The sequence below is a fragment of the Thiococcus pfennigii genome, assembly GCF_016583835.1.
In the GTDB taxonomy this organism is placed as follows: Bacteria; Pseudomonadota; Gammaproteobacteria; order Chromatiales; family Chromatiaceae; genus Thiococcus; species Thiococcus pfennigii.
This window is the reverse complement of the sequence record NZ_NRRW01000008.1, coordinates 1-102,380: the sequence shown is the minus strand read 5'-3', so window position 1 is coordinate 102,380 and position 102,380 is coordinate 1. Positions and strand designations below refer to the sequence as shown.

At 68.3% G+C, this 102,380-nt stretch carries 96 protein-coding genes and 7 tRNA genes; 80 read left to right on the top strand and 23 right to left on the bottom strand.

Annotation, left to right across the window (positions count from 1 at the left end; genetic code table 11):
- The first annotated feature begins 708 nt into the window (after window positions 1-708).
- Window positions 709-2,082 (top strand): glycoside hydrolase 100 family protein, encoded by a 1,374-nt coding sequence (locus tag CKO41_RS04620; protein WP_338115539.1) that lies wholly within the window; start codon window positions 709-711, stop codon window positions 2,080-2,082.
- Between the two features lie 144 nt (window positions 2,083-2,226).
- On the opposite strand, the gene zwf is transcribed toward CKO41_RS04620, so the two are convergent.
- Window positions 2,227-3,786 carry a glucose-6-phosphate dehydrogenase gene (zwf, locus tag CKO41_RS04615; RefSeq protein WP_200381383.1) on the bottom strand — a complete coding sequence of 520 codons (1,560 nt, stop codon included), beginning with the start codon at window positions 3,784-3,786 and terminating at the stop codon, window positions 2,227-2,229.
- A 14-nt stretch (window positions 3,787-3,800) separates the two neighbouring features.
- Window positions 3,801-4,817 carry a phosphogluconate dehydrogenase (NAD(+)-dependent, decarboxylating) gene (gnd, locus tag CKO41_RS04610; RefSeq protein ID WP_200381382.1) on the bottom strand — a complete coding sequence of 339 codons (1,017 nt, stop codon included), beginning with the start codon at window positions 4,815-4,817 and terminating at the stop codon, window positions 3,801-3,803.
- A 605-nt stretch (window positions 4,818-5,422) separates the two neighbouring features.
- Between gnd and CKO41_RS04605 the strand changes: the two genes are divergently transcribed.
- From CKO41_RS04605 to CKO41_RS04575, 7 genes are all read left to right on the top strand, one after another.
- Window positions 5,423-5,755, top strand: coding sequence for a transposase (locus CKO41_RS04605; protein ID WP_242463955.1), 333 nt, complete (start codon window positions 5,423-5,425; stop codon window positions 5,753-5,755).
- A 172-nt stretch (window positions 5,756-5,927) separates the two neighbouring features.
- The gene (locus CKO41_RS04600) at window positions 5,928-6,311 is read left to right on the top strand and encodes a nucleotidyltransferase domain-containing protein (protein WP_200381381.1); all 384 of its coding nucleotides are present in this window, start codon (window positions 5,928-5,930) and stop codon (window positions 6,309-6,311) included.
- Window positions 6,312-6,324: 13 nt separating this feature from the next.
- A complete protein-coding gene (locus CKO41_RS04595; RefSeq protein WP_200381380.1) occupies window positions 6,325-6,690 on the top strand; it encodes a HEPN domain-containing protein in 366 nt (121 codons plus the stop codon).
- Between the two features lie 344 nt (window positions 6,691-7,034).
- Complete coding sequence (locus tag CKO41_RS04590) at window positions 7,035-7,334, top strand: hypothetical protein (protein WP_200381379.1); 300 nt, start codon at window positions 7,035-7,037, stop codon at window positions 7,332-7,334.
- Between the two features lie 336 nt (window positions 7,335-7,670).
- The gene (locus CKO41_RS04585; protein ID WP_015279852.1) at window positions 7,671-7,910 is read left to right on the top strand and encodes a type II toxin-antitoxin system Phd/YefM family antitoxin; all 240 of its coding nucleotides are present in this window, start codon (window positions 7,671-7,673) and stop codon (window positions 7,908-7,910) included.
- A 2-nt stretch (window positions 7,911-7,912) separates the two neighbouring features.
- Window positions 7,913-8,290, top strand: a complete 378-nt coding sequence (locus CKO41_RS04580) for a type II toxin-antitoxin system VapC family toxin (RefSeq protein WP_242463954.1) — start codon at window positions 7,913-7,915, stop codon at window positions 8,288-8,290.
- A 235-nt stretch (window positions 8,291-8,525) separates the two neighbouring features.
- The gene (locus CKO41_RS04575) at window positions 8,526-8,687 is read left to right on the top strand and encodes a DUF2064 domain-containing protein (protein ID WP_242463952.1); all 162 of its coding nucleotides are present in this window, start codon (window positions 8,526-8,528) and stop codon (window positions 8,685-8,687) included.
- A gap of 304 nt (window positions 8,688-8,991) precedes the next feature.
- Here the strand turns inward: CKO41_RS04575 and CKO41_RS04570 are convergent, their stop codons facing one another.
- Both CKO41_RS04570 and CKO41_RS04565 read right to left on the bottom strand, forming a co-directional pair.
- Entirely contained in the window at window positions 8,992-9,459 is a 468-nt protein-coding gene (locus tag CKO41_RS04570) for a PAS domain-containing protein (RefSeq protein ID WP_200249888.1), read from the bottom strand.
- A 16-nt stretch (window positions 9,460-9,475) separates the two neighbouring features.
- A complete protein-coding gene (locus CKO41_RS04565; RefSeq protein ID WP_207143727.1) occupies window positions 9,476-10,012 on the bottom strand; it encodes an SRPBCC family protein in 537 nt (178 codons plus the stop codon).
- A gap of 6 nt (window positions 10,013-10,018) precedes the next feature.
- Here CKO41_RS04565 and CKO41_RS18990 point away from each other — a divergent pair, with 6 nt between their 5' ends.
- The 8 genes from CKO41_RS18990 (at window position 10,019) to menH (ending at window position 16,960) form a co-directional block, all read left to right on the top strand.
- A complete protein-coding gene (locus CKO41_RS18990) occupies window positions 10,019-10,303 on the top strand; it encodes a DUF2064 domain-containing protein (protein WP_338115538.1) in 285 nt (94 codons plus the stop codon).
- A gap of 417 nt (window positions 10,304-10,720) precedes the next feature.
- Window positions 10,721-11,485, top strand: a complete 765-nt coding sequence (locus CKO41_RS04555; RefSeq protein ID WP_200381378.1) for a hypothetical protein — start codon at window positions 10,721-10,723, stop codon at window positions 11,483-11,485.
- A 513-nt stretch (window positions 11,486-11,998) separates the two neighbouring features.
- Complete coding sequence (locus CKO41_RS04550; RefSeq protein WP_200381377.1) at window positions 11,999-13,159, top strand: glutamate-cysteine ligase family protein; 1,161 nt, start codon at window positions 11,999-12,001, stop codon at window positions 13,157-13,159.
- Between the two features lie 94 nt (window positions 13,160-13,253).
- The gene (locus tag CKO41_RS04545; RefSeq protein ID WP_200381376.1) at window positions 13,254-14,021 is read left to right on the top strand and encodes an HAD family hydrolase; all 768 of its coding nucleotides are present in this window, start codon (window positions 13,254-13,256) and stop codon (window positions 14,019-14,021) included.
- Window positions 14,018-14,899, top strand: coding sequence for a pyridoxal 5'-phosphate synthase lyase subunit PdxS (gene pdxS / locus CKO41_RS04540; protein WP_200249896.1), 882 nt, complete (start codon window positions 14,018-14,020; stop codon window positions 14,897-14,899). The genes CKO41_RS04545 and pdxS overlap by 4 nt, the downstream gene beginning before the upstream one ends.
- Window positions 14,900-14,931: 32 nt before the next feature.
- The gene (gene pdxT / locus CKO41_RS04535; protein ID WP_200381375.1) at window positions 14,932-15,570 is read left to right on the top strand and encodes a pyridoxal 5'-phosphate synthase glutaminase subunit PdxT; all 639 of its coding nucleotides are present in this window, start codon (window positions 14,932-14,934) and stop codon (window positions 15,568-15,570) included.
- A gap of 74 nt (window positions 15,571-15,644) precedes the next feature.
- On the top strand, window positions 15,645-16,130 hold the full coding sequence (locus CKO41_RS04530) for a thermonuclease family protein (protein ID WP_200249898.1): 486 nt from the start codon (window positions 15,645-15,647) through the stop codon (window positions 16,128-16,130).
- An 8-nt stretch (window positions 16,131-16,138) separates the two neighbouring features.
- Window positions 16,139-16,960, top strand: a complete 822-nt coding sequence (gene menH, locus CKO41_RS04525) for a 2-succinyl-6-hydroxy-2,4-cyclohexadiene-1-carboxylate synthase (RefSeq protein WP_200381374.1) — start codon at window positions 16,139-16,141, stop codon at window positions 16,958-16,960.
- An 889-nt stretch (window positions 16,961-17,849) separates the two neighbouring features.
- On the opposite strand, the gene CKO41_RS04520 is transcribed toward menH, so the two are convergent.
- From CKO41_RS04520 to CKO41_RS04510, 3 genes are all read right to left on the bottom strand, one after another.
- Window positions 17,850-18,128 carry a type II toxin-antitoxin system RelB/DinJ family antitoxin gene (locus tag CKO41_RS04520; protein WP_200381373.1) on the bottom strand — a complete coding sequence of 93 codons (279 nt, stop codon included), beginning with the start codon at window positions 18,126-18,128 and terminating at the stop codon, window positions 17,850-17,852.
- Between the two features lie 424 nt (window positions 18,129-18,552).
- Window positions 18,553-20,085, bottom strand: a complete 1,533-nt coding sequence (locus tag CKO41_RS04515) for a GTPase family protein (RefSeq protein WP_338115536.1) — start codon at window positions 20,083-20,085, stop codon at window positions 18,553-18,555.
- Window positions 20,086-20,090: 5 nt separating this feature from the next.
- Window positions 20,091-21,335: a YcjF family protein gene (locus CKO41_RS04510; protein ID WP_200381371.1), complete on the bottom strand. Its 1,245-nt coding sequence runs from the start codon at window positions 21,333-21,335 to the stop codon at window positions 20,091-20,093.
- Between the two features lie 207 nt (window positions 21,336-21,542).
- On the opposite strand from CKO41_RS04510, the gene CKO41_RS04505 reads away from it, so the two are divergent.
- Complete coding sequence (locus tag CKO41_RS04505; RefSeq protein WP_200381370.1) at window positions 21,543-23,063, top strand: alpha/beta hydrolase; 1,521 nt, start codon at window positions 21,543-21,545, stop codon at window positions 23,061-23,063.
- 461 nt (window positions 23,064-23,524) lie between these two features.
- On the opposite strand, the gene CKO41_RS04500 is transcribed toward CKO41_RS04505, so the two are convergent.
- Genes CKO41_RS04500 through CKO41_RS04485 form a run of 4 tightly spaced genes read right to left on the bottom strand, consistent with a single transcriptional unit; the run spans window position 23,525 to window position 27,256 of the window.
- Window positions 23,525-24,919: an AMP-binding protein gene (locus CKO41_RS04500; RefSeq protein ID WP_200381369.1), complete on the bottom strand. Its 1,395-nt coding sequence runs from the start codon at window positions 24,917-24,919 to the stop codon at window positions 23,525-23,527.
- Window positions 24,916-26,217: a RuBisCO large subunit C-terminal-like domain-containing protein gene (locus tag CKO41_RS04495; protein ID WP_200381368.1), complete on the bottom strand. Its 1,302-nt coding sequence runs from the start codon at window positions 26,215-26,217 to the stop codon at window positions 24,916-24,918. The genes CKO41_RS04500 and CKO41_RS04495 overlap by 4 nt, the downstream gene beginning before the upstream one ends.
- A gap of 4 nt (window positions 26,218-26,221) precedes the next feature.
- Window positions 26,222-26,650 carry a secondary thiamine-phosphate synthase enzyme YjbQ gene (locus tag CKO41_RS04490; RefSeq protein WP_200249592.1) on the bottom strand — a complete coding sequence of 143 codons (429 nt, stop codon included), beginning with the start codon at window positions 26,648-26,650 and terminating at the stop codon, window positions 26,222-26,224.
- Between the two features lie 54 nt (window positions 26,651-26,704).
- On the bottom strand, window positions 26,705-27,256 hold the full coding sequence (locus CKO41_RS04485; RefSeq protein ID WP_242463949.1) for a hypothetical protein: 552 nt from the start codon (window positions 27,254-27,256) through the stop codon (window positions 26,705-26,707).
- Between the two features lie 319 nt (window positions 27,257-27,575).
- Between CKO41_RS04485 and idi the strand changes: the two genes are divergently transcribed.
- Both idi and CKO41_RS04475 read left to right on the top strand, forming a co-directional pair.
- Window positions 27,576-28,142 carry an isopentenyl-diphosphate Delta-isomerase gene (idi, locus tag CKO41_RS04480; RefSeq protein WP_200249591.1) on the top strand — a complete coding sequence of 189 codons (567 nt, stop codon included), beginning with the start codon at window positions 27,576-27,578 and terminating at the stop codon, window positions 28,140-28,142.
- Between the two features lie 57 nt (window positions 28,143-28,199).
- A tRNA-Lys gene (locus CKO41_RS04475) sits at window positions 28,200-28,275 on the top strand.
- A gap of 894 nt (window positions 28,276-29,169) precedes the next feature.
- Here the strand turns inward: CKO41_RS04475 and CKO41_RS04470 are convergent.
- From CKO41_RS04470 to CKO41_RS04440, 7 genes are all read right to left on the bottom strand, one after another.
- Window positions 29,170-29,244 (bottom strand) — tRNA-Val (locus CKO41_RS04470).
- 17 nt (window positions 29,245-29,261) lie between these two features.
- The gene (locus tag CKO41_RS04465) at window positions 29,262-30,215 is read right to left on the bottom strand and encodes an alpha/beta fold hydrolase (protein ID WP_200381367.1); all 954 of its coding nucleotides are present in this window, start codon (window positions 30,213-30,215) and stop codon (window positions 29,262-29,264) included.
- Window positions 30,205-31,656, bottom strand: coding sequence for a pyruvate kinase (gene pyk, locus CKO41_RS04460; protein ID WP_200381366.1), 1,452 nt, complete (start codon window positions 31,654-31,656; stop codon window positions 30,205-30,207). Before pyk ends, CKO41_RS04465 begins: the two co-directional genes overlap by 11 nt.
- 68 nt (window positions 31,657-31,724) lie before the next feature.
- Window positions 31,725-32,345, bottom strand: a complete 621-nt coding sequence (locus tag CKO41_RS04455) for a flavin reductase family protein (protein WP_200249520.1) — start codon at window positions 32,343-32,345, stop codon at window positions 31,725-31,727.
- A gap of 291 nt (window positions 32,346-32,636) precedes the next feature.
- Window positions 32,637-35,057 (bottom strand): endopeptidase La, encoded by a 2,421-nt coding sequence (lon, locus tag CKO41_RS04450; protein WP_200381365.1) that lies wholly within the window; start codon window positions 35,055-35,057, stop codon window positions 32,637-32,639.
- A gap of 76 nt (window positions 35,058-35,133) precedes the next feature.
- The gene (rsmA, locus tag CKO41_RS04445; RefSeq protein ID WP_200381364.1) at window positions 35,134-35,928 is read right to left on the bottom strand and encodes a 16S rRNA (adenine(1518)-N(6)/adenine(1519)-N(6))-dimethyltransferase RsmA; all 795 of its coding nucleotides are present in this window, start codon (window positions 35,926-35,928) and stop codon (window positions 35,134-35,136) included.
- Window positions 35,929-36,268: 340 nt separating this feature from the next.
- Window positions 36,269-37,216 (bottom strand): AEC family transporter, encoded by a 948-nt coding sequence (locus CKO41_RS04440; RefSeq protein ID WP_200381363.1) that lies wholly within the window; start codon window positions 37,214-37,216, stop codon window positions 36,269-36,271.
- Window positions 37,217-38,012: 796 nt separating this feature from the next.
- On the opposite strand from CKO41_RS04440, the gene CKO41_RS04435 reads away from it, so the two are divergent.
- Window positions 38,013-39,347 (top strand): OmpP1/FadL family transporter, encoded by a 1,335-nt coding sequence (locus CKO41_RS04435; RefSeq protein WP_200255279.1) that lies wholly within the window; start codon window positions 38,013-38,015, stop codon window positions 39,345-39,347.
- Between the two features lie 44 nt (window positions 39,348-39,391).
- Here the strand turns inward: CKO41_RS04435 and CKO41_RS04430 are convergent, their stop codons facing one another.
- On the bottom strand, window positions 39,392-40,729 hold the full coding sequence (locus tag CKO41_RS04430) for a UDP-glucose dehydrogenase family protein (protein WP_200255277.1): 1,338 nt from the start codon (window positions 40,727-40,729) through the stop codon (window positions 39,392-39,394).
- 534 nt (window positions 40,730-41,263) lie between these two features.
- Here CKO41_RS04430 and CKO41_RS04425 point away from each other — a divergent pair.
- The 46 genes from CKO41_RS04425 to CKO41_RS04200 all read left to right on the top strand — a co-directional run bounded on the left by CKO41_RS04425 (window position 41,264) and on the right by CKO41_RS04200 (window position 74,744).
- Window positions 41,264-41,348, top strand: a tRNA-Tyr gene (locus tag CKO41_RS04425).
- Between the two features lie 29 nt (window positions 41,349-41,377).
- Window positions 41,378-41,451, top strand: a tRNA-Gly gene (locus tag CKO41_RS04420).
- A 20-nt stretch (window positions 41,452-41,471) separates the two neighbouring features.
- Window positions 41,472-41,547: transfer RNA gene (locus CKO41_RS04415), tRNA-Thr, on the top strand.
- A gap of 60 nt (window positions 41,548-41,607) precedes the next feature.
- Complete coding sequence (gene tuf / locus CKO41_RS04410) at window positions 41,608-42,798, top strand: elongation factor Tu (protein WP_200255275.1); 1,191 nt, start codon at window positions 41,608-41,610, stop codon at window positions 42,796-42,798.
- 59 nt (window positions 42,799-42,857) lie between these two features.
- Window positions 42,858-42,933 (top strand) — tRNA-Trp (locus tag CKO41_RS04405).
- A gap of 37 nt (window positions 42,934-42,970) precedes the next feature.
- On the top strand, window positions 42,971-43,348 hold the full coding sequence (gene secE, locus CKO41_RS04400) for a preprotein translocase subunit SecE (protein ID WP_200253117.1): 378 nt from the start codon (window positions 42,971-42,973) through the stop codon (window positions 43,346-43,348).
- 1 nt (window position 43,349) lies between these two features.
- Window positions 43,350-43,883 carry a transcription termination/antitermination protein NusG gene (gene nusG / locus CKO41_RS04395; protein ID WP_200253119.1) on the top strand — a complete coding sequence of 178 codons (534 nt, stop codon included), beginning with the start codon at window positions 43,350-43,352 and terminating at the stop codon, window positions 43,881-43,883.
- A 222-nt stretch (window positions 43,884-44,105) separates the two neighbouring features.
- Window positions 44,106-44,540, top strand: a complete 435-nt coding sequence (rplK, locus tag CKO41_RS04390; RefSeq protein WP_200253120.1) for a 50S ribosomal protein L11 — start codon at window positions 44,106-44,108, stop codon at window positions 44,538-44,540.
- Window positions 44,540-45,235: a 50S ribosomal protein L1 gene (rplA, locus tag CKO41_RS04385; protein ID WP_200381362.1), complete on the top strand. Its 696-nt coding sequence runs from the start codon at window positions 44,540-44,542 to the stop codon at window positions 45,233-45,235. Before rplK ends, rplA begins: the two co-directional genes overlap by 1 nt.
- Before the next feature lie 408 nt (window positions 45,236-45,643).
- On the top strand, window positions 45,644-46,171 hold the full coding sequence (rplJ, locus tag CKO41_RS04380; protein ID WP_200253124.1) for a 50S ribosomal protein L10: 528 nt from the start codon (window positions 45,644-45,646) through the stop codon (window positions 46,169-46,171).
- A gap of 51 nt (window positions 46,172-46,222) precedes the next feature.
- Window positions 46,223-46,603 carry a 50S ribosomal protein L7/L12 gene (gene rplL, locus CKO41_RS04375; protein ID WP_200253126.1) on the top strand — a complete coding sequence of 127 codons (381 nt, stop codon included), beginning with the start codon at window positions 46,223-46,225 and terminating at the stop codon, window positions 46,601-46,603.
- A gap of 255 nt (window positions 46,604-46,858) precedes the next feature.
- Window positions 46,859-51,013: a DNA-directed RNA polymerase subunit beta gene (gene rpoB / locus CKO41_RS04370; protein ID WP_200253128.1), complete on the top strand. Its 4,155-nt coding sequence runs from the start codon at window positions 46,859-46,861 to the stop codon at window positions 51,011-51,013.
- Between the two features lie 46 nt (window positions 51,014-51,059).
- The gene (rpoC, locus tag CKO41_RS04365) at window positions 51,060-55,277 is read left to right on the top strand and encodes a DNA-directed RNA polymerase subunit beta' (RefSeq protein ID WP_200253130.1); all 4,218 of its coding nucleotides are present in this window, start codon (window positions 51,060-51,062) and stop codon (window positions 55,275-55,277) included.
- Between the two features lie 613 nt (window positions 55,278-55,890).
- The gene (gene rpsL / locus CKO41_RS04360) at window positions 55,891-56,265 is read left to right on the top strand and encodes a 30S ribosomal protein S12 (protein WP_200255281.1); all 375 of its coding nucleotides are present in this window, start codon (window positions 55,891-55,893) and stop codon (window positions 56,263-56,265) included.
- A 68-nt stretch (window positions 56,266-56,333) separates the two neighbouring features.
- Window positions 56,334-56,804, top strand: coding sequence for a 30S ribosomal protein S7 (gene rpsG, locus CKO41_RS04355; protein ID WP_200255283.1), 471 nt, complete (start codon window positions 56,334-56,336; stop codon window positions 56,802-56,804).
- A gap of 42 nt (window positions 56,805-56,846) precedes the next feature.
- Window positions 56,847-58,943, top strand: coding sequence for an elongation factor G (fusA, locus tag CKO41_RS04350; protein WP_200255285.1), 2,097 nt, complete (start codon window positions 56,847-56,849; stop codon window positions 58,941-58,943).
- Window positions 58,944-58,967: 24 nt separating this feature from the next.
- Window positions 58,968-60,158 carry an elongation factor Tu gene (gene tuf, locus CKO41_RS04345; protein WP_200255275.1) on the top strand — a complete coding sequence of 397 codons (1,191 nt, stop codon included), beginning with the start codon at window positions 58,968-58,970 and terminating at the stop codon, window positions 60,156-60,158.
- 5 nt (window positions 60,159-60,163) lie between these two features.
- Entirely contained in the window at window positions 60,164-60,475 is a 312-nt protein-coding gene (rpsJ, locus tag CKO41_RS04340) for a 30S ribosomal protein S10 (RefSeq protein ID WP_015281697.1), read from the top strand.
- An 11-nt stretch (window positions 60,476-60,486) separates the two neighbouring features.
- The gene (gene rplC, locus CKO41_RS04335; RefSeq protein ID WP_200249739.1) at window positions 60,487-61,137 is read left to right on the top strand and encodes a 50S ribosomal protein L3; all 651 of its coding nucleotides are present in this window, start codon (window positions 60,487-60,489) and stop codon (window positions 61,135-61,137) included.
- A gap of 2 nt (window positions 61,138-61,139) precedes the next feature.
- Window positions 61,140-61,754 (top strand): 50S ribosomal protein L4, encoded by a 615-nt coding sequence (gene rplD / locus CKO41_RS04330; RefSeq protein WP_200249740.1) that lies wholly within the window; start codon window positions 61,140-61,142, stop codon window positions 61,752-61,754.
- Window positions 61,751-62,047: a 50S ribosomal protein L23 gene (gene rplW, locus CKO41_RS04325; RefSeq protein ID WP_200249741.1), complete on the top strand. Its 297-nt coding sequence runs from the start codon at window positions 61,751-61,753 to the stop codon at window positions 62,045-62,047. The genes rplD and rplW overlap by 4 nt, the downstream gene beginning before the upstream one ends.
- A gap of 35 nt (window positions 62,048-62,082) precedes the next feature.
- Window positions 62,083-62,910, top strand: a complete 828-nt coding sequence (gene rplB / locus CKO41_RS04320; protein ID WP_200381361.1) for a 50S ribosomal protein L2 — start codon at window positions 62,083-62,085, stop codon at window positions 62,908-62,910.
- A gap of 23 nt (window positions 62,911-62,933) precedes the next feature.
- The gene (gene rpsS / locus CKO41_RS04315; RefSeq protein ID WP_200249743.1) at window positions 62,934-63,212 is read left to right on the top strand and encodes a 30S ribosomal protein S19; all 279 of its coding nucleotides are present in this window, start codon (window positions 62,934-62,936) and stop codon (window positions 63,210-63,212) included.
- A gap of 14 nt (window positions 63,213-63,226) precedes the next feature.
- On the top strand, window positions 63,227-63,559 hold the full coding sequence (gene rplV / locus CKO41_RS04310; protein WP_200249745.1) for a 50S ribosomal protein L22: 333 nt from the start codon (window positions 63,227-63,229) through the stop codon (window positions 63,557-63,559).
- Window positions 63,560-63,577: 18 nt separating this feature from the next.
- Window positions 63,578-64,255, top strand: a complete 678-nt coding sequence (gene rpsC, locus CKO41_RS04305; RefSeq protein ID WP_200249747.1) for a 30S ribosomal protein S3 — start codon at window positions 63,578-63,580, stop codon at window positions 64,253-64,255.
- A gap of 3 nt (window positions 64,256-64,258) precedes the next feature.
- The gene (rplP, locus tag CKO41_RS04300; protein WP_200249748.1) at window positions 64,259-64,672 is read left to right on the top strand and encodes a 50S ribosomal protein L16; all 414 of its coding nucleotides are present in this window, start codon (window positions 64,259-64,261) and stop codon (window positions 64,670-64,672) included.
- The gene (gene rpmC, locus CKO41_RS04295) at window positions 64,672-64,872 is read left to right on the top strand and encodes a 50S ribosomal protein L29 (RefSeq protein ID WP_200249749.1); all 201 of its coding nucleotides are present in this window, start codon (window positions 64,672-64,674) and stop codon (window positions 64,870-64,872) included. The genes rplP and rpmC overlap by 1 nt, the downstream gene beginning before the upstream one ends.
- Entirely contained in the window at window positions 64,869-65,129 is a 261-nt protein-coding gene (gene rpsQ, locus CKO41_RS04290) for a 30S ribosomal protein S17 (protein WP_200249750.1), read from the top strand. Before rpmC ends, rpsQ begins: the two co-directional genes overlap by 4 nt.
- A gap of 69 nt (window positions 65,130-65,198) precedes the next feature.
- Window positions 65,199-65,567, top strand: coding sequence for a 50S ribosomal protein L14 (rplN, locus tag CKO41_RS04285; RefSeq protein ID WP_200249751.1), 369 nt, complete (start codon window positions 65,199-65,201; stop codon window positions 65,565-65,567).
- A gap of 12 nt (window positions 65,568-65,579) precedes the next feature.
- Window positions 65,580-65,897, top strand: a complete 318-nt coding sequence (gene rplX, locus CKO41_RS04280) for a 50S ribosomal protein L24 (protein WP_200249752.1) — start codon at window positions 65,580-65,582, stop codon at window positions 65,895-65,897.
- Window positions 65,898-65,909: 12 nt separating this feature from the next.
- Window positions 65,910-66,449 (top strand): 50S ribosomal protein L5, encoded by a 540-nt coding sequence (gene rplE, locus CKO41_RS04275; protein WP_200249753.1) that lies wholly within the window; start codon window positions 65,910-65,912, stop codon window positions 66,447-66,449.
- A 9-nt stretch (window positions 66,450-66,458) separates the two neighbouring features.
- On the top strand, window positions 66,459-66,764 hold the full coding sequence (gene rpsN, locus CKO41_RS04270; RefSeq protein WP_200249755.1) for a 30S ribosomal protein S14: 306 nt from the start codon (window positions 66,459-66,461) through the stop codon (window positions 66,762-66,764).
- A gap of 152 nt (window positions 66,765-66,916) precedes the next feature.
- Window positions 66,917-67,312 carry a 30S ribosomal protein S8 gene (rpsH, locus tag CKO41_RS04265; RefSeq protein ID WP_200381384.1) on the top strand — a complete coding sequence of 132 codons (396 nt, stop codon included), beginning with the start codon at window positions 66,917-66,919 and terminating at the stop codon, window positions 67,310-67,312.
- A 14-nt stretch (window positions 67,313-67,326) separates the two neighbouring features.
- Window positions 67,327-67,863 carry a 50S ribosomal protein L6 gene (gene rplF / locus CKO41_RS04260; protein WP_200381360.1) on the top strand — a complete coding sequence of 179 codons (537 nt, stop codon included), beginning with the start codon at window positions 67,327-67,329 and terminating at the stop codon, window positions 67,861-67,863.
- A gap of 9 nt (window positions 67,864-67,872) precedes the next feature.
- Entirely contained in the window at window positions 67,873-68,229 is a 357-nt protein-coding gene (gene rplR, locus CKO41_RS04255; RefSeq protein WP_200249757.1) for a 50S ribosomal protein L18, read from the top strand.
- 10 nt (window positions 68,230-68,239) lie between these two features.
- Window positions 68,240-68,746, top strand: coding sequence for a 30S ribosomal protein S5 (gene rpsE / locus CKO41_RS04250; RefSeq protein WP_200249758.1), 507 nt, complete (start codon window positions 68,240-68,242; stop codon window positions 68,744-68,746).
- A 4-nt stretch (window positions 68,747-68,750) separates the two neighbouring features.
- Entirely contained in the window at window positions 68,751-68,942 is a 192-nt protein-coding gene (gene rpmD / locus CKO41_RS04245; RefSeq protein WP_200249759.1) for a 50S ribosomal protein L30, read from the top strand.
- A gap of 1 nt (window position 68,943) precedes the next feature.
- On the top strand, window positions 68,944-69,378 hold the full coding sequence (gene rplO / locus CKO41_RS04240; RefSeq protein ID WP_200249760.1) for a 50S ribosomal protein L15: 435 nt from the start codon (window positions 68,944-68,946) through the stop codon (window positions 69,376-69,378).
- Window positions 69,379-69,397: 19 nt separating this feature from the next.
- Window positions 69,398-70,750, top strand: coding sequence for a preprotein translocase subunit SecY (gene secY, locus CKO41_RS04235; protein ID WP_200249761.1), 1,353 nt, complete (start codon window positions 69,398-69,400; stop codon window positions 70,748-70,750).
- Between the two features lie 44 nt (window positions 70,751-70,794).
- On the top strand, window positions 70,795-70,908 hold the full coding sequence (gene rpmJ / locus CKO41_RS04230) for a 50S ribosomal protein L36 (RefSeq protein WP_200249762.1): 114 nt from the start codon (window positions 70,795-70,797) through the stop codon (window positions 70,906-70,908).
- 90 nt (window positions 70,909-70,998) lie between these two features.
- Window positions 70,999-71,355 carry a 30S ribosomal protein S13 gene (gene rpsM, locus CKO41_RS04225; protein ID WP_200249764.1) on the top strand — a complete coding sequence of 119 codons (357 nt, stop codon included), beginning with the start codon at window positions 70,999-71,001 and terminating at the stop codon, window positions 71,353-71,355.
- Window positions 71,356-71,390: 35 nt separating this feature from the next.
- Window positions 71,391-71,777, top strand: a complete 387-nt coding sequence (rpsK, locus tag CKO41_RS04220) for a 30S ribosomal protein S11 (protein WP_200249765.1) — start codon at window positions 71,391-71,393, stop codon at window positions 71,775-71,777.
- A gap of 21 nt (window positions 71,778-71,798) precedes the next feature.
- Window positions 71,799-72,419 carry a 30S ribosomal protein S4 gene (rpsD, locus tag CKO41_RS04215; RefSeq protein WP_200249766.1) on the top strand — a complete coding sequence of 207 codons (621 nt, stop codon included), beginning with the start codon at window positions 71,799-71,801 and terminating at the stop codon, window positions 72,417-72,419.
- Between the two features lie 21 nt (window positions 72,420-72,440).
- Complete coding sequence (locus CKO41_RS04210; protein ID WP_200249768.1) at window positions 72,441-73,454, top strand: DNA-directed RNA polymerase subunit alpha; 1,014 nt, start codon at window positions 72,441-72,443, stop codon at window positions 73,452-73,454.
- A gap of 21 nt (window positions 73,455-73,475) precedes the next feature.
- Complete coding sequence (gene rplQ, locus CKO41_RS04205) at window positions 73,476-73,865, top strand: 50S ribosomal protein L17 (protein ID WP_200249769.1); 390 nt, start codon at window positions 73,476-73,478, stop codon at window positions 73,863-73,865.
- A gap of 114 nt (window positions 73,866-73,979) precedes the next feature.
- On the top strand, window positions 73,980-74,744 hold the full coding sequence (locus CKO41_RS04200; protein ID WP_200249770.1) for an SAM hydrolase/SAM-dependent halogenase family protein: 765 nt from the start codon (window positions 73,980-73,982) through the stop codon (window positions 74,742-74,744).
- Window positions 74,745-75,200: 456 nt separating this feature from the next.
- Here the strand turns inward: CKO41_RS04200 and CKO41_RS04195 are convergent, their stop codons facing one another.
- Complete coding sequence (locus CKO41_RS04195) at window positions 75,201-76,193, bottom strand: acrylyl-CoA reductase family protein (RefSeq protein ID WP_200249771.1); 993 nt, start codon at window positions 76,191-76,193, stop codon at window positions 75,201-75,203.
- Window positions 76,194-76,224: 31 nt separating this feature from the next.
- Window positions 76,225-77,772, bottom strand: a complete 1,548-nt coding sequence (locus CKO41_RS04190) for a fumarate hydratase (protein ID WP_200381359.1) — start codon at window positions 77,770-77,772, stop codon at window positions 76,225-76,227.
- A gap of 145 nt (window positions 77,773-77,917) precedes the next feature.
- Here CKO41_RS04190 and CKO41_RS04185 point away from each other — a divergent pair.
- From CKO41_RS04185 to CKO41_RS04145, 9 genes are all read left to right on the top strand, one after another.
- Window positions 77,918-77,994 (top strand) — tRNA-Val (locus tag CKO41_RS04185).
- Between the two features lie 142 nt (window positions 77,995-78,136).
- Entirely contained in the window at window positions 78,137-80,056 is a 1,920-nt protein-coding gene (thrS, locus tag CKO41_RS04180; RefSeq protein ID WP_200249774.1) for a threonine--tRNA ligase, read from the top strand.
- Window positions 80,057-80,107: 51 nt separating this feature from the next.
- Window positions 80,108-80,653: a translation initiation factor IF-3 gene (gene infC, locus CKO41_RS04175; protein ID WP_476718487.1), complete on the top strand. Its 546-nt coding sequence runs from the start codon at window positions 80,108-80,110 to the stop codon at window positions 80,651-80,653.
- 45 nt (window positions 80,654-80,698) lie between these two features.
- Window positions 80,699-80,893, top strand: a complete 195-nt coding sequence (gene rpmI, locus CKO41_RS04170) for a 50S ribosomal protein L35 (RefSeq protein WP_200249775.1) — start codon at window positions 80,699-80,701, stop codon at window positions 80,891-80,893.
- Between the two features lie 31 nt (window positions 80,894-80,924).
- Window positions 80,925-81,287: a 50S ribosomal protein L20 gene (gene rplT / locus CKO41_RS04165; RefSeq protein WP_200249777.1), complete on the top strand. Its 363-nt coding sequence runs from the start codon at window positions 80,925-80,927 to the stop codon at window positions 81,285-81,287.
- Window positions 81,288-81,481: 194 nt separating this feature from the next.
- Complete coding sequence (gene pheS / locus CKO41_RS04160) at window positions 81,482-82,510, top strand: phenylalanine--tRNA ligase subunit alpha (protein ID WP_200249779.1); 1,029 nt, start codon at window positions 81,482-81,484, stop codon at window positions 82,508-82,510.
- A gap of 203 nt (window positions 82,511-82,713) precedes the next feature.
- Entirely contained in the window at window positions 82,714-85,092 is a 2,379-nt protein-coding gene (pheT, locus tag CKO41_RS04155) for a phenylalanine--tRNA ligase subunit beta (protein ID WP_200381358.1), read from the top strand.
- 3 nt (window positions 85,093-85,095) lie between these two features.
- Window positions 85,096-85,395: an integration host factor subunit alpha gene (gene ihfA, locus CKO41_RS04150; protein ID WP_015281660.1), complete on the top strand. Its 300-nt coding sequence runs from the start codon at window positions 85,096-85,098 to the stop codon at window positions 85,393-85,395.
- Window positions 85,376-85,750, top strand: coding sequence for a MerR family transcriptional regulator (locus CKO41_RS04145; protein ID WP_200249782.1), 375 nt, complete (start codon window positions 85,376-85,378; stop codon window positions 85,748-85,750). The genes ihfA and CKO41_RS04145 overlap by 20 nt, the downstream gene beginning before the upstream one ends.
- 1,260 nt (window positions 85,751-87,010) lie before the next feature.
- On the opposite strand, the gene CKO41_RS04140 is transcribed toward CKO41_RS04145, so the two are convergent.
- Window positions 87,011-88,831: an ABC transporter transmembrane domain-containing protein gene (locus tag CKO41_RS04140; RefSeq protein WP_200381357.1), complete on the bottom strand. Its 1,821-nt coding sequence runs from the start codon at window positions 88,829-88,831 to the stop codon at window positions 87,011-87,013.
- A 330-nt stretch (window positions 88,832-89,161) separates the two neighbouring features.
- Here CKO41_RS04140 and CKO41_RS04135 point away from each other — a divergent pair, with 330 nt between their 5' ends.
- From CKO41_RS04135 to CKO41_RS04115, 5 genes are all read left to right on the top strand, one after another.
- The gene (locus CKO41_RS04135; protein WP_420826459.1) at window positions 89,162-89,836 is read left to right on the top strand and encodes a YiaD family glycine zipper/OmpA-like lipoprotein; all 675 of its coding nucleotides are present in this window, start codon (window positions 89,162-89,164) and stop codon (window positions 89,834-89,836) included.
- Window positions 89,837-90,011: 175 nt separating this feature from the next.
- Window positions 90,012-91,130 carry a cobalamin B12-binding domain-containing protein gene (locus tag CKO41_RS04130; protein WP_200381356.1) on the top strand — a complete coding sequence of 373 codons (1,119 nt, stop codon included), beginning with the start codon at window positions 90,012-90,014 and terminating at the stop codon, window positions 91,128-91,130.
- Window positions 91,127-92,110 (top strand): GGDEF domain-containing protein, encoded by a 984-nt coding sequence (locus tag CKO41_RS04125; RefSeq protein ID WP_200249790.1) that lies wholly within the window; start codon window positions 91,127-91,129, stop codon window positions 92,108-92,110. The genes CKO41_RS04130 and CKO41_RS04125 overlap by 4 nt, the downstream gene beginning before the upstream one ends.
- A gap of 347 nt (window positions 92,111-92,457) precedes the next feature.
- On the top strand, window positions 92,458-95,400 hold the full coding sequence (locus CKO41_RS04120; protein WP_200381355.1) for a chemotaxis protein CheB: 2,943 nt from the start codon (window positions 92,458-92,460) through the stop codon (window positions 95,398-95,400).
- A complete protein-coding gene (locus CKO41_RS04115) occupies window positions 95,393-100,789 on the top strand; it encodes a PAS domain S-box protein (protein ID WP_200381354.1) in 5,397 nt (1,798 codons plus the stop codon). Before CKO41_RS04120 ends, CKO41_RS04115 begins: the two co-directional genes overlap by 8 nt.
- Before the next feature lie 881 nt (window positions 100,790-101,670).
- Here CKO41_RS04115 and nikR read toward each other — a convergent pair.
- Window positions 101,671-102,093, bottom strand: coding sequence for a nickel-responsive transcriptional regulator NikR (gene nikR, locus CKO41_RS04110; protein WP_200381353.1), 423 nt, complete (start codon window positions 102,091-102,093; stop codon window positions 101,671-101,673).
- Between the last annotated feature and the right edge of the window lie 287 nt (window positions 102,094-102,380).

The following is a 102,380-nucleotide window of genomic DNA, read 5'->3' as shown; positions in this document are numbered from 1 at the left end:
ACGCATAGTCACCTAGCGAACCGGTCAAGCCGAGCCCGCGTCGCAGCGTCTTGGGCTAATCTCAAGCATGGCGGGGCGCGGGTCGGACTTACGGTGACAGCTTAATAAATGCGCATAACTCTACTTTGTCTCAATGATATATTTCGTAAACTGTTACCGTAATTCAACGCTATGTCGAGCCTGTCAACCCGGCCTGTCGCCGCACTGGCGGGCTGTTCGAGGGTCGCAAAAATGGGGTCAAGTCTTGCAATCGGGCAATGCGTGATTGCAAGACTTGACCCCGTATTGACCCCGTATCCGCTGTGACCCCGTATCCGCTGCGTATCCGCTGTGACCCCGTATCCGCTGACCCCGTATCCGCTTTCATCACCGAGCGAGATCTATGCCGAGAACTCTTGCGCATTCGGGTGAGTGCGGGAATCGACCTTGCAGCCAACGCCGTAACGGCGCTGGAGCGGCACCGCCGGTGACGGAGATCGCCAAATCTGGCCAACCGCGTCGGTGCTCCCTGTGGTTGATGCGGACCGGTTTGGTTCTTGTGAACCACGCTGGAGACAGCCGATCTGGCGACGAGCCCGGTGCCCCTTCGTTACAATGAAACTCCCGCAGCACGTTCGCTCCCTCGCCATCTGGGAGAGGGCTGGGGTGAGGGAAGGATCAGGGACGAGGCAAGGTTTTATCATCTCCCGTGGCTCGCCTCGTCCCACGATCGTTAGGAGAGCCCCCTTGAAGACCACCGCACTGGATGATGCTTACCGGCTGCTCGATGCCTCATTGATGTTCTATCAGGGCCGCCCCGTGGGCACGGCTGCGGCCAACGACCCGAAGGGCCCGGCCGCGGAGAACTACCGCGAGTGCTTCATCCGTGATTTCGTTGTCTCGGGCTTGGTCTTTCTCGCCGACGGCAAGGTGGAGATCGTGCGCGATTTTCTGCTTGCGGCGCTCGAGGTCACCGAGCGCGAGCACGGCAACCCCGAACAGACCATTCATCCCTCCGTCATGCCGGCGAGCTTTCGCATCCGGCACGATGCCCTGGCTGAGCGGCTCGAGGGCGACTTTGGCGAGCGCGCCATCGGGCGCGTTGCGCCGGTGGATTCCGTCCTCTGGTGGACGCTCCTGTTGTGCGCGACCGTCCAGGCCTCCGGCGACCGCGCTCTCGCTGCGCGCGCGGACGTGCAGCGCAATCTCAAGCGTGTCCTCGCGCTGTGCGCCAATGACGCCTTCGAGGTCTATCCGACGCTGATGGTGCCGGATGGGGCATTCATGGTGGATCGGCGCATGGGTGTTTACGGCCATCCGTTGGAGATCCAGGCGCTGTTCTACGGGGCGCTACGCCGCGCCCTGCACTACGTGGAGAGGACCCCCGAGAATCGCCGACTGATCGCCCTCGGTGAGCAGCGGTTGGCGAATCTGCGTGACTACCTACGCCGCTTCTACTGGCTCGACCTGCAACGCCTGAGCGCGATCCACCGCTTTCCGACCGAGGAGTACGGCGGCACTGGGAGCAACCTGCTCAACATCCACCCGGAATCCATCCCCGAATGGGTTACCGAGTGGCTGCCAGAGGAGGCCGGCTACTTGGTCGGTAATCTGGGCCCCGGGCGAATGGATTTTCGCTTCTTCTCCCAGGGCAACCTGTTGGCCATCCTGTTCGGGTTGACGACTGTGCGGCAGGCTACCCGCATCATGTCCTTGATCGAGGCCCGCTGGGGTGATCTCGTCGGCGCCATGCCACTGAAGCTCTGCTTCCCTGCGCTCAGCGGCGAGGCGTGGCGGTTGCTCACCGGTAGCGACCCGAAGAATGCGCCCTGGTCTTACCACAATGGCGGTAACTGGCCGGTGCTGTTGTGGCCGCTGGTGGCTGCGGCGCTGAAGAGCGGCCGGCGCCCCTTGGCCGAGCGCGCCTTTGAGGTGGCCGCCGAGCGCCTGCCGCAAGACCGCTGGCCGGAATACTACGACGGCAAAGGCGGCCGCCTCATCGGCCGGCATGCCAACCTCTGTCAGACCTGGTCCGCCGCAGGCCTGATTCTGGCCCACAAGCTCCTTGAGGATCCATCGCTGCTGTCGCTGTTGCCGGAGTGACGGCCTGAGCTCTGCACCGGAGATCGCCGAGGAGATTGAGCCATTGGCCCGCCTCCTGGCCATTGCGCGCCCTGAGCGCCGTGTTGAAGCCGGCCGGCCCGAGCTGGCTGCGCCCCCGGCCCGGGCCGGCGAGCTGAGCGCGGTTCAGCCAGGCTCGGCCGCGATCCGCGCCTTGGGTACGGCGATACGCCGCCACATGCGTCCGTCGCGTTTGGTCAGGTCGCCGGCCGCGCACGGCCCCCAGGAACCGGCCGCGTAGTTCGGGAAGTCGCGCGGCGGTAGTGCCGCCCAGACATCGGTCACCGACTGCACGATCTCCCAGCCCTTCTCGACCGTGTCGGCGTGCTTGAACAGGGTTGCGTCGCCGTTCATGCAGTCGTAGATCAGCGTCTCGTAGCCGGTCGCCGGCCGGTTCCCGAAGTAGTCCTCGTAGCAGAAATCCATGTTGACGCTGCCGACCTGCATCGTCGGGCCCGGAATCTTGGCGCCGAAGCTCATCTGGATGCCCTCGTTGGGCTGGATCCGCAGCACAACCATGTCCGGCGCCAGCTCGTCGACGTCGGTGTGCTTGAACATGATCGTCGGGGCGCGCTTGAACTGGATGGCGACCTCGGTGTAGTGCGCGGCCAGCCGCTTGCCGGTGCGCAGGTAGAAAGGGACCCCGGCCCAGCGCCAGTTGTCCATCGTGAGCTTCAGGGCGGCATAGGTGTCGGTGAAGGATTTGGGATTCACGCCGGGCGAGGCGCGGTAGGCCGGCACCTTCTCGCCGTTTGGCATGGTGCCGGCATCGTACTGGCCGCGCACGGCGTGCGTCAGGACCTCCTCTGGGGTCAGCGGCTTGATCGCGTCGAGCACCTTGTTGATCTCGATGCGAACCGCCTCGGCCTGGAAGGAGCTCGGCGGCTCCATCGCCAGGAAGCCGAGCAGCACGAGGAGGTGGTTCGGGATCATGTCGCGCAGGGCCCCGGCCTCCTCGTAGTAGGCGCCGCGGTGCTCGACCCCGACCGACTCGGCGACGGTAATCTGGACGTGATCGATGTGGTTGCGGTTCCAGACCGGCTCGAAGAAGCTGTTGGCGAAGCGGAACACCATGATGTTCTGCACCGTCTCCTTGCCGAGGTAGTGGTCGATCCGGTAGATCTGGTCTTCGTCCATGTTGCGGTGCATGCTCGTGTTAAGCGCGATTGCCGATTCCAGGTCGCGGCCGAACGGTTTCTCGATGATGACTCGCCGCCAATCGTGCTCGCTCTGATGCAGCAGGCCGACATCGCCAAGTCGGTCCGTTACGGGCCCAAACAGACTGGGCGGCACGGCGAGGTAGAAGAGGTAGTTGCCGTTGGTGCCGCGCTCGGCGTCGATCTCGCTCAGGCGCTCGCAGAGTCGCTCGTAATCGGCCCCCTCAAGCATGTCGATCTGCATATAGTGGATGCGGCTGACCAGGCCCTCCCAGACGCGCCGGTCGAAGGCCGCCCCGAGGGAATCCTCGACCTGACCGGCGATACGCTCGCGAAAGGCCTGATCGTCGAGATCCAGGCGGTCGAGACCCAGCATGGCGAAGCCCTTGGGCAGGAGTCCGGCCGCGCTCAGGTGAAAGAGGGCCGGGATCAGCTTGCGCCGCGTCAGGTCACCGCCGGCGCCGAAGATGATCATGACGTTCGGCGGCGCCGGCGGCGCCTCGGTGAAGTTGGTTTGGATCAGCGACATCGGCGCGCCCCGTCCTAGTCTGCCGAGGGTTCTGCGTGACCGCCGAACTGCAGGCGCATCGCCGCGATCACCTGGTTCGCGAACCCGGCCTCGCCGCGCGAGGCGAAGCGCTCGAACAGGGCCGTCGTCAGCACCGGCAAGGGGGTGCCCGTCTCGATCGCCGCGATGCTGGTCCAACGCCCCTCCCCGGAGTCCGATACCCGCCCGCCGAAGCCGGCGAGCGAAGGGTCGTCGTGCAACGCATTGGCGGTCAGGTCCAGCAGCCAGGAGGCGATGACGCTGCCCCGGCGCCAGACCTCGGCGACAGCAGCGAGATCGAGGTCGTACTGATAGCTCCGGGGGTCGGCGAGCGGCGCCGTTTCGGCATCGACCTGGTTCTCCCGGCGGCCGACGCCAGCATTCTTGAGCAGGTTGAAGCCCTCGGCATAGGCCGCCATCAGGCCGTACTCGATCCCGTTGTGGACCATCTTGACGAAGTGCCCAGCACCGCTCGGCCCGCAGTAGAGGTAGCCGAGCTCTGCGCGGTCGTACTCGCCACTGCGACCGGCGGTTCGCGGAACATCGCCGGCTCCCGGTGCAAGCGCCGCGAAAATCGGATCGAGCAGAGCGACGGCCGCGGCATCGCCGCCGATCATCAGGCAGTAGCCGCGCTCTCGGCCCCAGACGCCACCGCTGGTACCACAGTCGAGGAAGCGGACCCCGCTCGCGGCGAGGCGCTCGGCATGGGCGATGTCATCCTTGTAGTGGGAGTTGCCACCGTCGATGACGATGTCTTCGGGCGCCAGATGGGGCAGGAGCTGGTGAAGCACCTTCCCGACCACGGCGGCTGGCACCATGATCCAGATCGCCCGCGGACGGTTGAGCCTGGCGCATAACTCGGGAAGGTTTGCGGCACCGACGGCGCCGGTTCGCGTTAGGGCGGTCACCGCGGCGGGATTGGTGTCATATACCACGCACTCGTGGCCAGCGACGATCAGCCGCTGGGCCATGTTTGCCCCCATGCGGCCGAGACCGATCATTCCAAGCTGCATGCCAAGACTCCTGTTGGGCCAGGGTGCATTCGGATCCGCAGCGCTTCGTAAGGCCGACAAGGCGGCACAGCGATCGCCTCGCTCCTAGGCTCCGCGCGGGACCGTCAAGGCCAGCGGATCGGTCAGAACCGTCGCCGCCTGCGAGAAGCTTACGCCATGTTTGAGAGATGGGCGCAAGGACGGGGTCACGCAAGGACGCAAAGGACGTGCAAAGGACGCAAAGGACGCAAAGGACGGGGTCACGCAAAGGACGGGGTCAAAGGACGGGGTCAAAGGACGGGGTCAGGTCTTGTAATCACGCATAGTCACCTAGCGAACCGGTCAAGCCGAGCCCGCGTCGCAGCGTCTTGGGCTAATCTCAAGCATGGCGGGGCGCGGGTCGGACTTACGGTGACAGCTTAATAAATGCGCATAACTCTACTTTTTCTCAATGATATATTTCGTAAACTGTTACCGTAATTCAACGCTATGTCGAGCCTGTCAACCCGGCCTGTCGCCGCACTGGCGGGCTGTTCGAGGGTCGCTTCCGCGCGGCGCTGATCGAGGCCGACATCTATCTCTTGGCCTGCCAGCGCTACGTTGAGTTGAACTCAGTGCAGGCGGCCATGGTCGAGGCGCCCGGTGATCTTCCCTGGTCCAGCTATCGGGCCAACGCCCTGGGTGCGCGCGACGCCGTGCTCACGCCGCATCCCTTGCACCGCGATCTGGGCGGTTCTGACGATGCGGGTCTGGCCGCCTATCGCCGGTCGTTCGCGGACGAACTCGCCGGCGAACTGCTCCAACGCCTGCGCGACGGCACCAATGGCGGTTGTGTCATCGGTCGCCCTACGTTGGAGCAACAGATTGCCGCCATGGTTGGCCGGCGCACTTGGAAAGGGTCCCCGGGACGGTCGGCCAAGGTGGCCGACGTCGGCACGCCATCGGAATTCGTTTCTTAGGAAATGTGGTCCGTCCCCAAGTACCTTAACCCTTTCGCGGGCCAAGGCCCGGCAAGCCCCGCCTGGTCTATGCCGCGGCCCGCTTCGTGTCCCAACGGGCGCTGGATGAGGCCGGGCTGCCGGTCGAGTTTGCGCCCTTACCGTTCACCCTGTACTGCGTGGAGAAGCCCCAATGAGCACACCGCACGCTACCGCGCGGCCCCCGCCGTTGCCGGCGGAGACCGAATTCGATGAGGCCGAGGTGCTGCGGCAGATGGTGGACATCATCGTACGCGAGGCCGACCCCGAGGCCATCGTCCTGTTTGGCTCGCGCGCCCGCGGCGATGCCCAGCCGGATTCGGATGTGGACCTGCTCATCATCGAGCACGCGCCCTTCGGCCCTGGCCGTAGCCGCATGAGGGAGGCGGCGCGGCTGTATCAGGCGCTCGGCGATATGCCGGTGTCCAAGGACCTGCTGCTGTACACCCGCGCCGAGGCCGAGCATTGGCGCGGGTCGTTGAACCACGTGGTTGCGCGGGCGCTACGCGAAGGACGGGTGCTGTATGGCACGGTCTGAGCACGCGGCTTCCATGCTGCGCCTGGCGCGGCGGGATCTCGCCGCGCTGGAGGCATTGGCTGGGATGGCGCAGATCGACGACATGATCTGCGGGTTTCATGCGCAACAAGCGGTTGAGAAGGCGCTAAAGGCCTGGCTGGCGATATTCGGTCACGAGTATCCGTTGACCCATGATCTGCCGCGGTTGTTCTCGCTGCTACGGCGCGCCGGGGCTGACGCTGAACAGTTCCAACCGTTGGCCCGTTTCACGCCCTATGCGGTCCAGGCCCGCTATGAGGAAGGCGACCCGGACGAGTCTCTCGACCGGCCGACGATCGGCGCCGAGGTCGCGGCCCTGTTGGATCACGTCGCTGCGGTGCTCGACGCGGCGGGGGATTGATGCGGTCATGACCCTGGACGAAGGGAAGAAGGGGCTCACAAAAGTCGGGTCCAAAAGGGGTCAAGTCTCGCATCGTTGCATTTCTTCCCTGCTGGGCAGGGAAAGAGATCGACGGTCCAGCAGTGTGATAGGGCGAGACCCGGCCTCTCAATCTTGGAGAACGGGATGCCTCGGCCGGTGCCCGCCTTGTCGGGCGAGGCGGAACTGCTACGATACGAAAGTGAACGCGCGCGGTGCTACGATGCGAGACCTGACACCTTGGCCGCCCCTCGGGCCGTTTGACCCCTCGGCCTTTCTGCCCTCTTCCCCCTCGTGACATCTGGATCGACCAAGGAGACAAAGACATGGCCTATACGGAAACCGAGCTAGCGCTCATCGTGACCACCCTTGATCGCCTGCGCACCCAGCGTCTGCCCCGAGCCCTGGACATCAAGAAGAAGGTTGACGCCGGAGGAACTCTGGACGAGTTCGATATCAACTTTCTGAAAGAGATCTTTGAGGATAGTAGCTTCAGGCGTGCCGCCGTCCATACGCATCCTGAGTTCCAGGAGATCGTCGCGCGTATAACCCACCTTTACCACGAAATCACCGAGAGGGCCCTGGCCAACGAACAAGCCAGAGCGGGGGGCGCAGACAACTCTTGAGGGGACCTTGAAAAATTGCCATCCGACAAAAACTGCGACAAAAACTGGGGTCAAGTCTTGCAATCGCGCATTGCGCGATTGCAAGACTTGACCCCGTACCCTGACCCCGTACCCGTGCGAGTCCGCTCGAGCGGGAACAGGGAAAAGGGGGCCGGGGTCAGTGCTCGCTTTGTCGCAGCGGGCGGGTGGTTGATGTCGGCCCTTGTCTGGCAGGGGAGAAATGCCAGGGTGCAAGACCTGGCCCGTTTCCAGCGTCGCCCGTATGATCCGAGCGGCCTTGCCTGAGTGTGTGGGGCGCTCTATAGTCGGATCAGGTCTGACCAGTCCGGAGCCACCATGTCCGCAATCCTGAATCTCACCGAGGCCAAGGCCAAGTTTTCCGAGGTCGTCGACCGTGTCAGCCAGGGCGAGGAGATCATCGTCACCCGCATGGGACATCCTGTCGCGCGCATCTCCCGTTACGAGCCGGCCACCTCGCGCCAAAGGTTGGGCCGCTTTCAAGGCCGAATCCGAGTCGCCGACGACTTCGATACCTGGCCAGAGGATATCGCCCGCGACCTTGGCGTGACCGACTGAGCATGCGCTATCTGGTCGATACGCACACGCTTCTGTGGGCGCTCGGCGACCCGGAGACCCTCTCTCCGCGGGCGCGAGACGCCATCGCCAGCCCCTCGAATCTGATCTTCGTCAGTAGCGCATCGCTTTGGGAATGCGCCATCAAGGCATCGATCGGCAAGCTCGACTTGCCCGAAGACTTCTTCGATTCCATTCCCGGGAGCGGCTACGAGCTGATGCCGATCCGCACTGCCCACCTCAACGTCTACCGGACCCTGCCGATGCAGCATCGCGACCCCTTCGATCGGATACTGGTCTCTCAGGCCAGGGCCGAGGCGCTGATCCTGATCACCCGGGACCCCGAGATCGCTCGCTACGATGTCGAGACCCTGACCTGCTGACGCGCCATGGTCCCGCTCGCCGACACCGCCAGCTCCTTCATCGGCATCGCCAAGGAGCAGAGCGGGGTCAGCCGGTCACGTGGCAGGGGAACTGGTCGCGTCTTGGCCCTCGGCGCGGTGCGAGCGGTGTTGAGCTTGTGGGAGCCCGGCTCGCCGATCTGCCGCGACCGGTCGGCAGCGCCGGTCGCCCGCAAAGGGGGCGGAACTCAGACTGATCGGTGCGGATTGTCCCGAGATGTCGTTTGACTACCTGGCCGAGGCCGAGCGACGCCTGCGGCGCCAAGACGCCGTCATCGGCCCAGCCCAGGATGGCGGCTACGTGTGGCTCGGCCTGCGGCGGTTCGCGCCCTCGCTGTTCGCGCAGATCCCCTGGGGGGCGACAGGGTCGCCGCGCTGACGATCGCGCGGCTCGACCGCCTCGGTTGGCGTTGGTCGGCGCTGCTGCCGCTGCGCGACATCGAACGGCCGGAGGATTTGGTGCAGATTCCGGAGACTCTGTAGGGGGATCGATCGATTGGCTGTCGCTCGCCAAGAAGGGCCTCGTGGAGCCTGTCCAGACCGATCGCCATCGATCGTCGAACGCCTGCCGAAGCCGCGGTTCGGTCTGGGCAAGCATCGCGCTCGACGAGTCGTCAGGTATGGCCTACTGCTCTCCGATCCCCACTGGGAGCCAACGTCCTCAGCGTCTCTCGGGGTTGTCGCTACTCATCCGAGACGTCCTCGCCGGCGGCCTTCAGCAGGGCGTTCAGCCGCTTGAGCTCCTCGCGGGCCCGCACCTTTTCGCTCACGTCGTACTGGACCCCGAGGAAGTAGATCAGACGTCCCTGCGGATCGAACAGCGGGCGGATCGTGAACTGGTTGTAGAACAGCGTGCCGTCCTTGCGGTAATTCCTCAGGGTGACGGTTACCGGTCGCTCCTCCCGCAAGGCTTCGCGGATGCGCTCGACCTCGGGTTGGTCATGATCCTCACCCTGGAGGAAGCGGCAATTGCGACCCAGGATCTCTTCGCGGTCGTAGCCGGTGATCAATTCGAAGGCTTCGTTTGCGTAGACGATCGGATTGTCGGGTTGATCCGGGTCCGATAGCGTGATGCCGTTGACGCAGGTGTCCAGGATCTGCGACAGGACGAAAGGGATCGTGCCGGCGTCTTTCTCGACAGTGAATTCCACGAGATTCTCCTGATGGCTAAACTTGGCCGCTCGATTGGCGGGCCATTTCTCGCTCGACGAGGGATTTGATGTTGCGGACCACCCGCTCCGCGCCGTCCTGGATCGCCACCCGTATCAACTTCTCGAACGGGCGCATGTAGAGCTCCAGTCGGCGCAACTCGAAGGCGAATGTCAGTCGCGTCTGCTTGCCGACGGGATCGACCTGGTAGTCGGTTCGAAACTGATCGGTACTCTCGGCGAAGCTGACCCGCCTCGGCGGTTCGAAGGCGGTGACGCTGAAGGTCGAGTTCGACTGGCGGCCCTGATCGATCCGCACTTGACGTGCCTTCGTGCCGATCCCCAGGGGGCCGGGCGTGAGCACCTCCAGCGCCTTGACCTCCGGGGACCACCGGGAATAGTTCCGTTCGAAATTCACTGCGATGAACTCGAAGACCTGCTCCGGTGGGGAAGCGATCAGCGTACTGGCGCGTGATTTGACCACAGTGGTTTCATCTCCCTTGCCCGACCGACACTGCCGTCCCTTATCTGGGCCGGAGGCCGGTTTTTCCACCATCGATCGGTGCGGACTGTCCCGAGATGTCGCTTGGCTACCTCGCCGAGGCCGGGCGACGCCTGCGGCACCAAGACGCGGTCATCGGGTCCGGCCGAGGATGGTGGCTATGTGTGGCTCGGGCTGCGGCGGTTCGCGCCCTCGCTGTTCGCGCAGATCCCCTGGAGGGCGACACGGTCGCCGCCCTGTCGATGGCGCGGCTCGATCGCCTCGGTTGGCGTTGGTCGCCGCTGGCGGACATCGGTTGGCCGGAGGATCTGGCGCAGATTCTGCGCCCGGCTATGGCAACGCTGACCGCTTGCAGTTCCAGGCAAGGGCGTCGATGGCGCTCGCCCTTTTCGCGTTTCGTGGGCGTCGCGTCCGTTGACGCCGGCGAGGGAGCGTGGCGAGGGAACGCCAAGACGCGCCCCCCGACCCCTCCCGCTGATCACGACCGAGATCATCCCGTCGGCCCTGTGCGAGACGCAGGTCGTCCTGTGCGGCAACCTCGCTGGCTGCAGGTCTGGTCTAGACTGTATCGTCGAGGACGCATCAGGAAGACTCAGGGCGCCCTCGCGCGAGCAGGAAGGATCCGGTCGTTTCGTCACGCGGCTGCTGAAAACGGAGCGACACGGAAGCCTCTCCTGCTCCTTGCGTCTTGGAAGGTGGCCCTCTCGGGTGCTTTCAAGATTCAGTGACCTTTCCACAAGCAGTGGCATGGAGGGAATAACGATGAAATACAAAGCTTTCTTGTCCGGTTCGGTGGTTGTGGTGGCGTTCGTTTCGGGTGCGGCGCTCGCCGATATCGTCAACGGTGTAGAAGGTGTAGAGGGTGCCGGCGTGATGGCGCCAGCGGTGTTTTCCGGCGAGGCCGTGCTGCCCCCGCCGGCCGGGGCGACGGTCATCGACTTCGATGACGTGTCCGCGCCTTGCCTCTTTAGCGAGACCACGGCGCTACGGGATGCTTACAGCGGGTTGGGCGTCGAGTTCGAAGGACCCGATTCGGATGATGGCGGCGCGATTATGGACGAGTGCGGCAATTTCGGGGTCACGGGTCAGAGTTCACCCAACTTTCTGGCCTTCAATACCTCGGCCGCCATGTCGGGTGGCGGGATTCCGCGCGGTCCGGAAACGCTCCGTTTCGATCCCGTAGTGAGCCTGGTCCAGGCCAATGTGGGCTCGCCAAACGTCGGCACGATCGTCGCCGAGGCATTCGACGGGGCTGGCGCATTGCTCGATTCTGAGACCCTGTCCGGGACGACTGATTTGCAGACGATCCTCTTGGAGGGAGCGGGCATCGCCAGCGTCGTCCTGACTTTCCAGGGGCAGACGCTCGTCGTCGATGATCTGGCCTTCCAGGCCTTGGATGTCTGCGACCTCGGCTTCCGCCAGTTCGTCGTTGGTTGCGTGCGTGGTAGCGTGGATTACTGCGACCTCGATGGTAGCGGGCGATTCGATTTTCGCGATGCCGTGACCTATCTGCGCCTCTGCCGCTGATCGCCCGAAACCTGGCGAAAAACCCTCAAGAACGACGGATCGCAAACTCTCCCTGCGGGGCATTCGTGTCCCGCAGGGCGCTTCGAATCTTCTGCGGACCCGGGGTAAGCGGGCGCGGGGCCAGTGCTCGGATTATTGCATTCCGCTGCCCACGACGGGCCATGTGGCAGGGGGCTCTGGTCGCGTCTTGACCCTCGGCGCGGTGCGAGCGGTGTCGAGCTTGTGGGAGCCGGCGCGCCGACCTGCCGCGACCGGTCGGTAGCACCACCCGTCGCTCACAGAGGGGGCGGGCGGTCAGGGCGTTGCTGACCCCCCCGGGACATTTGGGTAAGGCGGGTTCCTGGCGCCTGCCCGTTGGCGTCATTGCGATACGGCATCCGAGGGACACCACGGATGTTGTACGATTACGGCCTTGTCCTGAGGGCCGTCGCGGGAGGGTGACCGGCGCGGACCCCCTGTCGTCTGGCGATGCCCGCCGGGGTGCCCCGTCCCGACCGGCGCGAGGAGGTCCGCGTGACCAATTGCCGCGGTTGCGAGTCGGCCACCGTCGAGGTGGGGCTCGAGCTCGAATACCTGATCGTCGATCTGGACGGCCCGCAGCCGGGCCGGGTGCGCGATTTCACCAATCTGTCCTTCGATGCGATCGCCCCGTTGCTCGAGGACAAGCCCGGTCGGCTCGACCCGGACCTGGCCACCGGCGATCTCGGTATTCGCAGCGGCTACTGGTACCTGGAAGGCGACGAGCGCCAGCACGAGGACGGCCGCTTCCGCACCCTGATCGTCAAGGGTATCGAGATCCGTACCCCGCCGGCGGCGGGCGTCGGCGAGGCGGTCGACTGGGCGCTGGAGATCGAGCGCGAGCTGGCCGCGGTCCTGGCCCGGCATGGACTCGGCCTGGCCATCGTCGGCTTCAATCCGGTCCGCCCGGCCTACGACTTCGACCCGCCGCTCAACGCCTGGGAGCGCGAGGAGCGTCGGCGCGACCCCAGCTACGACGGCAGCGAGGTCTCGACGCTGAGCTACGGCCCCGACGTCAACCTCTCGTTCCCTGGGTGGGGCGCGGAGCGCAGCCTGGAGGCCGCGCGCAAGCTGAGCTGGTACAGCCCGTTCATCGTCCCCTTCAGCTTCAGCAGCCCCTTCCACGCCGGACGGCCTTGGCAGGGTTGGTCGAAGCGGACCTACGAGCGGTCGGCCGTGCGCCCGGCCGTGCGGTTGTATCTGGATTCGGCCAAGGCCCAAGACCTCGCCGCGCATTGCACGTTGGTCCAGGCCGCGAGGCGCCGGCGCGAGGTCGGGCGCATCGAATACAAGGCCTTCGATGCCTTACTGTCCGCGGCGCTGTTGCGGGCCTGTTGCCACCTGCTGGTCGGCATCTGCCTCGCCCCCGATCTGCCCGGGCGCGGCGAGGCGCCGGATCTGGAACGCTACCAGCGGGCCGCCCTGGCCGGCTTCGCCGACGAGGAGATCCGGGCCGGTGCTGGCGAGGTGCTGGCCAAGGCGAGGAAGGCCCTGTTCCGCATCGAGGACACCGAGGGTTGGGAGTCGCTGGCCCTCCTGGAGGAGATGGTCGCGGCGCGCCGTACCCCGGCCGAGGACCTGCTCGCGGCCCACCGCGAGAACGGCCTGATGTACAAGCCGGGCGGCCTTGCGGACACGCTGCCGGCCCTGGCCTGAGCGGCCACGACCACCAGGCCCTCGGCATGGTTGAAGGCCGAGGGTCGGCGCGGTAATCTGCACGGTTTTTAGTGCCTTGCCCCCTCTGCCCGCGATGCCGATTCTTGCGCTGGATTTCGACGGGGTCCTCTGCGATAGCGTCGAGGAGACCGGCACCGCGGGCTGGAAGGCCGGCGGCGCCATCTGGCGCGATATGGCCGCGGATCGCCCGCCGCCCGCGCTGCTCGATGGCTTCCGCCGCGCGCGTCCGGCCATCGAGACGGGCTATCAGGCGATCGTCTTGATGCGCCTGCTGCGCGACGGCGTGGCCCCGGATAGACTCCTGGCCGACTTCGACGCGCGCGAACCGGCGGTGGTGGCGCGGGCCGGGTGCGATGTCGCGGCGCTCAAGGCCCTGTTCTCGGCGACGCGCGATCGCTGGCTCGCCGCTGAGCCCGATGCCTGGGCGGCGCTGAGCCCCCTCTATCCGGGCGTCGCCGAGTGGCTGCGGACGCAGGCCGCGGATTCCGACTGCTACATCGTCACGACGAAGGAGCGGCGCTTCGTCGAGCGCTTATTGTCCGGTGCCGGCGTCGCGTTTCCCTCGCGGCGCATCTTCGGCCTCGATTACGGCCGGCCCAAGGAGGCGGTCCTCGCCGAGCTCCTGGAACGCCATCCGCGCGGAACGGTCTGTTTCGTCGAGGACCGACTCGCGACCCTGATACGGTGTCGCGCCCAACCGGGCCTGGAGCGGGTCGCGATGCGCTTGGCCGGCTGGGGCTACAATACGGTCGCCGAGCGCGGTGCCGCCGAGCACCTGTCGATTCCCGTCTGGGAGTTAACCGATTTATTTCGATCGTTTGATCAGGAGAGTCAACCTTGACCAGTGAGCGATACACCCTCAACGCCCAGCTCGCGCAGATGCTGAAGGGCGGCGTCATCATGGACGTCACCACGCCGGAGCAGGCGCGCATCGCCGAAGACGCCGGGGCGGTGGCGGTGATGGCGTTGGAGCGGGTGCCGGCCGACATCCGCCGCGAGGGCGGGGTGGCGCGCATGTCCGACCCGGCGATGATCAAGGAGATCAAGGCGGCGGTCTCGATCCCGGTCATGGCCAAGGCGCGCATCGGGCACTTCGTCGAGGCCCAGCTGTTGGAGGCGCTCGAGATCGACTACATCGACGAGAGCGAGGTCCTGACGCCGGCCGATGAGGAGTGCCACATCGACAAGACCCGCTTCTCGATCCCGTTCGTCTGCGGCGCGCGCAATCTCGGCGAGGCCTGCCGGCGGATCGCCGAGGGCGCGGCGATGATCCGCACCAAGGGCGAGGCGGGTACCGGCAACGTCGTCGAGGCGGTGCGCCACATGCGCACGATGAACCGCGAGATCCGCCAGGTCTGCAACATGCCGATCGAGGAGCTGACCGGCTTCTGCCGCGACAACGGCATCCCCTACGAGGTCGCGCTCGCCGTGCGCGAGGTCGGCCGGCTGCCGGTCGTCAACTTCGCCGCCGGTGGGCTGGCGACGCCGGCCGACGCGGCCATGATGATGCAGCTCGGCTGCGACGGGGTCTTCGTCGGCTCGGGCATCTTCAAGTCCGGCGATCCGGCGCGCCGCGCCCGGGCGATCGTGCAGGCGACGACCTACTACAACGAGCCGCAGAAGGTCCTCGAGGTCTCGATGAACCTCGGCGAGCCGATGGTTGGCATCGAGATCCCGACCATCCCCGAGGACGAGCGGCTGGCCCGGCGCGGCTGGTAGCCAGGGCCTACGAGCCGGCTCGGGGCCAGTCGATGGCGCGTATCGGAGTCCTCGCCCTGCAGGGCGGTGTCGTCGAGCACCTGGAGCACCTGCAACGGCTCGGCGTCGCCGCCGGGCCGGTCAAGAAGGCGGCCGATCTCGAGGGCCTTGCCGGCCTCATCATCCCGGGCGGCGAGAGCACCTGCCTGCGACGCCTGCTGCGCATCTACGAGCTCGACGAGGCGATCGTCGAACGCTTTCGCGCCGGGCTGAAGCTCTGGGGCACCTGCGCCGGGGCCATCCTGCTGGCCAAGCGCGTCGTCGACGGTGATCCGGGGCTCGCGCTGATCGACATCGAGGTCGCCCGCAACGCCTTCGGCAGCCAGCTCGCGAGCTTCAATACCGTCGCCGACGTCCCGGCGGTCGCGGCCGCGCCGATCCCGATGACCTTCATCCGCGCCCCCAAGATCAAGGCCCTGGGCCCCGGCGTGCGCTCGCTGCTGCGCCTCGACGACTATCACGCGGCGGCCGAGGACGACGCGGTCCTGGTCACCGTCTTCCACCCCGAGCTCACCCCCAGCCTCGCCTTCCACCGCTATTTCGCGGCCAAGTGCGGCCTCGCGACCGCCGAGGTCGACGAGGCCGCCTGGCGCCCCGCCGACTGGACCCGCCATGCGCCGCTGCCGCGCTAGCGGATCGGTAGCAAGACGCGCGACGTCCAGCTGGGATGCGGGTAACAACATTGGCAGGGCAGGAGGTCGGTCCGATGCGGCTTTGGCGACAAGCGCTTCTGGTGGTCGCCACTCTCTCCTTCGCGGCCAGCGCCGCGGCGCGCGAACTCGTCGGCCACGCGCACGTGCGCGACGACGGCTCGCTGCGGATCCGAGAGCGGGTCGTGCACCTCTACGGCCTCTACATCCCGGAGACCTCACGCCAGTGCCGCGAGTGGATCCGCCCGGTGCGCTGCGCCGAGCGCGCGGTGCTGGCGCTCGACTTCATCGTGCGCGGTTTCGTCCACTGTGCGCCCCAGTTCGAGCGGGCCGACGGCAGCCTGGAGGCGATCTGCCACGTCGATCGCACCAGCTTCGATCCGGGCACCGATCTGGGCGCCTATCTGATCGAGCAGGGCTGGGCGTTGGCGCGCCCCGAGGCGCCGTTCGAGTACCAGGCCCTCGAGCGCATCGCCCGGGCGCGCGGGCGCGGCGTCTGGGGCGAGCCAGTCGACGTGATCCGCGATCGGCGGCGCGACTGACGGTCCGCATGACGCGCGCGATCGAGGTCGGCGGCTACCGCTTCGGCTGCCGGTACCACGGCGATCCCGGGCGCCCCGCCATCCTCTTCCTCCACGGCTTCCTCGGCGCGAGCGACGAGTTCGACGCGCTCGCCGCCGGCCTCGCCGACGCCTTCTACTGCATCGGCGTCGACCTGCCCGGGCACGGGGCGACGCGCGTCGACGGCGGGCTGCGCCCCTATCGGATGGCGGACACGGCCCGGGCGCTGAGCGGCCTGCTCGCGGCGCTCGGCCGCGCCGAGGCGGCCCTCGTCGGCTATTCGATGGGTGGACGCCTGGCCCTCTATCTGGCCGTGCGCTTCCCCGCGCTGTTTCCGCGTGCGGTCCTGATCGCTGCCTCGCCCGGCCTCGCGACGTCGGCCGAGCGGGCGGCGCGCCGTGCCCAGGATCGGCGCCTCGCCGAGGTGCTGGAGCGCGACGGGCTCGATCCCTTCCTCGCGCGTTGGTACGACCAGCCGCTCTTCGCGACGCTCAAGGCCCATCCGACCTTCCCCCAGGTCCTCGCGCGCCGCCGCCGCAACGACCCCGCCGGCCTCGCCCGATCGCTGCGTCAGCTCGGCACTGGCTCCCAACCCTCGCTCTGGCCGCACTTGGCGAGGATCCAGGTGCCGCTTCTGCTGCTCGTCGGCGCCCAGGACGCCAAGTTCGTCGCGATCAACACCGAGATAGCCGCGCGCTGCCCGAGGGCGCGGCTCGTGACCATCCCCGGCTGCGGCCATGCGGTGCATCTCGAGGCCCCCGACCGGGTCGCGGCCGAGATCCGCCGCTTCTGCGGCGCCGGTACTGGTTAGGAGCGGTGCAGAAACAACCGATGCAAGCGCGGGGAATATAAGAAACTACGAAATACACGAAAGTCGCGAAAAGCAGTGGACGATTCCATGCTTACTCGCGGCCGACCGCGATGACGGGCAGCTCGTTCTTCGCTGGCGAGAGTTGGGCGAGCGGATATCGCGGTGCGGCCAGGATTACTCGAACAGCTCCGCGTGAGTGCCGGCGCGCACGAAGACGACGAGCCCGGACTTTGCGCTATACCCAACGAATGCAGGATTTCGGTTTTTAATCCCGGATGATCTGGAAGCCCGTAGGTCGGGTTAGCCCCCCGCGGGGGCGTAACCCGACGGCCGACACCGTGGCGCCCGCCGAGGCCCCTGTCGGGTTACGGTGCGCGCAATCCTTTGTTTTAACAGGATCGCCGTGCCAGCGCGCCTAACCCGACCTACGGGCCGTGCCGAGCTTCGCCGGGGCCGTAGGTCGGGTTAGTCCCCCGCGGGGGCGTAACCCGACGGCCGACACCGTGGCGCCCGCCGAGGCCCCTGTCGGGTTACGGCGCGCGCAATCCTTTGTTTTAAGAGGGCCGCCGTGCCAGCGCGCCTAACCCGACCTACGGGCTTTCAGGAAGGCCTTCGTGTAGTCGGCCGCTCGTGGCAGCCGCGCGCGCTTACTGGCCGCTGTTCTCTTCAACCTAAAAGCGGCAGTTGGACGGTGCCCGAGGTGCGCCGCGCGGGGTGTCCGGCAAGGCACAAGGAGGCGCAATAGCCAAGCTATTGCAACGACTTGTAACACCGCCGGGCGCCGCGCGCGACGTGCATCGGGCGCTGTAGCGGCCTTCACCGAGCGGGTGAGCAGGACTCACGTAAAGCATCGGCGCGGTTTCAACGACTTGAATCCATGGTGAAGCGGTCAACTGCCGTTTTTAGGTTCAAGGTGATCGAAGAGTTGCTCGGCGCTGGCGAAGCGTCCGCGGCGCGTGCCGGCGATCGCGTCGGCCTCGGACATAGCCGCACGGGTGGCCGCGTTGGGGACCTCCAGCGCAAACGGTAGGCGCTGCTCGGCCACGACGCGGGTCAGGAACACGCGCACGGCGTCGGACATCGACAGCCCCATCGCGGCCAGCGTCTCGGTCGCCTGGGCCTTGACCTCCTCGTCGACGCGCACGTGAATCATGGTGCTGGTTGCCATCAGGCAGGATCTCCAGTGATGAAGTGAAATACATTGTATCTCAGACTGCGTCATGGCCGATCCGTTGCGGGTCCTTGGTCCAGGCCGAGCGCGCATAAAACCTCAGCCGGAGACGGCCTTGGCGCGGTAGCCGTCATTTCAGGCGGCCTTGCGGCGCTTCTGGGCGAGGCGCAGGGTGGAGGGTTCCTGCTCGAAGAGGTCTCTGCGCAGGTGACGGATCGCACCGAGGCCATCTAGTGCAAGACTGTGGAATTCCCGAGACCGCGCGTCGCTGCCTGCAATCCCCGCGTGGCGCGTGGTAGGAGCCCGCTTGCGGGCGATCTTTGCAGGCGCGAGCGCGTCGTAGTCGCCCGCAAGCGGGCTCCTACGGCGCTCGTATCATAGGGCGACATGAAAGCGGCCTCGGTATTTCTGGAGCGAGGCACTAGGCGCGCGGCGCCTTGAGCCGCTGCGGCAGCGCCTTCAGGAGGCGGCCGGTGGCGATCAGCTGGCGGCGCAGGAGGTCCCAGTCCTCGGCGCGGCGGCGGGCCTCCAGGCAGCGCAGGAGGCGGGTGCGCAGCGCCGCCTCCTGCTGGTCGAGGAGCATGGCCCAGAGACCGTCGTCGACGTTGTAGACGCGCCCCTCGGCGAGGGCGACTGGGACGACCTGCGCGATGGGCACGGCGAGGTCGGCGGCGATCGCCGCGACCGCGGCGGCGATGTTGGTCGCCTTCGGGCCGCTCGGCTCGCGGAGGTCGTAGGGCGGCTGCCACTCGCGGGCCGGGCGCAGCAGGTCGACGTGGGTCGCGGCGACGAGGAGCGGCGGCGGGCGGTGTTCGGGGCGGGCGGCCTGGGCGGCGCGCAGGGCGTCGAGGCAGGCGCGCTCGACCTGTCGGTCGGGGCGGTGGGCCGGGCTCGCCCAGAGGATCAGGTCGGCGTCGGCGGCGGCCGCGCGGAGTCGCTCCTCGGTGAGCCAGGCGCTGTCGCAGCCCGGGGTGTCGATGACGAGGGCCTGGGTCAGGCCCTCGCGTTCGAGCCGGTAGGGGATTAGGCCGCGGGTCGTGTCGGCCAGGGTGTCGGCGGGCGTCACCAGCCGGCCGAACAGCGCGTTGATCAGGCTCGACTTGCCGGCGTTCGTGCGGCCGAGGACGAGGATGCGCAGCGGCTCCGCGTCGCCGGGCGCGCCCTGCGCGAGGTCGGCGCGCGAGCGTGGCGTCGGCGCGGCGGTCGGGTCGCCCTCGGCGAGCGGCAGCCGGCCGCTGTAGAGGTCGATCGCGTAGTAGCCGATCTTGCGCACGATGGCCCGCAGCAGCCAGCCGTGCAGTTCGGCCTGGGCGATCCCAGTGCCCTGATCGCGCAGGTTGCGCCAGGCCTCGCTGGCGAGCGCATCGAGGGGATTGATGACGGCGCGGCCCATCCGATAGACGAGGAAGGCCTGGTCGGCCGTGACCTTCCAGCGCTGTAGCCGCAGCAGGTCGCCGATGCGCAGGCGGTGGCTGAAGGGGATGTGTTCGGTGATGTCGCGACGCAGGTCGCGGCTCGCCCGCTCGAGGATGAGCAGGGTGTGCGGCACCGTCAGCTGGAAGAGCGGCTGATCCGCCTGGGGATGGTACCGGCGCGCGACCTGCTCCAGCGTCAGGCGGGCCAGTTCCATCAGCCGCGCGCTGTCGTCGAGGGGCCAGTCCGCGGGCTCGAGCTCGCTGGCCAGGGCCTCGACGTCGCGCCAGACGGCCTCGGCGCGCGGCGACCAGTCGGGGTTCGGCTCGGTCGCGGCCTCGGCCAGCAGCCGGCGCTCGCGTCGCTGGAGCAGGTATTGCAGCCCGTAGCCGGCGGCGGCGCTGGCGAGCAGCCCAGCGAGCCAGTAGAGGAGGGCGTCGCGTTCCCAGAGCCACAGGGTGCCGAGGGCGGCCAGCGCGAGCGGCGGCAGCGCGAGCAGGGTCAACGCGAGGAGGCGCAGCGGATCGATGCGGTTCAGCACGGACTTCACGGCTCCTTGCCCCGCAGCCGCTCCTGGATCAGGCGGCCGCCGCGCGCCAGGGCCTCGGCGTAGACGGCGCGCAACGCCGCGGCATCGACCTGGAGGCCGCTACGACGGCGCGTCAGGAAATAGACCGCGGCCTTGCCCAGGGCATAGGTCGTCGCTCCGCTGGCGCTCGCCCCCCAGACGGCCCCGACCGTCTGGCCCCAGACCGGGATCAGCTTGACGAGGCCCCGTCCGAGCCAGCGCGCGAGCAGGCCGGTGGTGACGCCGGCGCCGAGCAGGCCGAGGAACTCGCCGGTCGTGCGTCGATCCCAGCGCTGCCCGTAGAGGGCCGCGAGGCTGTGCAGCAGCTTGGCCTGGATGGCGGTGACGCCGACCAGGTCGACGAGCGGCACGGCGCCCACCCCGGCGGCGGTGAGCGTGTAGCCGACGATGTGTGGGTGGGCGGTGCGGGCATAGAGGTCGCGCACCTCGGCGTCGCCCTGGAGGCTCGCCTGGAGGCCGAGCGCCGAGACCCGCTCGATCGCCCGCCAGAGGGCATCGAGGCCGTAGTCGACCGGTGCCAGCCCGTCCTCGGGCAGGGTCAGATCGACGGCGACCCAGTCGAACGGCGCCTGCCCGGGCAGGTCCGCGAGCGCGGCGCGCTGGGCGGCCAGGGCCCGGCGCAGGTCGGCCGGGACCGCCTCGGGCAGCGGTTCGCGCTCGAAGGGGTAGGGCAGCAGGTGGTCGCCAGCGGGCGGGTAGAGCTCGTGCAGGCCGGTCTGCACGACCAGCAGCGGCCACTCCGGGTGCCGGCGGCGGACCGCGCGCAGGACCTCGAGCACGTCGTCCTGGCGCTGGTCGGCGACCTTCATCACCGCGACCAGCAGGTGGGCCTGCGACTCGCTGAAGCGGATGTCGTCTTGCGGGTCGTAGGCGACCTCGCCGAGGCCGCGGGTGTCGAGGAAGCGCACGACCGGCATCTCGGCGGGGAAGTCGTAGAAGCGCGCGCGGCGCGTGCAGGGTTGGAAACCGTTGCCGATCTCGGCGGCGCTGCTGCCGGTCAGGGCGCGGATGATCGAGGTCTTGCCGGCCTGGGTCTTGCCGAGCAGCCAGATGACGGGCACCGGCAGTCGGGCGCGGGCCGTTCGCAATCGGGCGGCGAGCGCCTCGTCGGCCACGCGGGGCGAGCCGAGGGCCGCGCGCAACCGCCGCCAATAGTCCCGCCACGCGCGGGACTCGCCCCTTGTCCCCGGTCGATCGCCCATGGAGTCCTGCTCGCTGGCCCGTGATGGATGCCGCCGCGCGCCTGAACGGAGTCCCGTCTACTGGGCTGCGCGACGAGGCCCAGCATTGCCTATCCGCTGTCTTTCGGATCCTGTCGAACGATCCCCTGCGGCGTCGCCCCGAGATTAGCAACCGCGGCGCCTCGGCGTCGAGTTGGCGCACCCCGAAGGCCATGGTAGCGTTGCACGATGCGACAACAGATAGCCCTGGCGCTCGCCGCCCTTGCCCTCATCCTCGCCGGTCTCTGGCCGCTCGGCCAGGACCTCGCCGGCCTCCAGATCCGCTCGCAGCAGGTCGGCGCGACCCCGGTGACCGTCTTCGAGCCCGCGACGCGCGCGCCGGCCCCGGCGGTCGTCATCGCCCACGGCTTCGCCGGCTCCCAGCAACTGATGCAGTCCTTCGCGGTGACGCTGGCCCGCCATGGCTATCTGGCGGTGACCCTCGACTTCCCCGGTCACGGCCGCAACCCGACGCCGTTGGCGGGTGGCCTCGCCGACCCGCCACGGCGCTCCGAGACGCTGAGCGAGTCGCTCGCGCCGATCGTCGCCTTTGCCCGGACCCTGCCCGGGGCCGACGGGCGGGTCGCGCTGCTCGGTCACTCGATGGCGACCGACGTCGTCGTGCGCTATGCGCGCGCCCATCCGGACATCGCCGCGACCGTGGCCGTCTCGCCCTTCTCGGACCAGGTCACGGCCACCAGCCCGCGCAATCTCCTGGTCATCTATGGGGCTCAGGAGCCCGATCACCTGCGCGCGGTCGGCGAGGACATGGTCGCGATGGCGGCCGATGGGGCCGTCGTGCCGGGCGAGATCTACGGGCGCTTCGCCGATGGCAGCGCCCGCCGCTTCGTCCTCGCCCCCGGCGTCGAGCACACGGGCGTGGTCTTCAGCGGGGCGGCCCTGGCGGCGGCCGTCGATTGGCTGGACCGGACCTTCGCGCGGGCGAGCGGGGAGGGGGTAGCGACTCGCGGTCTGGCGCTGGGGCTCCTGTTCCTCGGCATCCTGCTGCTCGCGCGGCCGGCCTCGGGGCTGCTGCCGCGCGTCGCCCCGGCGCCGACCGGCGGCGGCCGGCCCTGGCGGCAACTGATCCCGCTGGCGTTGGCCCCGGCCGTCCTGACGCCGCTGCTCCTCGCACCGCTGCCGCACGGCACGATGCCGCTCCTGCTCGGCGACTACCTGGTGCTGCACTTCGGGCTCTACGGCCTGCTGACGGCGCTGGGCCTGTGGTTGATCCGTCCACCGAACCGCGGGACGCGGGGCGCGCGCATCGCCTGGGGGCGACTCGCGATCGCCGCGGCCGCCGTCGCCGCCTATGGCACGCTGGCCATCGGCCTGCCGCTCGACCAGTTCGTGACCTCCTATGTCCCGACCGGCGAACGCGTGCCGTTGGTCCTCGTGATGCTGGCTGGCACACTGCCCTTCTTCCTCGCCGACGAGTGGCTGACCCGCGGGCCGTGGGCGCCACGCGGCGCCTATCCGTTGACCAAGGCCGGCTTCCTGCTTTCGCTGACGATCGCGATCACGCTCAACCTTCGCGAGCTCTTTTTCCTCGCGATCATCATGCCGGTGATGCTGATCTTCTTCGTCGTCTACGGGCTGGTGAGCCGCTGGGCCTACCGCCGCACCAATCAACCGCTCGTCGGCGGGGTCGCCAACGCCATCGCCTTCGCCTGGGGCATCGCCGCGACCTTCCCGGTCGTCGCCCAGTGACTGCGGGGCCGCAAGCCGACTTTGACCCTGAGGTATCCCCACAAAATCGGCCTCGACGGCGAGTCGGTACGAACTGGGAGCTACGAACTGGGAGCGCCGGCTTTCAGCCGGCTTCGCGCGCGGGGCTCGATGCCCCCGGCGCGCGACCTTCGGCGCTGGAGCCAGGAGATCACCGATAGGCGCCGCTGGATGGCCGCTGCGCACGTGCCCTTCTAACCGGCCCAGACGCCGCCACCGCGGCATCGAGCCGCGACGGCGACGAGCCGGCTGGAAAGCCGGCGCTCCCAGTCAGCCGCGCGACGGCGAGATGGCTCAGATTGCGAGAGCCGGCCTCCGTCGGTAACTCGACCTCCGCCACGGCGGTTTAGGCCGTTTATCCGCGGATGCCTCAGGCTCCGACCTCTGCGGGAGCCGGCTTGCCGGCGATCGCTTCCGGGCGATCGCTGCCCGGCGCCGCCCGCCTATCCCCGTTCGCCGAGCAGCTGCCGGACCCGCGCCCGGTCGTACTTGCCCGAGGGCAGGAGCGGGAGCGATGTGAGACGCAGCAGCCGGCGGGGCCGCTCGGGGCTCGGCAGGTGCTCGCGGCACCAGCGCTCCAAGGTTGCGACCTCGCCGGTGCCGGCATACGCGGCGGCCAGCGAGTGGCCCCAGACGGGTTCGACGAGGCCGACGACGCAGGCGGCACTCACCCCCGGGGCACGCAGGAGCCGCCCCTCGACCTGGAGCGGGAAGACGTTGTGTCCGCCGATGACCAGGGCGTCGTCGGCCCGCCCGACGACCCGCAGCGCGCCATCGGCGGTCCGCACCGCCAGATCCGAGGTCGCGAGCCAGCCGTCGGCGTCGAGCCCGACGCCCGGCCGCCGCTCGGGGGTCGCATAGCCGGCCATCAGGATCGGCCCCCGCACGCGCAGTCGTCCGGGCGTGGCGCCGGCCGGCGGACAGTCGATCTCGATGCCCGGCAGCGGCGGCCCGATGACGCCCGGCTCCGGGGCGCGTTCGAGGACGCCCGAGGTCGCGATCTGCGAACAGGTCTCGGTCATGCCGTAGGTGACCCGCAACGGCCAGCCGGCGGTGAGGGCCTGTTCGGCGAGCGCCCCGTGCAGGGCCTGGCCGCCGACCAGGACGACGCGCAGCGTCGGCGGCGCGGGCGCGCCGAGTGCGAGCAGGCGGGCGAGCATCGGCGGCACCAGCGAGACATGGGTGACGCGGTGGCGCACGAGCGCCGCGTGCACGGTTGCGGCGTCGAACCCGGCCTGGACGACGACGGCCGCGCCGGCGATGGCGCAGCGCCAGCCGATCGAGAGCCCCCCAATGTGGTGGCGCGGCAGGCAGCACAGCCAGCGGTCGTCGGCGCCGAGCCCCAGGTGGGCATTGTTCAGCTGGCAGGCGGCCTGCACGGCCGACTGCGTAAGGAGCGCGGCGCGCGGCGCGCCGCTGCTGCCGCTGGTCTCGATCACGGCGGCCAGCGGACTCGGGAGCGAGGGGACGGTCGCTGCCCGGGCCTGGCCGGTCGGGTAGAGCCGGCCCTCGCCTGCCTCGGTCGGGGTCCACTGCCACTCGACGCCGGCCCGCTCGATCAGGGCCGCGCGCCTCGCCGGTTCGCTCGTCGGGCTGATCGGGAGCAGGGCCGCCCGCAGGCGCCAGAGGGCGTGCTGCATCACGAGCAGGTCGGCGCCCGGCTGATCGGGCACGAGGACGACCTCGCCGGCCGCGAGCCCCTGCGCGCGGAGCCGCGCGGCGCGCGCGGCGACCCGCACCGCGAGGGCGTCATAGTCCCAGCCGGTGTTGCCATCGATGACCGCGGTCGCCGCGCCCCGCTGCCAGGGCGCGTCCGCGGCCGGTGGTGCCTCGCTCACCCCTTGGCGCCGAAGGCGTCGAGGGCGGCCTGGAGCTCCGGGTGGTGGCGGGCGTGCTCGGCGAGCGGGATCCCGCGCGCGATCGCGTCCCAGGCCTGGCGGATGCTCGCGGCCCCGCCGCGCGGCCCGTGCGGATGGCCGAATACGCCGCGCCCGGGCACGAAGCCGAAGTCCGCCGAGCCGACCCGGGCGTGGACGCCCGCCAATGTGCCGGCCCAGTCGCTGCCGCCGGGCACCGGCAGGCTGCGGCGGATCGGCCCCATCTCGGCGAGGCAGGCGTCGACGCACTGCATGACCTCCTCCTCGGGCGTGAACATCCGCGGGCCGAAGCCGGGCATGATGATGGCGTCGAAACCGGCCAGGCGTTGCAGCTTGGTCATGACCCGCGCGTGCACGCCGAAGTGTGCGAGGCGGCTGAAGGCGGCGATGAAGGGGAAGTGGGCGATCAGCGGCACCTGGGTGTGGCGGCGCACCATCCGCGCCGCGCTCAGCCCGACCGGCAACGCATTGAGGAGCAGCGCGTTGGCGCCGTTGGCGACGGCCGTGTCGTGCAGCTCGAGCAGACGGTCGACCTCGTCGGTGATGTTGGCCAGATAGATCTTCGGCGTACCCGTCTCCCGCTCGGCGCGCCGGCGCGCGGCGCCGAGCAGGGCCGTGCGCTCGGCGAGGGGCGACCAGTCCGGGTCGGCGAGCATCTCATCGTCCTTCGCGATGTCGAGCCCGCCGAGCCAGCTCTGGTAGCCGGCCTCGCAGAAGGGCTCGGGCGGCAGGCCGATGTTCGGCTTGATGACACCGAAGAAGATCGGCCGGTCGTAGGCCTGGAGCTGTGCGCGCAGGCCCTCGATGCCGAACTTGGGCCCCTCGAACTGGCGCAGGTAGGCGTCCGGGAACTGGATGTCGAGGAGCTTGAGGATCGGGACCCCGGGGCAGAAGAAGGGCCCCTCGCCGCAGACGGCGCTCAGCAGGTTCGGGATGCGCGGGCCGAAGTTCGCGTGCGGGTGGGCGATCCGCACCCGACAGGCCCACACCTCGCCGGCCGGGGCGGCCGGGATCGGGTAGCTGAAGCCGTTGCGCCGACCCTCGACCTGGAGATCGAGCACCTTGGCCGCGAAGCGCGGGCGGAAGTCCTCGTCGACGCCGACGCGCCGCCATTGGGCGGTCGACTGCTCGCTGCATAGATGCGCGGCCGCCTCGCGCGGGTCGCCGACGCACTCGAAGGAGTAATCGAGCAGGATGTGCTCGTCGTGGCGCAGGGTCGCCGGGTCGGCGAAGAAGCCGGCCAGGTCGTCTGGGGTCATCGCGTCAGGCCTCGCCGATCAGGTGGAGATGGACCTGGCGTGCCGGGCGTGGCCCATCGAGTTCGATGAAGAAGATGGATTGCCAGGTGCCGAGGACCAGCTCGCCGCCGGCCAGCGGGATGGTCGCCGAAGCGCTCATGAAGAGCCCGAGCAGGTGGGCATGGGCGTTGTCGCGCCCGTCGACGGCAACCCGGTTGTGGCCGTAGTCGCCCTCGCGCGGGGCGAGGTCCTGGAGGAAGCGCAGCATGTCCTCCTGCAATCTCGGCTCGCGCTCGTTGAGGTTCACATAGGCGGTCGTGTGCGGCGAGATCAGGGTCGCGAGCCCCTCGCGCAGGCCGCTGGCGGCGACGCGCTCCTTGATCCGGGCGGTGATGTCGATGAGCTCGATCGGCTGGTGGGTCGCGAGCGACAGGGTCTCTTGATGGGTCTTCATGGGCAGCGAGCCAGTGGATGGGAGACGCCGGCGGGCGTCCATTCCCGCACCAGGTCAGGCGACCTCCGGCGGATGGGAGAAGTCCTTCGACGTGAAGGCCAGCACGGAATAGACCACGGTCGCGGCGATGCCCCAGATCAGGCCGACGCAGACGCCGGCATCGATGATCCCGCGCCAGGGTTGGGCGACGTGCTGGACCCCGACGATCAACGCGATGATCATCAGGGTCAGCGTGAAGCTCGCGATGCGCCGGCGCCGCGTGGCATCGAAGTAGCCCATGCAGAACAAGGGCGCCAGCAGCACGCGGGACCAGGTCGGGTGCTCGTAGAGATAGCGGCAGCGGGCGCCGAAGCGCGGCGAGAAGGACCTCTGGAAGCCGTGGTAGCCCTCGGCATAGGCCATGAACGCGACGAAGCCCGTCAGCGCCAGCCAGTGCGGCCAGATGAGCGGGCCGCCGAGGGCGTCCAGCGCGAACGGCACCAGGCGGAAGACGGCGAAGCCAAGCAAGAGCCCAAGGCCAGTGACCGCCCAGATGACGCCGAAGATCGCGTACATTCGCCCTCCGATGTTGATAGCCTCGACGACCAGCGGGGTGGCCCGGATCATCCGGTCGTAAGTCCTGCCGCCGCGCGGACCGCGCAGGTTGGACCGCGCGACGAGGGATTCGATCGGGCGGCGCGAGTCGCGAAAAGTTTACCATCGACCCCTTCGCCTGCGGTACCTGGCCAAAGCCGTGTCGTCGGTAGGGAATTCAATGGGATAACATCGCATGCAACGATGGGCGGCGGCGCGGATCGGTCGATTCGCCTGCTCGCGCCTGGGGCGGTGTCCTTGTTTCGCCGGCATTTTCTGGATAATGTCGAGTTGCGGGCGCGGCCATCGCGGCCTGGGCGCCAACGGCGGACGTGCGGGGGATGAGCGAGTGATGGGTGCAAATCAGAGAGTGTCGTTCGACGACGAACCCTTGATCCTGGTCGACGAGCGCGACAACGTCGTCGGCCACGACAGCAAGGTCCGCGTACATCGCGGCGCCGGCATCCTGCATCGCGCCTTCTCCATCTTCATCGTCAGCGAAGGCGGCAAGGTCCTGCTCCAGCAGCGCAGCCGCGAGAAGCCCCTGTGGCCGTTGTATTGGTCGAACAGCTGTTGCAGTCACCCCCGCCAGGGCGAGGAGGATCTCGCGGCCGCCCACCGGCGGCTGCGCGAAGAGCTTGGCCTCGACACCGAACTCACCTTCGTCTATCGCTTCCAGTACCAGGCCCAGTTCGACGAGCGGGGTGCCGAGCACGAACTCTGCTCCGTCTACGTGGGCCGACTGGCCGACGAGGTCGAGATCGACGTCAACCCGACCGAGGTCGCCGCCTGGCGCTGGCTCGAGGGCGCCGAGGTCGATCGGCTGATCGCCGCCGACGCCGAGCCCCTGACCCCCTGGTTCGTCATGGAATGGACCCGGCTGCGCCGCGACTACCCGCACCTGCTGCCGCCCGCCTAGGCGCGCGTCATGCCGGTTCAAATGCCGGGCGGGTTTCCGTATACTGCACTGCCTATCGCGCCCTTAGCTCAGTTGGTAGAGCATCTGACTTTTAATCAGGTGGTCGTGCGTTCGAGTCGCACAGGGCGCACCAGTTTAGGAACGATTCAGGAACGAGCGGTACGACCCGGCCGCCGATGTCGGGTCAGTCAGGGGTAGCCCGACAGACGCACCGGTCGTTCTTGAACAGGTACTTGTCGAGGGCATCGACGTCCTCGGCCGTCTTCGCATACCCACGTGGCGTGGGGCCGTGGCGATGCCGCGCCTGCTTCGCGCGATGGGTTCGGGCTCAGGACCAGGCCCGGGCATTGCCCCCTCATTCGCGCCGATGCGTCCTCTCTCAAGCCTTCGCCGCGCCGTCCTGCTGTTCGTTGTCATTCCGCTACTGAGGGTGACCATCGCGCACGGCGCGGCTCGGGCTGCGTGCCCGTGCGCACCAGGGGACCCGACAGCGGCAGGATGACATCGAGCTCGTCGCCCGCTCGATCCGTCTCCCGATCGCCGTGGCGATCATGGATACGATGCGGGTGGTTGGTCCGTCCGGGGCGGCCAATGGTCGCCGCAGCCCATCGCGGGATCGCCGACGCGAGGACGCCGGCGGTCACATCTGCGCCACCACCCGAGGGCGTTCGCGTCAATGGCCGAGGCCAGGGCAGGCTGTCGTCAGGGGATGGGGATTCGCGAACGCATGGGCCCGGCAGCCGAATCGAACGCCGAGCACCGACTGCCGGCCGTCAGATGCTCCGGCGGGCACCATGGATGCGCGGGCGGATTCACACCAGAACCATCGCGTGCAGCACCCGCTCGCCCCCAGCGGCCAGCGAGCGGCCGGCGGCTGAGATCTGCGGCTCACGGAACGAAGCGGATGCGCGCGATCGGCAAGACCGCATGGGGCCCATCGACAGAGCGTTGCGCACGGCGGGTCACAGTGGGCGTCACGCGAGTCCTCGAAAGGTTCGAGGAACGATGGTCACGGGCATGAAAAGTATGGTGGGCGCGGCTGGGTTCGAACCAGCGACCCCTGCCGTGTGAAGGCAGTGCTCTCCCGCTGAGCTACGCGCCCGGATGGGAGGACGAATTCTAGGGGCTGGCGGGCCGGCCGTCAATTTCCGGCGTCGCCGGCCGTGGTGGCGCCGCGGCGGCGCGTTCGATGAGCCGGGTGAGGATGGTCTCGGCCTGTTGCACCGGCAGCGAGAAGTGGCCCTCGCCCGGTAGGATGTGGGGCGTGCAGCGGCGCAGATGGCCCGCGTACCAACGGGCGTGGGCGACCGGCACCGTCCCGTCGATCTCGCCGTGCCAGAGGTCGATCGGCAGGTCGATGTCGGCGATGTCGAAGCCCCAGGGCTGAGTGTAGAGCCGGATGTCGCGGCGGGCGCCGCGCGCGCCGCGGCCGAGGGCGTCGCGCAGGCTGGTGTTCATGATGGTGCGGATCCGCGGCTCGGCGAGGAGGTCGCGATCGATGGGCGGGGCGGCGGCGTCGCGGATCCGCTCGATCAGGGTCGGCCAGCGGGCCAGCAGGTCCGAGACCGGTGGGCCATAGACGAGCCGGCCCAGGCGCGGCGCCCGGCGCACGAGTTGGAGCGCGGCGCGTGCCGGTCCGGGCATCGCGGCGAGGACCTCGGTGCGGTAGACGGGGCCGAGCGGGCAGACGAGCGTGCAGGTGGTGAACCGCTCCGGGATGCGGGCGGCGCAGGCGAGCGCGAACGGGCCGCCGCCGGAGACGCCGACCAGGGCCGTGCGCGCGAGGCCGAGCCGATCGAGCACGGCGGCGCAGTCGTCGGCCCAGTCGAGGAGCGTCCGTTCGGGGCAGGCGTCCGAGCCGCCGTAGCCGGGCCGGTCGAGGGTGATGAGGCGTACGCCGAGCCGTCGCGCGGCGGGCTCCAGCAGGCGCGCCTCGCGGTGCGAGCTTGGGAAGCCGTGGCAGTAGAGGACGGGCGGGCCGTCCTTGCCGCCGTACTCGGCGTAGGCGAGGCGGCGCCCGTCGGCGAGGCGCAGGTGCTGCGGGGCCGGGGTGCTGGGCGTCTCAGTGTCCATGGTGCGTGTCGCGGTGCCGGCCGAGGTCGAGGATCTCCAGGCGGTGGTTGCCGCGCGGGTTCTCGGCCGAGGGTCCCTGGGTCAGCAGGACCAGGCCGTCGCGGATGCCCTGGGTCGCGAGCCAGGTGCGGGCGAAGTCCGACCAGTCGGCCCGGTCGACGTCGACGGCGACGGGCAGGACGCCGTAGGAGAAGGTCAGGGCCTGGCAGGTCGATTCGTTGGGGCTCAGCGCGATGATCCAGACCGGCAGCCGGGAGCGGGCGACGTTGCGGGCCGTGTCGCCGCTGCGGGTCGGCACCAGGACGGCGTTGAAGACGCTGCGGGCGATCATGTGGTGGACGCTCTCGGCGATCAGGTCGACGGCGCGCGGCGCCTGGTCGGCGTGCTCCTCGCCCATCAGGGTGCGGAACGGGGGGCGCGGTCGGCTCGGCTCGACGGCGGCGGCGATACCGGCGAGCATCGCGATCGACTCGACCGGGTAGCGTCCCATTGCCGACTCCGCCGAGAGCATGACGCAGTCGGTGCCATCGAGGATCGCGTTGGCCACGTCGGTCGCCTCGGCGCGGGTTGGGCGGCGCACCGCGACCATGGATTCGAGCATCTGGGTGGCCGTGATCACGGGTTTGCCGGCCCGGTTGGCCTTGGCCATGATGCGCTTCTGGGTCACCGCGATCTCCTCGATCGGGATCTCCACGCCCAGGTCGCCGCGTGCCACCATCAGGCCATCGCTCGCGGCGAGGATGTCGTCGAGGTGCTCCAGGGCGGTGGCCCGTTCGATCTTGGCGATGATGAAGGGCGTGTAGTCGAGCGCATTGGCGGCGCGGCGCAGGGCGACGATGTCCTCGGCCGAGGCGACGAAGGACTGGCTGACCGCGTCGAGGCGGTGCTCGGCGGCGAACGCGAGCCAGGCGCGGTCGTTGTCGGTGAAGGCGCAGATGCCCAGATCGATGCCGGGCAGGTTGAGCCCCTTGCGCGAGCGCAGTTCGCCGCCGACCCGCACGCTGCACCGGACCTCGTTGCCGGAGACCTCGATCACCTTGAGCAGGATGAAGCCGTCGTTGACGAACAGGCGATCGCCTGGCCGGACCGCCTTCGGCAGGCCCGGGAAGCCGACGCTGAGGCGCCGCCCGGTGCCGGGGACCTCCTCGGTCGTCAGGGTCAGGGTCTCGTCGCGCACGAGCTCGATGGGCTCCTCGGCGAGGTCGCCGATGCGCATCTTGGGGCCGGGCAGGTCGCCCATGATGGCGACGCGTCGGCCGGTATCGGCGGCGGCCTCGCGCAGCCGTGCGATCAGGGTCGCGTGATAGGCCTCGTCACCGTGCGAGAAGTTGAGGCGGGCGACGTCGAGTCCGGCGCGCAGCATCGCGCGCAGGGTCTCGGGCGCGTCCGAGGCCGGGCCGATCGTCGCGACGATCTTGGTCTTGTGGCGGGGGAACTGCATCTGGGCGGTACTTCCTCGTTGTGGGGGGCGGTCCGGGTGTCGGCACCTTATCGGGGTCGATGTCGGCGTCAGGGGCGCGCGCTGCGCGCCCGCCAGCGGTGGATCGCCTCGGCGTCGATCTCGCCGTCGCGGGCGTAGAGGCGTTCGAGCCGCGCGCGCCGCTCGGGCGGCGCGGCGCGGTAGAGGCCGCCGGCCGTCAGCGGCGCGGCTCGGCTCGTCGCGCTGCCGGCGGTGACGGCGGCGAGGTAGAGGGTCCGGTCGCCGGTGTCGGTGCGTGTCTCGACGCGGCAGTCGAGCCAGGCCAGGGCCTCGGGCAGGCGCGGCTGGCCCGACGGTGTCGTGTCGCGCGCGAGGCCGGCGAACTTGTCGGTCTGGTGGCCGCTCTGCAGGCCGAAGCGCCAGACCAGCTCGAGCTGATCCGGGGAGAGCAGGTGCAGCGCGAAGCCGCCGCTCGCCTCGATCAGCCCCCAGGTATGGTGGTGCTTGGCGATGCCGGCGATCATCCGCGGCAGACTCGGCACGATCGAGGCGCGGGCGACGAAGGTCGCGACCAGGCCGCCGCGCGTGGCGCCGTCGGCGGCGGTGACGAGCCACAGCGGCGGGTCGTAGAGGTCGTGCACCGCGCCGATCGCGGCTTGGATGTCCGGATCCAGGTCGTCGGGTGGCTGGCACGCGATCGGGCTCGGCATGGTGTCGCTCGCAGGGTCTGGGCGTCGTGGGTCGGGGTCGCTCTTAGTGGCGACTCGAAAACAACCGCCGCATCTTCTGTTGAACTAAGAAACACGCGAAACACGCGAAAAGCAGAATATACGCGGGAGAATCTGCTGTTTTTTCGCGCATTTCGTAGTTTCTTGTCTTCCTCGTCCTTGTATCGGTTGTTTCCGCGCCGTTCCTTACCGTCCGTTCGGGTGCGAAGCATCGCACGAGGAGATGACGAACGCACGGCGCCCCGGCCGCGACGGCGCGGCCGGGGCGTGGCGTCACCCCTTCTCGCCGCGGAACAACCTGGGCACGAGGTCCTCGAAGCAGGTGGCGAAGTGGATCGTCAGGCCCTTGCGGATGTGCTCGGGGACCTCGTCGAACTCGCCGGCGTTGTCGGCCGGCAGGATGATCTCCTTGATGCCGGCGCGCCGCGCGGCGATGAGCTTCTCACGGATGCCGCCGACCGGGAAGACCTCGCCGGTGAGCGTGATCTCGCCGGTCATCGCGATGCGCCGTACCGGCTGGTTGCGGGCCAGCGACAGGAGCGCCGAGGCCATCGTCACGCCAGCCGACGGGCCGTCCTTGCGCGTCGCCCCGGCCGGTACGTGCAGATGGATGAAGGCCTTCTCGAAGAACTCCGGGTCGGCGCCGAGGGCCGCGGCCCGGCTGACGACATAGCCGTAGGCGATGTCGGCCGATTCCTTCATGACGTCGCCGAGCTGGCCGGTGAGCTTGTAGCCGCGCCCGAGCGTGTGGATGCGCACCGCCTCGATCGACAGGGTCGCCCCGCCCATCGCGGTCCACGCGAGGCCCGTGACGACGCCGGGGCCCGAGAGCTTGCGCTCGTCGCGGAACACCGGGCTGCCGAGGTAGTCCTTGAGGTCGGCGGGGCCGACCTGGATCGGCACGGGTGCGTCTTCGAGCAGCTTGACGGCGCCCTTGCGCACGATCTTGCCGAGCTGCTTCTCCAGCCGACGCACGCCGGCGTCGCGGGCATAGCCCTCGATCAGCGCGCGCAGCGTTGCGACATTGACCTTGATCGCGTCGCGCGCCAGCCCGGCCCGGGCGATCTGGCGCGGCAGCAGGTAGCGCCGGGCGATCTGGAGCTTCTCCTCGGCGATGTAGCCCGAGAGCTGGATCACCTCCATGCGGTCGAGGAGCGGCCCGGGGATGGTGTCGGTCTGGTTCGCGGTGCAGACGAAGAGGACCTTCGAGAGGTCGAAGCGCAGGTCGAGGTAGTGGTCGAGGAAGTCGACGTTCTGCTCGGGGTCGAGGACCTCGAGCAGGGCCGAGGCCGGGTCGCCGCGGTAGGAGGCGCCGATCTTGTCGATCTCGTCGAGCATGATGACGGGGTTGGCGGTGCCGGCGTCCTTGACCGCCTGGATGAACTTGCCCGGCATCGCGCCGATGTAGGTACGCCGGTGGCCCTTGATCTCGGCCTCGTCGCGGATGCCGCCGACCGAGAAGCGGTAGAAGCGTCGCCCGAGGGTGTCGGCGATCGAGCGGCCGATCGAGGTCTTGCCGACGCCGGGCGGACCGACCAGCAGGACGATGGCCCCGGCGATCTCGCCCTTGTGGATGCCGACGGCGAGGAATTCGAGGATGCGCGTCTTGACGTCCTCGAGGCCGTAGTGGTCGCGATCCAGGATGCGCCGCGCCCGTTTCAGGTCGAGCTTGTCTTTCGAGTGCTTGCCCCAGGGCAATAGCGTGATCCAGTCGAGGTAGTTGCGGGTCACCGAGTACTCCGGCGAGCCGGTCTCGAGGATCGCCATCTTCTCCAGCTCCTCGTCGACCCGCTTTTGGGCCTCCTCGGTCAGGGTCAGCGCCTTCATGCGCTCCCTGAACTTGTCGATCTCGGCGGTGCGGTCGTCCTTGGCGATGCCGAGCTCCTTCTGGATGACCTTGAGCTGCTCGCGCAGGAAGAACTCGCGCTGCTGCTTCTGCATCCGTTCCTCGACGGTGCGGCGGATCTTCTGCTGGGCGCGGGCCAGCTCCAGCTCGTTGTTGAGGACGACGAGCACCTTCTCCATCCGCGGCAGCAGCGGGACGGTCTCGAGCACCTCCTGGAGCTGCTCCTTCGTCGAGGTGGTGAGGCTCGCTGCGAAGTCGGCCAGGTGGGAGGGGTCCTCGGGGCCGAAGCGGTCGAGGAACATCTTGAGTTCCTCGACATAGAGCGGATTGAGCGGCAGCAGCTCCTTGATCGTGTTGATGACGGCCATCGCGTAGGCCTTGACCTGGTCGTCGGGCCGTCCGCTCGGCTCCGGCAGGTAGTCGACGCAGGCGGCGAACGGCGGTCGGTTCGCGACCCACTTCCGGAGGCGAAAGCGTTGCAGGCACTCGACGAGGACCTGCATGTGGCCCTTCTGCTCGTGGACGCGGTGCACACGACAGGCCGTGCCGATCCTGTAGAAGTCGCTCGGCGTCGCCTCCTCGGCCGTCTCGCAGCCGACCAGGACGACGCCGAGGATCTTGTGCTCGGTCTCGCCGACGGCCTTCAGCGTCTCGCTCCAGTGCGCGGCATCCATCAGCAGCGGCACGGCCTGGCCGGGGAAGAAGGGGCGCGAGGCGACCGGGAGCAGGTGGATCAGGGCCGGCAGGACCGCCTTGGCCGGTGTCAGGCCGACCTCGGACTCGTTCAGGTCGTCGTCTTCTTGCGCGTCCGCTTCCAGGTGCTCGTGCAGGCTATCGTTGTCGCTCATCGTCGCTCGTGTTCCTCTGAAGCCTCGGCGGTCGCGCCCGGCGACCGCCTTTAACCCTTATCGAATGTAGTCAATTTCAGGGTAACGGCGACAGGTTGCAAGCGGTGTTGGCCAGCCTGATGAAGGTCGCCACCGGGAGTTCCTCGGCCCGTTGCGCCGGGTCGACGCCGCAGTCGGCGAGGAGCTCGATCGGGATCAGGCCCTTGAGGCTGTTGCGCAGGGTTTTGCGCCGCTGCGAGAAGGCCTGGGCGACGAGCCGCGCGAGCCGCGCCGGGTCGCGGATCGGGTGCGGCAGGGGCCGGTAGGGGACCAGGCGCAGGAAGGCGGACTCGACCTTCGGCGCCGGGGTGAAGGCACCCGGGCCGATCCTGACCAGGGTCTCGGCCCGGCAATAGGCCTGGACCATGACCGACAGCCGCCCGTAGGCCTTGCCGCCCGGTGCGGCCGCGATCCGCTCGACGACCTCGCGTTGCAGCATCAGATGCATATCGGCGAGGCAGTCGGCCTGCTCGATGAAGCGGAACAGGAGCGGGGTCGAGATGTTGTAGGGCAGGTTGCCGATCAGCCGCAGCCGCCTCCCCTCGGTGGCCAGCGCGCAGAGGTCGAAGGCCAGCGCGTCGGCGTTGTGGATGCGCAGGCTGCCGAGGTCGCCGAGATCCTGGGCGAGGGGCGCGATCAGGTCGCGATCGAGTTCGACGACGTCGAGCTCGCCGACCGCCTCGAGCAGCCCGCGCGTCAGGGCGCCGCGCCCCGGACCGATCTCGACGAGGCGCTCGCCGGGGCGCGGGGCGACGGCCGCGAGGAGGCGGCGGATCGTCCCCGGGTCGTGCAGGAAGTTCTGGCCGAAGCGTTTGCGGGGGCGGTGATCCATCGGCCTAGTACCTCGTTCCACCTCATTTTGCCTTCTCAGAGCCCCCAAACGCGGCGAGACAAGGCGCCGCCCGCCGGGAATAGCCATTCTATGTCCAAGGGCGGCAACGCCGAATCGCCGCGTTCGGGGGGGCTCCCTTCGGGCGAGACGGGAAGCAGCCGTCTGCGTTGTTGCGCGAGCTTGAAATAGAACGGGCTATTCCTGCGCTCGCGCGCCTAGCATCCGGCCGCTTCTCGTCTCGCTGAGGCGGCAGAATGAGGTGGAACGAGGTACTAGAGTAGCGCCCGGCGGCGTCGGCCGCCAGGCGCCGCGATGGCCGGGGGCCGATCCTGCCCCGGTGCTACCCCGGCGGCGCGACCCCGAAGGCCCAGAGGCCGAAGTTCAGCGTGACGAACGACAGCGCGGTCGTGACCAGCAGGGCCGCTGCGGCCCGCTCGCCGTGGCCGTAGCGGTAGGCGAGCAGCGGGAAGATGGTGACCATCGGCAGCCCGGCGAGGATCAGGGCTGCGGCGCTGAGGGTCGGATCCAAGGCCGGGGCCAGGGTCAGCATCAGGAGGACCGCCGCCGGGTGGATGAGCAGCTTGCCGGCGGCGATCGTCGCGGCCTCGCCGAGCCCTTCGCGGATCCGCTGTCCGGCGAGCGTCCCGCCGATCGCGAAGAGGGCCACCGCAGCGGCGGACCCGGCCAGCAGGTCGATCGTGCGGGCGACCAAGGCCGGCAGCTGCACGCTGAGGCCAGAGCAGACCAGTCCCGCGGCGATGCCCCAGAGGATCGGGTTCTTGACGACCAAAAGGCTGACCTTGCCGAGCGTCTCGCCCAGTCCGTGGTCGCCGCGGTGGCGATGGAGTTCGGCCAGGATCAGGGTCAGCGGCAGGATCACCAGCACCTCGGTCATGATCGCCATGGCCACGGCCCCGAGCGCCTGGCTGCCGAGGATCTGCGAGATCAGGGCATAGCCGATGTAGCCGCTGTTCGACATCGAGATGCCCAGGCCGAAGAAGGCATTGTCGAGGGGGCTGGTGCGGCGCAGGGCGGCGGCTGCGGCGATGCCGACCGCGAAGGCGAGCAGCGAGCCGCCGACATAGACGAGCAGGAAGCCGGGGACGATGAGGGCCTCGAGCGGCTGCTTGGCCAGCGCATTGAAGAGCAGCGCCGGCAGTGCGAAGAAGAGGACGTAGCGCGCCATGGCGGTGAGTCCCTCGCGCGGGATCCAGCCCGTCCGCACCGCGGTGAAACCGAGGATGATCAGCAGGAAGATCGGTGAGGTGATGGAGACGATGGCGAGCAAGGGGTGCGTTCCTGGCGGGGCCGAGCGGGGAGGGGCCAAGCGCGCGATCCTCGCGAGGGGCCCGGGTCCCTGTCAAGCCGATGGCCGGTGGGGCGCTGCCCGCTCGCTCGAGGTCCATCAAAGAAGGTGCAGCCCTCCCACAGTGTGCGTTGGATGCGACCGGGGTCGCTCGGGACGGTGAGAACCAGCGAGACACGCGACAGGCGCGCCACTCGGCCCCGTGGACATCCTGTTCGAGGCGCAGGGCCTTCGGCCAGCCGCTCGGTCTGGTGATCGATGACGGCCGTAACCCGAAAGATCGAGCGCGCACGCCCGGTCGGGCAGCCCCTTTCGCGTGTCTCGGGCATTTCGTGGTTTCGACTGCAGCGCTCGATTCAGGGCACGTTGAAAATTGCCCGGATGGCAATTTTTCAAGGTTCCCTTCAGGGAGGGCAAAAAAAGAAACCCCGTTGCCTGGGGAAGGGCAACGGGGCAAGGCATTCCCCGGCTGGGGCGGCCGGGAAACGGGGGCCGCGCAGGGAGGGGGAGAATGCGCGACCCCACATCGGCAACCGTCAACTACTCAGAGCGTTGCCGTACGGAAAAGTTCAGCGTCCTCGTCGGTCTCTTTTCGGCGCCGATCTGCGAGCGGCGACGGGCGCATCGACCCGTGCCAGCGTCCGAGGCCTGTTCGGGTGGCCGGCGGAATCCCCCGAAATAGAACGGTTTGACAGTCCGTAGACGGTGGGACACCATCGCCACCAGAAGGGTCCGCCAGAGACATCCGACTTACCACTAACCAATGGGGGACGCGGTGATGAATTCAACGATGCGGCGGGCGCTGGTCGTGGCCTCAGCGGTGGCGGCGGCCCCCGGGGCGGCGGAGGCGACCAACGGCTATTTCTCCCACGGTTGGGGCACCAAGTCGAAGGCGATGGCCGGTGTCGCGACGGCCCTGCCTCAGGACACCCTGGCGACCGCCGTCAACCCGGCCGGCATGGCCTTCGTTGGCGATGGCCTGGATCTCGGGGTCTCCTTCTTCAGCCCGAGCGACCGCGGCTACACGGCCAACGACGATTTCGTCTCGGGCAATCCGCTGCTCTCCTCGGTGACCCCGGGGACCTACACGAGCAGCCTCGATTGGTTCGTGATCCCGAGCTTCGGCTACAACCGGGTGCTGAACGAGCGGATGACGCTCGGCATCGCCGTCTTCGCCAACGGCGGCATGAACACCGAGTACGAGGACCGGCCGGTCTGGGAGAACTTCACGTTGCCGATCGATCCGAAGGGCACCCTGACCGCGACGACGCCGACCGGCGTGAACCTCGAGCAGCTCTTCGTCGAGGTCCCCTTCAGCTACAAGCTCAACGCGCGGCATGCGATCGGCATCGCGCCCGTGTTCGCCGTGCAACGCTTCGAGGCCAATGGCCTGGAGCCCTTCCGGGCGGCCTCGCTGCACCCCGACAGCGTCACCAACAACGGCCACGACTGGTCCTACGGGGGCGGCATACACATCGGTTGGCTCGGCCGGCCGACCGATCGACTCTCCCTCGGCGCCTCCTATCGCAGCCGGCTGTGGATGACCGAGTTCGACGAGTACAAGGGGCTGTTCGCCGACGGGGGCGACTTCGACGTCCCAGCGATGCTCAATCTGGGCCTCGCCTTCGAGGCCACGCCGACCCTGACCCTCGCCTTCGACTATCAGCGCATCTTCTACAGCGACATCAAGGCCATCGCCAATCCGAACGATATCGCGATCCAGTCCTGCTTCATCCCCTGGGCCAAGTCCGACATCTGTCTCGGCGGCCAGGCGGGGCTGGGCTTCGGCTGGGAGGACATGGACGTCTTCAAGTTGGGCGCGAGCTGGGATTACGATGCCGCCTGGACCTTCCGCGGCGGCGTCAGCTATGCGAGCGAGTTCGCTCCGAGCGGGCAGGCGTTGTTCAACGTGCTCGCGCCGGCGACCATCCGTTGGCACTTCACGCTGGGGGCGACCTATCGTCACAGCGCCAAGGACGAGTTCAATTTCTCCTTCGCCTACATGCCCGAGGAGGAGCTCGAGGGGCAGAACCCGCGGATCACCGGCAGTCAGACCGGCAGCGTCTTCATGGAGCAGCGCGACATCGAGCTCAGCTGGACCCACCGTTTCTGACCGGCCGCGGCCAGGGGTCGCGACCCCTGGCCGCGGGAACCGCGTCAGCTCGGGGTGCGCGGCGCGCGCCCGATCGAGAAGTAGGTCAGGCCGGCGGCCACCGCCTGCTTGGAGTCGAGGACGTTGCGCCCGTCGAAGAGGACCGGCTCCTTCAGGAGCCGCCGGAGCTCGGCGAAGTCCGGGCTGCGGAACTGGGTCCATTCGGTCACGATCACGAGGGCGTCGGCCCCCTCGACCGCGGCCATCGCGTCGTCGGTCAGCGTCAGGTCGGGGCGCTCGCCATAGAGACGGCGCGCCTCGTCCATCGCGACCGGATCGAAGGCCTGCACCCGGGCGCCGGCCTGCCACAGGGCCTCCATCAGCCGCCGGCTGGAGGCCTCGCGCATGTCATCCGTGTTGGGCTTGAAGGACAGGCCCCAGAGCGCGACCGTGCGCCCGGCGAGCTGGCCCTCGAAGTAGGCATCGAGCTTCTTGAAGAGGACCCCCTTCTGGCGCTCGTTGACGGCCTCGACGGCGTTGAGCAGTTCGGCGTCGCACCCGATCGCGCGCGCCGAATGGGCGAGGGCGCGCACGTCCTTCGGGAAGCACGAGCCGCCGTAGCCGCAGCCCGGGTAGATGAACTGGTAGCCGATGCGCGGGTCCGAGCCGATACCCACGCGCACGCGTTCGATGTCGGCGCCGAGCGCCTCGGCGATGTTCGACAGCTCGTTCATGAAGCTGATCTTGGTCGCCAGCAGGGCGTTGGCGGCGTACTTGGTCAGCTCCGCCGAGCGCACGTCCATCAGCATCAGCCGGTCGTGGCTGCGGTTGAATGGGGCGTAGAGGGCGCGCAGCAACTCGCCGGTGCGGGGGTTGTCGGTGCCGACGACGATGCGGTCGGGGCGCATGAAGTCCTCGATCGCGGCCCCCTCCTTGAGGAATTCCGGATTCGAGACGACATCGAACTCGACCTCGACGCCGCGCCCGGCGAGGCTCGCGCGGACCTGCTCGGCGACGCGGTCGGCGGTGCCGACCGGTACCGTCGACTTGTCGACGATGATGCGGTACTCGTCCATCTGCTCGCCGATCGTCTTGGCGACGGCGAGCACGTGTTTGAGGTCGGCCGAGCCGTCTTCGTCCGGTGGGGTGCCGACGGCGATGAACTGGAACAGCCCGTGCTTCACACCAGCGGCCGCATCCGTGGTGAAGGCGATCCGTCCTGCCTCGCGGTTCGACTTCAGCAGTTCCTCGAGGCCCGGCTCGTAGATGGGCACGCCGCCGCCCTCGAGGAGGGCGACCTTCTCCGGATCGACGTCCACGCAGAGGACCTGGTTGCCGACCTCGGCCAGGCAGGCCCCGGTCACGAGGCCGACATAGCCGCTACCAAAAATCGTGATCTTCATTCCGTTCTCCGAGCGCCAGTAGATACGCCTCGCCGCGGCGGGACCCTCGCCCGCCGTGGCGCATCGCGCAGATCCGCGTAAAGGTACCCAATCGAGCCGGCTGCTACGACCCGCGTGCGGCGGCCGGGGCGAGGGCTACGTCCGCGTCGCCGGGCCACGGTCGTGGGCGTGCGTGTCGGATCCGTGACGGCCCCGGGGCGGACGGATCCCCCATCGGTCGTGCATACTAGTGCAAGGCCGCCAAATTTCCGAGGCCGCACGCTGCGGTCCGCAACCCTCGCGTGGTAGGAGCCCGCTGGCAGGCGATGTGCGCGCGACTTGGTCGCCCGCCAGTGGGCTCCTGCGGCGCTCGGATCCTGGGGTGGCATGACAGACCGGCCTCGGCATTTCTGAAGCGAGACGCCGGCGGCTCGACCGGACCCGGAGGTGGCGCCCAGCGGGTGCGGTCTGGCCGATGTGTGGCGCCTGTATGGGATCGGAAAAAATCGGCGTTGACGTGCGGGGGCGTCCCGTCTAGACTACCGCGCTCTGCTTGGAGGGGTTCCCGAGCGGTCAAAGGGATCAGACTGTAAATCTGACGGCTCAGCCTTCGGAGGTTCGAATCCTCCCCCCTCCACCAAATTCCAGGACGTCGAAAAGCGGGTCCAGGCGGGTGTAGTTCAATGGTAGAACCTCAGCCTTCCAAGCTGATGGTGTGGGTTCGATTCCCATCACCCGCTCCATCGGGTTGTCGGCATGCTTCGCCCATGTAGCTCAGTTGGTAGAGCACACCCTTGGTAAGGGTGAGGTCATCGGTTCAATTCCGATCATGGGCTCCAAACATCAAGCGGATCGCGCTCGCGCACACGGGTTGATCGTCATCTTGCGGAGGTCTTGTCATGTCCAAAGGAAAATTCGAGAGAAAGAAGCCGCACGTCAATGTTGGGACGATTGGGCACGTTGACCATGGCAAGACGACGCTGACGGCGGCGATCACGCTGCACCAGGCGAAGAAGTTCGGTGGCGAGGCGCGGGCGTACGACCAGATCGACAATGCGCCGGAGGAGCGCGAGCGTGGTATCACGATCGCGACGGCGCACGTGGAATACGAGAGCGACAAGCGTCACTACGCGCACGTGGACTGCCCTGGTCACGCCGACTACGTGAAGAACATGATCACGGGTGCGGCGCAGATGGACGGTGCGATCCTGGTGGTGTCGGCGGCCGATGGTCCGATGCCGCAGACGCGCGAGCACATCCTGCTGGCGCGGCAGGTGGGCGTGCCCTACATCGTCGTGTTCTTGAACAAGGCGGACATGGTGGACGACCCGGAGCTGCTGGAGCTGGTGGAGATGGAGGTGCGCGAGCTGCTCGACAGCTACGGCTTCCCTGGCGACGACACGCCGATCATCACGGGCTCGGCGCTCAAGGCGCTGGAGGGAGACGAGAGCGAGATCGGCGGTGCGGCGATCGACAAGCTGATGGAGGCGCTCGACAGCTACATTCCGGAGCCGGAGCGTGCGATCGACGGTGCGTTCCTGATGCCGATCGAGGACGTCTTCTCGATCTCGGGTCGCGGCACGGTGGTGACGGGTCGTGTCGAGCGTGGCGTGGTGAAGGTCGGTGAAGAGGTGGCGATCGTCGGGATCCGCGACACCACGAAGACGACCTGCACGGGCGTGGAGATGTTCCGCAAGCTGCTCGATCAGGGGCAGGCGGGGGACAACATCGGTGTGCTGCTGCGCGGCACGAAGCGCGACGACGTGGAGCGTGGTCAGGTGCTGGCGAAGCCTGGGACGATCACGCCGCACACGCACTTCGAGGCCGAGGTGTACGTGCTGAGCAAGGAAGAGGGCGGGCGTCACACGCCGTTCTTCAACGGGTATCGGCCGCAGTTCTACTTCCGCACGACGGACGTGACGGGTGCCTGCGAGCTGCCCGAGGGCGTGGAGATGGTGATGCCTGGGGACAACGTGCGCATGACGGTGAAGCTGATTGCGCCGATCGCGATGGAAGAGGGCCTGCGCTTCGCGGTGCGCGAGGGTGGCCGTACCGTCGGCGCCGGCGTCGTCTCCAAGGTCATCGAGTAGTCCCGTTCGATAGACGCCGTCGGCGCGGCTGCGCCCGGCGGCGTTGCAAGCAAGTTTTTAGGCCAGTAGCTCAATTGGCAGAGCAGCGGTCTCCAAAACCGCAGGTTGGGGGTTCGAGTCCCTCCTGGCCTGCCAAACACATCAATGCCACCCCGGCGAAGACGATTTCACGATGAATGCACGTGCTGAAGCTTCGGGCGGCCGCCTGGATACGATCAAGCTGGCGGTCGCGGGGGCGTTGCTGGCAGGGGGTATCTTTGCCTTCTACTTCTTCGCCGACTATTCGACCCTGTTGCGCGTCATCGGCCTGCTCGTGATCGGCGGCGGCGCCGCGGTCATCGCGCTGCGCACGGCGCAAGGTCGGCGGTTGTGGCAGTTCATCGGCGATTCCCGTACCGAGGTCCGCAAGGTCGTCTGGCCGACCCGGCAGGAGACGATCCAGACGACGCTCGTCGTCATGGCGATGGTCCTGGTCCTCGGTATCATCCTGTGGCTGTTCGATTCCGTCCTGATGGCCCTCGTGCGCTTCCTGGTCGGCCGTGGGGGCTGACGTGAGCAAGCGCTGGTACGTCATTCACGCCTATTCCGGTTTCGAATCCCAGGTCAAGCGCTCGCTCGAGGAGCGGGTCCGTCGGGCCGGCATGGAGGATCTGTTCGGCCCGATCCTCGTCCCGACCGAAGAGGTCGTGGAGATGCGCGCGGGTCAGCAGCGCAAGAGCGAGCGCAAATTCTTCCCAGGCTACGTCCTCGTCAACATGGAGCTCACCGACGACACCTGGCACCTCGTCAAGAGCGTGCCCAAGGTCATGGGCTTCATCGGCGGGACCGGCGATCGGCCGGCGCCGATCCCGGAGAAGCAGGCGGAGGCCATCCTGCAGCGCGTCCAGGAGGGCGTCGAGAAGCCGCGGCCCAAGGTGCTCTACGAGCCCGGCGAGGTGGTGCGGGTCATCGACGGTCCCTTTACCGACTTCAACGGCGTCGTCGAAGATGTCGACTACGAGAAGAGCCGCGTGAAGGTCTCGGTCCTGATCTTCGGGCGCGCGACACCGGTCGATCTGGAGTTCGGTCAGGTCGAAAAGGGATAAGGCAAGCGCCTTCTGGGTCCGAGGTGGCCCGAGACCAGGATAGAGTCCCCAAGCATTTCCGAGACGGGTGTCATACGCCGAGCGAGTCGGTTCCCTCCGTGAGGGGCGGCTCGGCGATAGTCTGATTTTCCCGGTCGTTTCTCGACGAGGTATCTCCGCCGGTCGTCGGCGCGAGAGGGGAGCCGGACCCGTGTCCGGCGCTTGAACCCACGGAGTTGTCTGATGGCAAAGAAGATCACGGCTTATATCAAGCTGCAGGTGAAGGCCGGCGAGGCCACGCCGAGCCCGCCCGTCGGTCCGGCGCTCGGTCAGCACGGCGTCAACATCATGGAGTTCTGCAAGGCGTTCAACGCCAAGACGCAGAATCTGGAGAAGGGGATGCCGACGCCGGTCGTCATCACCGTCTATTCCGATCGCAGCTTCACCTTCATCACCAAGACCCCGCCGGCGTCGATCCTGTTGAAGAAGGTCACGGGCGTCGCCAAGGGCAGCCCGACACCGAACCTCAACAAGGTCGGCACGGTGACGCGGGCGCAATTGGAAGAGATCGCGCAGATCAAGATGCCCGATCTGACCGCGGCGGATCTCGACGCCGCGGTGCGCACGATCGCCGGCAGCGCGCGGGCGATGGGTCTGGTTGTCGAGGGGGGCGAGTGATGGCGAAGCTGTCGAAGCGTATCCGGGCGATCCAGGAGCGGGTCGAGCGCGGCCGGCTCTATCCGGCGGAGGAGGCCTTCGCGCTCCTCAAGGAGCTCTCGAGCGTCAAGTTCGCCGAGAGTGTCGACGTGTCGGTGAATCTCGGTGTCGACCCACGCAAGTCCGACCAGGTGGTGCGCGGCTCGACCGTGCTGCCGCACGGCATCGGCAAGCAGGTCCGCGTCGCGGTCTTCACGCAGGGCGCGAATGCCGAGGCGGCGCTCGCCGCCGGGGCCGACCGCGTCGGCATGGAGGACCTCGCCGAGGAGATGAAGGGCGGCGCGCTCGGCTACGACGTCGTCATCGCCTCCCCCGATGCGATGCGGGTCGTCGGTCAGTTGGGCAAGTTGCTCGGCCCGCGTGGCCTGATGCCGAACCCGAAGGTCGGGACGGTCACGCCGAACGTGGTCGAGGCGGTCAACAACGCCAAGGCGGGTCAGGTGCGCTACCGCACCGACAAGGCGGGCATCATCCATTGCCCGCTCGGCAAGGTCGATTTCGAGCCCGTGCGTCTGCGCGAGAACCTCGAGGCCCTGCTGGTCAGCCTGATGAAGGCGAAGCCGAGCACCTCGAAGGGCATCTACATGCGCAAGGTGACCGTGTCGACGACGATGGGTCCGGGCCTGACCGTCGATCACGGCGCGCTGAACACCTGAGCGACGCAGCACGGGGCCGCGTGCGACTCGGTTGGCGGTGTCGGCATCGCCCGACACCCTAGGCCGGGTGCGGCCCCTCTTGCTCCCGTTCTGTCACCGCGCATGTCGCGGGGCGCCCGGGAGAGATTCTTTCGGGCTCGGCGGCATGGCCGTCGGGCCGATTTCGAGGCTTTGGGGCGCCGGTCGCGAGGCCGGAGGCCGTCAAAGACCGCAGGTGCACGGCATTGCATCCGCTCGGGTGCGTGTGCCGGGCTTAAGCCGTGAGGGCCTGCGCAGACGGTGCTCCCGATTCAGGGTGACCCTGATGACGGTGCACGATCGTTGTCCGCCGCTGCGCCATCCGTGGCCGCGGCGGGAAGGACCCGCGGGCCGCGCGCCCACGGGAACCGTAATCAGGAGGTGACGACTGTGGCGCTGAATCTTGCGCAGAAAGAGGCCATCGTCGCCGAGGTCGCGGAGGTTGCGAAAAGTGCCTACTCGGCCATCGGTGCCGAGTATCGGGGTCTGAGCGTCGGACAGATGACCAACCTGCGCGTCGAGGCGCGCAAGGCCGGTGTCTATGTTCGGGTCGTGAAGAACACCCTGGCACAGCGGGCATTGGCCGATACGGACTTCGCCTGCATGCGGGACGGCTTGAAGGGGCCCCTGGTCCTGGCCTTCTCGCAGCAGGATCCGGGCTCGGCCGCCCGTGTCCTGGAGGCCTTCGCGAAGGCGAACGACAAGTTCGAGGTCAAGCTGATCGCCATCGGCGGGAAGCTCCTGGCACCGAGCGAGCTGGGCAAGCTGGCCAAGATGCCGACCTACGATGAGGCGGTCAGTCAGCTGATGGCGGTGATGAAGGCGCCGGTGCAGAAGCTCGCGGCGACCATCAACGAGGTCCCGGGCAAGCTGGTCCGCACCCTCGCCGCGGTCCGCGACGCGAAAGAGGCCGCCTAGCCGCGCGGCTCGGAATCCGACCCAACATCCTTAGAAATCTTGGAGATATCAATGGCCGTCTCGAAAGACGAAATCCTCGAAGCGATTGCCAACATGACCGTGATGGAGGTCGTCGACCTCATCAGCGCGATGGAAGAGAAGTTCGGCGTCACCGCCGCCGCGGCCGTGGCGGCCGCGCCGGCCGGTGCGGCCGGGGCCGACGCGCCGGCGGCCGAGGAGCAAACCGAGTTCAATGTTGTCCTAACCTCGTTCGGCTCGAACAAGGTCGGGGTCATCAAGACCGTGCGCGCCCTGACCGGCCTGGGCCTGAAGGAGGCCAAGGACGCCGTCGAAGGTGTCCCGACCGTGCTGAAGGAAGGCGTGTCCAAGGCCGACGCCGAAGACGCGAAGAAGCAGCTCGAAGAGGCTGGCGCTGCCGTGGAGATCAAGTAACGACGGCCTTGCATCGTCGACTTGCTGTTAGCGTTGCGCACTGGCTGGCGGCGTCTGCCGCCGGCCTTTTGCCGTTTGTGTCGGAGTAGGTAGGAGTAGGCAAGCCCGTCTCCGGGGCCGTCTCGGGAGGCAGCGGGCGTGGCCCTAGCGGCAGCGAGGGCCGTCTGGCGACGGTCCGCCGCCGATCCGACCGGGCGCCGTGTTGAGGTTGACACCGTCGCCGGATCATTTCAAGCACTTTCGAGGGATGGCAGTATGGCCTATTCGTTCACCGAGAAAAAGCGCATCCGCAAAGATTTCGGCAAACGTCCCGGTATCTTGGACGTCCCCTTCCTCCTTGCGACGCAGATCGATTCGTACCGCGATTTTCTCCAGGCCGAGGTGCCGGTGAAGAAGCGCGAGGACAAGGGCCTGCACGCGGCGTTCAAGACCGTCTTCCCGATCGAGAGCTATTCCGGCAATGCGGTGCTGGAGTACGTCAGCTATCGGCTCGGCGAGCCGGTCTTCGACGTGCGCGAGTGCCATCTGCGCGGTGCGACCTATGCGGCGCCGCTGCGCGTGCTGTTGCGCCTGGTGATCTACGACAGGGACGCGCCGGCCGGCTCCAAGGTCGTCAAGGACATCAAGGAGCAGGAGGTCTACATGGGCGAACTGCCCCTGATGACCGAGACCGGCACCTTCATCATCAACGGTACCGAGCGGGTCATCGTCTCCCAGCTGCACCGCTCGCCCGGCGTCTTCTTCGATCACGACAAGGGCAAGACGCACTCCTCCGGGAAGCTGCTCTTCTCGGCGCGCGTGATCCCCTATCGCGGTTCCTGGCTCGATTTCGAGTTCGACCCGAAGGACAACCTCTTCGTGCGCATCGACCGGCGGCGCAAGCTCCCGGCGACGGTGCTGCTGCGCGCGCTCGGCTACGACGTCGAGGAGATCCTCGCGCGCTTCTTCCAGACCGACACCTTCTTCTTCGACGGCGAGGCGACGCGCCTCGTCCTGGTGCCCGAGCGGCTGCGCGGCGAGACGGTCGGCTTCGACATCCAACTCGGCGATGAGGTCCTGGTCGAGGCCGGGCGGCGCGTGACCCAGCGCCATATCCGCGAGCTGATGAAGGCCGGCATCGACCAGCTCGAGGTGCCGAGCGACTTCCTCGTCGGGCGCGTGCTGGCGCACGCCCAGGTCGACCCCGAGACCGGCGAGGTCCTCGCCGAGGCCAACGCCGAGTTGACCCCGGAGCTCGTCGCGACGCTGCGCGTGAGGGGCGTCGAGCGCCTCGAGACCCTCTTCGTCAACGACCTGGATCAGGGCCCCTACATCTCCGAGACCCTGCGCATCGACCCGACGACCAACGAGCTCGAGGCCCAGGTCGAGATCTATCGGATGATGCGCCCGGGCGAGCCGCCGACGAAGGACGCCGCCCAGAACCTGTTCCACAACCTGTTCTTCACCGCCGATCGCTACGACCTCTCGGCGGTCGGGCGCATGAAGTTCAATCGGCGGCTCGGGCGGGAGTCCGAGGAGGGGCCGGGCATCCTCTACGACGGGCGCTACTTCAAGGACAGGTCCGACGAGCTCGCCCAGGCCCTCTACCGCGAACACGGCGAGACCTCCGACATCGTCGATGCGATGCGGGTCCTCGTCGACCTGCGCAACGGGCGGGGCACCGTCGATGACATCGACCACCTCGGCAACCGGCGCATCCGTTGCGTCGGCGAGATGGCCGAGAATCAGTTCCGCGTCGGCCTGGTCCGGGTCGAGCGTGCGGTCAAGGAACGTCTGTCGCTGGCCGAGTCCGAGGGCCTGATGCCACAGGAACTGATCAACGCCAAGCCGGTCTCGGCGGCGATCAAGGAGTTCTTCGGCTCCAGCCAGCTCTCGCAGTTCATGGACCAGAACAACCCGCTCTCGGAGGTCACCCACAAGCGGCGCGTGTCGGCGCTCGGTCCCGGCGGCCTCGCCCGGGAGCGGGCCGGCTTCGAGGTGCGCGACGTGCACCCGACCCACTACGGCCGGGTCTGCCCGATCGAGACGCCGGAAGGGCCGAACATCGGCCTGATCAACTCGCTGGCCGTCTATGCCCGCACCAACCGGTTCGGCTTCCTCGAGACCCCGTACCGCAAGGTCGAGAACGGCCAGCTGTGCGATCAGATCGACTACCTCTCGGCGATCGAGGAGGGCCATTACGTCATCGCCCAGGCCAACGCGGCCCTGGACGAGTCGGGCCGCCTGACCGACGCCCTGGTCTCGTGCCGGCACATGAACGAGTTCACGATGAAGGGGCCCGAGGAGGTCAACTACATCGACGTCTCGCCGCGCCAGATCGTGTCGGTGGCCGCCTCGCTGATCCCGTTCCTCGAGCACGACGACGCCAACCGCGCGCTGATGGGCTCGAACATGCAGCGCCAAGCCGTGCCGACGCTGTGCGCCGAGAAGCCGCTGGTCGGCACCGGCATGGAACGGGTCGTCGCCAAGGACTCCGGGGTCGTCGTCTGGGCACGCCGCGGCGGCGTGGTCGAGTCGGTCGACGCCGCGCGCATCGTCGTGCGCGTCAACGACGACGAGGCCGAGCCGGGCGTGCCGGGCGTGGACATCTACAACCTGACCAAGTACACGCGCTCGAACCAAAACACCTGCATCAACCAGCGCCCGCTGGTGAACCCGGGGGATCTGATCGCGCGCGGCGACGTGCTGGCCGACGGCCCGTCGACGGACATGGGCGAGCTGGCCCTCGGGCAGAACCTGCGCGTCGCCTTCATGCCCTGGAACGGCTACAACTTCGAGGACTCGATCCTGATCTCCGAGCGGGTCGTGCAGGAGGACCGCTTCACGAGCATCCACATCGAGGAGCTCACCTGCCTGGCGCGCGACACCAAGCTCGGCCAGGAGGAGATCTCGGGCGACATCCCGAACGTCGGCGAGGCGGCCCTGTCGAAGCTCGACGAGTCCGGCATCGTCTACATCGGTGCCGAGGTGCGCGACGGCGACATCCTGGTCGGCAAGGTCACGCCCAAGGGCGAGACCCAGCTGACCCCCGAGGAGAAGCTCCTGCGGGCGATCTTCGGCGAGAAGGCCTCGGACGTGAAGGACACCTCGTTGCGCCTGCCCTCGGGGATGGCCGGCACCGTCGTCGACGTCCAGGTCTTCACCCGCGATGGCGTCGAGAAGGACAAGCGCGCGCTGGAGATCGACGAGATGGAACTCGATCGGATCCGCAAGGACCTGGCCGATCAACAGCGCATCATGGAGAAGGACGCCTTCCAGCGCGTCGAGCGGCTGCTGCTCAACAAGGTCGCCGACGGCGGGCCGCGCGGCCTGCGCCCCGGGGCCAAGGTCACCAAGACCTATCTCGCCGAGCTCGCCCAGCAGGGCGGCAAGGACGCCTGGTTGGAGATCCGCCTGCACAGCGAGGAGGCGGCGAGCCAGCTCGAGGCCGCGGCGAACCAGATCAAGCAGGTGCGCGAGGACTTCCGCCAGCGCTACGAGGTCAAGAAGCGCAAGATCGCGAGCGGCGACGACCTCGCCCCCGGCGTGCTCAAGATGGTCAAGGTCTATGTCGCCGTGAAGCGGCGCATCCAGCCGGGCGACAAGATGGCCGGGCGCCACGGCAACAAGGGCGTCATCTCGATGATCGTCCCGGTCGAGGACATGCCCTTCTCGGCCGACGGCGAGCCGGTCGACATCGTCCTCAACCCGCTCGGCGTGCCCTCGCGCATGAACGTCGGCCAGGTCCTCGAGACCCATCTCGGCTGGGCCGCGAAGGGCCTCGGGCGCAAGATCGAACGGATGCTGCGCGCCCAAGCGGCGATCGGCGACCTGCGCGCCCTCCTCGAGCAGATCTACAACACGAGCGGTCGCACCGAGGACCTGGCGAGCTTCAGCGACGCCGAGATCCTCGAGCTGGCGCGCCACCTCACCGGTGGCGTGCCGCTCGCCACCCCGGTCTTCGACGGCGCCACCGAGGAGGAGATCAAGGCCATGCTGCGCCTCGCCGATCTCTCCGAGACCGGCCAGACCGTCCTCTACGACGGGCGCACCGGCGACCCCTTCGAGCGCGAGGTGACCGTCGGCTACATGTACATGCTCAAGCTCAACCACCTGGTCGACGACAAGATGCACGCCCGCTCTACCGGCCCCTACAGCCTGGTGACCCAGCAGCCGCTCGGCGGCAAGGCCCAGTTCGGCGGTCAGCGCTTCGGCGAGATGGAGGTCTGGGCGCTGGAGGCCTACGGCGCCGCCTACACGCTCCAGGAGATGCTCACCGTCAAGTCCGACGACGTGAACGGCCGCACCAAGATGTACAAGAACATCGTCGACGGCGATCACCGCATGGAGGCCGGCATGCCCGAGTCCTTCAACGTGCTGGTCAAGGAGATCCGCTCGTTGGCCATCAACGTCGAGCTCGAGCAGGACTGATCCCGGTCCAGCCACTGAAGGGTCAGCTCACTCAGGAGGCAAGATCTTGAAAGATCTATTGAATATCATCAGGCAGCAGGGCCAGTCGTCGGAGTTCGATGCGATCAAGATCGGTCTGGCGTCGCCGGACATGATCCGCTCCTGGTCCTACGGCGAGGTCAAGAAGCCCGAGACCATCAACTACCGGACCTTCAAGCCGGAGCGCGACGGGCTGTTCTGCGCCAAGATCTTCGGCCCGATCAGCGACTACGAGTGCCTGTGCGGCAAGTACAAGCGCCTCAAGCACCGCGGTGTGGTCTGCGAGAAGTGCGGCGTGGAGGTGACGCTCGCCAAGGTGCGCCGCGAGCGCATGGGGCACATCGAGCTCGCCAGCCCGGTCGCCCACATCTGGTTCCTGAAGTCGCTGCCCTCGCGCATCGGTCTGCTGCTCGACATGACGCTGCGCGACATCGAGCGGATCCTCTATTTCGAGTCCTTCGTCGTCGTCGACCCGGGCATGACCCCGCTTGAGCGGGGCCAGTTGCTGAGTGACGAGCAGTACCTCGACGCCCTCGAGGAGAACGGCGACGAGTTCGACGCGCGCATGGGCGCCGAGGCGGTCTTCGAGCTGCTGCGCACCATCGACATGCCGAAGGAGATTCGGCTGATGCGCGAGGAGATCGAGTCGACGAACTCCGAGACGAAGATCAAGAAGCTCGCCAAGCGCCTGAAGCTGATGGAGTCGCTGCTCGATTCGGGCAACCGCCCCGAGTGGATGATCCTGACCGTCCTACCGGTACTGCCCCCGGACCTGCGTCCGTTGGTGCCGCTCGATGGCGGGCGCTTCGCGACCTCGGACCTGAACGACCTCTATCGGCGCGTCATCAACCGCAACAACCGCCTGAAGCGCCTGCTCGATCTGGTCGCCCCGGACATCATCGTGCGCAACGAGAAGCGCATGCTCCAGGAGTCGGTCGACGCGCTGCTCGACAACGGCCGGCGCGGGCGGGCGATCACGGGGACGAACAAGCGGCCGCTGAAATCGCTCGCCGACATGATCAAGGGCAAGCAGGGGCGCTTCCGCCAGAACCTGCTCGGCAAGCGCGTCGACTACTCGGGGCGCTCGGTCATCGTCGTCGGTCCGACCCTGCGTCTGCACCAGTGCGGGCTGCCCAAGCGCATGGCGCTCGAACTCTTCAAGCCCTTCATCTTCAGCAAGCTCCAGCTGCGCGGCCTGGCCGCGACGATCAAGGCGGCGAAGAAGATGGTCGAGCGCGGCGCCCCCGAGGTCTGGGACATCCTCGAGGAGGTCATCCGCGAGCACCCGGTCATGCTCAACCGCGCCCCGACGCTGCACCGCCTCGGCATCCAGGCCTTCGAGCCGGTCCTGATCGAGGGCAAGGCGATCCAGCTGCACCCGCTCGTCTGTACGGCCTTCAACGCCGACTTCGACGGCGACCAGATGGCGGTGCACGTGCCCCTGTCGCTGGAGGCGCAGATCGAGGCGCGGGCGCTGATGATGGCCTCGAACAACATCCTCTCCCCGGCCAATGGCGAGCCGATCATCGTGCCGTCGCAAGACGTCGTCCTCGGCCTCTATTACATGACCCGCGAGCGGGTCGGGGCCAAGGGCGAGGGGGCGGTCTTCAGCGGCATCGACGAGGCGCGCCGCGCCTACGAGACCGGCAAGGCGGACCTGCATGCGCGGTGCCGCGTGCGCCTGCGCGAGGTCGTCAAGGGCGAGGACGGCGTGATGCGCGAGAATACGGCCGTGCGCGACACGACCCTCGGGCGGGCGCTGGTCTTCGCGATCGTCCCCGATGGCCTGCCGTTCGAGCTGATCGATCGGCCGCTCGGCAAGAAGCAGATCTCCCGGCTGATCAACGCCTGCTATCGCCGTCTGGGCCTGAAGGAGACGGTCGTCTTCGCCGACCAGATCATGTACCTGGGCTTCCGGATGGCGACCCGCGCCGGTGTCTCGATCGGCCTGGAGGATATGGCGGTGCCGGAGGAGAAGGCGCGCATCCTCGCCGCGGCCGAGACCCAGGTGAAGGAGATCGAGGACCAGTACGCCTCGGGCCTGGTCACCAACGGCGAGCGCTACAACAAGGTCGTCGACATCTGGTCCTACACCAACGACCAGGTGGCCAAGTCCATGATGGCCAAGCTCGGCAAGGAGACGGTGCGCGATGCCGAGGGGCGCGAGGTCCAGCAGGACTCGTTCAACTCCATTTACATGATGGCCGACTCGGGGGCGCGCGGTTCGGCGGCGCAGATCCGCCAGCTCGCCGGCATGCGCGGCCTGATGGCCAAGCCCGACGGCTCGATCATCGAGACCCCGATCACCGCGAACTTCCGCGAGGGTCTGAACGTCATCCAGTACTTCATCTCGACCCACGGCGCCCGCAAGGGCCTCGCGGATACGGCGCTCAAGACCGCCAACTCGGGGTACCTGACCCGCCGCCTGGTCGACGTCGCCCAGGACATGGTCGTCCTCGAGGAGGACTGCGGCACCGAGAAGGGCCTGTTGATGATGCCGATCATCGAGGGCGGCGACGTCGTCGAGCCGCTGCGCGAGCGGATCCTCGGGCGGGTCGCGGCGGTCGATGTCTTCCAGCCGACGAGCGGGGAGCTGGTCTGTCCGGCCGGTACCCTGCTCGATGAGGCCTGGGTCGAGCGCCTCGAGATCGCCGGCATCGACCAGGTCTACGTGCGCTCGCCGATCAGCTGCGAGTCGCGCCTCGGCGTCTGCGCCCAGTGTTACGGGCGCGATCTGGCGCGCGGCCACCGGGTCAACCTCGGCGAGGCGGTCGGCGTCATCGCCGCCCAGTCGATCGGCGAGCCGGGCACCCAGCTGACGATGCGCACCTTCCACATCGGCGGCGCGGCCTCGCGGGCGGCGGCCGTCAACAGCATCGAGATCAAGGCGGCCGGCACCGTGCGTCTGCACAACATCAAGACGGTGCAGCACCACAGCGGCAACCTGGTGGCCGTGAGCCGCTCGGGCGAACTCACCGTCGCCGACGACAAGGGCCTGGAGCGCGAGCGCTACAAGGTACCCTATGGTGCGACGCTGCGCGTCAACAGCGGCGATCAGGTCGCGGGCGGGCAGGTCGTCGCGACCTGGGACCCGCACACCCACCCGGTCATCACCGAGGTGGCCGGTCGGCTGCGCTTCGATGACTTCATCGAGGGGGTCACGGTCCATGTGCAGACCGACGAGATGACGGGCCTGAGTTCGAACGTCATCATCGATCCGAAGCAGCGCCCGACGATCGGCCGCGACCTGCGCCCGATGGTCAAGCTGGTCGATGCCGACGGGGGCGAGCTCAACATCGCCGGCACCGAGATGCCGGCCCGTTACTTCCTGCCCCCGGGGGCGATCGTCAGCGTCGGCGACGGCGCCGAGGTCGGGGTCGGCGACGTCATCGCCCGTATCCCGCAGGAATCGAGCAAGACGCGCGACATCACCGGTGGTCTGCCGCGGGTCGCGGACCTCTTCGAGGCGCGCAAGCCCAAGGAGTCCGCGCTCCTCGCCGAGGTCTCGGGTACGGTCAGCTTCGGCAAGGACACCAAGGGCAAGCAGCGTCTGGTCATCACCACCGACGATGGGGAGACCTACGAGGAGCTGATCCCCAAGTGGCGCCACGTCAACGTCTTCGAGGGCGAGCGGGTCGAGCGCGGCGAGATCATCTCCGACGGCGAACTGGCCTCCCAGGACATCCTGCGCCTGAAGGGCGTGCGGGCACTGGCCGAGTACCTGGTCAAGGAGATCCAGGACGTCTATCGTCTCCAGGGTGTCAAGATCAACGACAAGCACATCGAGGTGATCATCCGCCAGATGCTGCGCAAGGTCGAGGTGACGGACCCGGGCGACACGCGGCTGCTGCGTGGCGAGCAGGTCGAGCACACGGCGGTGCTGGTCGAGAACGAGCGGGTCGTCGCCGAGGACAAGGTGCCGGCGCAGTGGCAGCCGCTGCTGCTCGGCATCACCAAGGCGTCGCTCGCGACCGAGTCCTTCATCTCGGCGGCCTCGTTCCAGGAGACGACGCGGGTGCTCACCGAGGCGGCCGTGCGCGGCTCGACCGATCGCCTCACGGGTCTGAAGGAGAACGTCATCGTCGGGCGGTTGATCCCGGCCGGTACCGGCTTGTCCTACCACCGTGCGCGGCGCCGCCAACGTCAGGCGGAGCGGCTCGGCGAGGGGCAGGGCCGGGTGGAGATGACGGCCGCCGAGCTCGAACAGGCCCTCAAGCAGGAGTTCAATACCTCCAGCGCGGAGTAACCACCTCGGCCCCGGGGAAGCCCTGGGGCAACGGCGGCGAGCGGCACGGCCCGTAGGTCGGGTTGGGCGCGCGGGCGCGCCGGTCGCCGCGAACGAGCAGGCCGGCGTGCGCTGTAACCAGAAAGCGGCCTTGGCAGGCGCCGCGTCGTCGGTTGTCGGGTTAGCCCTGTCGGGCTAACCCGACTACGGCCCCGGCGGGAGATCGGCACGGCCGGTCGTAGGTCGGGTTAGGCTCGCTGCCACGGTGGTCGCCGCGAACGAACAGGTTGGCGCGCTGGCGCGGCGCCTGCCGAGCAGGAACAGGCCGGCGCGCGCCGTAACCCGACAGCGGCCTGGCAGGCGCCGCGTTGTCGGTCGTCGGGTTATGCCCTGATCGGTGGCAAGTATGTAGTTGACTCGGGCCTGTCAATTCCTTAAACTGCCGCGTCTTAGCTTAGCCGGCGCACTGCCGGCTTGCTTGTTTCCCGAGCCGGGCGCGCGAGCGCCTGGGCACAGCTCAAGTCAACCGTAAAGGCGATGGTCCACCGCCGAGTCGGCCGGTCCGGTGGCGCTGGATCATGTCCCTCGGTCTGGATGCCTGGATGGCGCCGCGGCGCCGGTGGAGATCGATTGCATGGCGACTATCAATCAGTTGGTGCGCAAGCCCCGCAAGCGCAGGGTGGCCAAGAGCACGGTGCCGGCGCTGGAGGCCTGTCCCCAGAAGCGCGGTGTCTGTACGCGGGTCTATACGACGACGCCGAAGAAGCCCAACTCGGCGCTGCGCAAGGTGGCCCGCGTGCGGCTGACCAATGGCTACGAGGTTGCCTCCTACATCGGCGGTGAGGGGCACAATCTCCAAGAGCACTCGGTTGTACTGATCCGCGGTGGGCGTGTCAAGGACCTGCCCGGCGTGCGCTACCACACGGTGCGCGGCACCCTCGATGCGTCGGGGGTCGAGAAGCGGCGTCAGGGTCGTTCGAAGTACGGCGCCAAGCGCCCCAAGAAGTGATCCGGTCGGTCCTCGCGCCGGGGTCGCGTTGATCGCAGTTGTCAGTATTCAGGTCGGAGCTCCCAGTCATGCCGAGAAGAAGGATTGTCGCCCGTCGCCAGATCCTGCCGGATCCCAAGCACGGTAGCCAATTGCTGGCCAAGTTCATCAATATGATGATGAAGGACGGCAAGAAGTCCACGGCCGAGCGGCTCATCTATGGTGCGTTGGATCAGGTGGCCGACAAGAAGGGCGTCGATCCCGTCGAGCTGCTCGAGCAGGCCATGGACAACGTTCGTCCGGTCGTCGAGGTCAAGTCCCGCCGTGTCGGCGGCGCGACCTACCAGGTGCCCGTCGAGGTGCGCCCCGCGCGGCGCAACTCCCTGGCGATGCGCTGGCTCATCGATGCCGCGCGCAAGCGCTCGGAGAAGTCGATGGCCCACCGTCTGGCCGGCGAGTTGATGGATGCGGCCGACGCGCGGGGCTCGGCGGTCAAGAAGAAGGAAGACACCCATCGCATGGCCGAGGCGAATCGCGCCTTCTCGCACTATCGCTGGTAGTGGATCGGTTCAGCGCGCACATCAATTAGGGCAGATATAGTCGTGGCACGTAGCACCCCCATAGAACGGTACCGGAACGTCGGCATCATGGCGCACATCGATGCGGGCAAGACCACAACGACCGAGCGCATCCTGTTCTACACCGGTGTCTCCCATAAGCTCGGGGAGGTGCACGATGGCGCGGCGACCATGGATTGGATGGAGCAGGAGCAAGAGCGCGGCATCACGATCACATCGGCGGCGACGACCTGCTTCTGGAAGGGCATGGACATGGCCCGGCCGGAGTATCGCATCAATATCATCGATACCCCGGGGCACGTCGACTTCACGATCGAGGTCGAGCGCTCGCTGCGTGTCCTCGATGGGGCCTGCGCGGTCTTCTGTGCGGTCGGTGGCGTCGAGCCCCAGTCCGAGACGGTTTGGCGCCAGGCCAACAAGTACCACGTGCCGCGGCTGGCCTTCGTCAACAAGATGGATCGCATGGGCGCGAACTTCCTGCGCGTCGTGCAGCAGGTCAAGGATCGCCTCGGCGGCAACGCGGTGCCGATCCAGTTGCCGATCGGCGCCGAGGACGCCTTCAAGGGCGTCGTCGATCTGGTGCGCATGCAGGCGATCTACTGGGACGAAGAGTCCAAGGGCATGCAGTTCGAGCTGCGCGACATCCCGGAGGACCTCGTCGAGCTGTGCGAGGAGTGGCGCGCCCACATGATCGAGGCCGCCGCCGAGGCCGACGACGAGCTGATGGAGAAGTACCTCGAGGGCGGCGAGTTGACCAACGAGGAGATCATGGCCGGTCTGCGCGCGCGCACGCTGCGCACCGAGATCGTCCCGATGCTCTGTGGCTCCGCCTTCAAGAACAAGGGCGTGCAGGCGATGCTCGATGCGGTCATCGACTACCTGCCGTCGCCGCCCGAGGTGCCGGCGATCCGTGGCGTCCTCGATGACGCGGCCGAGACCGAGGCCGAGCGCCGCGCCACCGACGAGGCGCCGTTCGCGGCCCTGGCGTTCAAGATCGCGACCGACCCCTTCGTCGGCACCCTGACCTTTTTCCGCGTCTATTCGGGCGTGCTGAGTTCGGGCGATACCGTCTACAACCCGGTCAAGAGTCGCAAGGAGCGCGTCGGGCGCATCCTCCAGATGCACTCCAACGAGCGCAAGGAGATCAAGGAGGTGCGTGCCGGCGACATCGCCGCCGCCGTCGGTCTGAAGGACGTCACGACGGGCGACACCCTCTGCGACCTCAACGCCATCATCACGCTGGAGCGGATGGAGTTTCCGGAGCCGGTCATCTCGGTGGCCGTCGAGCCGAAGACCAAGAGCGATCAGGAGAAGATGGGCATCGCGCTGTCGAAGCTCGCCCAGGAGGATCCGTCGTTCCGCGTCCATACCGACCAGGAGTCCGGCCAGACCATCATCTCCGGGATGGGCGAGCTGCACCTGGAGATCATCGTCGATCGGATGCGGCGGGAGTTCAAGGTCGAGGCGAATGTCGGTGCGCCGCAGGTCAGCTACCGCGAGACGATCCGCGCGAGCGTCGAGCAGGAAGGACGGTTCGTCCGTCAGTCCGGCGGTCGTGGTCAGTTCGGGCATGTCTATCTGCGCATCGAGCCGCAGGAGCCGGGTGCGGGTTACGAGTTCGTCAACGGGATCGTCGGCGGCGTCGTGCCGAAGGAGTACATCCCGGCGGTCGACAAGGGTATCCAAGAGGCGATGACCAACGGCATCCTCGCGGGGTTCCCGATGGTCGACATCAAGGTCACGCTGTACGACGGCTCCTACCACGAGGTCGATTCGAGCGAAATGGCGTTCAAGATCGCCGGCTCGATGGGCTTCAAGGAGGGTGCGGCCAAGGCTCGGCCGGTGCTGCTCGAGCCCATCATGAAGGTCGAGGTCGTCACTCCCGAGGACTACATGGGCGATGTCATGGGCGACCTGAACAGTCGCCGTGGGATGGTTCAGGGCATGGAGGACGCGCCGTCCGGGAAGGTCATCCGCGCCGAGGTGCCGTTGGCCGAGATGTTCGGCTACGCCACCGATCTGCGCTCGGCGACCCAGGGGCGTGCGACCTACAGCATGGAGTTCTCGAAGTACAACGAAGTGCCCGCCAGCATCGCCGAGGCGGTCGCGAAGAAACAGTAACGACTGAATTGAAGGTAGAGCCGCATGTCCAAAGGAAAATTCGAGAGAAAGAAGCCGCACGTCAATGTTGGGACGATTGGGCACGTTGACCATGGCAAGACGACGCTGACGGCGGCGATCACGCTGCACCAGGCGAAGAAGTTCGGTGGCGAGGCGCGGGCGTACGACCAGATCGACAATGCGCCGGAGGAGCGCGAGCGTGGTATCACGATCGCGACGGCGCACGTGGAATACGAGAGCGACAAGCGTCACTACGCGCACGTGGACTGCCCTGGTCACGCCGACTACGTGAAGAACATGATCACGGGTGCGGCGCAGATGGACGGTGCGATCCTGGTGGTGTCGGCGGCCGATGGTCCGATGCCGCAGACGCGCGAGCACATCCTGCTGGCGCGGCAGGTGGGCGTGCCCTACATCGTCGTGTTCTTGAACAAGGCGGACATGGTGGACGACCCGGAGCTGCTGGAGCTGGTGGAGATGGAGGTGCGCGAGCTGCTCGACAGCTACGGCTTCCCTGGCGACGACACGCCGATCATCACGGGCTCGGCGCTCAAGGCGCTGGAGGGAGACGAGAGCGAGATCGGCGGTGCGGCGATCGACAAGCTGATGGAGGCGCTCGACAGCTACATTCCGGAGCCGGAGCGTGCGATCGACGGTGCGTTCCTGATGCCGATCGAGGACGTCTTCTCGATCTCGGGTCGCGGCACGGTGGTGACGGGTCGTGTCGAGCGTGGCGTGGTGAAGGTCGGTGAAGAGGTGGCGATCGTCGGGATCCGCGACACCACGAAGACGACCTGCACGGGCGTGGAGATGTTCCGCAAGCTGCTCGATCAGGGGCAGGCGGGGGACAACATCGGTGTGCTGCTGCGCGGCACGAAGCGCGACGACGTGGAGCGTGGTCAGGTGCTGGCGAAGCCTGGGACGATCACGCCGCACACGCACTTCGAGGCCGAGGTGTACGTGCTGAGCAAGGAAGAGGGCGGGCGTCACACGCCGTTCTTCAACGGGTATCGGCCGCAGTTCTACTTCCGCACGACGGACGTGACGGGTGCCTGCGAGCTGCCCGAGGGCGTGGAGATGGTGATGCCTGGGGACAACGTGCGCATGACGGTGAAGCTGATTGCGCCGATCGCGATGGAAGAGGGCCTGCGCTTCGCGGTGCGCGAGGGTGGCCGTACCGTCGGCGCCGGCGTCGTCTCCAAGGTCATCGAGTAAACGTCATGGCGAACCAGAGAATACGTATCCGGCTCAAGGCCTTCGATCATCGCCTGATCGATCAGTCGGCGCGCGAGATCGTCGATACGGCGAAGCGCACGGGCGCCCAGGTGCGCGGTCCGGTGCCGCTGCCGTCGAAGAAGGAGCGCTTCACGGTGCTGGTCTCGCCGCACGTCAACAAGGATGCGCGCGATCAGTACGAGTTGCGGACCCACAAGCGGCTGATGGACATCGTCGACCCGACGGACAAGACCGTGGACGCGCTGATGAAGCTCGATCTGGCGGCCGGCGTCGATGTTCAGATCAGGCTGAGTTGAGGTTGACAGTCATGACGATCGGAGTAATCGGGCGTAAGGCCGGCATGACCCGGATCTTCACCGAGGAGGGTGCGACCATCCCGGTGACCGTGATCGAGGTGCAGCCGAACCGCGTCGCCCAGCTGAAGACGCAGGATCGCGACGGCTATCGCGCGCTCCAGGTCGCCGCCGGTGCGCGGCGCCCGTCGCGGGTGACCAAGCCGATGGCGGGTCACTACGCCAGCGCCGGTGTCGAGGCCGGGCAGCACCTGCACGAGTTTCGCCTCGAGGACGGTGACGCCGACCTGGAGCCCGGAGCCGAGATCTCGGTCTCGATCTTCGCGCCGGGTCAGAACGTCGACGTGCGCGGGGTCACCAAGGGTCGCGGGTTCGCCGGCGTCGTGCGTCGGCACCACTTCAGCACCCAGGACGCCACGCACGGCAACTCGCTGTCGCATCGGGCCCCCGGCTCGATCGGCCAGAATCAGAGTCCGGGCCGAGTCTGGAAGGGCAAGCGGATGGCAGGCCAGATGGGCAACGTCAATCGCTGCCAACAGAATCTCGAGGTCGTGCGGGTCGACGCCGAGCGCAACCTGCTGCTGGTGCGCGGTGGGGTGCCTGGCCCGGCCGGTGGCCGATTGGTCGTGACGCCTTCGGTGAAGGGCAAGAACAAGGGCGGATAATCATGGACCTCGCGAAACGAAGCGATACCGGGGCGGCCGAGTCCCTGCCGGTGTCGGACCGGGTATTCGGTGCCGAGTACAAGCCGGGCCTCATCCACCAGGTCGTCACGGCGTTCCTGGCGGCCGGTCGGGCTGGCACGAAGGCCCAGAAGAATCGCGCCGCCGTGCGTGGCGGCGGCGCCAAGCCCTGGCGGCAGAAGGGCACCGGCCGGGCGCGGGCGGGGACGAGCCGCAGCCCGCTGTGGCGCAGCGGCGGCGTGACCTTCGCGGCCCAGCCGCGCAACTACGCCCAGAAGGTCAACCGCAAGATGTATCAGGGCGCGGTGCGCTCGATCCTCTCCGAGTTGGTCCGTCAGGAGCGTCTGGTCGTCGTGCCGTCGTTCACGCTGGCGGCGCCGAAGACGAAGGAACTCGCCGCGCGCCTGAATGAGTTGGCGTTGAAGGACGTCCTGATCCTGATCGACGAGTTCGATGAGAATCTCATCCTGGCGTCGCGCAATCTGGTCGGTGTCGATGTGCTGCTGGCGCGCGAGGTCGACCCGGTCAGCCTGATCGCGTTCGAGCGCGTGCTCGCGACCGAGGCGGCGGTTCGCAGACTGGAGGAGCGGCTGGCATGAATAAGGAACGGTTGTCCAAGGTCCTGTTGAGCCCGGTCGTGTCCGAGAAGGCGTCGCGCGGTGCCGAGACGGCCAGCCAGTTCGCGTTTCGGGTGACGCCCGATGCGACCAAGCGCGAGATCGCCCGGGCCGTCGAGGCGATGTTCGGTGTCGCCGTCGACCGGGTGCAGGTCTTGAACGTCAAGGGCAAGGCCAAGCGGTTCGGGCGGCTTCAGGGCAAGCGCAAGGATTGGCGCAAGGCCTATGTGCGCCTGATGCCCGGTCATGACATCGACTTCGGCGGCGGCGCCTGAGCGTCGGCGCCCGCCAGCAACCTGGACGAATCAAGATGCCAATCGTAAAGACAAACCCGACCTCGGCCGGCCGGCGCTTCGTCGTCAAGGTGCAGACCCCCGAGTTGTACAAGGGCGCGCCGCATGGGCCGCTCGTCGAGAAGAAGGTCAAGCGCGGCGGCCGCAACAACGCCGGGCGGATCACGGTCCGCCATCAGGGCGGCGGTCACAAGCAGCGCTACCGGATCGTCGACTTCAAGCGCAACAAGGCTGGGGTGCCGGCGACCGTCGAGCGGCTCGAGTACGACCCGAATCGCACCGCGCACCTGGCGTTGCTGCTCTATGCCGATGGCGAGCGCGCCTACATCGTCGCGCCCAAGGGGCTTGCAGTCGGTGCCAAGGTGCAGTCCGGCGAGGACGCCCCGATCGCGCCGGGCAACTGCCTGCCGCTGCGCAACATCCCGGTCGGTACCCTGGTGCACTGCATCGAGTTGCGCCCCGGCAAGGGTGCCCAGATCGCCCGCGCAGCCGGCGGTGGCGCGCAGTTGATCGCCCGCGAGGGGAGCTACGCGACGCTGCGCCTGCGCTCGGGTGAGATGCGCAAGATCCATGTCGAGTGCCGCGCCGTGATTGGCGAGGTCGGCAACAGCGAGAACAGTCTGCGCAAGCTGGGCAAGGCCGGCGCGTCGCGCTGGCGCGGCACGCGCCCGACGGTCCGTGGTGTCGTCATGAACCCGGTCGACCACCCGCACGGCGGTGGCGAGGGCCGCACCTCCGGCGGCCGCCATCCGGTCACCCCGTGGGGCGTGCCGACGAAGGGCTACAAGACGCGCAAGAACAAGCGCACCGATCGCATGATCGTTCGCCGTCGCGGCAAGAAGTAATTCATCAAGGCGAGGTTCAGCAAGTGCCACGTTCGATTCGAAAGGGACCCTTTATCGACCACCATCTGGCCAAGAAGGTCGAGGAGGCGGTCGCGCAGAACAGCAAGCGCCCCATCAAGACCTGGTCGCGGCGCTCGATGATCCTGCCGGAGATGGTCGGGTTGACGATCGCGGTCCACAATGGCCGACAGCACGTGCCGGTCCTCGTCAACGAGAACATGATCGGCCACAAGCTCGGCGAGTTCGCGCTGACTCGGACCTTTCGGGGCCACGCCGCCGACAAGAAGGCGAAGAAGCGATAAGGGAGCATGCGGCTATGCAAGCTGAGGCCACATTGAAGCACGCGCGCATCTCCGCGCAGAAGGCCCGCCTGGTTGCCGACCAGATCCGTGGCCAGGGTGCCGAGCAGGCGCTGAACATCCTGACGTTCAGCACGAAGAAGGGTGCGGCGATCATCAAGAAGTTGCTGGAATCGGCGATCGCCAATGCCGAGAACAACGAGGGTGCGGATGTCGATGAGCTCAAGGTCGCCATCATCCATGTCGATGAGGGTCCGACCTTGAAGCGTATGCACGCGCGGGCCAAGGGGCGCGGCAACCGCATCTCCAAGCGGACGAGTCATATCCGCCTTATCGTGGCGGAAGCCTAAGCATTTCGAGAGGCCAGAATGGGGCAGAAAGTTCATCCGACGGGTATTCGGTTAGGGATAGTCAGGGATTGGCGCTCGAAGTGGTACGCCAACTCCAAGGATTATGCCGACTTCCTCAATACCGACCTGGAAATCCGTGATTTCCTGAAGAAGCGCCTGTCCCAGGCCTCGGTAAGCCATATCCAGATCGACCGGCCGGCGAAGAACGCGCACATCACGATCCATACGGCGCGCCCCGGGGTCGTCATCGGCAAGAAGGGCGAGGATATCGACGCGCTGCGCACCGAGGTCGCCAAGCGGATGGGCGTGCCGGTGCACATCAGCATCGAGGAGATCCGCAAGCCCGAACTCGACGCGCAACTGGTCGCCGAGGGCGTCGCCCAGCAACTGGAGCGCCGGATCATGTTCCGCCGTGCGATGAAGCGGGCGATCCAGAACACGATGCGACTCGGCGCCGAGGGTATCCGGGTCAATGTCGCGGGGCGCCTCAACGGGGCCGAGATCGCCCGCAGCGAATGGAGCCGCGAGGGCCGAGTGCCGTTGCATACGCTGCGTGCCGATATCGACTACGGCTTCGCCGAGGCCAAGACGACCTATGGCGTCATCGGCGTCAAGGTGTGGATCTTCAAGGGAGAGGTGTTCGGGGATCAGGTTCCCGAGGAGCCGGCCGGCAAGACCGCCGGAAAGAGGGGGTAAGCGATGCTGCAACCAAAACGCACGAAATTCCGCAAGCAGCACAAGGGCCGAAACCGCGGTCTGGCGCAGAGTGGCAATCGCGTCAGCTTTGGCGACTTCGGCCTGAAGGCCGTCGGTCGCGGGCGGCTGACGGCCCGCCAGATCGAGGCGGCGCGCCGCGCGATCACCCGCAAGGTGCGCCGCGGCGGCAAGCTCTGGATCCGCGTCTTCCCGGACAAGCCGATCTCGAAGAAGCCCCTCGAGGTCCGCATGGGCAAGGGCAAGGGCAACGTCGAGTACTGGGTCGCGCTGGTGCAACCGGGCAGCATGCTCTACGAGATCGAGGGCGTGACCGAGGAACTGGCCCGCGAGGCGTTCAAGCTGGCCGCGGCCAAGCTGCCGGTGCAGACAACATTTGAGAAACGGACGGTGCTGTGATGAAGGCCAGCGAACTGAGAAGGCACTCCCCGGAAGAGCTCGAGCGCCAACTGCTCGACCTGCTCAAGGAGCAGTTCAACCTGCGGATGCAGCAGGGCACGGGGCAGCTCACTCGGCCCTCGCAGATGAAGGCCGTGCGGCGCGACATCGCCCGGGTCAAGACTGTCATGAACGAGCTCAAGATGGGCGGTGCGCAGTGAGCGAGCAGACCAAGACGAACAAGACGCTGACCGGGCGGGTCCTCAGCAACGCGATGGACAAGACGATTACCGTGCTCGTGGAACGGCGCGTACAGCACCCGGTCTACGGCAAGTTCATGAGCCGCTCGACGAAGATCCATGCACACGACGAGGCGAATGCCTGCGACGCCGGTGATCTGGTGCGCATCGAGCAGTGCCGGCCGCTGTCGAAGACCAAGTCCTGGCGGCTGCTGGAGATCGTCGAGAAGGTGCGTTGACGCTCGGGCGTGACGCGCGTGCGGCAGGCCCTCGGGGCGGCGTGGCCAGATAAGACAGGGTAGAGAAAAATGATCCAGATGCAGACCAATCTGAGCGTCGCCGACAACAGCGGTGCCAAGCGTGTGCAGTGCATCAAGGTGCTCGGGGGTTCCCATCGGCGCTACGCCGGGATCGGCGACGTCATCAAGGTGACGGTCAAGGACGCGATCCCGCGCGGCAAGGTCAAGAAGGGCGATGTCTTCAACGCCGTCGTCGTGCGCACCCGCAAGGGCGTGCGCCGTCCGGACGGGTCGTTGATCCGTTTCGACGGCAACGCCGCGGTGCTGCTCAACAACCAGCTCCAGCCGATCGGCACCCGCATCTTCGGGCCGGTCACGAGGGAGCTGCGCGGTGAGCGCTTCATGAAGATCATCTCGCTCGCGCCAGAAGTTTTGTGAGGTCACTGGGACATGCGCAAGATCAGATCGGGCGATGACGTCATCGTCCTGACCGGGAAGGACAAGGGGAAGCGGGGCACGGTCCTCAAGGTCGTCGACGCCGAGCATTTGGTCGTCGAGAACATCAATATGGCCAAGAAGCACCAGAAGCCGAACCCGCAACGCGGCATCGCCGGCGGCATCGTCGACAAGCCGATGCCGATCCACGTCTCCAACGTGGCCCTGTACAACCCGATCAAGGGTGCCGGCGACCGGATCGGCTTCCGGGTCCTCGGGGACGGTCGTAAGGTGCGGGTGTTCAAGTCTAACGGTGAAGTGGTCGACGCCTAGGGTATGGGAGCCATGTCGAGATTACGAGACATCTATCGCGACGAGATCGTCGGCCAGCTGAAGGACCGCTTCGGCTACGGCACCGTCATGCAGGTACCGCGGATCGAGAAGATCACGCTGAACATGGGTGTCGGCGAGGCGATCGCGGACAAGAAGATCATGGACAACGCCGTCAACGATCTGCGCGCCATCTCTGGCCAGCAGCCGATCGTGACGAAGGCCCGCAAGTCGGTCGCCGGGTTCAAGATCCGCGAGGGCTGGCCGATCGGCTGCAAGGTGACCCTGCGGCGCGAACGGATGTACGAGTTCCTCGATCGCCTGATCAATGTCGCGATCCCGCGTGTCCGCGACTTCCGTGGCCTGAATCCGAAGGCCTTCGACGGGCGCGGCAACTACTCGCTCGGCATTCGTGAGCAGATCGTGTTTCCCGAGGTCGACTACGACAAGATCGATGCGCTGCGCGGGCTCGACATCACGATCACGACGACGGCGCGCAGCGACGACGAGGGGCGCGCGCTGCTTGAGGCGTTCAAGTTTCCGTTCCGGAATTGAGGATCGATCATGGCGAAGAAGAGCATGGTGGCGCGGGATGTGAAGCGCGTCCGCACGGCTGCGCGGTACGCCGCCAAGCGGGCCGCCCTGAAGGCGCAGATCGCCGATCGCACGGCGTCGCCGGAGGCCATCGACGAGGCCATGCAGCAGTTGCAGCGGCTGCCGCGTGATGCGAGCCCGACCCGCCAGCAGCGGCGTTGCCGTGTCAGCGGCCGCCCGCACGCGGTCTATCGCAAGTTCGGCCTCGGGCGCAACAAGCTGCGCGAGGCGGTGATGCGCGGCGACGTCCCCGGGGTCGTCAAGGCGAGTTGGTGACACGCGCGGACGTCCGCCGTGCGCGCGGCACGGCGGACATCGGCCCGCGGCAGGAGAGGGCGGCGCACCCGGTGCTGGGCACGCCGCCCGCTGATTTTTGTTTTTCTTGGGGTATCGCGCCGGCACGGCGGCCTGACCCCTGGAGTGTCGATATGAGTATGTCGGATCCGATCGCGGATATGCTGACGCGTATCCGCAACGGGCAGATTCGTAGCAAGATCACGATCACGATGCCCTCGTCGAAGCAGAAGGTCGCGATCGCGCAACTGCTGAAGGACGAAGGCTATATCACCGACGCGTCGGTCGAGGGCGAGGGTGCGAAGCCGACCCTGGTCCTGAAGCTGAAGTACTACCGCGGCAAGCCCGTCATCGAGTATGTCAAGCGCGTCTCGCGCCCCGGCCTGCGGATCTATCGCGGCAAGGACGAACTGCCGAAGGTCTGGGGCGGGCTCGGCATTGCCATCGTCTCCACGTCTCAGGGTCTGATGACCGACCGGGCTGCGCGCAAGGCGGGCCACGGCGGTGAGATCCTGGCCTACGTGGCCTAACGGAGGTTGCCGCCATGTCACGCGTTGCAAAGGCCCCCATCACCGTCCCGAAGGGCGTCGCCGTCGAGATCGCCGGCCAGTCCGTCCAGGTCAAGGGTCCGAAGGGCACCATGAACTGGATCGTCCACCCGAAGGTCGCCGTCACCCAGGCCGAAGGCGAACTGCGGGTCGCCCCGGCCCGCGAGGGCGATCAGACGTCCTGGGCGCAGGCCGGTACGACCCGAGCGCTGCTCAATAACATGGTCGTCGGCTGCGGCAGCGGCTTCGTGCGCAAGCTCAACCTGGTCGGTGTCGGCTACCGCGCCCAGGCGCAGGGCCGGGTCCTGAACCTGGCGCTCGGCTTCTCGCACCCGATCAATTTCGCGGTGCCCGAGGGCATCGAGATCGCGACGCCGTCGCCGACCGAGATCCAGGTCAGCGGTGCCGACAAGCAGCAGGTCGGCCAGGTCGCCGCCGAGATCCGTCGCCTCCGGCCGCCGGAGCCCTACAAGGGCAAGGGCGTGCGGTACGCCGACGAAGAGGTCGTGCGTAAAGAGGCGAAGAAAAAGTAGGGTCGAGAGATGGATAAGAAGCAAGCACGTCTACGCCGCGCCACGCGCGCCCGGGCCAAGATCCGCGAACTCGGTGCCTACCGTCTGTGCGTGCACCGCACGCCGCGGCACATGTACGCCCAGATCATCGCGCCGGATAGCGGCCATGTGGTCGCGAGCGCCTCGACGGCCGAGAAGGTCCTTCGCGAGGGGATCGCCGGACCGCTCGGCAACGCGACGGCGGCCGCCGCCATCGGCAAGGCGATCGCCGAGCGGGCGCGCGCGGCTGGGGTCGAGTCGGTGGCCTTCGATCGCTCGGGCTTTCGCTATCACGGCCGGGTCAAGGCATTGGCCGACGCGGCGCGCGAAAACGGACTGCAATTCTAGGGGCTGAGCTATGGCGAATTTCAATCAACGGCCTGAGGGCGACGAGCTGCTCGAGAAGCTCGTGACCGTCAATCGCGTGGCCAAGGTGGTCAAGGGCGGTCGGCAGTTCGGCTTCGCCGCGCTGACCGTCGTCGGCGACGGCAAGGGGCGGGTCGGCTTCGGCACCGGCAAGGCCCGCGAGGTGCCCGTCGCGATCCAGAAGGCGATGGAGAGCGCGCGCAAGAACATGATCGACGTCAAGCTCAATGGCACGACCCTCCAGTATCCGCTGAACGGGCGGCACGGTGCGGCGCGCGTGTTCATGCAGCCGGCGTCCGAAGGTACCGGCATCATCGCCGGCGGCGCGATGCGCGCGGTCTTCGAGGTCCTCGGCGTGCAGAACGTGCTCGCCAAGTGCATCGGCACGAATAACCCGATCAATGTCGTGCGCGCCACCGTGGCGGGTCTCCAGGGGATGAAGGATCCCGAGACCATGGCCGCGAAGCGTGGCAAGACGGTCGCAGAGATCCTGGGGTGAGGCGATGGCTGAGAAGACGATGATGAGGGTCACGCTGGTGCGCAGCGTGCACGGTCGGTTGGCCTCGCACAAGGCGTGCGTCCGAGGCCTCGGCCTGCGGCGCATGCACCAGGTCGTCGAGGTCGAGGACACGCCCTGCACCCGCGGGATGGTGAACAAGGTCTCCTACATGGTCAAGGTCCTGGAGGAATCCTGAGATGCGCCTCAACGATATCGCCCCCGCGCCGGGGAGCAGGAGCGCGCCGAAGCGTGTCGGTCGCGGGATCGGCAGCGGTCTGGGCAAGACCTGCGGCCGCGGCCACAAGGGCCAGAAGGCGCGCGCCGGCGGCTTCCACAAGGTCGGCTTCGAGGGCGGTCAGATGCCGCTGCAGCGACGCCTGCCGAAGGTCGGTTTCCGCTCGCGCAAGGCGCTCGTTCGCGACGAGATTCGGCTCCAGGAGTTGGCGGCGGTCCCCGGCGATGTCGTCGACCTGCCGGCGCTGATCGCCGCGAACGTCGTGCGACGCGACACCAAGTACGTCAAGGTCATCGCCTCGGGCAAGCTCGAGCGACCGGTGACCGTGCGTGGTATTCCCGTGACCAAGGGTGCTCGGGCCGCGATCGAGGCGGCGGGCGGCCGGGTCGAAGACTGAAGCGAGGTCGGCGGTACTCATGGCCAAGAACACCTCTTCGATGGTGGGTGCGCTCGGTGGCATGGGCCACCTGAAGGAGCTGCGGCAGCGCCTGTTCTTCGTGCTCGGCGCGCTGCTCGTGTATCGGATCGCTACCTTTATCCCGGTGCCGGGAGTGAACCCGGAGGCCTTGGCCGCGCTCTTCGATCAGAATCAGGGCTCGATGCTCGATCTGTTCAATATGTTCTCCGGCGGCGCCCTGGAACGGGCGAGCGTCGTGGCGCTCGGCATCATGCCCTACATCTCGGCGTCGATCATCATGCAGATGATGACGGCCGTGATCCCGAAGCTCGAGCAGTTGAAGAAGGAGGGCGAGTCGGGGCGACGCAAGATCACGTCCTACACCCGTTACGGGACCCTGTTCCTGGCGACCTTCCAGGCGATCGGCATCTCGGTCGCGCTGCAGGGCCAGGCGGTCGCCGGTTCGTCGATCGTGACGCAGACGGGCTTCGGCTTCGTCTTCACGGCGACGGTCTCGCTCGTGACCGGGACCATGTTCCTGATGTGGCTCGGCGAACAGATCACCGAGCGGGGCATCGGCAACGGCATCTCGCTGATCATCTTCGCCGGTATCGTCGCGGGCCTGCCCGGGGCAGCGGGCGGTACGCTCGAGCTGGTGCGTACCGGCGAGATGAACGCGCTGGCGGTGCTGGCGATCTTCGCCCTGGCGCTGGCCGTGACGGCCTTCGTCGTGTTCGTCGAGCGCGGCCAGCGGCGGATCACGGTGAACTACGCCCGGCGTCAGCAGGGCCGGAAGCTGATGGCCGCCCAGAGCACGCACCTGCCGCTGAAGCTCAACATGGCCGGCGTCATTCCGCCGATCTTCGCCTCCAGCATCATCTTGTTCCCAGGTACCCTGGGTCAGTGGTTCGGCAGTTCGGAGGACATGCGCTGGCTCGCGGACTTCGCCGCCAAGCTCTCGCCGGGCGAGCCGATCTACGTCCTGCTCTACGCGAGCGCGATCGTCTTCTTCTGTTTCTTCTATACGGCGTTGATCTTCAACCCGAAGGACACGGCGGATAATCTCAAGCGCTCCGGGGCCTTCATCCCCGGGATTCGCCCCGGGGAACAGACGGCGCGCTACATCGACTCGGTGATGACGCGCCTGACGGCCGCCGGCGCCATCTACATCACGGGCGTCTGTCTGCTGCCGGAGTTCCTGATCCTGGGTTGGAATGTGCCCTTCTACTTCGGTGGTACGTCGCTGCTGATCGTCGTCGTCGTGACGATGGACTTCATGGCCCAAGTGCAGGCCCATCTGGTATCGCACCAGTACGAGGGGCTGATGAAGAAGGCCAACCTCAAGGCCCCTGGGGCCGGCATGCTGCGCTGAGCCGTGCCGCGTCGGACCAACCCTAAGAATCTCGGAGTGAGACCATGAAAGTGCGAGCCTCAGTCAAGCGCATCTGCCGAAACTGCAAGATCATCAAGCGAAACGGTACCGTGCGCGTCATCTGCAAGGATCTGCGGCACAAGCAACGGCAGGGTTAGCCGTAGGCGCCTCTTGACGTGTCGCTAATTGTTGTTAAACTGCCCTGTTCACGTCCGCGGCAGAATTCAAGGACCGGGAGCTAATTCGTTATGGCCCGTATTGCCGGTGTCAACATCCCTGATAGAAAGCACGCCGTCATCGCCCTGACGGCGATCTACGGCATCGGTCGTACCCGTGCCGGCGAGATCTGCGACGCGGCCGGCGTGGCCCGCAACGCGCGGGTCCACAGCCTGACCGAAGACGAGGTCGAGCGCCTGCGTGCCGCGGTCGCCAAGTACACGGTCGAGGGCGATCTGCGGCGAGAGGTCTCGATGAACATCAAGCGGCTGATGGATCTCGGCTGCAACCGCGGCATCCGTCATCGCCGCGGGTTGCCGCTGCGGGGCCAGCGTACCCGCACCAACGCCCGTACCCGCAAGGGTCCGCGGCGCCCGATCAAGCGATAAGGCGCGGCTGCGCGCAGAACGTCTGGTAATAGCCGATGGCAAAACCCGCTCGTACGAAGAAAAAGGTCAAGAAGACGGTCGTGGACGGTATCGCCCATGTCCACGCGTCGTTCAACAACACCATCATCACGATCACCGATCGCCAGGGCAATGCGCTCGCGTGGGCGACCTCGGGTGGCTCGGGGTTCCGCGGTTCGCGCAAGAGCACGCCGTTCGCCGCGCAGGTCGCGGCCGACAAGGTCGGGCAGGCGGTGAAGGAGTTCGGTCTGAAGAACCTCGATGTGAACGTGAAGGGGCCGGGCCCCGGGCGCGAGTCCGCCGTGCGGGCGCTCAACAACGCCGGCTTCAAGGTCACCAGCATCACAGACGTGACGCCGATCCCCCACAACGGCTGCCGCCCGCCGAAGAAGCGGCGCGTGTAGGAGACGACTCTAGGAAGCGATATGGCAAGGTATATTGGTCCGACCTGCAAGCTGGCGCGGCGCGAAGGGACAGATCTCGGTCTCAAGAGCCGGGCGCGGGCGCTCGATTCGAAGTGCAACCTCGAGAAGATGCCGGGCCAGGCCGGCGATCGGCGGCGGCGCCTCTCCGACTATGGCGTGCAGTTGCGCGAGAAGCAGAAGGTGCGCCGCATCTATGGCGTCATGGAACGGCAGTTCCGCAACTACTACAAGAAGGCGGCCCGCACCAAGGGTGCGACCGGCGAGATCCTCTTGCAGTTGCTCGAACGCCGGCTCGATAACGTCGTCTATCGCATGGGCTTCGGCGCGACGCGGGCCGAGGCCCGCCAGCTCGTCTCCCACAAGGGGATCATGGTCAACGGGCGCGTCGTCAACATCCCGTCCTACCAGGTCGCCGCCGAGGACCAGGTCGAGGTGCGCGAGAAGGCCGGCAAGCAGGTGCGTGTCCAGAACGCCTTGGCGTTGGCCGAGCAGTACGGCTTCCCGGATTGGGTCGAGGTCGACACGAAGGGCCTGAAGGGCGTCTTCAAGCGTATCCCGGACCGCGCCGATCTCGCGGCGGATATCAACGAGTCGCTGATCGTCGAGCTGTACTCCAAGTAAGGAGTGACAGGGGGTTGATGCATGGCTGAAGCTGTTGGCGACTTTCTCAAGCCGCGGGCGATACGTGTCGAGCCGGTCGATGGGAGCCTGAATCACGCGCGCATCTCGCTCGAGCCCCTCGAGCGGGGCTACGGGCATACGCTCGGCAACGCCCTGCGGCGGGTGCTCCTCTCGTCGATGAGCGGTTGCGCGATCACCGAGGTGGAGATCCAGGGGGTCCTGCACGAATACACGACGCTCGAGGGTGTGCAGGAGGATGTCCTGGAGATCCTCCTGAATCTCAAGGATGTCGCGATCTCGCTGAGCGGCAAGGACGAGGCGACCTACACGCTGAGCAAGAGCGGCCCCGGTGTCGTCACGGCCGGCGACATCGCGTTGGATCATGCCGGGACCGTGCACAACCCGGATCTGGTCATCGCCAACATCTCGGGCTCGGTCGAGCTGAGCATGTCGCTGACGGTACGCCGCGGTATCGGCTACGAGCCGGCGGCACAGCGCGAGGGCTTCGGGTCCGAGGATCGGCCGATCGGCAAGCTGCAGATCGACGCCTCCTTCAGCCCGGTGCGCCGTGTCGCGATCGAGGTGCAGGCGGCGCGCGTCGAGCAGCGCACGGATCTCGACCGGTTGGTCATCGACCTGGAGACCAACGGCACGCTCGAGCCGCGCACGGCGATCCAGACCGCGGCCCAAATCCTGCGCGATCAGCTCTCGAGCTTCATCGCGCTGGAGGGCAGCGACCTGGCCGACGCCCAGGAGCCGGTCGGCAGCAAGACGCCCGAGTGGGATCCGATCCTGCTGCGTCCGGTCGACGACCTGGAACTGACGGTCCGCTCGGCGAATTGCCTGAAGGCCGAGAACATCTATCTGATCGGCGATCTCATCCAGCGCACTGAGGTGGAGCTGCTCAAGACCCCGAATCTGGGCAAGAAGTCGCTCACCGAGATCAAGGACGTGCTGGCGACGCGCGGGCTGTCGCTGGGTATGCGGCTGGAGAACTGGCCGCCCGAGAACATCGACGAATTGACCATTCGCTAAAGTAGGACTCAGGACAGGATCATGCGTCACCGTAACGCCGGAAGGCAACTCAATCGCACGAGCGCTCACCGCGAGGCGATGTTTCGGAACATGGCCAATGCCCTCTTTCGCCACGAACTCATCAAGACGACCCTGCCGAAGGCCAAGGACCTGCGCCGCGTCGCCGAGCCCTTGATCACGTTGGCGAAGGATGATTCCGTGCACGCGCGGCGCCTCGCGTTCGCGCGTCTGCGCGACAAGGAAATGGTCGGCAAGCTCTTCGCCGAACTCGGTCCCCGCTATCAGGCGCGCCCCGGCGGCTACCTGCGGATCCTCAAGTGTGGCTACCGTGCCGGCGACGCCGCGCCGATGGCCTACGTGGAACTCGTCGATCGCCCGGAGGAAGTCGTTGACGCCGAGGTCGTCGACTGAGGTGCCGCGGGCCGGGACCCGTGTGGTCCCGGCGGCGGTGACGCGCGAGACCGGGCCTCGGCCCGGTCTCTTCGTTTTCGGCGTCCGTCCCGGCCCTCGGGTGGGGTGCCCCTGATGCTGGCCGGGCGAGTCGCGCGGATCGCGCTGCTGACCGATTTCGGCGTCGGTCCCTATGTCGGCCAACTGCGGCTGCTGCTCGGCGCCGAGGTGCCCGACTGCCCGGTCGTCGACCTGATCCACGACCTGCCCGCGTTTCGCCCCGACCTCGCGGCCTATCTGCTTCCGGCCCTGCTCCGCGACCTGCCGCCGGCGTGCCTGCATCTGTGCATCGTCGACCCTGGGGTCGGCGGGCCGCGCGAGGTACTGCTGGTGCGGGCCGGCGGCCACTGGCTGATGGGTCCGGACAATGGCCTGCTCGCGCTCGTCGCCCGTCGGGCGACCGGGGGCGCGGTCTGGCGACTCGATTGGCGCCCGCCGCGGATGTCGGCGAGCTTCCACGGGCGCGACCTCTTCGTGCCGCTCGCGGTGCGGGCGTTGCGCGGGGAGGCGCTCGGGGCCGTCGCGCGCGCGCCCGACGCGCTGGTCGGTGCGGACTGGCCCGACGAGCGCTCGGCGATCATCTACTGCGACCACTACGGCAACCTGATGACCGGGCTGCGTGCCGAGGCCGTCGCGTCGGGTGCGCGGATCCGCGCCGGCGGGCGGCTGCTCGCCCGGGCGCGGACCTTCTGCGAGGTGCCGCCCGGCGAGGGGTTCTGGTACGTCAATGCATTCGGCCTGATCGAACTGGCCGTCAATCAGGGGTCGGCGGCCCGGGTCCTCGGCCTCGGGCCGGGCGACCCCGTGGACCTATCGACCGCCGACCCGCCCGCAACGTAGGGCGGGAAAGCGCAGCGCATCCCGCCGTCGTTAGAAAGCGCAGCGCATCCCGCCGTTGTCGGAAAGTGCCGCGCATCCCGCCATCCGCCAACCCGACCTCGGACGCCCCGGGTGTAGGCGACGATTCAGGGACGACGGGTCGATCTTCTTGGAACTGCGAAACACGCGAAGAGGCCGAATCTGCGCCGGATGGTCCGCTGTCTTTCGCGACCGTCGGTGCATTTCGTCATTTCTTGTCTTGCCGGCGCGTGCTTCGATCGTTTCTGCACCGTTCCTCAGGAACGATTCCCGGAAACGCGGTACGACTCGACCACCGATGTCGGGTTGCGCTGAGCGAGCCGGGTATCGCGTCGCCGCCTGTCGCGTTGTGGCGCGCGCCAACCGGTTCTACGCGAGGGTCGCCGTGGCGGAGCGACTGGTCCGACGCGAGCTGACGTCCGGAGGCCAACGGCGCCGTCAGTCGTTCAGGGCGACCAGGGTCCGCCCATGGATTCGACCGGCGAGCAGACGCTCGAAGGCATCGGGCAGGTCGGCGAGCGAGAGGGTCTCGGTCAGGATCTCATCGAGATGGCGCGGCTGCCAGTCGCTCGCCAGGTGTTGCCAGATCTCGCGCCGCAGCGCCCCCGGCACGTCGACCGAGTTGATCCCGAGCAGGCTCACGCCGCGCAGGATGAAGGGCATCACGGTTGTCACGAGTTCGGCCCCGCCGGCGAGCCCGATGGCGGCGATGCTGCCCGAGGGGACGACGGTGCGGGTGATGCGCGCGAGCATCGCGCCGCCGACGTTGTCGATGGCGCCGCCCCAAATTGCCGTTTCCAGTGGTCGGTCGCCGCCGGGCAACTCCTCACGCCCTAGCACTTGCGTTGCCCCCAGCCCCCGGAGCCAGTCTGCGAGTGCCGCCTTGCCGGAGACGGCGGTGACCTCGTAGCCCTGCTGGCTCGCGAGATCGATCGCAATCGAGCCGACGCCACCGCTCGCGCCGGTGACGAGCAGCGGGCCGAGCCCCGGGTGCTGGCCGTTGACCTGCATGCGATGCAGCGCGAGGGCCGCCGTGAAGCCGGCGGTGCCGAGGATCATCGCACGGCGTGCGTCCAGGCCGAGCGGCATCGGCACCAGCCAGTCGGCCGGTGCGCAGAGGTAGCGGGCGTAGCCGCCATCGTGGTCGAAGCTCAGGCCGAAGCCACCGGCGATGACGGTGTCGCCCTCGCGAAGGCCGGTGTCGCGGCTGCGCACGACGGTCCCGGCCGCATCGACGCCGCCGGTCAGCGGAAACCGGCGCAGGATCTTGCCGCGACCGGTGCCGGCGAGCGCGTCCTTGTAGTTGATCCCCGAGTAGTCGACCTGGATCAGGACCTCGCCGGCCTGTGGCTCGGGCAGCGGCAGGGACTCGATCCGGGCGCGGTAGCCCTGCTCGTCGTTGTGGATGCGCAGCGCGGGATAGGTGGTCATGAACGGGCCTCCTGACTGGACGTTGGTGGGCTCATGTGACGACGACCGGGATCTTGCCGATGCGCTGGCGCCACTCGGCTGGGCCGCTCGTGTGGATCGACTCGCCGCGGGTATCGACGGCGACCGTGACGGGCATGTCGCGGACCTCGAACTCGCGGATCGCCTCCATCCCGAGGTCGGCGAAGGCGATTGGCCGCGACGAGCGGATCGCCTTGGAGACCAGATAGGCGGCCCCGCCGACGGCGACCAGGTACACGGCGCCGTGGCGTTGGATCGCCTCGATCGCCGCCGGGCCGCGTTCGGCCTTGCCGATCATGCCGAGGAGGCCGGTGCGGGCGAGGACGGTATCGGTGAACTTGTCCATCCGCGTCGCCGTCGTCGGGCCGGCCGGGCCGACGACCTCGTCGCGGACGGGGTCGACCGGGCCGACGTAGTAGATGAAGCGCCCGCGCAGGTCGACCCCGTCGGGCAGCGCCTCGCCGCGCTCGAGCAGATCGACGAGCCGCTTGTGCGCCGCGTCGCGCCCGGTCAGCAGGTGTCCGGAGAGCAGCAGTCGCTCGCCCGGCCGCCAGTGGGCGATCTCTTCTCGGGTGACCCGATCGAGGTCGACGCGCCGCGCCCCGGCGCCGGCCTCCCAGGCGACCTCGGGCCAGTCGGCCAGCGCCGGCGGCGTCAATTCGGCCGGGCCGTGGCCGTCGAGCGTGAATTCCAGGTGGCGGGTCGCCGCGCAATTGGGGATCAGCGCGACCGGCAGGGACGCGGCATGGGTCGGGAAGTCGCGGATCTTGACATCGAGGACCGTCGTCAGGCCGCCGAGGCCCTGGGCGCCGATGCCGAGGGCGTTGACCTTCTCGTAGAGCTCCAGGCGCAGGGCCTCGAGCGGGTCGCGGGCGCCGCGGGCCTGGAGTTCGTGGATGTCGATGTGCTCCATCAGCGCCTCCTTGGCGAGCAGCATGGCCTTCTCCGCCGAGCCGCCGATGCCGATCCCGAGCATCCCCGGCGGGCACCAGCCGGCGCCGAGCGTCGGGACGGTGCGCAGCACCCAGTCGACCAGGCTGTCGCTCGGGTTCAGGACCGCGAAGCGCGCCTTGTTCTCCGAGCCGCCGCCCTTGGCCGCCAGGCGCACCCGGACGCGGTTGCCGGGCACCAGCGTCTGGTGCACGACGGCCGGCGTGTTGTCGCCCGTGTTCTTGCGGGCGCCGAGCGGCGGGGCGACCATCGATGCGCGCAGGACATTGTCCGGGTCCGTGTAGGCGCGTCGCACGCCGGCGTCGACCATCGCCTGGAGGCTCAGGTCGGTCTCCCAGCGGACGTCCATGCCGACCTCGACGAAGGCCACGACCATGCCGGTATCCTGGCAGATCGGCCGGTGACCCTCGGCGCACATCCGCGAGTTGACGAGGATCTGGGCCATCGCGTCGCGGGCGGCCGGCGACGCTTCGCGAGCGTAGGCCTCGGTCAGCGCGCGCAGGTAGTCCGGCGGATGGTAGTAGGAGATGTACTGGAGGGCCTCGGCGATGCTCTGGATGAAGTCTCCCTTCTGGATCGGCGGGGGGCTGGCGGTCGGTCCTGGTGTCATGGCGCGGATCGCTCCCGGTTGGCGGCGAGGTCCCGTGTGGGGCAGGCGGCTCGTGGGGGTCTGATTATAGCGACTGAGCGGAACCCTGTCCGAGGGGCTTGCACGCGACGACGCGCCCTTGTATAGTTGCCAGCTCTTGAGCGACAGGCGCGTAGCTCAGTTGGTTAGAGCACCACCTTGACATGGTGGGGGTCGTTGGTTCGAGTCCAATCGCGCCTACCAAATGCCGGGCCGGCGGTCCGTGGCGATCCGGGTCCCTCGCGGCCGTTCCGGCGGTCGTCGGGGCAATCGTCACGACCGCCGGCCTCTCCTTTTCGATCATGTGATCCCTCGTATCGATCACCACTGACGCCCGAGCCCCGCCATGCCGCAGATCACCCTCCCGGACGGTTCCCAGCGCCACTTCCCGGCTCCCCTCTCGATCCAGGACATCGCCGCGTCGATCGGCCCCGGGCTGGCCAAGGCCGCCCTCGCCGGGCGCGTCGACGGTCGGCTCGTCGATACCGCCCACGTCGTCGACGAGGACGCCTCGGTCGCGATCGTCACGAACAAGGACGAGGCCGAGGCCCTCGAACTGCTGCGCCACGATGCCGCGCATGTGATGGCCCAGGCCGTTCAAGAGCTCTATCCGGGCACCCAGGTGACGATCGGCCCGGCGATCGAGGACGGCTTCTACTACGACTTCGCCCGCGCCGAGCCCTTCACCCCCGATGACCTGGTCGCGATCGAGGCGCGGATGCGCGAGATCGTCGCGCGCGACCTGCCGATCGTGCGCGAGGTCCTCGACCGCGAGGAGGCCAAGGCCCTGTTCGCCGGCATGGGCGAGCACTACAAGGTCGAGATCATCGAGGAGATCATCCCGCCCGGCGAGCCGGTCTCCATCTATCGTCAGGGCGATTGGCTCGACGTCTGCCGCGGGCCGCACCTGCCGAGCACCGGGCGTCTCGGCAACGCCTTCAAGCTGATGAAGGTGGCCGGCGCCTACTGGCGCGGCGACTCGCGCAACCCCATGTTGCAGCGCATCTATGGGACCGCTTGGCGCGACAAGAAGGAGCTCGCGGCCTACCTGCACCGCCTCGAGGAGGCCGAGCGGCGCGACCACCGCAAGCTCGGCAAGGCGCTCGACCTGTTCCACTTCCAGGACGAGGCCCCAGGCATGGCCTTCTGGCATGGACGCGGGCGCACCCTCTATCGCCTGGTCGAAGGCTACATGCGCGAGCGGCTCGGCGAGTACGGCTACGAGGAGATCGAGACCCCGCAGGTCCTCGATCGCTCGCTGTGGGAGCGCTCGGGGCACTGGGAGAAGTTCGCGGCGGACATGTTCACGACCCAGGTCGACGAGCGCGACTACGCGATCAAGCCGATGAACTGCCCGGGCCACATCCAGCTCTACAATCAGGGCCTCAAGAGCTACCGCGACCTGCCGCTGCGACTCGCCGAGTTCGGCGTCGTCCACCGCAACGAGCCCTCCGGCACGTTGCACGGCCTGATGCGCGCGCGCCGCTTCACGCAGGACGATGCCCACGTCTTCTGCACCGAGGGGCAGCTCCAGGCCGAGGTGGCGACCCTGATCGACATGGTCTTCGAGACCTATCGCGACTTCGGCTTCGAGGAGATCGAACTCGCCCTCTCGACCCGCCCGGAGCGGCGCGTCGGCAGCGATGCCCTCTGGGACAAGGGCGAGGCGGCCCTCGATCGGTCGCTGCGCAGCAAGGGCTTGGACTTCATCGTCAAGCCGGGCGAGGGCGCCTTCTACGGCCCCAAGATCGAGTTCACGCTGCGCGACAGCATCGGCCGCCACTGGCAATGCGGTACGATCCAGGTCGATTTCTCGATGCCCGGGCGGCTCGGCGCGCACTACATCGCCGAGGACAACAGCCGCCAGGTGCCGGTCATGATCCATCGTGCCGTCCTCGGCTCGATGGAACGCTTCATCGGCATCCTGATCGAGCACTACGCCGGCGCCCTGCCGCTGTGGTTGGCGCCGGTGCAGGCCGTCGTCCTCAATATCACCGACCGCCAGGCGTCGTATGTCGGCGAGGTCGTTAACGCGTTGCGCCGAAAGGGCTTCCGTGTCGAGGCCGACTTGAGAAACGAGAAGATCGGCTATAAAATCCGCGAGCACACCCTGCAGAAGGTCCCCTATCTGCTCGTGGCCGGGGATCGCGAGGTCGAGCAACGCACCCTCGCCGTTCGTGACCGCCAGGGTCGGGACCTCGGGGTGCTCGACCTCGATGCCTTGATCGCCCGGTTGGGCGACGAGGTCGCGAGTCGACGTCACTGATCGCGTCGCGGCGCGGGCCGTCTTGGGGAAGTTCGGCCCGCTGCGGCGGTATTGTCTTGTCTTCTGGAGGAATCGGCGATCGCTGCACCAAAGAGAAACCGCGTCAACAAAGAGATCAATGTCCCGGAAGTGCGCCTGATCGGCGCCGACGGCAACCAGATCGGGATCGTCAAGATCCGTGACGCCATCGAGCAGGCGGAACAGGAAGGCCTCGATCTCGTCGAGATCGTCCCGACCTCGGAACCACCCGTCTGCCGCATCATGGACTTCGGCAAGTTTCTCTTCGATCAGAAAAAGAAGAAGTCCGAGGCCAGGAAGAAGCAGAAGCAGATTCAGATCAAGGAGATGAAGTTCCGTCCCGGGACGGACGAGGGAGACTATCAGGTCAAGCTGCGCAACCTGATGCGTTTCCTCAACGACGGGGACAAGGCCAAGGTGACCATGCGCTTTCGCGGTCGCGAGCACGCCCATCGCGAGTTGGGCCTCGAGCTGCTGCGGCGCATCGAGCAGGACCTGGCCGAGGTCAGCATCGTCGAACAGCAGCCCCTGATGGAGGGGCGGCAGATGGTCATGGTGCTGGGCCCCAAGAAGAAGTGACGGCCGCGGGTGCCGCCACGATAATTTGCAATAGCGGAGTCATGAATGCCCAAGCTCAAGAGCAACCGCGGCGCGGCCAAGCGTTTCACCCGCACCGCCGGCGGTTTCAAACGGGCCGCCTCGCATCGGCGGCACATCCTCACGAAGAAGAGCACCAAGCGCAAACGTCAGCTGCGTGCCCCGGCTCAGCTTCACCCGTCGGACGTGAAGGCGGCGATACGGATGCTGCCTTACTGCTGACCTCGACCGAGCAAGAGACCGGAGTACTGCCATGCCGAGAGTAAAGCGCGGTGTCACCGCACGTGCCCGCCACAAGAAGGTCCTCAACGAGGCGAAGGGCTATTACGGCGCCCGTAGCAAGGTCTACCGGGTCGCCAAGCAGGCCGTCATCAAGGCCGGCCAATACGCCTATCGCGACCGCCGCCAGAAGAAGCGGCAGTTTCGTGCCCTGTGGATCGTGCGCATCAATGCCGCGGCCCGCGACAATGGCCTGTCTTACAGCCGCCTGATCGAGGGCCTGAAGAAGGCCGGTGTCGAGGTCGATCGCAAGGTCCTGGCCGACATCGCCTATCACGACCAGGTCGGCTTCGCCGCCATCGCCGCGCAGGCCAAGGCGGCCCTCGCCGCGGCCTGAGATCGGCGCGGGGCCACCCCCCGGTGCCGTCGAGAGGGGGAAAGGCGGCGAAGCGGTCTTTCCCTCTCTGCGTCATCACCGCCCCCTAGGCGCCCGCTCGCGGGCGATCCCCGCTCGGCCCGCGGAGTGCGCACGAGCCCGTCGTGCGCGAGGCCGTGCCCCGGGGCGGCCCTCACAGCTGGATACCGACGAGCATGGCGGAAGAAGACATCGCAATCGAGCCCCTGTGCGAGGAGGCGTGCGCCGAGATCGCGGCGGCCGCCGACCTGGCCGCCCTCGATCAGGCGCGGGTGCGCTATCTCGGCAAGAACGGCCGCCTCACGGCCCTGCTGAAGGGGCTGGGCCGGCTGTCTCCGGAGGCGCGACCGCAGGCCGGGCAGGCCATCAACCGGGCCAAGCAGGCCGTCCAGGCGGCCCTCGACGAGCGTCGGGTGGGCCTCGAGGCGGCGGCGCTGGCCGCGCGGCTCGCCGCGGCGCGTATCGACCCGACCCTGCCGGGTCGCGGACAGACCCCCGGCGGCCTGCACCCGATCACGCGCACGATGCAGCGCATCGAACGGCTGTTCGCGAACGCCGGCTTCACGAGCGCCGAGGGGCCAGAGGTCGAGGACGACTACCACAACTTCGCCGCCCTCAACATCCCCGAGCATCACCCGGCGCGGGCGATGCACGACACCTTCTACTTCGACGCCCATCGGCTGCTGCGTACCCATACCTCGCCGGTACAGATCCGCGTGATGGAGACGCAGGCGCCGCCGATCAAGGTCATCGCCCCAGGGCGGGTCTATCGCTGCGACTCGGACCTGACCCACACACCGATGTTCCATCAGGTCGAGGGGCTCCTGGTCGACGAGGGGGTGAGCTTCGCCGACCTCAAGGGCGTGCTCTACGACTTCCTGACCCGGTTCTTCGAGCGCGATCTCGACCTGCGTTTTCGCCCATCGTACTTCCCCTTCACCGAGCCCTCGGCGGAGGTCGACATCCAGTGCGTCATCTGCGGCGGCTCCGGCTGCCGGGTCTGCAAGCAGACCGGCTGGCTCGAGGTCCTCGGCTGCGGCTCCGTCCATCCGGAGGTCTTCCGCCAGGTCGGCATCGATTCCGAACGCTGGCTCGGCTATGCCTTCGGCATGGGCGTCGAGCGCCTCGCGATGCTGCGCTACGGGATCGACGACATCCGGCTGTATTTCGAGAACGACCTGCGTTTCTTGCGGCAGTTCGCCTAGCGGGGACCTCGAAGGGTTGCCATCCGGGCAATCTTTCAAGGCGCGAAGCGACGATGCGATGGCCGCTTCGCTTCCTTTTCGGTCGCTCAGCGGGACTGAAGATGGGGGCCTCCTGCCCGACACGGGCGATCCGTTTCCGCCGTCTCGCGCACCCGCCCGGTGCGGCCTGCGAGCGGTACCCTTTCAGCGAGTTGGATTAGACGATGCGATTCAGTGTGGCCTGGCTGCGCGAGTGGGTCGATCCGCCGATCGATGCCCAGACCCTTGCCGATCAACTCAGTATGGCTGGCCTGGAGGTCGACGCGATCGAGCCCGCGGCGCCGGCCTTCAGCGGCGTCGTCGTCGGCGAGGTCCTGGCCCTGGAGCCGCACCCCAACGCCGACAAGCTGCGTGTCTGCACGGTCGCGGTGGGGCAGGGCGAGCCGCTCCCGATCGTCTGCGGGGCGGCCAATGTCGCCCAGGGCATGCGGGTGGCGGTCGCCCTGGTCGGCGCCGTCCTGCCCGGGGGCTTCAAGATCAAGAGGGCCAAGCTGCGCGGCGTCGAGTCCCTCGGGATGATCTGCTCGGCCGCCGAACTCGGCCTGGCGGAATCCTCGAACGGCATCCTGGCCCTGCCCGCGCAGGCGCCGCTCGGCGAGGACCTGCGCACCTACCTGAACCTCGATGACAGCTGCATCGAGGTCGATCTGACCCCGGACCGCGGCGACTGCCTGGGCCTGGCCGGGATCGCCCGGGAGGTCGCGGCGATCAACCGCGTGGCGCTGCGCACGCCGCCGATCACGCCGGTGGCGGCGACGATCGACGAGCGCCCCGCGGTGCGGTTGGAGGCCCCGGAGGCCTGTCCGCGCTACGCCGCCCGCGTCGTGCGCGGCATCGATCCCGCCGCCGAGACGCCGCTGTGGCTGCGCGAGCGGCTGCGCCGCAGCGGGTTGCGGGCCATCCATCCGGTCGTCGACATCACCAACTATGTGATGCTCGAACTCGGCCAGCCGATGCATGGCTTCGACCTCGCCCGGATCGAGGAGGGCATCCGCGTGCGCCTGGCGCGCGAGGGCGAGCGGCTCAGCCTCCTCAACGGCGAGGAGTTGACGCTGCGCGGCGACAGCCTGGTGATCGCCGATGCCGAGCGGCCGCTCGCGCTCGCCGGGATCATGGGCGGCGAGGGCTCGGGCGTCACGGCCGCGACGCGCGATGTCCTCTTCGAGAGCGCCTTCTTCGCCCCGACGGCGATCGCCGGCAAGGCGCGCAGCTACGGCCTGCATACCGACTCCTCGCACCGCTACGAGCGCGGCGTCGACCCTGAACTCCAGGTCCGCGCCCTCGAGCGGGCCACCGAGCTCCTGCTCGCGATCGCCGGCGGGGCGCCCGGCCCGGTCGTCGACTGCGTCGCCGCCGACCAGCTGCCGCGGCGCGCAGCGCTGACGCTGCGCCGGGCGCGGATCGGCGAGGTCCTGGGGATCGCCCTCGAGGACACCCTCGTCGAGGACCTGCTCGCGCGCCTGGGGATGGAGGTCGCGCCCTTGCCCGAGGGCTGGTCGGTGCGCCCGCCGAGCCGTCGCTTCGACCTGGTCCTGGAGGTCGACCTGATCGCCGATCTCGGGCGCCTCTACGGCTACGACCGCATCCCGGTGCGACGCGCCTGCACCGCCGCCGTCGCCCACCTGCCCGAGGAGACCGGCTTCGACCTCGAGCGGGCCAAGCTGGCCCTGGTCGAGCGCGGCTATTTCGAGGTCATCACCTACAGCTTCGTCAGTCCCGACCTCCAGGCCCTGCTCGACCCGGCGGCGACCCCGCTCGTCCTCGCCAATCCGCTGTCGGCGGAGATGGCCGCGATGCGCACCAGCCTCTGGCCGGGCCTGTTGCAGGCGGCGCGCCAGAACCTGGCCCGCCAGCAGCCGCGGCTGCGCCTCTTCGAGAGCGGCCTGCGCTTTCGCAACGAGGCCGACGGCCTGCATCAGGAGCCGGTCCTCGGTGGGCTGCTGTTCGGTGACGCCGTGCCGGAGCAGTGGGGCGAGCCGGGTCGGGCCGTCGACTTCTACGACCTGAAGGGCGACCTGGAGGCGCTGCTGCGCCTGACCGGCCGGCCGCAGGTCTTCCGCTTCGTCCCGGGCGAGCTCGCGGTCCTGCATCCCGGTCAGACCGCGCGCATCGAACGCGACGGCCGGCCGGTCGGCGTCGCCGGGCTGCTGCACCCGGCCATCGCCGCGCGGCTCGACATCGCCGGCGACGTCTTCCTCTTCGAGCTGGCCCTCGGGCCGCTGCTCGATGGGGCGCTGCCGGTCTTCCGGCCGCTGTCGAAATTCCCGGTGATCCGCCGCGACCTCGCCCTGGTGCTGGACGAGGCGATCCCCTATGAACGTGTTCGTGACTGTATCGCCGAGGCGGCCGGTACGCTGCTCCGCGAGCTGGTCCTGTTCGATGTCTACCGCGGCGAGAAGATCGCTCCCGGATGCAAAAGTCTCGCTTTGGGATTGATTTTACAAGCTTCTTCTCAGACACTTACGGATCAGGAAGTGGACAGCGTCCTGGAGGGCGTGCTGGCGCGCCTCGCCGGCGATCTGGGTGCAAGGTTGAGGAGCTGAGCGATGGCACTGACGAAGGCCGAGATGGCCGAGCACCTCTTCGAGGTGCTGGGATTGAATAAACGCGAGGCCAAGGACATGGTCGAGATGTTCTTCGAGGAGATTCGGGCGGCCCTGGAGCGCGGCGAGCAGGTCAAGCTCTCGGGCTTCGGCAACTTCGATCTCCGCGCGAAGAAGGAGCGGCCGGGGCGAAACCCGAAGACGGGCGAAGAGATCCCGATCACCGCACGTCGCGTCGTCACCTTCCGCCCGGGACAGAAGCTGAAATCACGGGTCGAAGCCTATGCCGGACCCAAGCCGTAAGGAAGGGGAAGGGGCCGGCGACGGCCTCCCGCCGATCCCGGGCAAACGCTACTTCACGATCGGCGAGGTCAGCGAGCTGTGCGGCGTCAAGCCGCACGTGCTGCGCTATTGGGAACAGGAGTTCCAGCAGCTCAAGCCCGTCAAGCGGCGGGGCAACCGCCGCTACTACCAGCGCCATGATGTCCTGATGGTGCGCCAGATCCGCAACCTCCTCTACGAACAGGGCTTCACGATCGGTGGCGCCCGCCTCCAACTCTCCGGCGAGGGCGCTCGCCAGGACGCCTCCCAGAGCCAGCAGATCGTCCGCCAACTCATCTCCGAGCTCGAGGACATCCACGACGTGCTGAAGCGCTGACGTCGCCGGCCGCCGGGTTACGCCCCGTGGGCTAATCCGACGGCCTCGCACCCGAAAAAGAGGGCTCGCGCAGGTCGGGTTAGGCGCGCTCGCACGGCCTTCGATGCGAAAGACCAGGCTGGTCGCGCGCCGTAACCCGACACCGGCCTCGACGGGGGCTCGTTGCCGGTCGTCGGGTTACGCCCCGAGGGGCTAACCCGACCTACGCCCTTGCACCCGAAAAAGAGATCTCGCGCAGAGACGCAAAGGCGCAGAGCGCGTAGGTCGGGTTAGGCGCGCTCGCACGGCCTTCGATGCGAGAGACCAGGCTGGCCGCGCGCCGTAACCCGACACCGGCCTCGACGGGGGCTCGTTGCCGGCCGTCGGGTTACGCCCTGAGGGGCTAACCCGACCTACGCCCTTGCACCCGAAAAAGAGATCTCGCGCAGAGACGCAAAGGCGCAGAGCGCGTAGGTCGGGTTAGGCGCGCTCGCACGGCCTTCGATGCGAAAGACCAGGCTGGCCGCGAGCCGTAACCCGACACCGGCCTTGATGGGGGCTCGTTGCCGGCCGTCGGGTTACGCCCTGAGGGGCTAACCCGACCTACGCCCCTCGTTGCCTCCCCGTGGGCTAAATCCGACGGCCTTGCACCCGAAAAAGAGATCTCGCGCAGAGACGCAAAGGCGCAGAGCGCGTAGGTCGGGTTAGGCGCGCTCGCACGGCCTTCGATGCGAAAGACCAGGCTGGCCGCGCGCCGTAACCCGACACCGGCCTTGATGGGGGCTCGTTGCCGGCCGCCGGGTTACGCCCTGAGGGGCTAACCCGACCACGCCCCTCGTTGCCTCCCCGTGGGCTAAATCCGACGGCCTTGCACCCGAAAAAGAGATCTCGCGCAGAGACGCAAAGGCGCAGAGCGCGCAGGTCGGGTTAGGCGCGCTCGCACGGCCTTCGATGCGAAAGACCAGGCTGGCCGCGCGCCGTAACCCGACACCGGCATTGATGGGGGGCTCGTTGCCGGCCGTCGGGTTAAGCCCCGAGGGGCTAACCCGACCTACGCCCTTGCACCCGAAAAAGAGATCTCGCGCAGAGACGCAAAGGCGCAGAGCGCGTAGGTCGGGTTAGGCGCGCTCGCACGGCCTTCGATGCGAAAGACCAGGCTGGCCGCGCGCCGTAACCCGACACCGGCCTCGACGGGGGCTCGTTGCCGGCCGTCGGGTTACGCCCCGAGGGGCTAACCCGACCTACGCCCCGGCGACATCGCCTCGATGGGGGGCGTTGCCGTCAGACCCCGGGCGTCGCGTCGGCGAGGGTCTCGTCGCGGTCGACCTGGAACTGGAGCCTCGCGAGTCGGGCGTAGAGGCCGTCCTCGGCCATCAGCTGCGCGTGGCGGCCGCTCGCGACGAGCCGGCCGCGGTCGATGACGAGGATCCGATCGACCTTGCGCACGGTCGCCAGGCGGTGGGCGATGACGAGGCTCGTGCGCCCCTCCATCAGCGTCTCCAACGCCCGCTGCACCAGGCGCTCGCTCTCGGCATCGAGGGCGCTGGTCGCCTCGTCGAGCAGCAGCAGGGCCGGGTCGCGCAGGATCGCCCGGGCGATCGCGATGCGCTGGCGCTGCCCGCCCGAGAGGCGCACGCCGCGCTCGCCGAGGAAGGTCGCGAACCCCTGCGGCAGCCGGTCGAGGAACTCGCTCGCCTGGGCGGCGTCGGCGGCGCGGCGGACCGCCGCGTCTTCGACGCCCTCGAGCCCGTAGCGGATGTTCTCCCAGGCGTCGGCGGCGAAGATCACCGGGTCCTGCGGGACGATCGCGATCCGCCGGCGCAGCTCGGCCGGGTCGACCGTGCGCAGGTCGAGGCCGTCGAAGAGGATCGCCCCGCGCTGGGGGTCGTAGAAGCGCAGCAGGAGCTGGAACAGGGTCGACTTGCCGGCCCCGGACGGGCCGACCAGCGCGACCCGCTCGCCGGCGGCGATGCGCAGGTTCAGACCTTCGATCGCGGGGAGCTCGGGGTGGGCCGGATAGGCGAAGCCCAGGTCGCGCATCTCGATGCGCCCGGTCGCCGGCCGCGGCAGCGGTTGCGGGTCGGGCGGCGGTCGGATCTGCGCCTCCTGCGCGAGCAGCTCCAGGAGCCGTTCGCTCGCCCCGGCCCCGCGCAGCAGCTCGGCGACGACCTCGCTGAGGCCGCCGACGGAGCTCGCGACCAGCAGCGAGTAGAAGAGGAAGGCCGAGAGCTCGCCGCCGCTCAGCCGGCCGGCCAGGACCTCCTGGCCGCCGAGCCAGAGGACCAGGCCGATCGCCGCGAAGGTCAGCAGCATCACGGTGCCGCCGAGGGCGGCGGAGGCCAGCGCGCGGCGCCGGGCGGCGGTGAAGGCCTCCTCGACGCGCCCGGCGTAGCGCGCCCGATCGACCGGCTCGTGGCAGAAGGCCTGCACGGTGCGGATCCCGTGCAGGGCCTCGTCGACATAGGCGCCGACGTCGGCGAGGCGGTCCTGGCTGGCCCGCGACAGGTGCCGCACGCGGTGGCCGATCAACCAGACCGGCACCAGGATGGCCGGTGTGCCGAGCAGCACCAGCGCGGTCAGCTTCGGGCTCGTCACGGCGAGCATCAGGAGGCCGCCGGCGATCAGCAGCAGCGCCCGGGCGGCCATCGCCAGCGTCGAGCCGAAGACGACCTGGAGCAGCGCCGTGTCGGCGGTCAGGCGCGAGATGATCTCGCCGGTGCGCACCGTCTCGAAGTACCCGACATCGAGCGACAGCACCCGCTCGAAGACGGCGCGGCGCAGGTCGGCGACGACGCGCTCGCCGATCCAGGTCAGCAGGTAGGAGCGGGCGAACACGGCCAGGGCCATGACGACGACCACGGCGAGGAAGACGAGCAGGGCGCGATCGAGGGCCGCCTCGGCGCCGCTGGCGAGGCCCGAGTCGACCAGGGTGCGGATCACCTGGCCGAACGCCAGCACCGCGCCGGCGGCGACGAACAGCGCCACCACCGCCAGCAGGGTTCGGCCCAGATAGGGTCGGAGGAAGGCGAGCAGCCGCAGCAACGGACGGAGATTGCGCGAGATCGGGCGGCGGCTGTCGGGGACGGCGTATCGAGGCGGCATGGCTTTCGGTGGTTCGACTCTCGGTGACGGGGGCGCGGCTAGGGCCGTGTACCGGGCGGCGAGGACCGCTCGGTCGGCGCGCGCCCAACGCGCTAGACTACCATCCCACCGCGGCCGCCGGCCGCCGGCCGCCGGCTGAAGGCTGAAGGCTGAAGGCTGAAGGCTGAAGGCTGAAGGCTGGAAGCTGGAAGCTGAAGGCTGGAAGCTGGAAGCTGGAAGCTGGAAGCTGATTCGATTATCCCTCGACCGACGATCTGCTAGTATGACGCCATCCATGTGTATGCGGCTGATCTGAGAAAATATCTCATTACGATCGGGGGTGACGACATGATGCGAATCGGGGCCAAGGCGATGACGGCGCTGGCGGCAGCGGCGCTGGTGGTGAGCGGCTGCGCCAGTGATGGCCAGGGCGGCACGCGGATGACGGAGACGGGCGCCGGCGCGCTGATCGGCGGCGCGGCCGGGGCGGCCATCGGCGCCCTGGTCACGAGCAAGTCGGGCGAGGGGGCCCTGATCGGCGCCGTCGGCGGGGCCATCGCCGGGGGCATGGTGGGCTCCTACATGGAGCAGCAGCGCCAAGACTTCGTCAAGGCCCTGGGCGCGGAGATCCAGAGCGGCATGATCCGCGTCGAGCGGCTGCCGAACGACCAGTTGCTGGTCGGCATGACGGGCGCGACCAGCTTCGAGACCGACTCCGACGTCATCAAGCCGGGCTTCTACAGCACGTTGGACAAGATCTCGGCGATCGTCAAGCGCTACGGCAAGACCCAGCTCGTCATCAACGGCCATACCGACAGTCGAGGGGCGGCGGCCTACAATCAGCAGCTCTCGGAGCAGCGGGCCGCGGCGGTGCAGAATTATCTGTTGGCCGACGGGGTCCTGCCGGCGCGCCTGTCGGCCCGTGGTTTCGGCGAGAACGAGCCCATCGCGACCAACGAGACGGCAGAGGGTCGAAGGCTCAATCGCCGGGTCGATATCATCATCATCCCGATCACCGCGAGCTGAAGGATGGACCGCGCGGATGATCGCGCCCTCGCGGGCGACGTCGTCGGCCAAAAGGGGGCCCGCGGCCTGTCCCGGGGTGCTGCCACTGCTGCATGCTCGTCAGCGCCGTGCCGCCCGATATCGGGTGCCGAGTCCTATCGCTCGTTCCTGAATCGTCCCTGAGGCCGACATCATCATGGAACCAACAGCGACGCTCTCGGATCTGGTCGCGCAGAGTTCCCGATTGGCGCGCGTCCCGGCCGCGGCCGCCGAGGCCTATCGGTCGGTCATGCAAGCGGTCGTGGTCGAGGTGACCGAGGTCTTGGCCGCGGATCCGCGCTACAGCCAGTATCTCGGTGGCAACCCGCCGCCGCTCGCCGAAAACCACCGCAATCACGCCCAATTCATGGACGAGGTGCTGACCAGCGGGCGCTACGACCTGCTGGCGGTGACCCTGCCCTGGCTCTATCACGCCTACCGCGCCCGCGGCGTGCACTACGACTATTTCCCGGCCGAACTCAGGCTCTGGCAGCGCGCGATCGCCAAGACCCTGCCGCCCGAGGCGGCAGCGCCGATCAACGCGGTCTACGATTGGATGCTCGAGCACCACGGCCAGTTCGTGGCCTTGGCCGAGCAGCGCGCAGCCAGACCACCGGATCGCCCACCGGTCTTCGCCGACCTGCTCGATGTTCTGACCGAGGCGCTGCTCGGGGGCGACGATGCCCGTGTCCTCGCCCTCTGTCGCGGTGTCAAGGACGGCGGCGCCTCGTTGCCGGAGCTGCTTCAACACCTGATCCACCCGATCCTGCAACGGGTCGGCGAGCTCTGGGAGGATGGGCGCATCTCGGTCGCCGACGAGCACCAGGCGACGGCGATCGTCAATCGCGTGCTGGGCGCGCTCTACTACGAGGAGACCTTCCCCGACCAGGTGCGGGGGCGGGCGCTGGTGGCGTCCAGCCTGAACCAGTTGCACGAGATCGGCGCCTGGATGGTCGCCACCTGCCTGGAGCTCGACGGCTGGGATGTCGACTACCTCGGCGCCAATGTTCCCCCCGATGCGCTGCTGCAAAAGGCGCGGAGGGTCCAACCCGACCTGATCGCCCTCTCGATCGCGATGGCCTTCAGCCTGCGCGAGACGCGCGCGCTCATCGCCGCCCTGCGTGCGCAGTTGCCGGGGGTCAAGATCCTGATCGGCGGCCAGGCGTTCGTGAGGTTGCCCGCGCTCGTCGACGACATGGGGGCCGATGCCTACCAGCCCGATTGCGCGGCGGCGGTGCAGTGGGCGCGAGTAGTGCGGCGCGGCGAATCGCGATGAACGGGTCTGAGACGGCCGAGTTCCGGCGCGCGCTGGAGGATTTCGCGCTCGCCTCGGGACACCTCGTGGCGATCGAGCTCGACGCGACCGGCCGGATCCAGGACTACAACAAGGGTTTCAGCCTGGCCGTATCGGCCGCGGGCGAGCCGCGCGGCCAGTCGCTCGCTGCCTTCTTCCCGCCGCGGAAGGGCAATCCGCAAGAGATCGTCCCGGGTCTGCCGGGCGGGTTGGCGGTCCCCTACCGGCTCGTCTCCTGGGATGGTCGGGAGCTGTTGCTGCACGCCTATCGGCTCGCCGACGAGCACGTCCTGTTGCTCGGGATGCCCCTGAACCCCGACGAGTCCCTGGCGATGCAGCGGATGGCCGGCCTGACCACCGAGATGGGCAATCTGGTGCGCGAGCTGCGCCGGGCCAACCGGCGTATCCTCGACCTGGCGCGGACCGATGCGCTTACCGGCCTGCCGAACCGCCGCTACTTCTTCGAACGCCTCGGCGAGGCGTTGGAGCAGGCGCGGCAGCTGCGCCGTCCGCTGTCGGTGCTGATGATCGATCTCGATCACTTCAAGGAGGTCAACGATCGCTTCGGCCACGCCGGCGGCGACGCGGTGCTCACGGCCTTCGCCGAGCTGTTGCGCGGGGGGGCGCGTGCGAGCGACTTCCCCGGGCGATTGGGTGGCGAGGAGCTGGCCCTGCTGCTCCCGGACACCGATGCCGGGCAGGGGCAGCGCGTCGCCGAGCGCCTGCGCGCCGACACGGCCAGACTGCGCCCGCTGGGCGAGGCCGCGGTCTTCACGGTGAGCATCGGGGTCGCGACCTTGCGCGCCGAGGAGACCGGAGACGCCTTCCTCGCGCGGGCCGATGCCGCCCTCTATGCCGCCAAGACGGCGGGCCGCGACCGGGTCGTCGTCGCCGGTGCCGTCTCCTCGACGCCCGCGGAGGGGTCGGAGAGGCGTCGGCCGAAGCATCGACTATTACAGTAGATAGAACCTAGATATCATGTGGTATATCGTGGGCACGACGAGGGTGCCGCCTGGCTCGGCAAGGGCGGATGCCCGACAGGGCGATCCGCCATCCGGTGCGATTGCGGTCCACCGAATCGAGGGCCTGAGCTGTGTAGGGTGAGGAACGAACCGCACCCATGCCGGTTTGGCGAACGGTGCGGTTCGCAAGCTCGCCGCCAACTACGGATTCCATGACCCGGGGTCGCGCGAGTCGCGATGAACGCTAGCTTGGCGTCATGCCCTATCAGGGGCTCGCGCCGTGCGATGGCCGAGCCCCGCCAGGTGAGTTTCGATCGGTTCCTGATCCAAGGTTCGAACGATCCATCATGCCAAAGGTGACACAGGGTTCGGCGCCGGCCCCTGCCGGCCAGCCCCCAGGCGAGACGACCGGGGAGTTCGCCGGTTATCTGGTCGCGGTCGGCGCGTCGGCGGGCGGCCTCGACGCCCTGGAGCGGTTCTTCGAGGGCCTGCCGCCCCATACGGATGTCGCCTACGTGGTCATCCAGCACCTCTCGCCGGACCACAAGAGCATGATGGGCAATCTGCTCGGGCGCCACACCAGGATGCCGGTCGTGACGGTCGAGGATGGGATGGCCATCGCCGCCGGGCGCGTCCATCTGATCCCGCCGGGCAGCATCATGCGCGCCGCCGGCGGCCGGCTGTGGCTGACGCCGAAGGATCCGCGGGTGCTGACCCTGCCGATCGACCTCTTCTTCACGTCGCTGGCCAAGGAGCTCGGCAACCGGGCGGTCGGCGTGATCCTCTCGGGCACGGGCTCCGATGGCACCCGCGGGGCCCTCGCCATCAACGAGGCCGGCGGCCTGCTGCTCGCCCAGGATCCGGAGACGGCCAAGTTCGACGGCATGCCGCGCAGCGTCATCGCGACCGGCCTGGTCGACGCGATCCTCGCCCCGGAGGCGCTCGGACTGCGGGTGCTCGATCACACCCGCGAGGCACCGCGCACGCCGATCCGCCACGAGCGCCTGGTCGCCGATCGCGACAAGGGCTCGGCCCTCGAGGAGATCCAGCACCTGCTGCGCCACGTCGCCGGCATCGACTTTCGCGACTACAAGCCGGCGACCGTGTTGCGGCGCATCGAACGGCGCCTGCAGGTCCGCCACATCCCGGACCACGAGAGCTACGCCCAGCTGCTCGACGGCGACCGCGCCGAGCTCGCGACCCTGCATCGCGAGCTCCTGATCCCGGTCACGAGCTTCTTCCGCGACCCCGAATCGTTCGAGGTCCTCGCCGAGGCGGCGATCGAGGTCCTCGTCAAGGAGCGTCAGGCGAACCAGCCGCTGCGGATCTGGGTGCCCGGGGTCTCGACCGGCGAGGAGGCCTATTCGCTGGCCATCCTGTTCACCGAGGCCTGCGAGCGCGTGCGCCGCTGGCCCGGCTTCAAGGTCTTCGCCACCGATGTCGCCCAGCAGAGCCTCGACACCGCGAGCGCCGGCGTCTTCTCCGAGGCGATCACCTCCGAGATCGCCCCCGAGCGCCTCGAGCGCTTCTTCGTCCCGCGCGGCAACCACTTCGTCATCAGGCCCGAGGTCCGCCAGAACATCATCTTCGCCCGCCACAACCTGCTGGAGGATCCGCCCTTCACGCGGATGGACCTGGTCTCCTGCCGCAACGTGCTGATCTATTTCGAGCCGGAGGCCCAGGAGCGGGTCCTGCGCCGGCTCCAGTACGCGCTCGCCCCGGGTGGCTTCCTGTTCCTCGGCTCGAGCGAGTCGCTCGGTGCGCTGCAAGGGGACTTCACGCCGGTCAGCACCAAGCACAAGATCCACAGGGTCCTGCGCCATGTCGCGCTGCCGCTCGATCAGGCCAGCGCCGGGCACTCGCGCCTGCCCGCGACCGGGCGTCGCCACCGCGCCGGGCCGTCCACCACCAGGGCCGGCGATGCGGCCGTCATCGACGCTGGCCTCACGACCCTGCTGCGCAGCTACGCCCCCGCGAGCCTGCTGCTCAGCCGCCGCCACGAGCTGCTCCATGTCTTCGGCGACGTGAGCCGCTTCCTGCGCATCGGCGAGGGCAGCGCCACGCTCGACCTCGCGAAGCTGCTGCCGCAGCGCCTGGCCCCGGTCGCGCTGGCCCTGCTGCATCGGGCGGCGAAGGGGGCGGCGCCGCTGCGCTCCGACGTCCTCGGCCTGCCGTGCGCCGAGGGGCCGCCGCTGCGGCTGCGCCTCGTGGCGCGCCCCGTCGAGGTGCCCCAGGGCGAGCCGCACCTGATCCTGTCCTTCGAACCCGAGCCGCCGATCGCCGAACCGGCGCTGCCGGCCGGTATCGAGACCCTGGACCTCGACCGCGAGAACGCCGCGCGTCTCCAGACCCTCGAGCAGGAGCTGGCGGCGACGCGCGAGAGCCTCCAGGCGACGATCGAGGAGCTGGAGACGGCCAACGAGGAACTCCAGGCGACCAACGAGGAGCTGATGGCCTCCAACGAGGAGCTCCAGAGCTCCAACGAGGAGCTGCAATCGGTCAACGAGGAGCTCTACACGGTCAACGCCGAGAACCAGGAGAAGATCGAGATCCTCAACCAGCTCAATGCCGATCTCGACAGCCTGGCCAGGGCGGTGTCGATCGCGACCGTCTTCGTCGACGGGGGGCTGCGCATCACCCGCTTCACCCCCGAGGCGACGACCCTGTTCAATATCCGCGACGGCGACATCGGTCGGCCGATCGGCGACATCACCAACCGCCTCGATCACCCCGAACTGGTCGCGGAGCTGCGCCACACGATCGAGGACGGCCACCTCTTCGAGCGCGAGATCCACGCGAGTAACGGCGCGACCTATCTCGCCCGGATCCTCCCCTATGCCGTGCGCGCGCGCGGGCCGCGCGGGGCCGTCGCGACCTTCGTCGATGTCACCAGCCTGCACGATCGGGACCGCCTGCAGGCGACCCTGGACGCCCTGCCGGCCGGCGTCGCGCTCCTCGATGCGGCCGGGCGCATCCAGATGGTCAACGCCCGCTGGCGCGCGCTGGCGCGCGAGGGCGGCGATCCGGATCTGCACCGCAGCGGCCCCGGCATCGGCATCGAGGACGCCTGCGCCATCCTGCCCGGCGGCGAGTCCCTGGCGGCGGCCCGGGACGGGATCGCGCGGGTGCTCGGCGGCGAGACGGCGGCGTTCCGGCGCGAGTACATCCACGACGGGCCGCGGGAGGCGGGGCGCTGGCGGCTGCTGTATGCGGCACCCCTGGGCGGGCGCGGCGGTGGTGCTGTCGTCTCGCACTGCGACCTGACCGCGCAGGTGGCCGCCGATGCCTAAGATCACCGAGCGCCCCGTGCCGCCCGAGGACCTGCTGCGGCGCGCCCACGAGGCCCTGGATGCGGGGCGCTTCGACCTGGCCGAGGAGGCCCTGGCCAAGGACGAGTTCGACATCGCGGCGCTGATCGAGAACCTGCGCATCTACCAGGCCGAGCTCGAGATCCAGAACCAGGAGCTCCAGGCCAGCCGGGTCGAGGTCGAACGCGCCCTGGCCCGCTTCGCGGCCTTCTTCGAGACCCTGCCGATGGCCGAGCTGATCGTCGACGGCAAGGGCATGGTCCTGGAGGTCAACGCGGCGGCCGAGGCCCTCTTCGAGCTGGGCGTGCAGCACCTGCGCCAACAGTTCTTCTCGCGCCTCGTCGTCGCCGCCGACCGAGGGGTCGCGGTCGGCGCCTTCGCGACGGCCTGGGAGGCCGGGCGCGCTGCCCTCCTGGAGGTCGGGTTCCGCAAGACGACCGGCGAGGACTTCATCGGCGATCTGCACATCGCCCGCCTGCCGGGCGAACCGGGCGGGGCCCGGCAGTTCGTCTGCGCCATCGTCGACCAGAGCGAGGCGGTCCGCCAGCGGCAGGCGCTGCGCGAGCGCGCCGAGGAGCTCGGCCGCAGCCGCGCGGAGCTGCGCGAGCGGATCAAGGAGCTGCGCTGTCTCTACGACGTCGTCAAGCTCGAGCTTCAGCCGGGCCTCGCGGTAGCGGAGTTCCTGGAGCGCATCGTCGCGCGCCTGCCGTCGGCGATGCAGGCGCCGACGCTGGCCGCGGCGTGCATCGAGCTGTCCGGCCATGCCATCGCCTCGCCCGGGTTTGCCCCGACCGAGCCGATGCTCGAGGTCCCCATCGCGCTGCCCGATGGTGGCGAGGGGCGCGTTCAGGTCGTCTACGCGGCCACCGACGAGGCGGCCTCGCCCGCCTTCCTGGCCGAGGAGCGGCACCTGCTGGAGGCCGTCGCGGGGCATGTGGCCAGCTTTCTGCGGCGGCAGGCGGCCGAGGAGGACCTGTCCCAGACCCGCGAGTCCTATCGGATCCTCGCCGAGTACAGCCCGGACTGGGAATACTGGCTCGGCCCGGAGGGCCGCTATCTGTACCTCTCGCCGGCCTGCGAGGCGCTGACCGGCTGGCCGCCGGCGGCCTTCGAGGCCGACCCCGACCTGTTCGCGCGGCTCATCCACCCGGCCGATCGGCCAGGCTATCTCGCCCACCGCGACGAGGTCCTGGCCGGGGGTGCGCGGGCGCATCGCGACGACGCCGGGCATCTGGAGCTGCGGCTGCAAACCCGCTCGGGCGAGTGGCGCTGGTTCGAGCACTATTGCGTCTCCGTGGTCGGCGCCGACGGGCAGTGGCGCGGGCGCCGCGGCGTGAACCGCGACATCACGGCGCGCAAGCAGGCCGAGGCCGAGGTCGCGCGCATGACCCGCCTCTACGCGACGCTGAGCGCGACCAACCAGGCGATCGTGCGCGTCGAATCCGAGGCCGAGCTGCTGCCGGAGTTCTGTCGCATCGCGGTCCTGGAGGGCGGCCTCGCCGCCTGCCTCGTCAGCCGCCCGCGGGGCGAGGCAGGGCGGTTCGCGACGGTCGCGGCGGCCTACAGTCAGACGCGGGTCGGCGATGGGCGGGGCGATGCCTCTGCCGGGGGCCCGGGGTGGCCCAAGTCTGGCGTCTCCTTCCCGCTCCTAATCGGGGGCGCGATGGCCGGGGTGGCGACCTTCTATGCCCCCGAGCCCGACTTCTTCGCGCGCGACGTCGTCGGGCTCCTCGACGAGATGAGCCGGGATCTCGCCTTCGCGCTCGATCGCTTCGCCCAGGGGGGCGCGCGAGTCCTCGCCGAACAGGGGCTGCGGGTGCGCGAGCGGCAGCTCGCGGCGATCTTCCGGGCGGCCCCGATCGGGATCGGCCTGATCAAGCATCGGCAGATCCTGCAAGGGAACGACTATCTGTTCGAGATGTTCGGCTATGCGCCGGGGGAGCTGATCGGCCAGGACGCCCGCCAGCTCTATGCCGACGAGGCCGAGTACGAGCGCGTTGGGCGCACGCTGTACGCAGACATCGCCGCGCGCGGTATCGGTGTCGTCGAGGCAACCATGCGCCGCCGGGACGGCGAGCGGATCTTCATGCAGGCCAGCGTCGCGAGCCTGGATTCGGTCGCTCATCCGGGGGTCATGGTCTTCACGGCCCTCGACATCACCGAGCGCCACCGCCAGGAGGAGGCCCTCCTGCGCTCGCGCTGGCGGCTCGAGCAGGCCGAGCGCCTGGCCAATGTCGGCGCCTGGGAGATCGATGTCGCCGCGCGCCGCCTCACCCCATCGGCCCAGTGGCGGCGCATCCACGGCACCGACGCCGAGGACCTCGGCCTCGACGCACTGATCGCGACCCATGCCCATCCGGAGGATCGGCCGGCGCTCGAGCGGGCGATGCACCAGGTCCTGGCCGGCGAGGGCCGCTATGACCTGGAACACCGGATCGTCCGCGCCGACGACGGCCAGGTCCGCACGATCCACGCGATCGGCGAGGCCGAGCGCGACCCGGACGGCCGACCGATCAGGGTCTATGGGGCCGCCCTCGACGTGACCGAGCGCAGGCGCGCCGAAGAGGAGCGCCTCGCCCGCGAGCGGGAACTCGCGGCCATCTTCCGCGCCGCGCCGATCGGGATCGGCCTGACGCGCGCGCGGCGCATCCTGCGCGTGAACGACTACTTGGCCCGTGTGCTCGGCTATGAACCGGCCGAGCTGATCGGCCAGGATGCGCGTGTCGTCTATCCGAGCGACGAGGAGTACGAGCGCGTCGGCCGGGAGAAGTATCGCCAGCTCGCAGCGACCGGCTCCGGGACGGTCGAGACGCGTTGGCTGGCCTGCGATGGCCGCCAGTTGGATGTCCTCCTCAGCTCGTCGCTGGTCGACGCGGCCGATCCGACCGGCGCCGCCGTCTTCACCGCTCTGGACATCACCGAGCGCAAGCGCGCCGAGGCGGCCCTCCAGGCGAGCGAGGAGCGGCTGCGCCTGGTGATGGCGGCCACCAATGACGCCTTGGTCGATTGGGATGTCGGCTCGGGGCGCCTCACGGTGAACGACCGTTTCTTCGAACAGCTCGGGTTCGACCCCGGGGGGTTCGAGCCGACCTTCGAGTGGATCCTCGCGCGGGTCCACCCGGAGGATCAGGGGCGAGTCCTCCGCGAACTCGAGGCCGGGATGGCGGGCGACGAGCCCTTCGCCGTCGAGGGGCGCATCCGCCCCCGGACTGGCGACTGGCTCTGGGTCCAGAGCCGCGGCCAGGTCGTGACCCGCGATGGGGCCGGGCGGCCCATGCGCGTCGCCGGCACCATGACGGACGTCACCGCCAGTCGTCGCGCCGAGGCGGCCCTGAGGGAGAGCCATCGCCGCCTCACCGAGGCCGAGCGGCTCGCCCGACTCGGCCACTGGGAGTACGACCTGGCGAGCGGCCAGCCGGTCTGGTCCGAGCAGGTCTACCGGATCTTCGGGCTCGACCCGGACTGCCCACCGCCGCTGGCCAACGAGCACGGGCGGCTGTTCCACGCCGAGGACCTTGAAGAATACCGGCGCCTGTTGGACAGGACGATCGAGACCGGCGAACCCTTCGCGTTCGTGCTCCGCGTCTGGCGCCGCGACGGTGCGTTGCGCTGGCTCTCGGCCACCGGTCACCTCGAGCGCACCGTCGACGGTCGCCCGCGGCGCCTGTTCGGCACCGCCCAGGACGTCACCGAGCAGCACGATGCGGCCGAGCGCTTGCGCCAGGCGGCGCAGGTCTTCGAGAGCACGGCCGACGGGGTCATCGTCACGGACGCCGCGGCGCGGATCCTGGCCGTCAACCGCGCCTTCACCGAGATCACCGGCTATACGGAGGCCGAGGCCCTCGGCGAGACCCCGCGGCTGCTCAAGTCGGGCCGGCACGACCAGGCCTTCTATCAAGCCTTGTGGGCCTCGTTGCGCCGGACCGGCTACTGGCGTGGCGAACTCTGGAACCGGCGCAAGGACGGCGAGCTCTACCCGGAACTCTTGACGATCAGCGCCGTGCCCGGCCGCGACGGGGCCGTGACCCACTATGTCGCGGTCTTCAGCGACCTGACCAGCGTCAAGCGTTCCGAGGAGCAGCTCGAGCACCTGGCCCACCATGACCCGCTGACCGAGTTGCCGAACCGCGCGCTGTTCCGCACCCGGCTCGCGCATGGCCTGCAGCGCGCCGAGCGCGACCGGCGCCGGCTCGGGGTTCTGGTCATGGACCTGGATCGCTTCAAGGTCATCAACGACTCGATGGGCCCGGCGAGCGGCGACGAGGCCCTGCGCCAGATCGGGGCGAGCCTGACCGAGGCGCTGCGCCCCGGCGATACCCTCGCCCGCCTCGGCGGCGACGAGTTCGGCCTGATCCTCGAGGACCTGGGCGACCCGAGCGTCGCGGTGGCGACGGCGCAGCGGCTCATGGCCATCTGCGCCCGCCCGCGCCAGCTCGGGGGGCGCGAGGTCACCGTCACCGCCTGCGTCGGGATCGGGCTCTATCCGGGTGATGGCGACGACGGCGAGAGTCTGCTGCGCCATGCCGACGTGGCCCTATCGCAGGCCAAGGCGCAGGGCCCGCAGACCTTGCAGTTCTTCGAGCCGGCGATGGAGCGGGGCGTCGTCGAACGCCTCCATCTCGAGGGCTGTCTGCGCCAGGCCTTGGCCGCCGGCGAGCTCAGGCTCCACTACCAGCCCCAGGTGCGCCTCGCCGACGGATCGCTGATCGGCGCCGAGGCCCTGCTGCGTTGGCGCAGCGCCGAGTTGGGCGAGGTCCCGCCGGGCCGCTTCATCCCGCTGGCCGAGGAGATCGGCCTGATCGACGAGATCGGCGCCTGGGTCCTGCGACAAGGCTGCGAGCAGCTCCGCGCCTGGGATGCCGCCGGCCTGCACCTGCCGCGCCTGGCCATCAATCTCTCGATCCGCCAGCTCGAGGCTGGCGACCTGATCGAGCGATGCGATCGGACCTTCCGAGAGACCGGGGTCGCGCCCGAGCGGATCGAGCTGGAGGTGACCGAGTCGATGGTCATGCGCCGCGCCGACCTGTCGGTCGAGGTGCTCAACGGGCTGCGCGACCTGGGCGTGCGCCTCGTCATCGACGACTTCGGCACCGGCTATTCGTCGCTCGCCTATCTGCGCCGCCTGCCGCTGCACCAGCTCAAGATCGACAAGTCCTTCGTCGACGACCTGCTCGACGACCCCAACAGCCAGGCGATCGCGCGGGCGATCATCGCCCTCGGCCACAGCCTGGGCCTGGAGGTGTTGGCCGAGGGCGTCGAAGAGGCCGACCAGGCGCAGAGGCTGCGCCTCGACGGCTGCGACCTGGCCCAGGGCTACCACTTCGCGCGGCCCCTCCCGGTCGACGAGTTCGCCGAGCACTGGCTGCGCTGAATGGCGGGATGCCATAAATCGCGGGATGCGATAAATGGCGGGATGCGCTTTGCTTTCCCGCCCTACGGTCCTGATAGAAGAAGCTCGCGCAGAGACGCAGAGGCGCAAAGTGAAGAAAGGGCATTGATCGATGTCACCAGTGCGCTTCTCCTCTTCTTCTCTGCGCCTTTGCGTCTCTGCGCGAGATATCTTTTTCGCGGCCACGCCTTCGCCATTCCTACAGCCCGTTGACGCAGCGGACGATTCCGTTTTTCATGAGCCCGTGGGGCGGGAAAGCGCAGCGCATCCCGCCATCGCCCGTCCCGCCATCGCCAACCCGTAGGGCGGGAAAGCGCAGCCCATCCCGCCATCGCCCATCCCGCCATCGCCGGGTCACCAGACTGATCGGCTCGGGGTGACCGGCGCAATCGCGTCACCGCGACCCGATCGTCCTTCGCTTTCCCGACCCGATCGACGGCTACGCCGGCGAGGATGCCGGCCACTGATGCTCGAACGGGGCCCGATGCTTCCAGCGATCGGTGTGGAAGTCACGCCTGTTTCACGGCCACAAGACCGACGCGGCGGATCCTTAAGGTGTACGCTTTTTGTTGCGTAAGCATGGATTGGCAACGATTCAAGGACTACCGGCACATCTTCTTAGAACTACGAAACACGCGAAAGGGCCAAGCGTACACAATAATCTGCCGTCTTTTCGCGACTTTCGTGTATTTCGTCGTTTCTTGTCGTCTTCGCGCTTGTGCCGTTCGTTTCTGAACCCTTCCCTCGCCCGAGCCGATCGGGTCGCGCCGCGCCGCACACCAACCACCTCGCGGCGCGCCTCACGCCCGATCCCCGCGTCGCTTCTCCCGCCTCGGCCCGGCCGCGCCCTGCGACCCGGTGCCTCAGAGCGCCAGCCGGGCGGTCTGCGTCAGCTTGGCGAGGCGTACGCCGCGCAGGCCGCCGATCTCCAGGCTGAGGCGTTCGATCTCGGCCGGGCGGCCGCGCAGGATGATCACCTCGAGGCAATTGTGATGGTCGACGTGGACATGGGTCGTCGCGATGACGTGGACGAAATCGCGGTGCTGGACGTCGACGATCTGCTGCGTCAGGTCGCGCTGGTGGTGATCGTAGACGATGGTCAGCACCCCGGCGACCTCTTCGGTGCCGCATGCCCAGGCGTCCGCGACCAGGCGCTCGCGGATCAGGTCGCGGACCAGCTCCGAGCGGGACGCATAGCCCTTGCCGACGACCCGCTGGTCGATCTCCTCGAGCAGGGGGCGCGGCAGCGAGACGCTGAAGCGGATGGTTTCCTCGGTCTTCGACATGGATTACCTCGGCCGACGGCACGGCAAGGATACCCTGTCGGACGGATTGCCGCACCGCACAGGCGCGAGCCAGGGCGGGCGGATCCGTTCTGATCCGCCGGCGTCGCCTGCGCCGATGGCACGGCCCGTAGGTCGGGTTAGGCGCGCTGGCACGGCGGTTGAGGTAAAACAAAGGATTGCGCGCGCCGTAACCCGACAGGGGCCTCGGCGGGCGCCACGGTGTCGGCCGTCGGGTTACGCCCCCGCGGGGGGCTAACCCGACCTACGGGCCGCGGCGCCGTGCGAGG

What these genes read in the sequence shown, in the direction of transcription:
- CKO41_RS04490 (WP_200249592.1), bottom strand. Translation starts at nt 26,650, where the DNA reads ATGAAGACCCATCAAGAGACCCTGTCGCTCGCGACCCACCAGCCGATC.
- secE (WP_200253117.1), top strand. Translation starts at nt 42,971, where the DNA reads ATGAATGCACGTGCTGAAGCTTCGGGCGGCCGCCTGGATACGATCAAG.
- CKO41_RS04135 (WP_420826459.1), top strand. Translation starts at nt 89,162, where the DNA reads ATGCGAATCGGGGCCAAGGCGATGACGGCGCTGGCGGCAGCGGCGCTG.
- zwf (WP_200381383.1), bottom strand. Translation starts at nt 3,786, where the DNA reads ATGTCGCTGATCCAAACCAACTTCACCGAGGCGCCGCCGGCGCCGCCG.
- rpsH (WP_200381384.1), top strand. Translation starts at nt 66,917, where the DNA reads ATGAGTATGTCGGATCCGATCGCGGATATGCTGACGCGTATCCGCAAC.
- rpmD (WP_200249759.1), top strand. Translation starts at nt 68,751, where the DNA reads ATGGCTGAGAAGACGATGATGAGGGTCACGCTGGTGCGCAGCGTGCAC.
- CKO41_RS04580 (WP_242463954.1), top strand. Translation starts at nt 7,913, where the DNA reads ATGCGCTATCTGGTCGATACGCACACGCTTCTGTGGGCGCTCGGCGAC.
- rpsG (WP_200255283.1), top strand. Translation starts at nt 56,334, where the DNA reads ATGCCGAGAAGAAGGATTGTCGCCCGTCGCCAGATCCTGCCGGATCCC.
- idi (WP_200249591.1), top strand. Translation starts at nt 27,576, where the DNA reads ATGGGTGCAAATCAGAGAGTGTCGTTCGACGACGAACCCTTGATCCTG.
- rplO (WP_200249760.1), top strand. Translation starts at nt 68,944, where the DNA reads ATGCGCCTCAACGATATCGCCCCCGCGCCGGGGAGCAGGAGCGCGCCG.
- CKO41_RS04195 (WP_200249771.1), bottom strand. Translation starts at nt 76,193, where the DNA reads ATGACCACCTATCCCGCGCTGCGCATCCACAACGACGAGCAGGGCTAC.
- CKO41_RS04130 (WP_200381356.1), top strand. Translation starts at nt 90,012, where the DNA reads ATGGAACCAACAGCGACGCTCTCGGATCTGGTCGCGCAGAGTTCCCGA.
- ihfA (WP_015281660.1), top strand. Translation starts at nt 85,096, where the DNA reads ATGGCACTGACGAAGGCCGAGATGGCCGAGCACCTCTTCGAGGTGCTG.
- rpmJ (WP_200249762.1), top strand. Translation starts at nt 70,795, where the DNA reads ATGAAAGTGCGAGCCTCAGTCAAGCGCATCTGCCGAAACTGCAAGATC.
- rplE (WP_200249753.1), top strand. Translation starts at nt 65,910, where the DNA reads ATGTCGAGATTACGAGACATCTATCGCGACGAGATCGTCGGCCAGCTG.
- rplA (WP_200381362.1), top strand. Translation starts at nt 44,540, where the DNA reads ATGGCGAAGCTGTCGAAGCGTATCCGGGCGATCCAGGAGCGGGTCGAG.
- CKO41_RS04575 (WP_242463952.1), top strand. Translation starts at nt 8,526, where the DNA reads ATGTCGTTTGACTACCTGGCCGAGGCCGAGCGACGCCTGCGGCGCCAA.
- rplX (WP_200249752.1), top strand. Translation starts at nt 65,580, where the DNA reads ATGCGCAAGATCAGATCGGGCGATGACGTCATCGTCCTGACCGGGAAG.
- rplR (WP_200249757.1), top strand. Translation starts at nt 67,873, where the DNA reads ATGGATAAGAAGCAAGCACGTCTACGCCGCGCCACGCGCGCCCGGGCC.
- menH (WP_200381374.1), top strand. Translation starts at nt 16,139, where the DNA reads ATGACGCGCGCGATCGAGGTCGGCGGCTACCGCTTCGGCTGCCGGTAC.
- CKO41_RS04465 (WP_200381367.1), bottom strand. Translation starts at nt 30,215, where the DNA reads ATGGACACTGAGACGCCCAGCACCCCGGCCCCGCAGCACCTGCGCCTC.
- rpsN (WP_200249755.1), top strand. Translation starts at nt 66,459, where the DNA reads ATGGCGAAGAAGAGCATGGTGGCGCGGGATGTGAAGCGCGTCCGCACG.
- CKO41_RS04210 (WP_200249768.1), top strand. Translation starts at nt 72,441, where the DNA reads ATGGCTGAAGCTGTTGGCGACTTTCTCAAGCCGCGGGCGATACGTGTC.
- rplP (WP_200249748.1), top strand. Translation starts at nt 64,259, where the DNA reads ATGCTGCAACCAAAACGCACGAAATTCCGCAAGCAGCACAAGGGCCGA.
- rpmI (WP_200249775.1), top strand. Translation starts at nt 80,699, where the DNA reads ATGCCCAAGCTCAAGAGCAACCGCGGCGCGGCCAAGCGTTTCACCCGC.
- CKO41_RS04435 (WP_200255279.1), top strand. Translation starts at nt 38,013, where the DNA reads ATGAATTCAACGATGCGGCGGGCGCTGGTCGTGGCCTCAGCGGTGGCG.
- CKO41_RS04530 (WP_200249898.1), top strand. Translation starts at nt 15,645, where the DNA reads ATGCGGCTTTGGCGACAAGCGCTTCTGGTGGTCGCCACTCTCTCCTTC.
- rpsD (WP_200249766.1), top strand. Translation starts at nt 71,799, where the DNA reads ATGGCAAGGTATATTGGTCCGACCTGCAAGCTGGCGCGGCGCGAAGGG.
- rplT (WP_200249777.1), top strand. Translation starts at nt 80,925, where the DNA reads ATGCCGAGAGTAAAGCGCGGTGTCACCGCACGTGCCCGCCACAAGAAG.
- rplV (WP_200249745.1), top strand. Translation starts at nt 63,227, where the DNA reads ATGCAAGCTGAGGCCACATTGAAGCACGCGCGCATCTCCGCGCAGAAG.
- CKO41_RS04455 (WP_200249520.1), bottom strand. Translation starts at nt 32,345, where the DNA reads ATGCCGAGCCCGATCGCGTGCCAGCCACCCGACGACCTGGATCCGGAC.
- rplC (WP_200249739.1), top strand. Translation starts at nt 60,487, where the DNA reads ATGACGATCGGAGTAATCGGGCGTAAGGCCGGCATGACCCGGATCTTC.
- CKO41_RS04190 (WP_200381359.1), bottom strand. Translation starts at nt 77,772, where the DNA reads ATGACACCAGGACCGACCGCCAGCCCCCCGCCGATCCAGAAGGGAGAC.
- CKO41_RS04505 (WP_200381370.1), top strand. Translation starts at nt 21,543, where the DNA reads ATGCGACAACAGATAGCCCTGGCGCTCGCCGCCCTTGCCCTCATCCTC.
- tuf (WP_200255275.1), top strand. Translation starts at nt 58,968, where the DNA reads ATGTCCAAAGGAAAATTCGAGAGAAAGAAGCCGCACGTCAATGTTGGG.
- CKO41_RS04200 (WP_200249770.1), top strand. Translation starts at nt 73,980, where the DNA reads ATGCTGGCCGGGCGAGTCGCGCGGATCGCGCTGCTGACCGATTTCGGC.
- CKO41_RS04120 (WP_200381355.1), top strand. Translation starts at nt 92,458, where the DNA reads ATGCCAAAGGTGACACAGGGTTCGGCGCCGGCCCCTGCCGGCCAGCCC.
- pyk (WP_200381366.1), bottom strand. Translation starts at nt 31,656, where the DNA reads ATGCAGTTCCCCCGCCACAAGACCAAGATCGTCGCGACGATCGGCCCG.
- rpsE (WP_200249758.1), top strand. Translation starts at nt 68,240, where the DNA reads ATGGCGAATTTCAATCAACGGCCTGAGGGCGACGAGCTGCTCGAGAAG.
- rplD (WP_200249740.1), top strand. Translation starts at nt 61,140, where the DNA reads ATGGACCTCGCGAAACGAAGCGATACCGGGGCGGCCGAGTCCCTGCCG.
- CKO41_RS04485 (WP_242463949.1), bottom strand. Translation starts at nt 27,256, where the DNA reads ATGATCCGGGCCACCCCGCTGGTCGTCGAGGCTATCAACATCGGAGGG.
- CKO41_RS04555 (WP_200381378.1), top strand. Translation starts at nt 10,721, where the DNA reads ATGAAATACAAAGCTTTCTTGTCCGGTTCGGTGGTTGTGGTGGCGTTC.
- gnd (WP_200381382.1), bottom strand. Translation starts at nt 4,817, where the DNA reads ATGCAGCTTGGAATGATCGGTCTCGGCCGCATGGGGGCAAACATGGCC.
- CKO41_RS04145 (WP_200249782.1), top strand. Translation starts at nt 85,376, where the DNA reads ATGCCGGACCCAAGCCGTAAGGAAGGGGAAGGGGCCGGCGACGGCCTC.
- CKO41_RS04125 (WP_200249790.1), top strand. Translation starts at nt 91,127, where the DNA reads ATGAACGGGTCTGAGACGGCCGAGTTCCGGCGCGCGCTGGAGGATTTC.
- thrS (WP_200249774.1), top strand. Translation starts at nt 78,137, where the DNA reads ATGCCGCAGATCACCCTCCCGGACGGTTCCCAGCGCCACTTCCCGGCT.
- CKO41_RS04495 (WP_200381368.1), bottom strand. Translation starts at nt 26,217, where the DNA reads ATGACCCCAGACGACCTGGCCGGCTTCTTCGCCGACCCGGCGACCCTG.
- rpsK (WP_200249765.1), top strand. Translation starts at nt 71,391, where the DNA reads ATGGCAAAACCCGCTCGTACGAAGAAAAAGGTCAAGAAGACGGTCGTG.
- CKO41_RS04595 (WP_200381380.1), top strand. Translation starts at nt 6,325, where the DNA reads ATGCTGCGCCTGGCGCGGCGGGATCTCGCCGCGCTGGAGGCATTGGCT.
- rplK (WP_200253120.1), top strand. Translation starts at nt 44,106, where the DNA reads ATGGCAAAGAAGATCACGGCTTATATCAAGCTGCAGGTGAAGGCCGGC.
- nikR (WP_200381353.1), bottom strand. Translation starts at nt 102,093, where the DNA reads ATGTCGAAGACCGAGGAAACCATCCGCTTCAGCGTCTCGCTGCCGCGC.
- rpsL (WP_200255281.1), top strand. Translation starts at nt 55,891, where the DNA reads ATGGCGACTATCAATCAGTTGGTGCGCAAGCCCCGCAAGCGCAGGGTG.
- CKO41_RS04430 (WP_200255277.1), bottom strand. Translation starts at nt 40,729, where the DNA reads ATGAAGATCACGATTTTTGGTAGCGGCTATGTCGGCCTCGTGACCGGG.
- CKO41_RS04600 (WP_200381381.1), top strand. Translation starts at nt 5,928, where the DNA reads ATGAGCACACCGCACGCTACCGCGCGGCCCCCGCCGTTGCCGGCGGAG.
- rplL (WP_200253126.1), top strand. Translation starts at nt 46,223, where the DNA reads ATGGCCGTCTCGAAAGACGAAATCCTCGAAGCGATTGCCAACATGACC.
- rplQ (WP_200249769.1), top strand. Translation starts at nt 73,476, where the DNA reads ATGCGTCACCGTAACGCCGGAAGGCAACTCAATCGCACGAGCGCTCAC.
- CKO41_RS04520 (WP_200381373.1), bottom strand. Translation starts at nt 18,128, where the DNA reads ATGGCAACCAGCACCATGATTCACGTGCGCGTCGACGAGGAGGTCAAG.
- rpsJ (WP_015281697.1), top strand. Translation starts at nt 60,164, where the DNA reads ATGGCGAACCAGAGAATACGTATCCGGCTCAAGGCCTTCGATCATCGC.
- CKO41_RS04510 (WP_200381371.1), bottom strand. Translation starts at nt 21,335, where the DNA reads ATGGGCGATCGACCGGGGACAAGGGGCGAGTCCCGCGCGTGGCGGGAC.
- CKO41_RS04115 (WP_200381354.1), top strand. Translation starts at nt 95,393, where the DNA reads ATGCCTAAGATCACCGAGCGCCCCGTGCCGCCCGAGGACCTGCTGCGG.
- pheS (WP_200249779.1), top strand. Translation starts at nt 81,482, where the DNA reads ATGGCGGAAGAAGACATCGCAATCGAGCCCCTGTGCGAGGAGGCGTGC.
- rplF (WP_200381360.1), top strand. Translation starts at nt 67,327, where the DNA reads ATGTCACGCGTTGCAAAGGCCCCCATCACCGTCCCGAAGGGCGTCGCC.
- rplB (WP_200381361.1), top strand. Translation starts at nt 62,083, where the DNA reads ATGCCAATCGTAAAGACAAACCCGACCTCGGCCGGCCGGCGCTTCGTC.
- rpoB (WP_200253128.1), top strand. Translation starts at nt 46,859, where the DNA reads ATGGCCTATTCGTTCACCGAGAAAAAGCGCATCCGCAAAGATTTCGGC.
- secY (WP_200249761.1), top strand. Translation starts at nt 69,398, where the DNA reads ATGGCCAAGAACACCTCTTCGATGGTGGGTGCGCTCGGTGGCATGGGC.
- rpmC (WP_200249749.1), top strand. Translation starts at nt 64,672, where the DNA reads ATGAAGGCCAGCGAACTGAGAAGGCACTCCCCGGAAGAGCTCGAGCGC.
- CKO41_RS04545 (WP_200381376.1), top strand. Translation starts at nt 13,254, where the DNA reads ATGCCGATTCTTGCGCTGGATTTCGACGGGGTCCTCTGCGATAGCGTC.
- CKO41_RS04605 (WP_242463955.1), top strand. Translation starts at nt 5,423, where the DNA reads ATGGTCGAGGCGCCCGGTGATCTTCCCTGGTCCAGCTATCGGGCCAAC.
- rsmA (WP_200381364.1), bottom strand. Translation starts at nt 35,928, where the DNA reads ATGGATCACCGCCCCCGCAAACGCTTCGGCCAGAACTTCCTGCACGAC.
- CKO41_RS04585 (WP_015279852.1), top strand. Translation starts at nt 7,671, where the DNA reads ATGTCCGCAATCCTGAATCTCACCGAGGCCAAGGCCAAGTTTTCCGAG.
- rplN (WP_200249751.1), top strand. Translation starts at nt 65,199, where the DNA reads ATGATCCAGATGCAGACCAATCTGAGCGTCGCCGACAACAGCGGTGCC.
- tuf (WP_200255275.1), top strand. Translation starts at nt 41,608, where the DNA reads ATGTCCAAAGGAAAATTCGAGAGAAAGAAGCCGCACGTCAATGTTGGG.
- rpsM (WP_200249764.1), top strand. Translation starts at nt 70,999, where the DNA reads ATGGCCCGTATTGCCGGTGTCAACATCCCTGATAGAAAGCACGCCGTC.
- CKO41_RS04590 (WP_200381379.1), top strand. Translation starts at nt 7,035, where the DNA reads ATGGCCTATACGGAAACCGAGCTAGCGCTCATCGTGACCACCCTTGAT.
- CKO41_RS04565 (WP_207143727.1), bottom strand. Translation starts at nt 10,012, where the DNA reads ATGGTGGAAAAACCGGCCTCCGGCCCAGATAAGGGACGGCAGTGTCGG.
- rplW (WP_200249741.1), top strand. Translation starts at nt 61,751, where the DNA reads ATGAATAAGGAACGGTTGTCCAAGGTCCTGTTGAGCCCGGTCGTGTCC.
- rpsC (WP_200249747.1), top strand. Translation starts at nt 63,578, where the DNA reads ATGGGGCAGAAAGTTCATCCGACGGGTATTCGGTTAGGGATAGTCAGG.
- pheT (WP_200381358.1), top strand. Translation starts at nt 82,714, where the DNA reads ATGCGATTCAGTGTGGCCTGGCTGCGCGAGTGGGTCGATCCGCCGATC.
- CKO41_RS04140 (WP_200381357.1), bottom strand. Translation starts at nt 88,831, where the DNA reads ATGCCGCCTCGATACGCCGTCCCCGACAGCCGCCGCCCGATCTCGCGC.
- pdxT (WP_200381375.1), top strand. Translation starts at nt 14,932, where the DNA reads ATGGCGCGTATCGGAGTCCTCGCCCTGCAGGGCGGTGTCGTCGAGCAC.
- lon (WP_200381365.1), bottom strand. Translation starts at nt 35,057, where the DNA reads ATGAGCGACAACGATAGCCTGCACGAGCACCTGGAAGCGGACGCGCAA.